Annotated in this window: 118 protein-coding genes and 4 pseudogenes (2 of these 122 cut by a window edge); 67 read left to right on the top strand and 55 right to left on the bottom strand. The window is 64.9% G+C overall.

Going from position 1 to position 113,597, the window contains the following annotated elements:
- The 13 genes from ectB to LKE06_RS16610 all read right to left on the bottom strand — a co-directional run.
- Positions 1–1,065, bottom strand: partial view of a diaminobutyrate--2-oxoglutarate transaminase gene (gene ectB, locus LKE06_RS16670; RefSeq protein ID WP_228000017.1) — the 5' portion only. It extends 198 nt beyond the left edge of the window; the window shows 1,065 of its 1,263 coding nt (coding positions 1–1,065); its start codon is at positions 1,063–1,065; its stop codon lies beyond the left edge, outside the window.
- Positions 1,062–1,649, bottom strand: coding sequence for a diaminobutyrate acetyltransferase (gene ectA, locus LKE06_RS16665; protein WP_228000015.1), 588 nt, complete (start codon positions 1,647–1,649; stop codon positions 1,062–1,064). The genes ectB and ectA overlap by 4 nt, the downstream gene beginning before the upstream one ends.
- Before the next feature lie 95 nt (positions 1,650–1,744).
- Complete coding sequence (locus LKE06_RS16660) at positions 1,745–2,872, bottom strand: HAMP domain-containing sensor histidine kinase (RefSeq protein WP_228000014.1); 1,128 nt, start codon at positions 2,870–2,872, stop codon at positions 1,745–1,747.
- Complete coding sequence (locus LKE06_RS16655) at positions 2,859–3,569, bottom strand: response regulator transcription factor (protein ID WP_228000012.1); 711 nt, start codon at positions 3,567–3,569, stop codon at positions 2,859–2,861. Before LKE06_RS16655 ends, LKE06_RS16660 begins: the two co-directional genes overlap by 14 nt.
- A gap of 247 nt (positions 3,570–3,816) precedes the next feature.
- Positions 3,817–4,209, bottom strand: a complete 393-nt coding sequence (locus LKE06_RS16650) for a hypothetical protein (RefSeq protein ID WP_228000011.1) — start codon at positions 4,207–4,209, stop codon at positions 3,817–3,819.
- A gap of 136 nt (positions 4,210–4,345) precedes the next feature.
- On the bottom strand, positions 4,346–4,897 hold the full coding sequence (locus LKE06_RS16645; protein WP_228000010.1) for an AAA family ATPase: 552 nt from the start codon (positions 4,895–4,897) through the stop codon (positions 4,346–4,348).
- 65 nt (positions 4,898–4,962) lie between these two features.
- Positions 4,963–5,601 (bottom strand): FHA domain-containing protein, encoded by a 639-nt coding sequence (locus LKE06_RS16640; protein WP_228000009.1) that lies wholly within the window; start codon positions 5,599–5,601, stop codon positions 4,963–4,965.
- A gap of 139 nt (positions 5,602–5,740) precedes the next feature.
- Positions 5,741–7,033: a vWA domain-containing protein gene (locus LKE06_RS16635; protein WP_228000008.1), complete on the bottom strand. Its 1,293-nt coding sequence runs from the start codon at positions 7,031–7,033 to the stop codon at positions 5,741–5,743.
- Complete coding sequence (locus LKE06_RS16630) at positions 7,030–8,094, bottom strand: PP2C family protein-serine/threonine phosphatase (RefSeq protein ID WP_228000006.1); 1,065 nt, start codon at positions 8,092–8,094, stop codon at positions 7,030–7,032. The genes LKE06_RS16635 and LKE06_RS16630 overlap by 4 nt, the downstream gene beginning before the upstream one ends.
- Before the next feature lie 103 nt (positions 8,095–8,197).
- Positions 8,198–10,552, bottom strand: a complete 2,355-nt coding sequence (locus LKE06_RS16625; protein WP_228000004.1) for a serine/threonine-protein kinase — start codon at positions 10,550–10,552, stop codon at positions 8,198–8,200.
- On the bottom strand, positions 10,549–11,721 hold the full coding sequence (locus tag LKE06_RS16620; RefSeq protein ID WP_228000646.1) for a hypothetical protein: 1,173 nt from the start codon (positions 11,719–11,721) through the stop codon (positions 10,549–10,551). The genes LKE06_RS16625 and LKE06_RS16620 overlap by 4 nt, the downstream gene beginning before the upstream one ends.
- An 11-nt stretch (positions 11,722–11,732) precedes the next feature.
- Entirely contained in the window at positions 11,733–12,659 is a 927-nt protein-coding gene (locus LKE06_RS16615; protein WP_255649359.1) for a glutamate ABC transporter substrate-binding protein, read from the bottom strand.
- A gap of 50 nt (positions 12,660–12,709) precedes the next feature.
- On the bottom strand, positions 12,710–13,981 hold the full coding sequence (locus LKE06_RS16610; RefSeq protein WP_228000000.1) for a GlnX family signal transduction membrane protein: 1,272 nt from the start codon (positions 13,979–13,981) through the stop codon (positions 12,710–12,712).
- Positions 13,982–14,128: 147 nt separating this feature from the next.
- On the opposite strand from LKE06_RS16610, the gene LKE06_RS16605 reads away from it, so the two are divergent.
- Positions 14,129–14,539 (top strand): nitroreductase family deazaflavin-dependent oxidoreductase, encoded by a 411-nt coding sequence (locus LKE06_RS16605; protein ID WP_227999999.1) that lies wholly within the window; start codon positions 14,129–14,131, stop codon positions 14,537–14,539.
- Between the two features lie 4 nt (positions 14,540–14,543).
- Here LKE06_RS16605 and LKE06_RS16600 read toward each other — a convergent pair whose 3' ends face one another.
- Together LKE06_RS16600 and LKE06_RS16595 are read right to left on the bottom strand one after the other, a co-directional pair.
- Entirely contained in the window at positions 14,544–15,917 is a 1,374-nt protein-coding gene (locus LKE06_RS16600; RefSeq protein ID WP_227999998.1) for an FAD-dependent oxidoreductase, read from the bottom strand.
- A 58-nt stretch (positions 15,918–15,975) separates the two neighbouring features.
- Positions 15,976–16,836, bottom strand: coding sequence for an SDR family oxidoreductase (locus tag LKE06_RS16595; RefSeq protein WP_227999996.1), 861 nt, complete (start codon positions 16,834–16,836; stop codon positions 15,976–15,978).
- Between the two features lie 147 nt (positions 16,837–16,983).
- On the opposite strand from LKE06_RS16595, the gene LKE06_RS16590 reads away from it, so the two are divergent.
- Positions 16,984–17,883, top strand: a complete 900-nt coding sequence (locus LKE06_RS16590) for a G1 family glutamic endopeptidase (RefSeq protein WP_227999995.1) — start codon at positions 16,984–16,986, stop codon at positions 17,881–17,883.
- A 277-nt stretch (positions 17,884–18,160) separates the two neighbouring features.
- Positions 18,161–19,543 carry a bifunctional lysylphosphatidylglycerol flippase/synthetase MprF gene (locus LKE06_RS16585; protein ID WP_227999994.1) on the top strand — a complete coding sequence of 461 codons (1,383 nt, stop codon included), beginning with the start codon at positions 18,161–18,163 and terminating at the stop codon, positions 19,541–19,543.
- Positions 19,544–19,609: 66 nt separating this feature from the next.
- Here LKE06_RS16585 and LKE06_RS16580 read toward each other — a convergent pair whose 3' ends face one another.
- From LKE06_RS16580 to LKE06_RS16570, 3 genes are all read right to left on the bottom strand, one after another.
- Positions 19,610–20,257 carry a pentapeptide repeat-containing protein gene (locus tag LKE06_RS16580; RefSeq protein ID WP_227999993.1) on the bottom strand — a complete coding sequence of 216 codons (648 nt, stop codon included), beginning with the start codon at positions 20,255–20,257 and terminating at the stop codon, positions 19,610–19,612.
- Positions 20,258–20,421: 164 nt separating this feature from the next.
- On the bottom strand, positions 20,422–21,681 hold the full coding sequence (locus LKE06_RS16575) for an RNA polymerase sigma factor (protein WP_227999992.1): 1,260 nt from the start codon (positions 21,679–21,681) through the stop codon (positions 20,422–20,424).
- Between the two features lie 8 nt (positions 21,682–21,689).
- Positions 21,690–22,103, bottom strand: coding sequence for a YciI family protein (locus LKE06_RS16570; protein ID WP_227999990.1), 414 nt, complete (start codon positions 22,101–22,103; stop codon positions 21,690–21,692).
- A 237-nt stretch (positions 22,104–22,340) separates the two neighbouring features.
- Here LKE06_RS16570 and LKE06_RS16565 point away from each other — a divergent pair, with 237 nt between their 5' ends.
- Positions 22,341–22,760 carry a YciI family protein gene (locus tag LKE06_RS16565; RefSeq protein ID WP_227999988.1) on the top strand — a complete coding sequence of 140 codons (420 nt, stop codon included), beginning with the start codon at positions 22,341–22,343 and terminating at the stop codon, positions 22,758–22,760.
- Between the two features lie 15 nt (positions 22,761–22,775).
- Positions 22,776–24,056: an RNA polymerase sigma factor gene (locus LKE06_RS16560; RefSeq protein WP_227999986.1), complete on the top strand. Its 1,281-nt coding sequence runs from the start codon at positions 22,776–22,778 to the stop codon at positions 24,054–24,056.
- A gap of 183 nt (positions 24,057–24,239) precedes the next feature.
- On the opposite strand, the gene LKE06_RS16555 is transcribed toward LKE06_RS16560, so the two are convergent.
- Positions 24,240–24,377: a hypothetical protein gene (locus tag LKE06_RS16555; protein ID WP_227999984.1), complete on the bottom strand. Its 138-nt coding sequence runs from the start codon at positions 24,375–24,377 to the stop codon at positions 24,240–24,242.
- A gap of 112 nt (positions 24,378–24,489) precedes the next feature.
- Between LKE06_RS16555 and LKE06_RS16550 the strand changes: the two genes are divergently transcribed.
- The 4 genes from LKE06_RS16550 to LKE06_RS16535 all read left to right on the top strand — a co-directional run bounded on the left by LKE06_RS16550 (position 24,490) and on the right by LKE06_RS16535 (position 26,376).
- Entirely contained in the window at positions 24,490–25,101 is a 612-nt protein-coding gene (locus tag LKE06_RS16550; RefSeq protein ID WP_227999982.1) for a TetR/AcrR family transcriptional regulator, read from the top strand.
- The gene (locus LKE06_RS16545) at positions 25,091–25,684 is read left to right on the top strand and encodes a GNAT family N-acetyltransferase (RefSeq protein ID WP_227999981.1); all 594 of its coding nucleotides are present in this window, start codon (positions 25,091–25,093) and stop codon (positions 25,682–25,684) included. Before LKE06_RS16550 ends, LKE06_RS16545 begins: the two co-directional genes overlap by 11 nt.
- A 308-nt stretch (positions 25,685–25,992) precedes the next feature.
- Positions 25,993–26,181 carry a hypothetical protein gene (locus tag LKE06_RS16540; RefSeq protein WP_227999980.1) on the top strand — a complete coding sequence of 63 codons (189 nt, stop codon included), beginning with the start codon at positions 25,993–25,995 and terminating at the stop codon, positions 26,179–26,181.
- Positions 26,182–26,220: 39 nt separating this feature from the next.
- Positions 26,221–26,376 (top strand): hypothetical protein, encoded by a 156-nt coding sequence (locus LKE06_RS16535; RefSeq protein ID WP_227999979.1) that lies wholly within the window; start codon positions 26,221–26,223, stop codon positions 26,374–26,376.
- A gap of 453 nt (positions 26,377–26,829) precedes the next feature.
- Here the strand turns inward: LKE06_RS16535 and LKE06_RS16530 are convergent, their stop codons facing one another.
- Entirely contained in the window at positions 26,830–27,297 is a 468-nt protein-coding gene (locus tag LKE06_RS16530) for a VOC family protein (RefSeq protein ID WP_227999978.1), read from the bottom strand.
- A gap of 20 nt (positions 27,298–27,317) precedes the next feature.
- On the opposite strand from LKE06_RS16530, the gene LKE06_RS16525 reads away from it, so the two are divergent.
- Positions 27,318–28,409, top strand: a complete 1,092-nt coding sequence (locus LKE06_RS16525; protein WP_308188377.1) for a WYL domain-containing protein — start codon at positions 27,318–27,320, stop codon at positions 28,407–28,409.
- 443 nt (positions 28,410–28,852) lie between these two features.
- Entirely contained in the window at positions 28,853–29,167 is a 315-nt protein-coding gene (locus LKE06_RS16520; RefSeq protein WP_227999977.1) for a hypothetical protein, read from the top strand.
- A 106-nt stretch (positions 29,168–29,273) separates the two neighbouring features.
- On the opposite strand, the gene LKE06_RS16515 is transcribed toward LKE06_RS16520, so the two are convergent.
- The 4 genes from LKE06_RS16515 to LKE06_RS16500 all read right to left on the bottom strand — a co-directional run bounded on the left by LKE06_RS16515 (position 29,274) and on the right by LKE06_RS16500 (position 32,267).
- Positions 29,274–29,894, bottom strand: a complete 621-nt coding sequence (locus LKE06_RS16515) for a site-specific integrase (protein ID WP_227999975.1) — start codon at positions 29,892–29,894, stop codon at positions 29,274–29,276.
- A 288-nt stretch (positions 29,895–30,182) separates the two neighbouring features.
- Positions 30,183–30,749, bottom strand: a complete 567-nt coding sequence (locus tag LKE06_RS16510) for a hypothetical protein (RefSeq protein ID WP_227999974.1) — start codon at positions 30,747–30,749, stop codon at positions 30,183–30,185.
- A 58-nt stretch (positions 30,750–30,807) separates the two neighbouring features.
- Complete coding sequence (locus tag LKE06_RS16505; protein WP_227999972.1) at positions 30,808–31,146, bottom strand: helix-turn-helix domain-containing protein; 339 nt, start codon at positions 31,144–31,146, stop codon at positions 30,808–30,810.
- Positions 31,143–32,267: a tyrosine-type recombinase/integrase gene (locus tag LKE06_RS16500; protein ID WP_308188376.1), complete on the bottom strand. Its 1,125-nt coding sequence runs from the start codon at positions 32,265–32,267 to the stop codon at positions 31,143–31,145. Before LKE06_RS16500 ends, LKE06_RS16505 begins: the two co-directional genes overlap by 4 nt.
- 391 nt (positions 32,268–32,658) lie before the next feature.
- On the opposite strand from LKE06_RS16500, the gene LKE06_RS16495 reads away from it, so the two are divergent.
- The 3 genes from LKE06_RS16495 (at position 32,659) to LKE06_RS16485 (ending at position 34,823) form a co-directional block, all read left to right on the top strand.
- Positions 32,659–32,847 (top strand): hypothetical protein, encoded by a 189-nt coding sequence (locus LKE06_RS16495; RefSeq protein ID WP_227999970.1) that lies wholly within the window; start codon positions 32,659–32,661, stop codon positions 32,845–32,847.
- 57 nt (positions 32,848–32,904) lie between these two features.
- Positions 32,905–33,162: a hypothetical protein gene (locus LKE06_RS16490; RefSeq protein WP_227999968.1), complete on the top strand. Its 258-nt coding sequence runs from the start codon at positions 32,905–32,907 to the stop codon at positions 33,160–33,162.
- A 209-nt stretch (positions 33,163–33,371) separates the two neighbouring features.
- Complete coding sequence (locus LKE06_RS16485; RefSeq protein ID WP_227999966.1) at positions 33,372–34,823, top strand: amidase; 1,452 nt, start codon at positions 33,372–33,374, stop codon at positions 34,821–34,823.
- Between the two features lie 6 nt (positions 34,824–34,829).
- Here LKE06_RS16485 and LKE06_RS16480 read toward each other — a convergent pair whose 3' ends face one another.
- On the bottom strand, positions 34,830–35,708 hold the full coding sequence (locus tag LKE06_RS16480; RefSeq protein ID WP_227999964.1) for a Tn3 family transposase: 879 nt from the start codon (positions 35,706–35,708) through the stop codon (positions 34,830–34,832).
- Between the two features lie 142 nt (positions 35,709–35,850).
- Between LKE06_RS16480 and LKE06_RS16475 the strand changes: the two genes are divergently transcribed.
- Entirely contained in the window at positions 35,851–36,111 is a 261-nt protein-coding gene (locus tag LKE06_RS16475; protein ID WP_227999962.1) for a hypothetical protein, read from the top strand.
- A gap of 161 nt (positions 36,112–36,272) precedes the next feature.
- Here LKE06_RS16475 and LKE06_RS16470 read toward each other — a convergent pair whose 3' ends face one another.
- Positions 36,273–37,277, bottom strand: a complete 1,005-nt coding sequence (locus LKE06_RS16470) for a methyltransferase (protein ID WP_227999961.1) — start codon at positions 37,275–37,277, stop codon at positions 36,273–36,275.
- A 397-nt stretch (positions 37,278–37,674) separates the two neighbouring features.
- Between LKE06_RS16470 and LKE06_RS16465 the strand changes: the two are divergent.
- Positions 37,675–37,953 (top strand): annotated as a pseudogene (locus LKE06_RS16465) (DUF1152 domain-containing protein); the annotation flags it as partial.
- 7 nt (positions 37,954–37,960) lie between these two features.
- Here LKE06_RS16465 and LKE06_RS16460 read toward each other — a convergent pair.
- The 3 genes from LKE06_RS16460 to LKE06_RS16450 all read right to left on the bottom strand — a co-directional run bounded on the left by LKE06_RS16460 (position 37,961) and on the right by LKE06_RS16450 (position 39,685).
- Positions 37,961–38,461 (bottom strand): SRPBCC domain-containing protein, encoded by a 501-nt coding sequence (locus LKE06_RS16460; protein ID WP_227999958.1) that lies wholly within the window; start codon positions 38,459–38,461, stop codon positions 37,961–37,963.
- On the bottom strand, positions 38,458–38,775 hold the full coding sequence (locus tag LKE06_RS16455) for an ArsR/SmtB family transcription factor (RefSeq protein WP_227999956.1): 318 nt from the start codon (positions 38,773–38,775) through the stop codon (positions 38,458–38,460). Before LKE06_RS16455 ends, LKE06_RS16460 begins: the two co-directional genes overlap by 4 nt.
- 106 nt (positions 38,776–38,881) lie before the next feature.
- Complete coding sequence (locus LKE06_RS16450) at positions 38,882–39,685, bottom strand: EI24 domain-containing protein (protein WP_227999954.1); 804 nt, start codon at positions 39,683–39,685, stop codon at positions 38,882–38,884.
- 117 nt (positions 39,686–39,802) lie between these two features.
- On the opposite strand from LKE06_RS16450, the gene LKE06_RS16445 reads away from it, so the two are divergent.
- The 5 genes from LKE06_RS16445 (at position 39,803) to LKE06_RS16425 (ending at position 43,426) form a co-directional block, all read left to right on the top strand.
- A complete protein-coding gene (locus LKE06_RS16445) occupies positions 39,803–40,105 on the top strand; it encodes an amidohydrolase family protein (RefSeq protein WP_227999952.1) in 303 nt (100 codons plus the stop codon).
- A gap of 371 nt (positions 40,106–40,476) precedes the next feature.
- Positions 40,477–41,328 (top strand): hypothetical protein, encoded by an 852-nt coding sequence (locus LKE06_RS16440; RefSeq protein WP_227999951.1) that lies wholly within the window; start codon positions 40,477–40,479, stop codon positions 41,326–41,328.
- 15 nt (positions 41,329–41,343) lie between these two features.
- Positions 41,344–41,808: a hypothetical protein gene (locus LKE06_RS16435; RefSeq protein WP_227999950.1), complete on the top strand. Its 465-nt coding sequence runs from the start codon at positions 41,344–41,346 to the stop codon at positions 41,806–41,808.
- A gap of 348 nt (positions 41,809–42,156) precedes the next feature.
- On the top strand, positions 42,157–42,573 hold the full coding sequence (locus LKE06_RS16430; protein WP_227999949.1) for a nuclear transport factor 2 family protein: 417 nt from the start codon (positions 42,157–42,159) through the stop codon (positions 42,571–42,573).
- Positions 42,574–42,772: 199 nt separating this feature from the next.
- A complete protein-coding gene (locus tag LKE06_RS16425; protein ID WP_227999948.1) occupies positions 42,773–43,426 on the top strand; it encodes an HAD family hydrolase in 654 nt (217 codons plus the stop codon).
- Positions 43,427–43,519: 93 nt separating this feature from the next.
- On the opposite strand, the gene LKE06_RS16420 is transcribed toward LKE06_RS16425, so the two are convergent.
- Positions 43,520–44,248 (bottom strand): SDR family oxidoreductase, encoded by a 729-nt coding sequence (locus LKE06_RS16420; RefSeq protein WP_227999946.1) that lies wholly within the window; start codon positions 44,246–44,248, stop codon positions 43,520–43,522.
- Positions 44,249–44,350: 102 nt separating this feature from the next.
- On the opposite strand from LKE06_RS16420, the gene LKE06_RS16415 reads away from it, so the two are divergent.
- Positions 44,351–45,226, top strand: coding sequence for a helix-turn-helix transcriptional regulator (locus tag LKE06_RS16415; RefSeq protein ID WP_227999944.1), 876 nt, complete (start codon positions 44,351–44,353; stop codon positions 45,224–45,226).
- Positions 45,227–45,524: 298 nt separating this feature from the next.
- Here LKE06_RS16415 and LKE06_RS32915 read toward each other — a convergent pair whose 3' ends face one another.
- Positions 45,525–46,469 (bottom strand): outer membrane protein assembly factor BamB family protein, encoded by a 945-nt coding sequence (locus LKE06_RS32915; RefSeq protein ID WP_227999943.1) that lies wholly within the window; start codon positions 46,467–46,469, stop codon positions 45,525–45,527.
- A gap of 349 nt (positions 46,470–46,818) precedes the next feature.
- Here LKE06_RS32915 and LKE06_RS33210 point away from each other — a divergent pair.
- The 4 genes and pseudogenes from LKE06_RS33210 to LKE06_RS16390 all read left to right on the top strand — a co-directional run.
- Positions 46,819–47,028: pseudogene (locus tag LKE06_RS33210) on the top strand (TetR family transcriptional regulator); the annotation flags it as partial.
- A gap of 102 nt (positions 47,029–47,130) precedes the next feature.
- A complete protein-coding gene (locus LKE06_RS16400; RefSeq protein WP_228000690.1) occupies positions 47,131–47,535 on the top strand; it encodes a hypothetical protein in 405 nt (134 codons plus the stop codon).
- Entirely contained in the window at positions 47,532–49,211 is a 1,680-nt protein-coding gene (locus LKE06_RS16395; RefSeq protein WP_227999941.1) for an acyl-CoA dehydrogenase family protein, read from the top strand. Before LKE06_RS16400 ends, LKE06_RS16395 begins: the two co-directional genes overlap by 4 nt.
- A 31-nt stretch (positions 49,212–49,242) precedes the next feature.
- Positions 49,243–50,811: an AMP-binding protein gene (locus LKE06_RS16390; RefSeq protein ID WP_227999940.1), complete on the top strand. Its 1,569-nt coding sequence runs from the start codon at positions 49,243–49,245 to the stop codon at positions 50,809–50,811.
- 142 nt (positions 50,812–50,953) lie between these two features.
- On the opposite strand, the gene LKE06_RS16385 is transcribed toward LKE06_RS16390, so the two are convergent.
- Entirely contained in the window at positions 50,954–51,454 is a 501-nt protein-coding gene (locus tag LKE06_RS16385) for a DUF6194 family protein (RefSeq protein ID WP_227999938.1), read from the bottom strand.
- Between the two features lie 34 nt (positions 51,455–51,488).
- On the opposite strand from LKE06_RS16385, the gene LKE06_RS16380 reads away from it, so the two are divergent.
- Complete coding sequence (locus LKE06_RS16380) at positions 51,489–52,235, top strand: MerR family transcriptional regulator (RefSeq protein WP_227999937.1); 747 nt, start codon at positions 51,489–51,491, stop codon at positions 52,233–52,235.
- 67 nt (positions 52,236–52,302) lie between these two features.
- On the opposite strand, the gene LKE06_RS16375 is transcribed toward LKE06_RS16380, so the two are convergent.
- Positions 52,303–52,785, bottom strand: coding sequence for a pyridoxamine 5'-phosphate oxidase family protein (locus LKE06_RS16375; RefSeq protein ID WP_443678132.1), 483 nt, complete (start codon positions 52,783–52,785; stop codon positions 52,303–52,305).
- A gap of 173 nt (positions 52,786–52,958) precedes the next feature.
- On the opposite strand from LKE06_RS16375, the gene LKE06_RS16370 reads away from it, so the two are divergent.
- Entirely contained in the window at positions 52,959–56,015 is a 3,057-nt protein-coding gene (locus tag LKE06_RS16370; protein WP_227999931.1) for a Tn3 family transposase, read from the top strand.
- Between the two features lie 53 nt (positions 56,016–56,068).
- Positions 56,069–56,614, top strand: a complete 546-nt coding sequence (locus LKE06_RS16365) for a hypothetical protein (RefSeq protein ID WP_227999929.1) — start codon at positions 56,069–56,071, stop codon at positions 56,612–56,614.
- 67 nt (positions 56,615–56,681) lie between these two features.
- Here LKE06_RS16365 and LKE06_RS16360 read toward each other — a convergent pair whose 3' ends face one another.
- Positions 56,682–57,239, bottom strand: a complete 558-nt coding sequence (locus tag LKE06_RS16360) for a hypothetical protein (protein ID WP_227999928.1) — start codon at positions 57,237–57,239, stop codon at positions 56,682–56,684.
- A 354-nt stretch (positions 57,240–57,593) separates the two neighbouring features.
- Here LKE06_RS16360 and LKE06_RS16355 point away from each other — a divergent pair, with 354 nt between their 5' ends.
- Positions 57,594–58,199, top strand: a complete 606-nt coding sequence (locus LKE06_RS16355; protein ID WP_227999926.1) for a recombinase family protein — start codon at positions 57,594–57,596, stop codon at positions 58,197–58,199.
- Between the two features lie 175 nt (positions 58,200–58,374).
- Here the strand turns inward: LKE06_RS16355 and LKE06_RS16350 are convergent, their stop codons facing one another.
- Together LKE06_RS16350 and LKE06_RS16345 are read right to left on the bottom strand one after the other, a co-directional pair.
- On the bottom strand, positions 58,375–58,635 hold the full coding sequence (locus LKE06_RS16350) for a hypothetical protein (RefSeq protein WP_227999924.1): 261 nt from the start codon (positions 58,633–58,635) through the stop codon (positions 58,375–58,377).
- A 131-nt stretch (positions 58,636–58,766) separates the two neighbouring features.
- Complete coding sequence (locus LKE06_RS16345; protein WP_227999919.1) at positions 58,767–58,961, bottom strand: hypothetical protein; 195 nt, start codon at positions 58,959–58,961, stop codon at positions 58,767–58,769.
- A gap of 553 nt (positions 58,962–59,514) precedes the next feature.
- On the opposite strand from LKE06_RS16345, the gene LKE06_RS16340 reads away from it, so the two are divergent.
- Positions 59,515–60,303: a helix-turn-helix domain-containing protein gene (locus LKE06_RS16340; RefSeq protein WP_227999918.1), complete on the top strand. Its 789-nt coding sequence runs from the start codon at positions 59,515–59,517 to the stop codon at positions 60,301–60,303.
- A complete protein-coding gene (locus tag LKE06_RS16335; protein ID WP_227999916.1) occupies positions 60,300–60,506 on the top strand; it encodes a DUF397 domain-containing protein in 207 nt (68 codons plus the stop codon). The genes LKE06_RS16340 and LKE06_RS16335 overlap by 4 nt, the downstream gene beginning before the upstream one ends.
- A gap of 200 nt (positions 60,507–60,706) precedes the next feature.
- On the opposite strand, the gene LKE06_RS16330 is transcribed toward LKE06_RS16335, so the two are convergent.
- Entirely contained in the window at positions 60,707–61,144 is a 438-nt protein-coding gene (locus tag LKE06_RS16330) for a hypothetical protein (protein WP_227999914.1), read from the bottom strand.
- A 224-nt stretch (positions 61,145–61,368) separates the two neighbouring features.
- Between LKE06_RS16330 and LKE06_RS16325 the strand changes: the two are divergent.
- From LKE06_RS16325 to LKE06_RS16310, 4 genes and pseudogenes are all read left to right on the top strand, one after another.
- A pseudogene (locus LKE06_RS16325) lies at positions 61,369–61,599 on the top strand (prolyl aminopeptidase); the annotation flags it as partial.
- A gap of 69 nt (positions 61,600–61,668) precedes the next feature.
- Positions 61,669–61,992, top strand: a complete 324-nt coding sequence (locus tag LKE06_RS16320) for a transposase (protein ID WP_227997120.1) — start codon at positions 61,669–61,671, stop codon at positions 61,990–61,992.
- On the top strand, positions 61,992–62,921 hold the full coding sequence (locus LKE06_RS16315; RefSeq protein WP_227997118.1) for an IS3 family transposase: 930 nt from the start codon (positions 61,992–61,994) through the stop codon (positions 62,919–62,921). The genes LKE06_RS16320 and LKE06_RS16315 overlap by 1 nt, the downstream gene beginning before the upstream one ends.
- Positions 62,922–62,942: 21 nt before the next feature.
- Positions 62,943–63,701: pseudogene (locus tag LKE06_RS16310) on the top strand (alpha/beta fold hydrolase); the annotation flags it as partial.
- A 323-nt stretch (positions 63,702–64,024) separates the two neighbouring features.
- Here LKE06_RS16310 and LKE06_RS16305 read toward each other — a convergent pair.
- A complete protein-coding gene (locus LKE06_RS16305; protein WP_227999912.1) occupies positions 64,025–64,936 on the bottom strand; it encodes a hypothetical protein in 912 nt (303 codons plus the stop codon).
- 254 nt (positions 64,937–65,190) lie between these two features.
- Between LKE06_RS16305 and LKE06_RS16300 the strand changes: the two genes are divergently transcribed.
- A complete protein-coding gene (locus tag LKE06_RS16300; RefSeq protein WP_227999910.1) occupies positions 65,191–65,334 on the top strand; it encodes a hypothetical protein in 144 nt (47 codons plus the stop codon).
- Positions 65,335–65,449: 115 nt separating this feature from the next.
- On the opposite strand, the gene LKE06_RS16295 is transcribed toward LKE06_RS16300, so the two are convergent.
- Entirely contained in the window at positions 65,450–67,732 is a 2,283-nt protein-coding gene (locus LKE06_RS16295) for an ATP-binding cassette domain-containing protein (RefSeq protein ID WP_227999908.1), read from the bottom strand.
- Positions 67,733–67,846: 114 nt separating this feature from the next.
- Between LKE06_RS16295 and LKE06_RS16290 the strand changes: the two genes are divergently transcribed.
- Positions 67,847–68,422: a class I SAM-dependent methyltransferase gene (locus LKE06_RS16290; protein ID WP_227999906.1), complete on the top strand. Its 576-nt coding sequence runs from the start codon at positions 67,847–67,849 to the stop codon at positions 68,420–68,422.
- On the opposite strand, the gene LKE06_RS16285 is transcribed toward LKE06_RS16290, so the two are convergent.
- The 3 genes from LKE06_RS16285 to LKE06_RS16275 all read right to left on the bottom strand — a co-directional run bounded on the left by LKE06_RS16285 (position 68,419) and on the right by LKE06_RS16275 (position 71,552).
- On the bottom strand, positions 68,419–68,589 hold the full coding sequence (locus LKE06_RS16285; protein WP_227999905.1) for a hypothetical protein: 171 nt from the start codon (positions 68,587–68,589) through the stop codon (positions 68,419–68,421). The two genes, LKE06_RS16290 and LKE06_RS16285, sit on opposite strands and share 4 nt — an antisense overlap.
- A gap of 65 nt (positions 68,590–68,654) precedes the next feature.
- Positions 68,655–70,328, bottom strand: a complete 1,674-nt coding sequence (locus tag LKE06_RS16280) for a GMC oxidoreductase (RefSeq protein WP_227999903.1) — start codon at positions 70,326–70,328, stop codon at positions 68,655–68,657.
- 339 nt (positions 70,329–70,667) lie between these two features.
- Positions 70,668–71,552: an LLM class F420-dependent oxidoreductase gene (locus tag LKE06_RS16275; RefSeq protein WP_227999901.1), complete on the bottom strand. Its 885-nt coding sequence runs from the start codon at positions 71,550–71,552 to the stop codon at positions 70,668–70,670.
- A 263-nt stretch (positions 71,553–71,815) separates the two neighbouring features.
- Here LKE06_RS16275 and LKE06_RS16270 point away from each other — a divergent pair, with 263 nt between their 5' ends.
- From LKE06_RS16270 to LKE06_RS16250, 5 genes are all read left to right on the top strand, one after another.
- Complete coding sequence (locus LKE06_RS16270) at positions 71,816–72,130, top strand: nuclear transport factor 2-like protein (RefSeq protein WP_227999896.1); 315 nt, start codon at positions 71,816–71,818, stop codon at positions 72,128–72,130.
- 41 nt (positions 72,131–72,171) lie between these two features.
- Positions 72,172–73,314 (top strand): alkaline phosphatase family protein, encoded by a 1,143-nt coding sequence (locus LKE06_RS16265; RefSeq protein ID WP_227999894.1) that lies wholly within the window; start codon positions 72,172–72,174, stop codon positions 73,312–73,314.
- A gap of 74 nt (positions 73,315–73,388) precedes the next feature.
- Positions 73,389–73,703 (top strand): hypothetical protein, encoded by a 315-nt coding sequence (locus LKE06_RS16260; RefSeq protein ID WP_227999892.1) that lies wholly within the window; start codon positions 73,389–73,391, stop codon positions 73,701–73,703.
- A gap of 54 nt (positions 73,704–73,757) precedes the next feature.
- On the top strand, positions 73,758–75,044 hold the full coding sequence (locus tag LKE06_RS16255; RefSeq protein WP_227999890.1) for an alpha/beta hydrolase family protein: 1,287 nt from the start codon (positions 73,758–73,760) through the stop codon (positions 75,042–75,044).
- A gap of 75 nt (positions 75,045–75,119) precedes the next feature.
- Positions 75,120–75,632: a mycothiol transferase gene (locus tag LKE06_RS16250; protein WP_227999889.1), complete on the top strand. Its 513-nt coding sequence runs from the start codon at positions 75,120–75,122 to the stop codon at positions 75,630–75,632.
- Positions 75,633–75,668: 36 nt separating this feature from the next.
- Here the strand turns inward: LKE06_RS16250 and LKE06_RS16245 are convergent, their stop codons facing one another.
- Positions 75,669–77,222 (bottom strand): succinic semialdehyde dehydrogenase, encoded by a 1,554-nt coding sequence (locus tag LKE06_RS16245; RefSeq protein ID WP_227999887.1) that lies wholly within the window; start codon positions 77,220–77,222, stop codon positions 75,669–75,671.
- Positions 77,223–77,573: 351 nt separating this feature from the next.
- On the opposite strand from LKE06_RS16245, the gene LKE06_RS16240 reads away from it, so the two are divergent.
- The 4 genes from LKE06_RS16240 to LKE06_RS16225 are packed head-to-tail and all read left to right on the top strand — an operon-like array spanning position 77,574 to position 81,378.
- A complete protein-coding gene (locus LKE06_RS16240) occupies positions 77,574–80,039 on the top strand; it encodes a sensor histidine kinase (RefSeq protein ID WP_227999885.1) in 2,466 nt (821 codons plus the stop codon).
- Positions 80,017–80,412, top strand: a complete 396-nt coding sequence (locus tag LKE06_RS16235; protein ID WP_227999883.1) for a roadblock/LC7 domain-containing protein — start codon at positions 80,017–80,019, stop codon at positions 80,410–80,412. Before LKE06_RS16240 ends, LKE06_RS16235 begins: the two co-directional genes overlap by 23 nt.
- On the top strand, positions 80,409–80,783 hold the full coding sequence (locus LKE06_RS16230) for a DUF742 domain-containing protein (RefSeq protein ID WP_227999881.1): 375 nt from the start codon (positions 80,409–80,411) through the stop codon (positions 80,781–80,783). The genes LKE06_RS16235 and LKE06_RS16230 overlap by 4 nt, the downstream gene beginning before the upstream one ends.
- Positions 80,764–81,378: a GTP-binding protein gene (locus LKE06_RS16225; RefSeq protein ID WP_227999879.1), complete on the top strand. Its 615-nt coding sequence runs from the start codon at positions 80,764–80,766 to the stop codon at positions 81,376–81,378. Before LKE06_RS16230 ends, LKE06_RS16225 begins: the two co-directional genes overlap by 20 nt.
- Positions 81,379–81,444: 66 nt before the next feature.
- Here the strand turns inward: LKE06_RS16225 and LKE06_RS16220 are convergent, their stop codons facing one another.
- Both LKE06_RS16220 and LKE06_RS16215 read right to left on the bottom strand, forming a co-directional pair.
- Complete coding sequence (locus tag LKE06_RS16220; RefSeq protein WP_227999877.1) at positions 81,445–81,861, bottom strand: NUDIX hydrolase; 417 nt, start codon at positions 81,859–81,861, stop codon at positions 81,445–81,447.
- Positions 81,862–82,311: 450 nt separating this feature from the next.
- Positions 82,312–82,692, bottom strand: coding sequence for a BlaI/MecI/CopY family transcriptional regulator (locus tag LKE06_RS16215; RefSeq protein WP_227999875.1), 381 nt, complete (start codon positions 82,690–82,692; stop codon positions 82,312–82,314).
- A gap of 125 nt (positions 82,693–82,817) precedes the next feature.
- Between LKE06_RS16215 and dinB the strand changes: the two genes are divergently transcribed.
- A complete protein-coding gene (dinB, locus tag LKE06_RS16210; RefSeq protein ID WP_227999873.1) occupies positions 82,818–84,062 on the top strand; it encodes a DNA polymerase IV in 1,245 nt (414 codons plus the stop codon).
- Between the two features lie 163 nt (positions 84,063–84,225).
- Here dinB and LKE06_RS16205 read toward each other — a convergent pair whose 3' ends face one another.
- The 3 genes from LKE06_RS16205 to LKE06_RS16195 all read right to left on the bottom strand — a co-directional run bounded on the left by LKE06_RS16205 (position 84,226) and on the right by LKE06_RS16195 (position 86,478).
- Positions 84,226–84,822 carry a Uma2 family endonuclease gene (locus LKE06_RS16205; RefSeq protein ID WP_227999872.1) on the bottom strand — a complete coding sequence of 199 codons (597 nt, stop codon included), beginning with the start codon at positions 84,820–84,822 and terminating at the stop codon, positions 84,226–84,228.
- An 86-nt stretch (positions 84,823–84,908) separates the two neighbouring features.
- Positions 84,909–86,075, bottom strand: coding sequence for a thiolase family protein (locus tag LKE06_RS16200; protein WP_227999871.1), 1,167 nt, complete (start codon positions 86,073–86,075; stop codon positions 84,909–84,911).
- A 202-nt stretch (positions 86,076–86,277) separates the two neighbouring features.
- Positions 86,278–86,478: a hypothetical protein gene (locus LKE06_RS16195; RefSeq protein WP_227999866.1), complete on the bottom strand. Its 201-nt coding sequence runs from the start codon at positions 86,476–86,478 to the stop codon at positions 86,278–86,280.
- Between the two features lie 157 nt (positions 86,479–86,635).
- On the opposite strand from LKE06_RS16195, the gene LKE06_RS16190 reads away from it, so the two are divergent.
- Entirely contained in the window at positions 86,636–87,472 is an 837-nt protein-coding gene (locus LKE06_RS16190) for a class I SAM-dependent methyltransferase (protein ID WP_227999864.1), read from the top strand.
- Between the two features lie 253 nt (positions 87,473–87,725).
- On the opposite strand, the gene LKE06_RS16185 is transcribed toward LKE06_RS16190, so the two are convergent.
- Both LKE06_RS16185 and LKE06_RS16180 read right to left on the bottom strand, forming a co-directional pair.
- The gene (locus tag LKE06_RS16185; RefSeq protein ID WP_227999862.1) at positions 87,726–88,067 is read right to left on the bottom strand and encodes a hypothetical protein; all 342 of its coding nucleotides are present in this window, start codon (positions 88,065–88,067) and stop codon (positions 87,726–87,728) included.
- 314 nt (positions 88,068–88,381) lie between these two features.
- Positions 88,382–88,957, bottom strand: a complete 576-nt coding sequence (locus LKE06_RS16180) for a CGNR zinc finger domain-containing protein (protein ID WP_227999861.1) — start codon at positions 88,955–88,957, stop codon at positions 88,382–88,384.
- A 103-nt stretch (positions 88,958–89,060) separates the two neighbouring features.
- On the opposite strand from LKE06_RS16180, the gene LKE06_RS16175 reads away from it, so the two are divergent.
- From LKE06_RS16175 to LKE06_RS16090, 18 genes are all read left to right on the top strand, one after another.
- The gene (locus tag LKE06_RS16175; protein WP_227999859.1) at positions 89,061–90,233 is read left to right on the top strand and encodes an epoxide hydrolase family protein; all 1,173 of its coding nucleotides are present in this window, start codon (positions 89,061–89,063) and stop codon (positions 90,231–90,233) included.
- Between the two features lie 10 nt (positions 90,234–90,243).
- Complete coding sequence (locus LKE06_RS16170; protein WP_227999857.1) at positions 90,244–90,570, top strand: hypothetical protein; 327 nt, start codon at positions 90,244–90,246, stop codon at positions 90,568–90,570.
- Between the two features lie 133 nt (positions 90,571–90,703).
- Positions 90,704–91,567 carry a class I SAM-dependent methyltransferase gene (locus LKE06_RS16165; RefSeq protein WP_227999853.1) on the top strand — a complete coding sequence of 288 codons (864 nt, stop codon included), beginning with the start codon at positions 90,704–90,706 and terminating at the stop codon, positions 91,565–91,567.
- Between the two features lie 78 nt (positions 91,568–91,645).
- Positions 91,646–92,056: an Rv3143 family two-component system response regulator gene (locus LKE06_RS16160; protein WP_443678130.1), complete on the top strand. Its 411-nt coding sequence runs from the start codon at positions 91,646–91,648 to the stop codon at positions 92,054–92,056.
- Between the two features lie 276 nt (positions 92,057–92,332).
- Positions 92,333–92,701, top strand: coding sequence for an NADH-quinone oxidoreductase subunit A (locus tag LKE06_RS16155; protein WP_255649342.1), 369 nt, complete (start codon positions 92,333–92,335; stop codon positions 92,699–92,701).
- Positions 92,702–92,778: 77 nt separating this feature from the next.
- A complete protein-coding gene (locus LKE06_RS16150) occupies positions 92,779–93,333 on the top strand; it encodes a NuoB/complex I 20 kDa subunit family protein (protein ID WP_227999846.1) in 555 nt (184 codons plus the stop codon).
- A complete protein-coding gene (locus tag LKE06_RS16145) occupies positions 93,330–94,121 on the top strand; it encodes an NADH-quinone oxidoreductase subunit C (RefSeq protein WP_227999843.1) in 792 nt (263 codons plus the stop codon). The genes LKE06_RS16150 and LKE06_RS16145 overlap by 4 nt, the downstream gene beginning before the upstream one ends.
- Complete coding sequence (gene nuoD / locus LKE06_RS16140) at positions 94,121–95,476, top strand: NADH dehydrogenase (quinone) subunit D (RefSeq protein WP_227999842.1); 1,356 nt, start codon at positions 94,121–94,123, stop codon at positions 95,474–95,476. The genes LKE06_RS16145 and nuoD overlap by 1 nt, the downstream gene beginning before the upstream one ends.
- Positions 95,473–96,240 (top strand): NADH-quinone oxidoreductase subunit NuoE, encoded by a 768-nt coding sequence (gene nuoE, locus LKE06_RS16135; RefSeq protein WP_227999840.1) that lies wholly within the window; start codon positions 95,473–95,475, stop codon positions 96,238–96,240. Before nuoD ends, nuoE begins: the two co-directional genes overlap by 4 nt.
- Positions 96,240–97,553 carry an NADH-quinone oxidoreductase subunit NuoF gene (nuoF, locus tag LKE06_RS16130; RefSeq protein WP_227999838.1) on the top strand — a complete coding sequence of 438 codons (1,314 nt, stop codon included), beginning with the start codon at positions 96,240–96,242 and terminating at the stop codon, positions 97,551–97,553. Before nuoE ends, nuoF begins: the two co-directional genes overlap by 1 nt.
- Entirely contained in the window at positions 97,550–100,087 is a 2,538-nt protein-coding gene (locus LKE06_RS16125; RefSeq protein WP_255649236.1) for an NADH-quinone oxidoreductase subunit G, read from the top strand. Before nuoF ends, LKE06_RS16125 begins: the two co-directional genes overlap by 4 nt.
- Complete coding sequence (gene nuoH, locus LKE06_RS16120) at positions 100,080–101,912, top strand: NADH-quinone oxidoreductase subunit NuoH (protein WP_227999836.1); 1,833 nt, start codon at positions 100,080–100,082, stop codon at positions 101,910–101,912. Before LKE06_RS16125 ends, nuoH begins: the two co-directional genes overlap by 8 nt.
- Positions 101,909–102,727: an NADH-quinone oxidoreductase subunit J gene (locus tag LKE06_RS16115; protein WP_227999834.1), complete on the top strand. Its 819-nt coding sequence runs from the start codon at positions 101,909–101,911 to the stop codon at positions 102,725–102,727. The genes nuoH and LKE06_RS16115 overlap by 4 nt, the downstream gene beginning before the upstream one ends.
- Positions 102,724–103,023, top strand: coding sequence for an NADH-quinone oxidoreductase subunit NuoK (gene nuoK, locus LKE06_RS16110; protein ID WP_227999832.1), 300 nt, complete (start codon positions 102,724–102,726; stop codon positions 103,021–103,023). Before LKE06_RS16115 ends, nuoK begins: the two co-directional genes overlap by 4 nt.
- 1 nt (position 103,024) lies before the next feature.
- Positions 103,025–104,911 (top strand): NADH-quinone oxidoreductase subunit L, encoded by a 1,887-nt coding sequence (nuoL, locus tag LKE06_RS16105; protein ID WP_227999827.1) that lies wholly within the window; start codon positions 103,025–103,027, stop codon positions 104,909–104,911.
- Positions 104,908–106,527, top strand: coding sequence for an NADH-quinone oxidoreductase subunit M (locus LKE06_RS16100; protein ID WP_227999826.1), 1,620 nt, complete (start codon positions 104,908–104,910; stop codon positions 106,525–106,527). Before nuoL ends, LKE06_RS16100 begins: the two co-directional genes overlap by 4 nt.
- A gap of 59 nt (positions 106,528–106,586) precedes the next feature.
- Positions 106,587–108,212 (top strand): NADH-quinone oxidoreductase subunit NuoN, encoded by a 1,626-nt coding sequence (nuoN, locus tag LKE06_RS16095; RefSeq protein ID WP_227999825.1) that lies wholly within the window; start codon positions 106,587–106,589, stop codon positions 108,210–108,212.
- A gap of 523 nt (positions 108,213–108,735) precedes the next feature.
- Complete coding sequence (locus LKE06_RS16090; RefSeq protein WP_227999823.1) at positions 108,736–109,605, top strand: alpha/beta hydrolase; 870 nt, start codon at positions 108,736–108,738, stop codon at positions 109,603–109,605.
- A 31-nt stretch (positions 109,606–109,636) separates the two neighbouring features.
- Here the strand turns inward: LKE06_RS16090 and LKE06_RS16085 are convergent, their stop codons facing one another.
- The 5 genes from LKE06_RS16085 to LKE06_RS16065 all read right to left on the bottom strand — a co-directional run.
- The gene (locus LKE06_RS16085; RefSeq protein WP_227999821.1) at positions 109,637–109,870 is read right to left on the bottom strand and encodes a hypothetical protein; all 234 of its coding nucleotides are present in this window, start codon (positions 109,868–109,870) and stop codon (positions 109,637–109,639) included.
- 190 nt (positions 109,871–110,060) lie between these two features.
- Complete coding sequence (locus LKE06_RS16080; RefSeq protein WP_227999820.1) at positions 110,061–111,476, bottom strand: three-helix bundle dimerization domain-containing protein; 1,416 nt, start codon at positions 111,474–111,476, stop codon at positions 110,061–110,063.
- Positions 111,477–111,691: 215 nt separating this feature from the next.
- The gene (locus LKE06_RS16075) at positions 111,692–111,964 is read right to left on the bottom strand and encodes a hypothetical protein (protein WP_227999818.1); all 273 of its coding nucleotides are present in this window, start codon (positions 111,962–111,964) and stop codon (positions 111,692–111,694) included.
- Positions 111,961–113,511, bottom strand: coding sequence for a radical SAM protein (locus LKE06_RS16070; RefSeq protein ID WP_227999816.1), 1,551 nt, complete (start codon positions 113,509–113,511; stop codon positions 111,961–111,963). The genes LKE06_RS16075 and LKE06_RS16070 overlap by 4 nt, the downstream gene beginning before the upstream one ends.
- A gap of 5 nt (positions 113,512–113,516) precedes the next feature.
- A protein-coding gene (locus LKE06_RS16065; protein WP_227999814.1) for a hypothetical protein crosses the window boundary here: on the bottom strand, positions 113,517–113,597 show its 3' end. It continues 285 nt past the right edge of the window; 81 of the gene's 366 nt are visible here — the last part of the coding sequence; its start codon lies off the right edge, out of view; its stop codon occupies positions 113,517–113,519.

Here is a 113,597-nt window from a genome sequence, read left to right as displayed (position 1 = left end):
CACCAGTCCACGCCCGCGCACCGAGATCCCGGGAGTCTCCGAGACGATACGCCCGAGCACCTGCTCGATGCGCTTTCCCTTCGCCTCGGTCGAAGTCTGCAGCTTGTCGTCGGACCAGTAGTGCTCCAGCGCAACCTGCGCCGTGACGAAGGCCGGATTGTTGCCGCGAAAAGTTCCGTTGTGCTCCCCCGGCGCCCACTGATCCAGCTCCGGCTTGAACAGCACCAGCGCCATGGGCAAGCCGTAGCCGCCGATGGACTTCGACAGCGTGACGATATCCGGGGTGATGCCGGCGACCTCGAAGGAGAAGAACGGCCCGGTCCGTCCGCAGCCCATCTGCACGTCGTCGACGATCAGCAGGATCTCGCGTGCGGCGCACAGTCCGGCCAGGTGGCGCAACCACTCCGCGCGCGCGACATTCACACCGCCCTCGCCCTGCACGGTCTCCACGATGACGGCGGCTGGGCGGTCGAAGCCCGACGACGTGTCATCCAGCACCCGCTCCATCCACTGGAAGTCGGCCGTGGTGCCGTCGAAGTATCCGTCGTATGGCATCGGCGTCGCATGCACGAGGGGCACGCCCGCACCCGCCCGCTTGGCGGCGTTGCCAGTCACCGACAGCGCGCCCAATGTCATGCCGTGGAAGGCATTGGTGAAGCTGAGGATGGTTTTGCGGCCGGTGATCTTGCGTGCCAGCTTCAGCGCGGCCTCCACCGCGTTGGCCCCGGTCGGGCCGGGAAACTGGACCTTGTAGTCCAGGCCGCGGGGCGCGAAGAGTGTGTCGCGCAGGGTTTCCAGCAACCTTCGCTTGGCCGCGGTCGACATGTCCAGGCCGTGGGTGATGCCGTCACCTGCGATGTAGTCCAGCAGGGGCTGCTTGAGAATCGGGTTGTTGTGGCCGTAGTTCAGCGCGCCGGCGCCGGCGAAGAAGTCGAGGTAATCCTTGCCGTCCTCGGAATGTATCCAGCTGCCCTTGGCGGTGGTGAACAGCGCGGGCCAGGATCGGCAGTATCCACGAACATTCGATTCAAGCTCTTCAAAAATAGTCTTTTCTGCGGTAATCATCGTCGATCCTCCGGTTTCGTACGGGCGGTCGGTGCGATTCGGTAGAGGTCCTCGGCGGCGTGCTCATCCGGAAACAAGTCCGGTTCGAACAAGGGGCGCTTGGTGATTCGCGCATCACGGCGCCGCGCCACGGAGGTGAACATGGCAATGGATCCGGGATTGTCCGGCGAGATAGTGGTCTCGAGTACCGAAGCACCGTCATCGGCGACGGTGTCGAGCAACTTGTCGAGCATGGCGGCGCCGATGCCGCGGCCCTGCTGATCCCGATCGACGGCCACCTGCCACACGAACACCGTGTGGGGTGCCTGCGGACGCAGGTAGCCGATCACGAATCCCACAACCTGGCCGCCGACTTCCGCGACCACCGTGGTGCCGGGGAAATCACGACACCACAGCAGATAGGCGTAGCTGGTATTGGCGTCCAGCACCTGAGAATCCTTGGCAATCTGCCAGATCCTCGCCGCATCGCCTACACGTGGTGCACGCAACACCACTCTGGCTGCTGGTCCAGATCTCGAGGCGTCCGAGGTGGAATCGGCAGTGGTTCGTTCGATCGTCGCGGTGGACAAGGTCGGCAGTGACATACAACTCCGAGGCTCGGTCTGCAGTACTTAACCAGGCTTACGAACCAACGTTGAGCTAGCCCGGTCGACTTCTTTACGGTCGTGTTACGAAGGCGTCATGTCCATTCATCAACGAGGACGGGCAGCCGGAGCACGAATCGGGCCCCGCCGCCCGGGCGGTCCACGCACGCGACCCGGCCACCATGGGTGGCCACCGTTTCAGCCACCAACGCCAGTCCGATACCAGTTCCCGTGCCCGAACGCCGCTTTACGCGTGCGGTGACGAAACGTTCGAAGATTCGACCGCGATCTGCGGCCGGAACACCGGGCCCCGCGTCGTCGACGATGATGACCGCGTCACCCTCCTCCTGCCGCGCGGTGACCGCGACAACACCTCCACCGTGTTTGTCAGCGTTGTCCAGGAGGTTGATCAGGGCACGCTCGAGTTCGAGCTTGCGGCCGAGAACGGTCGCATCCTCGACAACGGTCAACAGCTCCGGAGGATGCCTGCTATCGGTCAGCGTATGGGTCAGCAACTCGTGCACCGAGAGCGGATCGGCGTCGCCCTGGTGCATACCCGCTTCGGCCCGTGCCAGCGCGAGCAAGTCATCGAGCAGCCTGCGCAAGTGATCGACCTCTTCCGTGACCAGGTCGAGCGCTCGGCGGGGGCGGTCGGGGAAATCGCCACTGTGTCGATTCAGAACGTTCACGCTGGTCGTCAGGGTGGTCAGTGGCGTGCGCAATTCGTGGCTGACATCGCCGACCAAGCGGTGCTCGCGTTCGATGCGCCGCTGCAACGAGTCGACCATCGTGTTGAACGACCCGACGGTGGTGGCCAGGTCCTGATCACGGGTTTCGGGTAGCCGGGTGGTGAGATCGCCCGCGGCGATGAGCGCGGCCGTGCGGGAGACCTGCTTCAACGGGGTCAGCACCCGTTTACTGGCCCACCATCCGACGGCCGCACCGATCAGTGTCGCCACCATCGCACAGCTGATCAAAACATTGCGCAGTACGTCGAGGTCGGCTTGCAGATCGCCGGCCGAATATCCCTCCGGTTTCTCTCGCTGGGCTTCCAGGTAGCTGCGACTGATCGCGAATACCGAGGCCACCAGCACCAGCGACATCACTGCGGTGATGGCGGCGAAGGCCGCCATCACCCGGCTGCGCAGGCTCCAGCGTCCCGGATCGAACCCGAACCTCTGCTGCGGTTCGGGCCCTTGATGCTGTCGATCAGCGCTGGACATCGAGCCGGTAGCCCAGCCCGCGCACCGTCACAACGATGCGCGGGTCGGAGGGATCCCGCTCGATCTTGGTGCGCAGCCTGCGCATATGGACGTCCACGATGCGCTCGTCACCGAAGAAGCCACGGTCCCAAACCCGCTCGAGGAGCAGAGTGCGGGTCAATACGCGGCCGGGTGTATCCGCCAGCTCGCATAGCAGCCGGAACTCGGTCAGCGTCAGGCGGATTTCCTCTTCGCCACGACGCACGGCGCCGCCGTCGGGCGCCAGCACCAGCGGCGTCTCCGGATGCGCGTCGAGCACCACTTCCTGCGGCGCATCCCGCTCCGCCGAGAGCCGGGCACGGCGGCGCAGCGCGCGCATCCTGGCGGTGATTTCCTTTATTTCGAAGGGCTTGGTGACGAAATCGTCGGCGCCCGCCTCCAGAGCGGCCACCACGTCATGGGTGTCGTCGCGAGCGCTGACCACAATGATCGGAACGTCGTGCTCGCGGCGGATCTCTCGGATACAGTCGAAGCCGTCCATGTCACCCAACATGAGATCGACGATCATTACGTCAGGAACGCCGTTGCTGCGCAGATGTGTGAGCGCGTCCTCGGCTTCCTCCGCCTCGGCGACGTCGTAGCCCTCGTCTTCCATGGCCAACCGGAGTGCACCGCGTACGCGGGTGTCATCCTCCACGATCATTAGGTTCGCGCTCAAGACCTCATCCTTTGCAGACACGCACAGAGCGTGCCGCGGCGACGCGGAGAATCGCATCCCCATACCGACGCGACAGTCCCGCACTTCGAGCAACTTGCCGAACTCACGAATACCCAGACCAACCGTTCGGTAAACGTGTCGATCCGCGATCAATCGTGTGTACGGCTGCATCAACCCTGGTCAGAAGTACCGCCACAATGCAAATGTGGCGTGAGGTCCGACACAATCGAACACTTACCATTATGACTCACCGCAGTACGCGATCCACACCCTCTAGCCGATTGAAATTGCTAGGTGTGCCGTCGGCCCACTGCTCCTGGTACAGGAACTTCAGCCCCTGTGCGTCGAAGGTCGCGAACCATTCGTCCCAGTCGACCGGCTGGAGGACGGCGCCGCCGTAACCGGGGAAGTCGAAGCGCAGCACGCCGAGTACCCCGTTGTATTCGCTTCCTGGCGTGGTCGCGGGCTTGGCGCCGCGCTTTTCCGCCCACTGCCGGATGACATCATGATTGGTGGTGATCAACGTGCGCCCTCGCTCCGGTCGTTCGTCGAGCGAGAAGATTTCCTGCGCCTGCAGCGACCTCGAACTACCCGAAACGGCATTCCCGTTCCAGGCGTCTGGTCGTCGCTGGTAATTCATGACGACCTCCTGCGACGTTGATATGGTTTCTGGCTGTCACTTGCATACCCGCAGCCCGAGTTCGGCAAACTGATAGCCGAATCGCCCGTCGAGACCAGTGAACGCCCGATCGAACCCGCCACCCAACCCGGAACGGTTATTTCACGTCGGCTCCCAACACCGGCTCGATCACCGGGCGCGCGTCGGCGAGAATCCGGTCGACGGTCTGCTCGACGGTGAGATCGGAAGTGTCCAACCACAATCCGATGCGTGGGGTCGTCTCGCGCAGTCCCGAGTCCAGATCACCCACGGTGAACGCACCGTAGGCGACCTTGTCACGGCCGGCCTCACGCGAGGCGACGACGTCCGGGCGTGGTGCCAGCACAATCACGTATCGCGGCCTGGTCCGGATCCGATCGACGAGTCTTGGCAGCTGATCACCGAGCACGACGTCCTGGATGATCGCGGTGAACCCGCCCTCGGCGTAGGTGTCGGCGGTGCTCGCGGCAAGGCTGTAGCGCAGCCATAGTTGGTCAAGGGCGGCCTGCGAGGGCTCCGGGCTCATCTCCGCCCGCCCGCCGACGACGAATCGCCGGAAGACATCGCCACGCACATGGACCGATCGTGGAAGCCGCTCGGCCAGTGCTTGGGCAACAGTGGACTTGCCGGCCGCCTGGATGCCGGTGATGAGATAGACCGCGGATGTCATACCGCGATGATTCCCGAACACCCCTTACGGGCGAAACCGATTTAGGCCGACCGGCCCGCTGACGCTCAGGCGGGTTCGGTGGAAATGATGATCGTGGTCCAGCCACCGAGATGGATGCGGTCGCCGCCGGACAGCGGGACAGCCACCTTGGCGGGGATCAGATCATCACTGCCATTGAGGCTGGTGCCATTGGTCGAGCCGAGATCGGTGACGCTCACACCGTCCTCGGCGACGTGGATCATTGCGTGTGCCCGCGAGACGCCGGCGTCGGCCGGGGCGATACCCAGATCGATATCGGGTTCCAAGCCCTGCGAAATGCTGCGCTTGCCGATCAGAATATCCGTGCTGCGCAGGATGATTCGGCGCTCCGGATAGAACGCTGGGAAACCGACACGGTCCGTGTCGGGGCCATCGCGGGCAATGACGCGCTCGTAGAACTCGCGATCGGCGGTCACCGTCGCGACCCATGTGATCGGGCCGATGGGACGGTCACCGGATTCGGCCGAAAGCCCCTCATTCGATACCGGTTCCGGCAGCGCCGAGTCATGACCGCACACCTCGCAGAATCGACCGCTGCTCGACGAACCACACGACGGGCACGGGACGGTCGCAACCACCGCAACCGGCGTCGGCTCCGCCATCGGCGACCCGCACACATCGCAGTAGTCGGTAGCAACCGATCGGTGGCCGTCAGGACAATTCATTACCCCTCCTGTGATTTGCGGGACACCCGCACCCGGTCGGGGCGATGAGCGCTGCGCGATTGTCACTCATTACCCCTCCTGTGATTTGCGGGACACCCGCACCCGGTCGGGGCGATGAGCGCTGCGCGATTGTCACTCATCACCCCTCCTGTGATTTGCGGACTCGGGCCGTCTTCGTCGAGCGTGCGTCGAGGGCCATCTCATCGGCAGCTTCTACCCTTGCGCGCAGACGCACAGTGCCATCGCGCTCGTCCACCTCGACTACGCCGCGCAGCAGCTTTGCGGTGCTCTCGTTTCCGGACTCGGCGGCCAGTTGCACGGCACGGCGCAGTTTCGCGGTCGCTGTCTCCACATCGCCGCTTTTGCGTGCCGTCAGCCCCTCCTGCACCGCCTGAGCGAGCTCCGCCTGGCCGGTGTAATGCGCGACGCGCCTGCTGATTCGAGCCGACAGCTCGGTTTCGGTTGTCCACACCGCGCGGACCAGCCCCTGTCCGACGGCATCAGTACCGGCAACGACACTGATGCGAGCCGCCAGTTTCTCCCGGCCCGGCGCCGCAGGCTCCACCCGCACCTGCACGTGATATTCGCGCTCCTCGGCACCCCACGCCCCCAGCGGATACTCTCCCACCTGTACACCGGCTTCGGTCCGACGCGCGGTCAAGTCCTCGATGGTCGGCGCGACCTGCTTGACGAACCGCACGACCGCACCGGCCGGTGTCCAGATCCGCAGACCGAGTTCCGGGATCGCCTTCGCCATCGAGGTCTGCATCATCGCGGTGAAATCCGCCGCCAATCGTTGCGGATCGGCGACGATGTCGACGGTACCGTGCAGGGCCGAGGCGATGGCGCGCAATTCGTCTACCCGCCAATCGGTTCCGACACCACGACAGTCACAGGTGAACACGCCCTCGGACTGCTTGATCTCCGCGGCGAGCGCCTCCGGTTCCTCGTGTTCGTTCTTGCCGTCGGTGAGCAGGATCGCGTGCACCATCGCGCCAGGGTGCTTCTTCGCCAACTGCCTGGCCAGGCCGAGCCAGGTGCCCATCGCGGTACCGCCGTTGGGGCGCAGTTTGTCGAGTTGGTGCCGCGCCGCCGCGCGACTGTCTCGAGACGCGGGCACCGACGGAGTGTCGCTGGGAAATACCAAGCGCGCCACCGAGGTTCCCTCGACGATCGCGAACCGGGTGCCATCCGGCAGCACGTCCAATGCGGCCAGGGTGGCCTGACGGGCACCGTCGAATTTACTGCCCGCGCCCATCGACCCCGAGCTGTCGATAATGAGAATTTCGACCCGCTCCGGCGGCGGGCCTGCCACAACGAAGTCCGAACCGGTCTCGACGGTGACCACGGCATCTACCGTGTCCGCCCCCTCGGCCAGATACTCGTTCTGGTCGATCGCTACCGAAATACCATTTCCCTCAACAGAACTCACTGCACTTCTCCTGGCTGTTCTGGGTACCCGACGGGAGCGAGCGCGACGGTGATGTTGTCACTGCCCCCGGAACGTATCGCAAAGTCCACGAGCTCGCGGGCGGCGGACAACGGAACGTCGGCGGTGGCCATGGCCGCCAGCACTACCGGATCGGACTGGTAGTTCCATAGTCCGTCGCTGCACAGCAGCACAACACCGGGACCGGTGGTGCGCAATGTCCGGACACAACGGTCCGACCACGGGGTGGCGTCGCTGTCCGCGCCGAGCCAGCGCAGCAACGTGTGCGCCCTCGGGTCTTTCATCGCGCCCGCTTCGTCCATGGCGCCCGCGTCGACGAGCGCCTGCGCCCAGGAATCGTCGGCGGACAGCCGTTGCGAGGGCGCCGCTTCACGCGCTTGCTCAGTGTCGGCGGGCAACCAATACGCCCGGCTGTCACCGACATTCGCGACAGTGATCTCGACCGACCCATCGCCGAGATCGCGTACGAGCGCCGAGACGTAGGTGCACGAAGGGGCATGGCCGGCGTGCACCGCGGTATCGCGCACCGCTTTCGCCGCCGCCGCCAAACCGGCCATCACGACGGCCTCGCCGGAGCCACCCTCGGCCAATGCCACCAGGCTCGCGTCGACACCCGCCCGCACGCCGGCACCCGAGGCGGCCTGCGGATCCTCGGACGTGGACACCCCATCGCACACCACCATCACCGTCGTCGCGGGCACACCCGCGACACCGCTGTCCACGACCGCTGCCGCCACCGCATCCTCGTTGCGCACATGCGCGATCCCGCGATCGGTAACCACGCACACCGCACCGAGGTCGGCCGCGTGGCGATCTGGTTCGGGACGCAGCTGCCCGCAATCGCGGCAGTAGCCGTCGGCGTCGTAGCGCTGCCCGCCGCAGCCCTCACAGTTGACTACGGCTTCGGGTTCCGGCTGCGGCAGTGCGATCCGGCGAGCGCCGAGCTCGCGGCCGCACGCCTCGCAGTACCGGTCGGTGGCACCGACGCTCGCAGCGCATCCCGCGCACCTGATACCGGTCCTGGTGTTCCGTTCCGCACTCACGACGACAACTCAATCACTGTGCCCTTCGCCGACTCGCTGCTGCCCGTTGTCCACCTGCCGCGCGTCCGCCCGATGTGGCCCGCAGCCCGCGTGCCGCGCCTTCTCACAGTGTCGTCCTCGGCCGGATCGAGTTGGCCATGTCGACCAGTTCGAATCGTGTCCACATATCGTCGGTTTCGCGCGCCAGCTCGCGATAACACCGTTCCAGGCCGGTGCGCACGCCGTCCTGATCCAGGCTCGCACCGAGTAGCTGATGATGTGCTGTTGGAGCCTTCCCGGTCAGCAGCCACGCCAGCGCCGCTTCGAGCACCCGCATTCGCACCTGTGCGCCGCGCCGTTTCGAGTCGAGCTTCAGCCGTTCGACCCGGCCGCCCGCGTCTCGCAGCAGCGGCTCGGTCAATTCGGCCGAATCACGGCCCGCCAGCAGGGTTTCCACCGCGGCGATCCGTGCCTCGGTATAAACGGCCGAACTCGATTCCACCTGATCGAGCGCGGCAACCGCGCCCGCGCGATCGGCAGCGGCCCGGCGCAGCCGGGACAGCCCGAACACCGCACTGACGAAGGTGTGGTCGGTGCGCCACACCGTCTCGTAGTACCGCGCCGCCGTCGGCCGGCTCACCTCACCCGACAGTTCCGCGACGACCGCCAGTGCCAGTTTCGGCGCGGACTCTCCGGGCAACGCCGCGTACACGGCATCGAATTCGGCATACGCGGCAACGAAATCCCCGGCGAGCAACCGCGCCTGTCCGCGATACCAGGCAAGTCGCCAATCGCCGGGCAGGGTCGCAGCAAGCGCGTCGAGCCTGCGCTCGGCGTCGGCCGGATCGGGGACGTCGAGGGCGGCGCGCACCAATCGCAGCGGAATCTCCACCGATTCACCGCGACCGGTGACGACCGACCGCAGTCCGGCTTCGAAGGCGGGCTCGAGTTCCTCAAGCGTGCCACCGCTTGTGGTGGCCAGCAGAGCGGCCCCAGTGTCGCCGGGATCGATCAATGGAACCGGCAGCGCCGCAACGACACCGCGGGGATCGACGATCGCCTCGGCACCGACCCCGAAGACCGCGCGCGGTGGCCCGAAGTAGGCCGACATGCCCAGTCGGGGCACACCGTCGTCGGTAGCGAGTACTTCCCGCAGCACACCGGTCAGCTGGTCGGTCATCTCTTCCATCGAGGAGAATCGGGACTCGGGCTCGGGATCGGTAGCCCGCAGCAGGAATCGGTGTAGCGACTCGTATCTGAGTAGTAGCGGTTCGGTAGCCGGCGCCGGTAGCGCGCCGAAATGGCCGCCCTCCTGCGGCACTTTCAGTATCAGCACCGCGAGCGTGCGCCCGACCGTGTACGCCTCGGTGGCGATGGTCGGTCCCGTCCGCGCGATCTCGGGGGCCTGATAGCCGATGGTGCCGTAGATATTACTGTCCTGGTCGTCCATGGCCATTACGGCGCCGAGGTCGATCAGCTTGAGTTGTTCATCGGTCTGCATGACGTTGTCGGGCTTGAAGTCGCAGTAGGCCAGACCCAGCGAGTGCAGGTATCCGAGCGCGGGCATTATCTCCAGGATGTAGGCGATCGCCTGGGCGGCAGGCAAATAGCTGCCGTCGCTGTCGCGCCGGCCGCGCAGGATCTGTTTGAGCGAGGTACCGCCGACATACTCCATGACGATGTATCCGACGGCGACGCCATCGGCTCCGGTGTGCTCGACAAAGTTGAGGATCTTCACGATGCTCGGGTGCTCGACCTCGGCGAGGAATCGCTTTTCGGCCATCGCGGCCGCCATCGCGTCGATATCCCCCGAGTTCAGCAGACCTTTCAGCACCACCCACCGGTTACTGACATTGCGGTCGGTGGCCAGATAGATCCACCCGAGCCCGCCGTGCGCCAGTGCACCGGCGACCTCATACTGCCCGCCCACCAGATCGCCCCGGACAAGTTTGGGCGCGAAGGCGAAGTGGGTGCCGCAATTCGGGCAGAAACCCTCGGTGCGACCGGGAGCACTGTCACGGCCGCGGCCGACGGGCCTTTCACATTTGCCGCAGTATCGCTTGAGTTCCTCGACCTGCGGGTTGTCCAGGATCGCGGTGGCCGGGTCGATACGCGGTAACCGGGGCACATCGACCATGCCCGCGCCCAGGCGGCCACGGCTGGATTTCGCCGACGTGGACCGGCCGGTTCGCATCGAACGCGCCGACGATCGAGTCGTGCCGGTCGAAGCGGAGGTCACCGAGGTGGCCGACGGCGCGGCAGGTGCGGTGCCGCACGCGTCGCAGTAGCCGTCGACAATTGTTCCGGCGCAACCGGATTCCGCGCACGCGCTGCCGTCCATCGACACCGGTTCACCCGATTTCGGTGCCACCGGGGCCGACTGAGCGACCGAAACTATGGCCGCCGCGGGTGCGATTCCGCAGACGACGCAGTACCCGTCTTCGATGGTCCCGTCGCACCCGGGTTCGTTACAGGTCATGGTCGCCTCCCTGTTTTCTCCCCGATGAGCTGCTGATAGTCGGCGACCGCGCGGGTGATGGCGGCGAGGTCACACGGTTTGCGAGCAAGCAACCCGCCCGCGATCCGGGCGGCGGCCAACAGATCTCGATCCTCGCTGACGCCGAGCCGGGCCGCCTTCGCCTGGTAGGCGGCGAGCCGCCCACGTAACTCGATCCGCCGATCGAGCAGACCCTGCGCGAGTTGGTCAGCCGTGTCGACTTCCGCGGTGGCCGTTGAGATTCGGCCGCGCAACTCCAGCAGCGCGACGCCAGCGCCCGGCTCCGCCGCCACCGCGTCCAGTCGCGTGCCGAGCGCGGCGGTATCGTCCGTGGGCACCGGTAGCGGACCCGCGAGAATTTTCCGCTCGACCTCGGCTCGTGCTCGCGCCGCGCGCTGATGAGCCTCGCGCAGTACATCCAACCGGGTGCGGGTTTCCGCCACCGCGCCGACCCAATCCCCCACCATCGCGCCGAGTTCGGCCAGTACTGCGGATTCCCGGCGGAGCTTGTCGCTCAATTCGGCAATGCGAGCGTCGATCTCGGGCATGGTCAGCGCCAGCGGATCGGTGGCGGAATTGCTCAGCAGTTCGGCGATGCCATCCGCGATGGCGGCTGACGCCACGGTGCCGGGTCCCCCGGCTTTGTCCAATTTTTCCTGCAATGGTGCGAGACGGGACAGTATCCGATTGTTCACCGCCTCGACCGCGTCGAGAAATTCCGCGATCGCCGGGAAGGTGGACCGCATGCGGTCCACAGTGTCGGCGAGCCCAACGAACAGCACCTGTTCGCTGGGGCCGGTCAGTGAACGTTGCGCCAACGGTATCGGGGTACGAGACACCTCGTAGGGTCGCCCGCGCAACAGCCTCGTCACCTCGGCCCGCTCGTCGTCGTCGAGCCGGGATCTACCGCCGCGCACCGTGCGCGCCGAATCGAGCATCGTGCGCAGTCGCCCGAAGTCCTCCCACATCAGCGCCAGCGCCTCGCGGACCGGCACCCAGCGCTGTTCGGTCACTCCGGACGGCGGAAACCGGCGCAACAGCGTATGCCCGGCATGCTTGTCCAGTTCCAGCAGCGTGGCGGTGATGGCATCGAGTTCGGCTGCGCGGTCGGCCAATTCGCGGTCGATTTCGGCGAGGGTGAGCGGTTGCATGATCACCACGCTCACTCCCGGTATCGCGGCACCGGCGGGCCGGGTGACGGGCCGAGGACGCTGAGCCGGGTGTCGTAGATCCGCTCCCAGGTGCCGTCGCTGCGGATGCGTTCGAGCACGCTGTTCACGTAGCGCACCAGCTCGGGATTGCCCTGGGCGATACCGACCGCGTAGTTGTCGGTGCCGAGCACCTCGCCGACCACCTCGAGATTGAGATCCTGTGCGACGAGCCCATACAGGATCGGGTCGTCGCCGCTGAGCGCATCGACGTGCCCCTGCTGCAGTGCGGCCAGGCAGTCGGTCCAGTTGGTGGCTCCGAGGACCTGCCGCGGTGCCTGCTTCAGCGCGAACAGCGGCGCGGCCGCGGTGGTGCCCCGTGTCACGCATACGGTCTTATCCGCCAGGTCGGCACCCGTTTTGATGCCCGAGTCCCGTGGCGCGAGTATGCGTTGCGCCGCGCGGTAATACACGCCGGAGAAGTCGACGTCCTTGCGGCGCTCGCAGGTGGCGGAAAAGTTACGGACGATCAGGTCGACCTGTTTGTCGCGCAGTGCCGGGATCCGATCAGCCGCTGCCACGGTCCGCAATTCGATCTTGTCCGGATCGCCGAAGATGTCGCGGGCGATCTCTCGGGCGATGTCGATGTCGAAGCCCTCGATCTGCCCGGTGGTCGGGTTGCGGAAACCGAACAGATAGGTGTTCTGATCGACACCGACTCGCACTCGGCCGTTCGCGACGATCGTAGCCAGCGGCGAACCAGGCGGCATCGCACCTGGTTTCGACATCGGCCCTGGTCGCAGCGATGCCTCGGGGTTGCAGCTGTCATCGGTCTCGGAGCCGGGCACAGCGTCGATCACCGTGAGATCGGGACGCGGGTTCACCGGTGCGACCCGGGCCGGTTCGGGGATGTTCGTGCCCGAGCCGCACCCGGTCACCATCGGGCCTGCACCGACCAGGGTTGCAGCCAGAAGTACGAGTAGGCGTCTGTTCACAGGAACTCCTCGAGGCGCGGCCACAATCCGGCGCTGACGGCGACCGCCGCGAACACCATCAGCAGTAGGCTGCCCGACGGGCTGAATCTCAGTGCCGCACCAGCGGAGTCGACATCGTCGCGCAACTCCTGACGGACCTGGACGAGGTTGTCGCGCAGGGCATTGTCGAGTTCGGCGAAGCGGGAAGCCGAGTTGTCCGGACCGGAACCGATGGCCTGCTCGACCGCGGCGGGGAAATTGGCCGCCTCGTAGAGATCCTTTTGGCGGCGATGGCCGGTCCGCCAGTTCGTGAGCGCCTGCGCGGCAGCGGAATCCGGCGCGACCACGCTGTTCAATCGCGCGGCGAGGGCGGTGCTGTGTTCGGTGAAATCTTGCTCGCCCGCAGTGATATCGCCTCGGGTGATCAGCTGTAGCGTTTCATCGGTGCGGGCCTGCTGAGCGAGGATCCTCGCCTGGGCCAGCGCCTCGAACCGACTGCTCGCACCGGATGCACCGGTGTCCAGCGCGTTCGACGCGGCCAGGGTCGCGGCCGCGCTCCACAGCAACACCAACGCCGTGACCGCGGTCGCGACGATCAGGCCGAGGTTGACCCGCCGATTCGTCCAGCGCAACAACAACATCGATGCGACGCCGCCACCGATCACCAATAACAGCAACAGCGCGAGACCGGTCAGCGGCAGCGCGCCGATATCGTGTTGATCGCGACGCACCGATGCGAATCGGTTCGTGGTGAGTTGCTCGGCATTGGGCAGCAATGACGTCTGCATAAGAGTCGATGCCTCGCGCAGATACGCCGAGCCGACCGGGAAGCCCTGCCGGTTATTGGCCCGCGCCGCCTCGACAAGCCCCGTGTAGGCAGGCAGGTCGGCGGTGATTCGCGCGACGATCGTGCGAGTGTCCTGGTCGGACGCGCCAGTGGTCGCGTCCGCGAGCGCGGCCGCCGCATCGGCGAGCGCCTGCTGATATCGACCACGTACCTCGGGGGTTTCGATACCGCCGGACAGGAACGCCGCGGCCGCCGAGGCATCCGCCGCAGAGAGCGCGACATACAGACTCTGCGCGGCGAACGCCAGCGGCTCGGCCCGCTCGAGTACCGCGTCGCGCCGAGCGACCTTGCCGCTCAATTGGTTAGCGCTCACCAAGCCCGAAAGCACACAGAGCACGACGGATATGACCAGCACGGCACCGATCGCTCCGGGAGTTGTCGCGGCGAAACGCCGCAACCACAGTGCCCCATTGCGGATGGTTGCCGGTAGGCGAACTCCCACACCGCCCCCCTTCGTCTACCCGGCCGGTGTCTTCGATCGCGATATTACGGGACGCACATCCGATTTGCCCCCTATCAGCTCAGCTGCCGGAATTCCCGGGCGTCTCCCGGCGTTGGCGGAGGAAACATCACCGAACGGACGGATCACATGAGCGACTTCAATACCCAGATCATCGAGGAGTTCCGAGCCAACGGGGGCAAGGTCGGCGGCATGTTCGAGGGTGCGAACATGGTGCTGATTACGACCACCGGCGCGAAGTCCGGACGTCAGATCCTCAACCCACTCGCATACCTGCCCGATAACGAACGCATCGTGCTCATCGCGTCCAACGGCGGTGCGGACAAGAATCCGGCCTGGTACCACAACCTGCGCGCGAACCCGGAACTCACTGTGGAGATCGGCACCGAAAAGTACCCGGCGAAAGCCGTCATCGTGACCGGCCCCGAACGTAATGAGCTGTACGCCAGGATGGTCGAGATCATGCCCGGGTTCGCCGAGTACCAGGCCAACACCGAGCGAGTGATCCCGGTCGTCACGGTGTACCGCCGAGACGCCTGAGTCGCTACCCGCGCCGCGCTACTGCCGCGACCGCCTTGCGCGCGGCCACCAGCACGGGGTCCCATACCGGTGAGAACGGCGGCGCGTAGCCGAGATCCAGTGCCGTCATCTGCTCCACCGTCATGCCGGCGGTGAGCGCGACGGCCGCGACATCCACCCGTTTGCCCGCGCCTTCGCCGCCGACGACCTGCACGCCGAGCAAGCGTCCGGTGCGTCGCTCGGCGAGCATCTTCACCGTCATGTTCGCCGCGCCCGGATAGTACCCGGATCGGCTGGTGGATTCGATTGTCACAGTTACGAATTGCAAGCCTGCTGCGTGGGCGTCGTGCTCGCGCAAGCCGGTTCGTGCGACCTCCAGATCACAGACCTTGCTCACCGCGGTCCCGACGACACCGGGGAAGGTCGCGTATCCGCCGCCGACCCCGGAACCGATGATCTGGCCGTGCTTATTGGCGTGGGTGCCGAGCGCGATGTGACGTTCCAGACCGGAAACGAGGTCGAGCACCTCGACGCAATCACCACCCGCCCATACATTTTCATGGCCGCGTACCCGCATCGCCAGATCGGTGAGCAGGCCGCCATGTTTGCCCAGTGGCAACCCGGCCGCCGCGGCCAACTCGGTTTCCGGACGCACGCCGATGCCGAGGATCACCACGTCCGCCGGGTACTCGGCCTCGGTGGTCACCACCGCGCTCACCCGCCCGTCGGCACCGGTCCGGATCGCGGTGACCTCGGCGGCGCTCACGATCTCGATTCCCATGCCGCACATCGCGGTTCGCACCAGCGCGCCCATATCCGGGTCGAGGGTGGACATCGGCTCGGCACCGCGATTGACCATCGTCACCCCGTAGTCACGCTTGACCAGCGCCTCCGCCATTTCGACACCGATATAGCCCGCGCCGATGACGACCGCCTTTTTACCGGCCGTCCGCTCCAAGGTTTCGATGAGTGCCTGTCCGTCGTCGAGGGTCTGCACTCCGTGTACACCCGGTGCGTCGATACCGGGCAGTGGCGGGCGAATGGGGCGCGCGCCGGTCGCGATGACGAGTTTGTCGTAGTCCGTCCATGATTCGGCGCCGGATTCGAGACCACAGGCGCGCACCTGGCCGCCCGCCACATCGATTTCGAGTACCTCGGTGCGCATCCGCAGATCGATATCGCGGGCCTGGTGCTCCTCGGGCGTGCGTGCGATGAGCGAATCTCGTTCCGGCACATCGCCTGCCACCCAGTAGGGAATCCCACACGCGGAGAACGAGGTGAAATGTCCCCGCTCGAATACGACGATCTCGAGTTCACTCGCCGTCCGGAGCCTGCGCGCCTGCGATGCCGCCGACATGCCCGTCGCGTCTCCCCCGATGACCACCAGTCGCTCACTCATACCGGCAACGCTACGTCGAGCGCACGACCCGGAATCAACGGGTCGCATCGAGGACCGGTCAGCGTGCGGCGGCCGCGGCCTGCTTGTCGACGTAGCGCATCATCGCCCAATTCAGCCCCCGCATGGCGAGGTTGTAGGAGGGCGGGAAGTACCGCTGCGCCCAGTACCCCACCCGGATATCGGGCGAGGTGTACACCAGGTACCGGTTGCGCTCCACGCCGCGCACGATCGACCGCGCCGCCGCTTCGGGAGTGACCGCGTGCCGCATGAACAGGCCGACGGCGTGCTGGACGCTCGCGTCGGTGCGATCGATGCCGGCGATGTCGACGCTGTCGACCATCGGTGTCGCCATCGCGCCGGGAACGGCGAGGCTCACGCCGATACCGTGGCGGCGCAGGTCGAACCGCAGGACCTCTGACACGCCGCGCAGTCCGAACTTGGCCGCACTGTAGGGCGCGTGCCACGGCAAGCCCAACAATCCGGCCGCCGAGGACACATTCAGCAGGTGTCCGCCATTGCCTGCCTCGATCATCCGCGGCAGGAACTTCTCGATCACATGGATCGGGCCCATCAGGTCGATGTCGATGGTCCGCCGCCATTGCGTGTGGGTGAGCCGATCCACCGCTCCCCAGGTGGCGATGCCTGCCACGTTCATCACGATGTCGACCCTGTCGACCACGGCATGTGCCTTGGCGGCCAGTGCGACCACCGCGTCGTAGTCGCTCACGTCGGCGGGCGCCGCGAGGTGCACGACGCCGCCGGAATCCCGCACATCCGCGGCGGTCTGCGCCAGACCGCTGCCATCGATATCGGTGAGCAGGACCGATGCCCCCTTGGCCGCGACCGCGAGTGCGGTACTGCGTCCGAGGCCACTGGCGGCCCCGGTGATCAGGCAGCGCTTGCCGTCGAACTTCGTCATGGGTCAAGACCATAGGCGTATGCGAACACTATTGTCTATAGATTCTCCACCGCCTGTCTCGGACACAAGATCGCCGCTCGCATCAACCATCGAACAACAGCCACGTCACACTGGCCGAACCATAGCTGTGAGCTATGGTCTGCGGCTATGTGGACTCGCCGTGGCAAGGGTTGGGCTCGTCATCGGATTGTCGCGGCGGTGGCGGCGGTGACCGCAGTCACGTGGGCCGCGGGCCCCTCGGCGGCCGGGCCGACGGACGCCCTGGTCTCGAACTGGGCGGGCTACGTACTCACCGGGAACTTCCACAGCATCTCCGCACAATGGATCGAACCGGAGGTGACCTGCACCGACACCGGCGTGATCCAGCGGGTCTCGCCGTGGATCGGACTCAACGGCTCGAAGGTCGACGGCTCGGTGGCCTTGCCGCTGATGCAGACCGGGTCCGAGGCGACGTGTGTCAGTGACGCTGGGATGCTCGCGTCGATGCCAGGGCTGACAGTGGAGAATTTCGCCGACGCGTCCGGAAGCGATCCTTCGGCATTCCGCCGGATGATCGAGGTCTCCGCAGGCTTGAACACTGTCCTCGGCCAGGTGGTGAGCGGCGGATGCACGGCGGCGGGAACTGGTTCGGCGAGCCCACATAGCCTGTGTGCGCAGGGTACCGAACGGACCGTCTGGTGGGAGGCGTACCCGGCCGCGCCAGTGCGGTACGGCGACGTGACCTCCGCCCCCGGCGACCGCATGACGTCATCGGTCACCTACGACGGGACCGCCTACACGATGACACTGTCCAACCAGACCAAGGGCTGGACCCGTAGGACCGTCCAGCAATCCAGTGCCCCGGCCCTGACCGCGGAGATCGTCGTCGAGGGCCAACTCGACAACGCACTGCCCGCATTCTCCCCGGTCGCGTTTACCGACATCGAGGTCGACGGAAAGCCACTGACGGAATTCACCCCGGTCCCCTACTCGATCGCCGCCACCAACGGCGTCCTCGCACCTGGCCCGATCACTGCGGGCGGCACCGCCTTCACAGTGACCCGATAACCCGCCGCAGCGTTGATAAGGGCGAACCGCGCGCGGCCGCGAACGCCGAAAAGGAATGGACCCGGACGGGATTTCCCGAGAGCATTGGCGAGGAAGACGCCGACTGGCAACGCCCCGCGCCGCAGATACCAACTCGGCGTCGAAGGAATGTTCGGATGCCGGTCACATGTTACGCATGATGCGAGCTTGGTGCCGGATCATCGGGAGGACCATATGGGGAACCTATTCGTGAAGGTGCCGTGCGCCCACGCGCGGTGCGCCCTGATGAGGTACGCACGTGGCTGAGGAACCGAAGACAGTGGCACGCAGCATGACGCTGGCCGGATACCGGCAGGCGGCTTTCACCGCGACACCCGCGCTGCGACCGATACTGACCATTTCGTTGTTGCTGCTGAGCGCACTGCTGGTCTACGAGGCATGGCATGCCGCAGGCCAGGGCATCGATCACGGCTGGTTTGTCGCGGTGTCGATTTCCGGGTTGTTCGTGGTTCGTGGCCTGCATCTGCGGCGACCGATCACATTGGCGCACCTGACGATCGCGGTCTGCGTGCTCGCGGTGGCCAACCTCGCCTACCGTGCCTCACATCCCGAGTTCGGATTCGTATTCCTGGCCTCGACCGGGTTCATCCTGATGTTTCCGCAGTCCAGCCGTCCGCAGCCCGAGCAGTTGTATCGAGTCGCCGAGCTCGTCGGGCGGACCGAACACGATCCCCTGGCCGCCTTCGCACTGCACTCGTCGAAAACTTACTTCTTCAACGCCCAGGCGACCGCGGCGATCGGCTATCGCGCTCGGTTCGGTATCGCGGTCGTCGCCGGTGACCCCATCGGCGAGCGCGCGGGATTCTCCGAATTACTTTCGGAATTCTCCGAATTCGCGGCCAACCAGGGTTGGCGAATAGCGGTGCTCGGGGCAAGCCCGGAACTCGCCGAGATGTGGCGCCACCGCGCGATCGAGCATCGCGGATTGCGCGCGATCCCGATCGGGCGCGATGTGGTGATCGACGTGAACACCTTCGACGTGGTCGGGCGGAAGTTCCGGAATCTGCGCCAGGCCGTCAGCCGCACCCGCAATTTCGGGGTGACCACCGAGGTCGTCAGCGAAGCCACCCTCGACGAGCCAATGCGCGAAAACCTGCTCGCCATTGTCGACGAATGGAACTACGGCAGGCAGAGCCGGGGTTTCTCAATGATCCTCGACCACCTGCTCGACGGGCGAAACCCTGGCATGCTCGTGGTGATCGCGCGCGATGACTCCGGGCAGGTCGCCGGGTTCCAGCGCTACGGGGTTTCCAATCGCGGGCGCGAGCTCAGCTTGGACGTGCCGTGGCGGCGTAAGGACGCTCCCAACGGCTTGGATGAAAGGATGATTCTCGACCTCGTCGACTATGCGCGTGAACAGGGCGTGCAGCGAATCTCGCTGGCATTCGCGCCTTTCCCGGAATTATTCGCCGACCAGCAGCGCTCCCGCACCGCCAACCTGATCTATGTGCTTGTGCATCTCGGCGATCCACTGATCAGACTGGAATCGCTCTACCGGTTCCTGCGCAAGTTCCGGGCGATGTCCGAGCAACGTTTCGTCCTGATCCGCTGGCGCGAGGTCCTTTTGGCGGCCGCGGCGCTGCTCACGCTGGAGTTCATACCGCACCGCAAACAGTACTGACCCCCGGAGGGGGTAACCCCTCAATATCTCAATCGGCAGCGGCGTGTAGCGAATTGAACAGATGGACTACCCGTCTACGACGACGATTCCGATCGCACGGGCGAAATCCGGCGCCAGGTCCAGCAATTGGCTGTGGCTGATCGTCGCGCCCCGCAAAGCGTCGATTCCGTCGGCAATGCCGACGCCGACCGCGTCGCGCAGATCGAACTTCTTCAGGCGTGCCCGGCTCAGCAAGAGTCCCTGCAGCATGGTGCCGGGAAAAGTCACGTTCGTCAGTTCCGCGTCGCCGAAATCGGGGTGCCGCAGCACGCAATCCACGAACGACACATCGCGCAGCTTCGCCCGGCGGAAGTTCACCGAGTCGAACTTGCATCCCTCGAAGCGAACCCGCCGTAGATGCGATCCGCCCAGGTCGACCCCCGCCAGGACGCCGTCGATCAATTCCGCGTCCTGCCATGAGGTATCGGCCAACTCAGTGCCCACCCAGCGCACATTCCGCACCCACACATCCGAGAACCGCGAATATCGCATGCTCCCCCGGTTGAACGCCACGGAGGTGAACGCCGATTCGGAGAACCGAGCATGGCCGAGGTCGACATCGTCGATATCGGCGTCGCTGAGCCGCACACACTCGTAGTCACCTTCGGGCTCGAGTGGACCCTCTACCGCCTTCAGGTAGCGCGCGTAGGGCAGATCCTCCAGCTCACGGGGCATCCCCCGACCTCCCGACTCTCGATTGTCAACCGATCCCCCTGTCTACCAGGCCGGTCCGACAGTAGATTCAGGCCGTCGACTCCCCGCCAACCGTGGGTGCGGAAACGGCCGGCCACCGCCCACGACCGATCCGTCGGACGCGCTGCGATGCTCGTCGAGGACGGTCACCGATCGTCGAGACCGGCGACAGCGTCGATTCCGGCAACTCGGCCGTAGAGGTAACGCTGGGTAGGGATGTTCGTAGTCCGTTGCGCCGCACGGATATACGACTCGCGAGCGGCTGCGCTATCACCGGTCTGTTCCAGCAGGTGAGCACGGACCGAGTGCAAGCGGTGGTCGCCGGACATTCGCGGGTCGGTGGCGAGCTCGTCGAGCAATGACAACGCGGCGTGCGGACCCCGGACCATCGATACCGCCACAGCGTGGTTCAGCGCGATCATCGGATTCTCGACAAGCAGTAGCAGCCGTTCGTAGAGCAGCATGATCTGTGGCCAGTCGGTCGCGCTGTAGACGCGGGCCTCGTCGTGCACGGCGGCGATCGCTGCCTGCAACTGATAGAGGCCAGGCTCGCCGCGCGGCAGGGCGGCGGTGATCAGCGCGATCCCTTCCGCAATGGTTTCGGCGTTCCAGCGGGAGCGGTCCTGATCTTCCATCGGGACGAGTTCGCCGCCGGGGCCGGTACGCGCGGCTCGGCGCGCGTCGGTGAGCAGCATGAGCGCAAGCAGCCCAGCGGCTTCGGTGTCGCCCGGCAACAGCCGGTGCACCATGCGGGCGAGGCGTATCGCCTCCGTGGACAGTTCGACGCGATGCAGGCTCGTACCTGTTGTCGAGGCATAGCCCTCGGTGAAGATCAGGTAGATCACATGCAGGACCGCAGTCAGTCGCGCATCGCGCTGGGCGGCCGATGGCGGTGCGAAGGGCACACCGCTGTCCTTGATCGACTTCTTGGCGCGGCCGATGCGTTTGGTCATCGTTGCCTCGGGCACCAGGAATGCGCGGGCGATCTCCCCGGTGGTCAGGCCACCGACCGCGCGCAACGTCAGCGATACCTGTGAGGTGGGTGATAGCGACGGATGGCAGCACATGAACAGCAGCACGAGGGTGTCGTCGGAATCCGCCTGCCTCCGGTCGGCGGGCGGTGTCAGCCAGTCCTCCGGTAACGCCCATCGCGCGACGGTGTCCTCGCGGCGGCGCCGCGCCTGCTCGTTGCGCAGCAGATCGGTCAGACGGCGAGAGGCGACCGTGATCAGCCAGGCCCGCGGATCATCCGGGATGCCCGCGGCCGGCCACTGTGTAGCCGCCGCGAGCAATCCCTCCTGGACCGCGTCCTCGGCGATATCGAAATGCCCGTACCGCCGCACCAGCGCGGCGAGGACCTGCGGCGCCGAGAGCCGCAGCAGGTCCACCACCTCGGTATCCGACACCCGACCGCTCAGCCGAATTCGGGCGCGGACCCGTGAATCGGGCGAACATCGGCGTAGGCCGTCTCGACAACGTGCGCGGGTCCCGGGCATTTGCTCAGTTCGGCCGCGATTTCGGTTGCGCGGTCGAAGCTTTCGCATTCGACGATCCAGTATCCGGCGAGCACCTCTTGTGTCTCCGCATACGGCCCGTCGGTAACGAACGGCGCACCGTCGCGGGTGGTAATGCGCCGGGTATGCACCGGCTCGGCGAGCCCACCCGTCCCGACCAGCTCACCGGACTGCTCGAGTCTCTTGTTCAACTCCCCCATGAACTCGACCACCGCGGTGAATTCATCGGCGGTCCATGCCGGTTTGCCGGTTTCCTTACCCACCAGGCCGTCATAGTCCTGCTGCGAGCCGTAGCTCAGAATCATGTATTTCATGACAACTCCTCGGTTCCGGCGACGCTTCGTCGGCGCCACTCGTCAGGTACGTCGCAGCCGCCGACCATTCTCAGACATGCAGTGGGATCCCGTGGGTGAAAGGCTGGTTCCGAGGAGGCCCCGTTCTCAGAGATTTCTCGGAGAAAGTCCAGCGGCGTGTCGATCCAGCGCGCTCCCCATTCGACCCAAAGGTGAAAGGGTCCGAACGGGACCCGAATAGCCAAAGGAGAACCGACCATGAAGTACATGCTGATTATGCGCGCCACCGACAAGGCATACGCGGGGATGGCGGCCATCGACTTCACCGAGATGCTCGCGACCATGGGCAAGTACAACGACGAAATGATCCGGGCCGGCGTGCTCGTCGCGGCCGAGGGACTCGACGAAGCCGCCGAGGGCGTCGTCGTCGACTACTCCTCGGAGACACCGGTGGTGACCGACGGGCCCTACGGCGAGACGAAGGAGCTGTTCGGCGGGTTCTACATCCTCAATGTGGCTTCGAAGGAGGAGGCCATCGAGTGGGCCAAGCGGTCGCCGATCACCGGTCCCGGATTCAAGACCGAGATCCGCCGCGTCACATCGATCGATGAATTCCCGCAGGACAACGAGTGGATCCAGAAAGAGCGAGCATGGCGCGAAGCCACCGGTCAGCTCTGAGCGGATCGGCGGACGATGGCCGATCCCACCGGCCGTGAGGCTGTCGCAGCGGTATGGCGGATCGAATCCGCGCGAATCGTCGGCGCGCTCGCGCGCTACACCGGCGACTTCACGCTGGCCGAGGACCTCGCACAGGAGGCGCTGGCCGAGGCACTCGTGAGCTGGCCACGTGCCGGCACACCGCGCAATCCCGCGGCATGGCTGCTCACGGTCGGCCGCCGCCGAGCGATCGACACATTCCGCAGGCACTCGGCCCTCGACGAGAGGTACGCCGCGCTCGCCCACAACCTGGGCGAGGGCGGTGCCGTGTCGGGCAGCGCCGATCCGGCCGAAGACGCCGGGGACGTGCTGTGGGATCCCGACCAGATCGATGACGACATGCTCGCGTTGATGTTCATCTCCTGCCACCCCGTGCTCTCGCGGGAGGCGAGGGTGGCGCTCACCCTACGGGTGGTCGCCGGTCTGACCAGCGACGAAATCGCCAAGGCCTTCCTGGTCCCGACCGCGACCGTGCAAGCTCGGATCACCCGAGCCAAAAAGACCCTTGGGGCCGCCCGAGTACCGTTCATGGTGCCGGGGGCACAGGATCGCACCGAGCGCCTCGGCTCGGTGCTCAGCGTTGTTTACTTGATCTTCACCGAAGGATCCTCGGCCAGTTCCGGTAACGACCTGATCCGGCTCGACCTTGCCAGCGAGGCCACGCGCCTGGCGCGAGTGCTGACCCGGCTCGTACCGAACGAACCCGAAGCCCACGGCCTGCTGGCACTGCTCGAGCTCACTGCGGCTCGTTTCCCCGCCCGTATCGGGATCGACGGTGAGCCGGTGCTACTCGAACGCCAGGATCGTCGCCATTGGGACCGCGCGGCGATTGGTCGGGGGCAAGCCGCCCTGGCCCGCGCAGGGCAGCTCGGCCGAGGCCTGGGCGCCTACGGCCTACAGGCGGCAATCGCCGAATGCCATGCCGTCGCACCATCTGTCGCGGCGACGAACTGGGAGCGCATCGTGCTGATCTATGAGGCGCTCGGTCGGCTCACACCGTCGCCGGTGGTCGACCTCAACCGTGCGGTGGCGGTTTCCATGGCACAGGGCCCGGCCGCGGCACTACAAATAGTCGATGAACTGAAGGCCACTGGGGCGCTGCCGAATTCGCATTTGCTGCCAACCGTCCGCGGGGAGTTACTCATTCGCCTCGGACGCGCAGCAGAAGCACGCACCGAACTGGAAGTCGCGGCAGATCTCTGCACCAATGAGCGTGAACGCGCGGTGCTGGAACATAAGCTCGCCGACCTCGGCTGACGGATGGATCCGCTGCCAATGGATCTGCACCGTTGTGTCGGTAGTGCTTCGGGCGCTGCATAGGAGGTTGAGGGACAGTCGCCCGAGATCCGGCGCTAAGGAGTTCCGGCATCCCGTCGAACCGACAGAACCCGAGTGGACTGGTAACGACCCGTATTCAACCGGTCTGTATACCAGAAATCCTCACCCGATAGGTATCGGCGCGCGCACCTGGGGCTTGCGTTCATGGCCGGACCGACCTGCGGCCCGGTCGAGAGCTTCCGAAGGGGTGCGGCGCTCGGCATCGTCGGCGAGAACGTAGGCCAAGACCCGGGTCGTCATCCCGTGGCGTTGCCCGAGTCCGCCTCCGGGCTGCGGGCGCGGCCATTTTGACGACTCTGCACCTTCCTCATGTAGGATGAACGAATGTTCATTCTACATGTGCGGAGGTGTGGTGGCACGTAGTGGAGAGCGCTACGAGGCAATGCGAACCGCGACCGAGGAGAAGGTCCGCGCGGCGGCGATCCGGCTCTTCGCCCGCAGTGGTTTCGGTGGCACGACCATGCGTGATATCGCCCGCGAGGCGGGTATCAGTCCTGGCTCGATCTACCGGCACTACGAGACCAAAGAAGAGCTCTTCGGGCAGTTGGTGGGCCAGGCGGCAGGTGGGCTACGTCAGCTCGCTCACCTCTTCCAGGGCAGCGAATCGCCGGCGGCGATCCTCCGCCGGTTCGTTGCCGAAGTTCTCGGCGGCATAGACGGAGGCGGCGATTTCCCCGAGTTCTTCCTGATCATGAACCAGTCATTCGGGTGGCAGGATGGACCGCCCGAAATCCGGTCGCTGGTCGATGCGCAATCGGTTGCGATGGAAGCAGCCGAGAGATTGATCGGCCGGGGGCAACAGCTCGGCGAGTTCCGTGACGGTGACCCGGCGGAGTTGGCTACCTGCTTTTTCGCCGCGCTGAGTGGTCTGGCGACGATGAAGCTGGCGCTGCGCGACCGGCTTGTTGTCCCCAGTACGAACGTATTGACCGCATTCCTGATCGAGGACAGCCATGACGATTGAGATCGTTTCCGCCCGCGAGCTGGGCGAAGACTACCGCAGACCGATCACCGAGGTCTTCGCCGACGCCTTCGGTCCCGACTTCTCGTACTTCGCCAAGAGCACCGAACAACTCACCGAAACCTTCGAACACATGTTGGTGCTCGACCTGTTCTATGTGGCCCTTGTCGACGGCCGACCGGCTGGTATCACGGCCTGCACCGACGGCAGGCAACAATGCGTCACACCCGACGGTGGACAACTGCGCAAGCACCTCGGCCTGGTCAACGGGACAATCGCTCACCTGGTGTTCCGGCGCGAGTTCCTGCGAACCATACCCGAAGCCGGGGGCGCGACCGCTTCCCTCGAATTCGTCGGAACGGCATCGCGATACCAGGGCCGCGGGGTAGCCACCGCTCTGCTGCGGCATCTGCTCGCGCTCCCCGGTTATGGCGAGTACCTCCTGGAGGACATCTCCGATATCAATACCACTGCTCTGGCCCTCTACGAACGGCTCGGCTTCGTCGAGTACAAGCGACGGAAAGTGCGGCACACCAGACGGACGGGCATCAACCACTACATCTCCATGAAGCTGGTACAGGACTGACCCGACGCGAAGCGAGCGCCTACGGAGGTAGCGGCGGAGTTCGGCCGCATCCGAGCCGACACCAACGCAGCTGCTCGGCTTCGTTTCCGGCACGCCGACAGGAGGTGCGGAAAGGGAGGAACGACAAAGGCGCTGTGAACCAGTGTGGGGGAGGCTCACCCGCACCGCCGCGACCGAACCGGTCACGCTGCGGCACGAGCGCGGCATCGAATCGTGCGCCTCCCAGATCCACTGCCTGGTCTCCGGTACTCCGAAACACCTGTCACTACAGGTGCTCTCGGCGGCTTGTCGGCCCGCGGGGGCCAGATTTGAGAAATCCGGCGCTCGTCCACGAGGGTATCGACGTCACCCGCGGGCAGCTCGAGTTGTTCACGCCGGCGCTGGCCGAGCCCTACCGGCTCGGCGACGCCACGGTGAACCGGGCCATCGAGGTCTACCAGAACCAGCGCGCCGACCAGGCGCTGTTCCGCAGCCAAGCCGCCCGCTGGGCGGTCTAAGTCGCCACCGCCAGCGAGAAGGCTGCTCTCACAACATATGTGGCCGCGCTCGATGAACTCGACCGTCTCACCGCCGACGTGCTCGGCATGCGCGCGACGTTGTCGCAGCAGACGATCGAGAAGCTGATGGCCGAATCCGACGAGGAAGCCGGGCTCGAGGCGCTCATGCGGCTGACCCGCGGCGGCCGACTCTGATCGCGCTCCAGAAACCGAGATCGCGTGTCTACCAAACGAAGTCGTCGGGTACCTCATGGGTGTCGGAGGTGAAATCGCAGCCGGGGACATTACACACGTACACCAGCTCGCCGATATCCCAGTCCACCGCGGACTTGATCACCGATCGGTGGGGGTCATACGTCGCCGTCCCGACTTTCCGGCTGGATGGGGTGCGGAGGACGGATTGCGGGTGCAGCGGATGTTGGAGCCGGGCCGCGGCCGGGAATCGTGGATGGTTCTGTGCGGGCAGTTCGCGGTGGTCGAACCGGCTGATCAGCCGCAGGTGCGGTCGTGGGCGGTGCGACGGCGCAGGCCTGGGCGAGTGTGCATGGGGTGTCTCCTGCGTGGTTCGTGACCGGCGGTCCACCGGGACGGTGGGGCCGGGGTCCGGCCGGGTCCGGCCGCACCCCGGAGCAGCGGTGGAGGAATGCTTCAGGCCTGGACGTACTCGGCCGCGACGTCGAGGATCCAGGTGATACCGAAGCGATCGGTCAGCATTCCGAAGGCGGGTGCCCACTGCGCCGGACCGAATTCCTCGATGACCGTCGCACCGTCCGCGAGGCGTTCCCACATCGCGCCGACCTCTTCGACGGTCTCGCCGCGGACAGACAGGAAGAACGGCTCCTTGGTGACGGTGGTGCCGTTCTCGCGGCGAGTGGTGGGCACGCCCCGGGTGACCGGTGTGTCCTCGCCGGGCACGTCGTAGGCCATGACCCGGAATCCGTTGTCCGCGACGACCTGGCCGAACACCACCTTGGTGGCGCCGGGCAACTCGGCGGGCATCCCGAAGTCGTCGTAGGTGGCGATGATGGTCTGCCCGCCGAACACCGACTGGTAGAACTCCAGGGCCGCACGGGCTTGGCCGTGGAAGTTCAGGTGGGCAACAGCGTGTACCGACATGGTGATCCGGTCCTTCACAAGTGGTTTCGCCGCCGAAGGCTTCCGGCGACGGAAGCGACTATGTCACCAGTACCGGTCAGGGAACGTCCGCTATTCGTGACAGTCTGGAAACCATGCCGATCGCCTCCTCGACGGTGACCTCCCGTCGCTTGCTCTCCCTGCTGTCGTTGTTGCAGGTCCGCCGTGATTGGCCGGGCGGGCTACTCGCCCAACGACTGGGTGTCAGTGACCGCACGGTGCGTCGCGACGTCGATCGCCTGCGCGAGCTCGGTTACCCAGTGCGGGCGGTCAAGGGACCCGAGGGCGGTTACCGGCTCGACGTAGGAAACGAACTGCCGCCGTTGCTGTTCGACGACGAGCAGGCGGTCGCGCTCGCCGTGGCGTTGCGGATCGCGGTCGGGACGGGAGCAGGTATCGAAGAGGCTGCCGCACGAGCCCTGGCGACCGTGCGCCAGGTCATGCCCGCCCGCTTGCGGCAGCGCGTCGACGCCCTCGAGATCACCGCGGTCGAATCGGCCGGGCGCGGGGCCGATCCCCAAGTCGACACCGACGTCCTGCTCGCTCTGAGCACTGCCATCCGATCCGGAGAGGAACTGCGGTTCGCCTACCAGTCCCCGGCCCGGCCGGATGACACCGGCCCGCGGCCGGCCCGCCGGGTGCAACCGCACCACCTCGTGGTCCGGGGCGGACGCTGGTACCTCATCGGATGGGACCCAGAACGCCGGGACTGGCGGATCTACCGCGCCGACCGGATCACGCTTCGCATCCCCAACGGGCCGCGCTTCACACCCCGGCAAGTGCCGGGTGGCGACATCGCCACCTTCCTCTCCGCCCGGTTCAAAGGTTCCGAAGCCACGAACACCTGGCGATGCCGCGGCGAGGTGATTCTCGACCTCCCCGCCGCGAAGGTGGCCCCGTTCGCCGGCGACGGTGTCGTCGAGGAACTCGGCCCCGCCCGAACCAGACTGCTGATCGGTTCCTGGTCCTGGGCCGCACTCGCAGCGACGCTGGCGCGTTTCGACACCGAGATCGAGGTCATCGGCCCGGTTTCACTACGTGACGCCTTCGCCGATCTGTCCCGTCGCGCAGGGCACACCGCAGGGCTCGGCTGACCGCCCTCCCAGGCAGATGGGCGCTCGCCGCAAACGACCTGTGCCGACAATCCGGCCATGTAGAACGCGGCCGCAGTTCGTTCAGCACAGCTGGGCCCAGCTGTGCTGCCAGCGATGTCGCGACACCACTGACACCGACGGCACCCGGAGCGAACTCACCGACTATTCCCGCAACGTTCGCCATCACCAACGCCACTGATATCCCGTGTCGCCAACTGCTGACGGGTCTGTCGTATCACCCGGTCAGCTCACTGACGATCAGGCGTCGCCTCGCACCGAAGGGACAGTCGCCCGAGATCCGGCGCTAAGAAGTTCCGGCATCCCGTCGAACCGACAGAACCCGAGTGGACTGGTGAGGTCTCGTATTCAACCGTCGTGGGTTCTCGCCGCGGTCCATCCGTCGGTAGTGTCGGTAGGGTGTCGGCGCAGAAGGAGGGGTTGGGGTGCATTGGCTTGTCCTTGCCGTGCTGCTGGTGATGGTGGGGCTGATCCTCGACAGGATCGGGCTGTGGGCCGAGCAACGTGGATGGATCTACTGGCGTAAACGGCGGCCGTCGCCATCAGGTGGCGCAGCGGCGGGGATGCTCGGTGATCTTCAAGCAGTGCTGTCGCCGTCGTATCGACACGTTGTCGAAGAGACCGAATCTAAGAAGGTTCTGCGTTTGAACCAGGCCGCCGGAGACGGACACCGCAGTGATCGCGTTATCGACCTCGACGGCGGAACTATCCGTTACCGGCGCAACCACCACTGCCAGTAAAACCCCTATCGTGGGGCGTTGTTCGAAGTCGTAGAACGCGATATCGGCGCACTCCACACCTACTTGGCGTGCGATGTAGGGGTTCCGTTCTGGTGGCTCGCGTTAATCAACTATCGCCAGTTCGGGGTGCCCAGCCGGACGGTCTCCGGGCCCGTGGGCCTGATGCGTAGCGGGTCCAGGTGGCGGTGGCCTGGGCGGCGGCGCGGGTGGTCGTGTGGTGGTGGTAGCCAAGAGCATCGGCGACGACCGGGGCGGGCAGTTCGAGAACGTGCTGGTGTAGCGCACCGACACGGCCTGGGATGTTGGGAACGCCGAGGGCTTTGATCAGGGCTCCGAGGGTTTCGGGGTGCATCGGCTGGCCGGCGCGGCGGCCCGGGAACAGCCAGCGGGAATCGCGGTTGGTGGCGGTGTTCATGTTGGTGCGCTGGTCGATCCAGGACACCAACAGCTCGGCGACCGGGCCCGGAACCGGCGACGGTGGCTCGCCGAGGCGCAGCAGGGTCGTGTCGCCTTCGCCGAGCACGTCGTCGAGGGTGAGCCGGACGATGCGGCTGACGGGCTGCGCGTAGAGCAGCACGATTGCCGCCGCGACGCGGGACCGCAGTGGCCGGTCCGGCTCGGTGAGCAGGCGGCCGAGCAGGTCGATCCGCTGTTGCTGCGGCATCGGTGTTGCTGGGCCGATCACGAGGGTGGGAAGCCTGAATTGGCGGGTGAGCTTGTTGGCCATGCACCAGAGCAGGAACCCGCGGATGCGGGTGCGGGTATGGGCCCCGTGTTCGACATGCCATGCGTCGATGTCGCTTTGGCCGCAGCTAGCCAGCGTGAGGTCACGGCTGGGTGAGCCAGCCGAGAAACAGCGTCGCCTGGTTGATCTGACCGGTGAAGCCTCGGCGGCTGCTGACGGTGAGCGGGTTTCGGTCCGCCCGTGACCGCAACCGCGGCTGCACGTCCCAGACGGAGAACCGCCTGATCAGACGAGCGTGTTCCGGGTTGGTGATGGTGTCCAGGTGCTGGATCAGCCAACGTTCGAACGCGCAGATCTGCTGTCGACCTGGGGCAGGATCCCGCAGGCCATCAGCAGCTCCTCCAGGTGCGCGGCGGCCCGCCAGGGCTGAAGGGTGTGGAAGGCATCATGGGTCAACTCGATCTCGCCGCGGCCGAGTTCGGCCAGCAGGTCCGCGGGTTCGCGGTCACGGCCTTTGCGGTGCTTCAACCAGCACAGCCCCGACAACGGGGCGTTCATTGTCAGCAGGTGCGCGGCGAGCGGGGCGAGCTCGGGCCGGATGCGGCCGGCGTCGTCGCTGAGAAGGTCAGTGAGTTCATCAGCGAAGGTGCAGCGTGTGCAGAGGTGCCGGGCGTGGAGCTTTCCCTCGTGCCCGCACTGGACGCACTGGTAGGAGACGGTGAACCCGGCGCAGTCGGCGCAGATCGGTGTTCTTGCGCCCGCCGTGCGGACACCGGGCAGAATCCGCTCTGTCCCGCAGTCGGGACAGACGCCGCGGATTCGCAGTGCCCGGTCGTGACAGGTGCGGCAGACATACCCGTCGGGCCAGGTCCCGGCGAAAAGCCGTGCCGACCGCATCGGGCGCAGGTCTTCTTGTGCCAGCGCTCGTACTGCTCAACGGTCCGATAGGCCGGGCTCATGCGTCGGGCAGGATCCGAGCCGGACGCGGCCGCAGCTTCGCCACGTTCGACGGCACCGGTCCTGGCAGGTCGTCGGTGGCAGTGCGGCTGACCCCGGCGTTCTCGGCATGCGTGGCGACCAGGTCCGCCGGGGTGCAGCCGAGGATGTCGCAGAGCGCGGAGAGCACTTGCAGGGAAAGCCTTTCCGGGGTCCCCGACACCAGGCGGTGGACCTGGGAGGCCGACAGGTCGATGCCTCGCTCGCGCAGCAGCGGGACCAGTTCCGTGGCGGTGAACTTGCCGCGGGTGGCCATGAGTTCGCGCAGGCGCCAGGTGTAGCCGACGGTGCGTTTCATGCGTTCACCTTTTGGGTTTCGAGGGCGGCGGTAACGGTCGCGTCCAGGTGCCGGCGCAGGGTGCGGGTACGGAAGTCTGACGACACGCAGGTGTAGATCGATGTCGTGCTGGCGTGCTCGTGTCCGACCTGTTCCTGCACGAAGCGAGGATCCCAACCGTCCTCGATGAGATGGGTGACATGCGACCTGCGCAGCCCATGGAAGTCGAGCCCGGTGTCCAGGCCGAGCGCATCCGGGTAAGCGGCGAAGCGTGAGTTCAGCCGCTGGTTGCCGATCCGCAGCCCGCGCTCGGACGGCCAGGCCGCCGGGTTGCCGTCGGCACCGAACAGTGGCCGGATCTCGGTGAACCATTCGTCGAGAACGTCAGGGGTCCAGTCCCAGACTGTCAGCACCCCGCGACGCTTGGGTGGTGAACCCTTCTTCGCCTTGCCGAATCGGACCTGGCAGCGGCCGAAGTGCCCGAACTCTCGTGCGTGCGGGTTGGTGCCGAAGTCGGCGGCATCGAGCATTCGGGTTTCGTTGCGCCGCAACCCGAATGCGTACGCGGTCTTGAACAGGGTCGCGTCCCGGAAAGCGGGCAGCCAGCCCTTGCGACCGAACGCCCGGATCCGGGCGACCTGGCTATCGGCATGCTCGAAGAATGCGTGCAGCTCGGCCTTGGTGAATGCCCGCTTCTTCGGGTCGGATTCGTTGTCCTGCACGTGAACTGCGGTGTTCCACTCGTGCACGATCTGAACCGGATGGGAGCCGAACCGCTGCTCACAGGTGGCTGGCCACTCGTAGAGCGGATCGGTGGCGAAGTGGCAGAATGACCGGATCGCCTCGGAGTACGAGCGGATCGTGGACCGCTTCAGATCCCGCAACGACCGCAGGTCACCAAGCCATTCGTCGACCATCGCCGGCGTCCACTGCCACGGATAGGCGTTGACGTAGGCGGCGAACGCCCTCACCGTGTTCGCCCGGCTCTCGACCGTCGTGCGAGCAAAGTTCCGCGCGAGCTGCTGGTTGGCGAATCCGGCCAGCATCGCGTCGAACACCTGCTCGTCCGGCCGCAACAGCGAGACACCGTCGACCAGCTGCAGCCGGGCCGCGCCCGGCGCTCCACCACCATCCAAACCCACCGAAAACCCACCCTCCGCCAGTCGCATCAGATGCGAGATAGTCGCATCGTATGCGAGTGATGGGCAGAGTTGCTGGTCATCGAGGGAAGACGGCATGTCGTACACCGCAGGAGACCGCAGCGCCGACTACCATCACAACCGGTCGGACAACTGAATTCCCTTGGCCATCAGCCACATTGCCGACATCCGTCACTTCGATTCGCAGACTGTAGCGAATTCGCATCCAATGCAATTGGCGCTAGAAAGAACATTCGCGCGGAATCCGGCGCTAAGCAGTTATCGCAGATCAGGACTCTTTATCTGCGATAGTCCCAAGGCCGGCTCGGTGTTATTACCCTTTCGCGTCGGGTCGACTCCAGAATTAATCCGCGATAGCGCGAGAGATGGTGCGATGGGGACGGTTTCGAGCCTGCCGACACGGCCGGCGGGCGTGCGCCTGGCGGACGCGGTGAAGGTGTTCCTCGACACGATCCCGGCGACGAACACTCGCCGCGGCTACGGCATCGTGTTGAACCGCTTGTCGCCGACTTCGGCGCGGACGCGAATGTGGCGCTGCTGGTCCTGGAGCCGGATCGGGTGAGCGGGTGGTTCACCTTCGTGTGGGACAACAAGGCGGCTACGACGTTCAACGTCGGGGTTGGCGGCGCTGCGCACCACGTGCGCGTACTGGCGCAAGCAGGAGTGGCTGGTCGGTGACCCGTTGGTGCGGTTGCGGGCTGAGCCCGCGCCGGCGGACACCAGCAAGGCGTTGAGCAGGGACCGGGTCGCCCAGATCCTGGGATCGGATGCCGCGCTACGGGACCGGGTGTCCTGGCACATGCTCTACGAGTCCTCGGCGCGCGCGGAGGAGGTACTGATGCTCGACGTGCCCGACCTGGACACGGCGAACCGGTGAGCATTGAGACATCTGTCCCGTTGTGCGAAGCGGCATTTCATGCCCTGCGCTAATGGAGTTGGCCCACTGCCGACGCTGTGACCTGGGGTGGGCCGTCCCCGATGGCACAACGAGTGCGTGACTTCACCAATGCAGGTGGTCCGTTCGACTTTCCCGTTGTGCGAAGCGGCATTTTATGTCCTCTCCGGCAGGCCAATAGCGTCGGATTCATGGAGTGGAATTTTCGGTCGGCGGAAGAACTCGCGGCTGCCTTGCGTGTCGGTGCGGTGACCTCGGTGGAACTGACCGACGAGGCGATCGCCCGTATCGAGCGGGACGACAAGGCGATCAACGCGATCTGTGTGCCGGACTTCGATAATGCGCGGGCCGCCGCGCGTGCTGCCGACCAGGCGCGCGCCCGCGGCGAGGACCGGCCGCTGCTCGGCATCCCGGTGACGGTCAAAGAGTCCTACAACATCGCCGGGCTGCCCACGACCTGGGGCATGCCGCAGCACGCGGACTACGTACCGGCCGAGGACGCGGTACAGGTGTCACGGCTGAAGGCCGCCGGCGCGGTGGTGCTCGGTAAGACCAATGTGCCGTTGATGCTGCGAGATATCCAGAGCTTCAACGAGATCTACGGCACCACCAACAATCCGTGGGATCACGGCCGCACGTCGGGCGGATCCTCCGGCGGTTCGGCGGCGGCCCTGGCGGCCGGATTCGGCGCGCTGTCCATCGGCTCCGACCTCGCCGGTTCGCTGCGCACCCCCGCTCATTTCTGCGGCGTCTACGCGCACAAGCCGACACTCGGGCTGGCGGCAACCCGCGGCATGGTCGCGCCGCCCGCACCGGCATTGCCGATCGACCTCGACCTCGCTGTTGTCGGTCCGATGGCGCGCACCGCCCGCGACCTCACGCTCCTGCTCGACGTGATGGCCGGACCGGACCCGCTGACCCACGGCGTCGCCTACCACGTCGCACTGCCGCCCGCGCGCCACGAGCGGCTGTCGGACTTCCGTGTCCTGATCATCGAGGACCATCCGCTCATTCCGACCGGATCGACGGTGCGGGCGGGCGTGAACCGGGTCGCCGAGGCGCTCGTCGACGAGGGCGCCCGCGTCGAACGGCGCAGTCCGCTGCTGCCCGATCCGACCGAAGCGGCGACGCTCTACATGCCGTTGATGCTGTCGAACGCCGCCGCGGGTATTTCCGTCGACATGTACGAACAGCTGCAGACCCACGCCGCCGCCCTGAGCGCGGACGACCGGAGTCTCCATGCGGCGCGGCTGCGCGGCATGGTGCTCAGCCACCGCGACTGGGTCGAGGCGAACAACCGTCGCGAACTCCACCGCCACGGCTGGCGGCAGCTCTTCGCCGAGTTCGATGCCGTGGTGTGCCCCATCACGCCCACTCCCGCCTTCCCACACGACCACAACGGAGGTCTGGAGGACCGACACATCGACATCGACGGCGTCGAGTACCCGTACTTCGACCAGCTCGTCTGGGCCGGTGTGGCCACCATGCCCGGCCTGCCTGCCACCGCCATACCCGCGGGCCGGTCCCCCGAGGGGCTGCCGGTGGGAGTGCAGCTCATCGGTCCGATGTTCGAGGACCGCACCCCGCTGCGGCTGGCCGAACTGCTCGAGCAGAAGATCGGCGGCTTCCAGGCACCAGAATAGGGCGCACTACCGGGTGTCCGTCGAGGACGAGGTGCGGATTACGAATGACAAGTGCAGCGACACCGCGATCCGGCACATGTCGTCCCAGTGGCGGGTGATCCTGTCGATGTCGATGTCGATGTCGATGTCGATGCGGCCGCGTGCGGCGCGGTCCAACGGGCCGTAGTCGGCATTGGGGTCGATGCGCCACAGCCGCTGGTCGGGCAGGTTCGCCAGCTCCGGGCGGTACTGATACCCGGTCAGGTGGAACAACCCGAACACGATGTCGGAGTAGGAGCCGGTATCGGTGATGATCGCCTCGGGCACCTTCCCGCCGTGCTGGCTGAGCACCACGTCAACGGTGTGCAGCGAGTCGCGGGGCGTGCCCCGCAGGACTTGGGCCGACAGACCGGCGGACTGGTCGTTGAGCATGTTCAACCAGGTGATTCCACGTTTTCTGCCGAAGTACTTCGGGTTCGGGCGAGCGTGAATAGTGCGGACCGGCACCACGAACCGCATCCCGTCGACGGAGGCGACCAGCCCACCGCCCCACTCCCCGGCCAACCCGATCTCCGCTTGCGCTTTGACCAGGACCGAGTTCGCGGCAGCGAGCGTCTCGAACCGCACATAGTTCTGGTCGACGTGATGCAGCCGGTCGCGGGTCAACGCCGCCGCACCGGGGCCGGCCACCGCTTTGAACCCGACGTTCATGGCGTAGGAACACAGCAGCGCGGCGACCGACAACCCGAGATCGGCGACGCGGGCATCGTTTCCGGAGACATGAGTGAACGCCTCCACGAAATCGGGATGCCACGACATCACCTCGAGCACCAGTTCCGGCAGGTCGATCTTGGGCATCTTCTCCACCCGGCGACGCAGATCCACCAGGCTCGGCGGGTCCGGCACCGCGACCAGGCTCGCCCTTGCTGCATGCGACGATGCGATCAAGTGCTGGACTGACCGCTATCTGGAACTGGCGGAAGTCGTATTCTCCCTGCGGGACTCATGGGTGCCGACACACGGCGAGCCGCACAACGATAACCAGGTCATGACCGCTCACGGGTTGAGGCTGGTCGATTGGGAGTCGCTGGCTCTCGCACCGCCCGAACGAGACTACGCAGACCTGCTCGCTGCGGCCGACGGCTTGTTGCTCCCCGACTCCGCGATGGTCGAACTGTTCGCGCTGGACTGGCGGCTTTCCGAGATCGCCGAATACGCGCGCTGGTTCGCCGCTCCGCACATCGGCACCGACGACGACCACACTGCTCTGGAGGGGTTGTACGAGGAATTGGCAAGGGGCGCGGAATAGGCCCGCGATCCTACGTCAACGAATGGCTGCGGCCCCGCAGTTTCCCCAGTTCCGGGCGCTCGATTCCGTGGAACCAACGTGTCGATCACACTGGTAGGCCGAGTGGCGAATGGGCAGTATTCGATCGTGCAGTATTCGTGTTGGATCAGATTTCGGTTGTCTCATTGGTCGGCGGCGAGTTTGAACTCGAGAAGGCAGCGCTGATCGGTCAGGTCGGTCACCGTGTCCAGAACCAGGCCGTGTGGCGAGGCGAGCGCGCGGAACTCGGCGATCTGGCGCTCGCGGCCGCCATACATCACCAGCATGGCCAGATTGAATTCGCTGGCGGCCCGCAGCCCGCCGACTGGTTCGATGACCAGCACGCGTCCGGCTGGGTGAGCGGCCTCGACGCAACGGCTCAATATGCGGTGTGCGTGCTCGTCATCCCAGTCGTGGAGGATGTCGACCAGCAAATAGGCTTCCGCTCCTGCCGGGAGTGGGTCGAAGAAGCTGCTCGCCGTGACGTGTGTCCGCTCGTCGAGATTGTGAGCGCTGAAGGTGCAACGCGCTTGTGTGGCAGTCGGTTTGAGCTCAACCAGGTGTCCGTGCATCCGAGGGTGAGCGGTCAAGATCGCGGCGAGTACGCTGCCCTGGCCACCACCCACGTCGACAATGGCGGAGAACCGGGACCAGTCGAAACCAGCGACGATCTGTGGAATCTGCTCGCGAAACCGGTGGACCATCTGCCGGTCGAACGACTCACGGAGGTGCGGATACTCGGCCAGGTCGGCCCAGAAGTCCTGCCCGTAGCGACGTGGGTAGGCCGCTTGTCCGGTGGCGATGCTGTGGGCGAGCTCGATGAATGCCATTTCGGCTCGGCCGCCGGCGGCGTCCAGATGCAGGAGATCGGTCAGGCCGTTGTTCGCATCGGCGCAGAGGTTCGCCCCGTACTCGGTCGTCCGGTAGCCGGTGGCGGTCCGTTCGACAACTCCGAGGGTTGCGAGGTGGCCCAGCAGGAGCTCGAGCGCGACCGGAGCAACGGTGAGCTCTACCGCGAGTTCATCGACGGAAGCGCCGTCACCGAGAAGCCGATCCGGCAATTCCAGGGTCACCGCGACCCGCAGCGCCATCGGTGTGGCCAGCCCAGCTTTGCGACGGATCGAGTCCGTATCGTCCTTGCGTCCCACGAAGCTCCACTGTGCCCTGCCTGTCAACCGAAAATCGGTCCTATCCCTTCGGTCATGTTCGTGCCTCAACGATGACTCTGCGGCCGAGGGAGCACGACGCGGTGGTAGCGATCGCGTGCGCCATGGCGGGTTGACCGCGCCTACGGCGCGTGGAGACTATCGCGGTTGGGGGCCTCGAGGAAGTAGGCCTAGTCTCGCGCGGCGAGCCTGTTCCACCGCCAGAGCGGTGCTGAAGTGCACGCCGATAGCTTCGGCGAGAACCGGACCGGGGAGGTCGGCGGCGCGGGCGAGTAGCGCACTGTTGCGTTCGGCCCGAACTGAGATCCCGAACGAGTTGAGCCGTTGTTTCTCGCGCGATTACTACCGGAACCCGTGATGGACATCGAAAGCCGGGACGAACGGTCTCGCGCATCAGATCCGCTGCGCGGCAGCCGCCTTCGACGCCGACGAGATCGTAGTGATCGACGCGGGCGGCGATATCCTGGCTGCTGGAACGAACAGGGTTACGGAGCCCGCGCTCTGGAAAGGTAGCGACGACAATGATCAACGCATTCACCGGTATTGGGCGCTGACGGGCGAGATCTCAGGCAGTTCCATCACCGCCGATACCGGCGAGCGCTGGCTGTTCACCGCGCTCAACGAATCGGTCGGCACGCCGTGCCGGGGACAGTTCTAGTTAGTGATCAGTGCGTGGGCGGTCCGTCCTGGGGGCCCGCGAGGGGCTCGAATGCGGCCGAGTAGGCGTCGAAGTGCGACTGCCACGCGTCGGGGGCGGGCTCGATTCCGGCGAGGCGGTCCAGGCATACCTCCCAACCTGCGGCGTTGCGGGCGGCTGTGGCCGGTGGCAGTTCGTCGATAAGCACCAGACGGGTTCCGGTGCCATGCGGCGACAATTCGAATCGCAGCCACTCCTCGCCCCAGCCGAAGGCCAGCAGTTTCGGCTCGTCGACGGCGAAAACCTCACCGGGAAGGGTCATTTCACCGTCCTCGGATACGAGGTGAAAGGTAATCGTCGCACCGACCTTCCACACGCCGCCCGCGACCTCGACGTCCCATGGAAACCACGACCGCAACTGGTCCCGGTCGGTTATGGCCTGCCACACCACAGGCGGCGGATCGGCCAGTTGACGTTCCAGCCGCACGGCGGGGCGCGCGCCGTCAATGAGCAATTCTGTGTCGGTCATGTCTTCCTCCGTCGGTCGAGATGCTCTTCCAATAGGTCGAGATGCTTGTTCCACAAACGGCGATACGGCGCCAGCCAGTCATCCAATTCGGCGAGCGGTTCCGGTCGAATCCGGTACAGCCGACGTTGCGCATCGACCCGGACCTCAACCAGCCCAGCCTCTTTGAGCACCCGCAAATGCTTGGAGACCGCCGGCTGACTCAAACGCAGGTGCTCCACCAGCGCCCCTACGGGCCGCTCTCCCCCGCGCAACACATCCAGGATGGCCAGCCTCGTCGGCTCGCCGAGCACCTGGAACACAGTTGATGTGGGCACACCTCACATAATTCCTTGACAGTTATATAACTGTCAAGGAATATTCGACTGGGAGTCGTATGCCGATGACCCGTGCGTGCAATCAGTGCCTGACCGGCCTCGTGACCTAGACGCGAGGAGAAGGAGCGTCCGTCAGGGTCGGCGGTGTCGCATGCGACGGGGCCGGTTCGTCGCCGCCGAGGTCGCGCACCATGAGGGTCGCCCCTGCCACCGCGCCAGGCATCAGGAACACTGCGACCAGGGGGATCAGGAAGGCAAACGCGAGTGGTGCGCCGAAACCCCACACCAGCATTCGACGCGAGCGCAGCAGAGCGAGTTGTTCACGTACTTCGACCCGCCGCCGCATCAGGGCCACCGAAGTGAGCTCCTGCACCAGGAAGAAGCCGGTGACGAACACCCCGACTACCGGAACGACGGTCTGTCCGAGAACCGGAACGAAGCCGAGTATGAACAGCAGTACCGCCCAGACCAGCGCCCGCACCAGCAGTCGAACACTGTCACGCAGCGAGATCCACAGCTCCCGCATCAGCGGCAGTCCCGATTCGGGGGCTGTTCCGTCGGCGGACTCGGATTTGTCGACCTGTTCGGACAGCTTTTCGTAGAAGGGCTGCCCGATCAGCAGGGTGACGGCGGTAAAGGTGATCACCGCGAGCAGTAGACCGAGCCCGAAGATCAGCACCAGCAGGAATCCACGGAACAGGCCCAGCCACGGTGAGGCCCAGTCGTCGGCGAACGGCGTCGCCCAATCGACGACATCGCCTGCGACAAACAACAATCCGATCAGCGCGGCGATATACAGAACCAGCGTGATCAACCCGGGCAACAGACCGAGACCGAACCATCGGCCGTGCCGGAAGACCCAGCGTTGCCCCTTCAAAAGGTAACCGAACCCATTCCCCAGATCACGCATGGCCGAAGCCTAATAGGCACCGGCCGATCGGAGTGTTCGGACCCCGGCCGCAGAATCAGGGCATCACCGGCCCCGAGGTCCACCGCGTTCGCGCGGTCCAAGGCGCTGTTCTGGGACGTGCTCACTCCGCCATTCGGTGATCTCGGGGCGGCGATCGACGCGTGGCGTGAGAGCAGCGCCACCCTCACCGAGGAGTCGTTTCACCACAGGGCCGCGGCGGCGTTGGCGTTGCTTCGCAATGGCACTACAGCCGTGCGGTCGCATGTCGATATCGACCGCGCCGGTCACCGCCGAGCGCGAGCGCATCTGCACACCCTCGGCGCGGCCGACCGGATCGGCTCACTGGAGGTAGGAAAATACGCCGACTTCATCATCGTCGACCGATCCAACCCTGACACCAGCCCGGTCTGGGACCCATAGCGACCTACGTCCCTGCCTGCTCCCTACGCAACCTACGCGCGGTATATGTTGGCGGCCAACGTACTTGGGTAAACGGCCACTCAACCCACCCCTCGCCGAGCAGGCCGCTACAGAACTGCATCGAAGAATGGTTCGAGTCGCTCCACAAGGCGGGATTCCCCTTCCCCTACCCTAGCCAGGCCCGCCGCCTACGAACGTTCCCATCAACGGGAATGCATCATCGGCTCCGTCTCGCTGTGTTGTGGAACTGTCGACCCGTCCCTACTTTCGCCGCCCGGCTGACGATTGGATCAACAGCGATGAGCAAATCAATGTGAAGATCTCCACGTTGAGGCCGACCCGACCATGAGGCAAATCGATCGGACGGAGAGTTGAGCGGGTACTCCGCCATCGTCGCACAGTTCCGGCATCTCAAACATCGCCTCAAGGGGAAATTGGAAAACGGCTCGGAAGTCGCCGCCACAGCACATAGGTCCGTTGGTTCACACCTCGACGAGACAATCGAACTCCATTACGGCGATCAGCGAGCGGGCAACCAGATTTCCGATACCTTGGACTTGACTCCGCGACGGGACGCGGCAATCGACAATAGCTCGCTGCAGCATGACTCACTGGACTTCCGGCGGGTCGAGACGATAGCCCTGGACGATTGCGACGATCTAATTGCCTTGTCCCCCAGCCTTACATCATTGATAAATGATCTGCAACATCGCGGATGGAAGATTCAATACCCATCCACAGATGCGCCGGGAAGCTACGTGGACTACCTGAAGAAAAGAATATACATCCAGAAAGAGCATCAGCGTAGTAGGCCAGAAGAGCAGGCGGGCGTCATAGCCCATGAAGTCGGCCACGCGAGACTCCCCCCTGTCGTCCGTCCTTCATTTTACGCAAAGGGGCCGACGGAGTGGGTAGCGCAGGATAAGAAGCTGTTTATGAGGGGTGAGGGTGAAGCCACGATGTTCACCTGTGAGATCCGATCCGAGATAATCCGCAATGGCGGTCCAGAAATTGTAGTGCCAGGATTTCATGAATCGGAGTATGTAAAGATCCACGGCAGGGTCACGAACGGCGAGATCTCTAGAGGGCAGGGCGTAGATGAAATGGCAAAGTTGTTCGAGACGGAAATAACAAGCACCAAAGACATGCCCTATGGCGAATTCTACGAGAAGATCAGTCAGGACGAATATAACCGTGCACACCGGAGCGGCCGTCTACAATGAACGAGCAGCTTGAGTATGCGATTTCAGAAAAAAATGACGGCATCCAGCGCAGACCGGGTTGTTTCAATGGTCGATTCATTGCTAGAAATATCGGGAAAATTTACGATACCGACACTCGGCAAGATATGCCGTGTCGAATTTATTGAAATCGATACCGACAACTCCAGCATGCGGGAATTTGAAGGACATTCAAGTGTATTCTCAGAGGTGTCAGTTCGGTTTCCGAAAGATGACAGAGTAGGAGCCGTCAGTATTCTCGCAATTACTTTGCGGACAGACATTCCGATCATGCAAGCGGATATAGAGGCGATTCATCCTCTCATAGGAAGCGCGGTACACATAAATCCACGGATGCCGCCCGAAGGTACGATCACTTATCATGAAGCCCACGGAAGGCGGGTCGTTATCTACGAGTTCACGGCCTTTTCCAGACAACTCTGCGAGATCGCCGTCCACGATTACGCCGAAATTGTGCACTGAGCCAGGTCGATCACAACAACACATCCCCATTGATGAGGATTCCTAGTCGCTCGGCTGCAGCCTGTTATAGAACTGCGGTACTCGGGATCGGCCGCGCCCTGCTTGCCGGGCTCGGCAGGCTCAGCGAATGCATCGTCGGCCCGCGGATGCAGATGCTGCGCCTTCGCTGACATCCGCAGCGTCGACGGCAAACTCGCGGAACTCGCGATCTTCCCGCAAATTGGGATCTTCCACGAATTCGATGTTCACAACGCCGGATTCATTGCGGACGGCCAGCGATTTCGGCACGCTCTCTGGCAGGAGCGCGGCCCCATCCTCGGTGGCCGTACGGAAAGGGACAACACACCTATGTCCGATGATGAGAAGCAGATCCGAATCCTGATCGAGCGGTGGGCCGTCGCAGTGCACGCCGGCGATCTGGCCGGCGTGGTCGCCGACCACGCACCCGACATCGTGATGTTCGATGTACCGCCGCCCAATGAGGGTGTCCGTGGCATCGACGCCTACCGGGATGTCTGGCCCGGCTTTTTCGCCTGGCAGACCCAGGGTGCGACCTTCGACATCGTCTCGCTCGAGATCGCCGCGTCCGGGGACGTGGCCTTCGCCTATGCCCTACTGCTGTGCGGTACCGCCGAGGACTTCACCGCCGACCCCGCGAAACGGCTGCGCCTGACCCTTGGTCTGCGCAAACAGAACGGACGCTGGGTCGTTGTGCACGAGCATCATTCGTTCCCGGACGCGAGTCTCGATCCGGCCGCCGGATAGTTTCGTCACCACTCTTGCGACTGCACTCGATGCAATATGGCGTCGAGTGCAGTCGCTTTGGCATCGGCGGCGCATCGAGTGCATCAGCGGTTCCACGTGAATCACTCTGCGACAAGCGCTTCCGCGTATCGGTCGGCGCAGACGACGGAAACGAGGGAGCCAGCCGGGCTCGTGCCTGCCCACTCGATAGGGTCGACCGGTGACCTGGACCATTGGATTCGACCTCGATATGACGCTCATCGACTCGCGTCCAGGTATCGCGCTGGCGATCGACACCGTCGCCACCGAATTCGATCTACCGGTGCGCGGCGCCGACATCGCTCAACGGCTCGGGCCGCCGATGGACATGCTGCTCGCGGATGCGGGTGCGCCCGCCGACCTGATCCCGGCCATGGTCGCGCGTTATCGGCAGCTGTACCCGACAGTGGTATCGCGTATTCCGGCGCTCCCCGGCGCCGCGACAGCGTTGGCCGCGGTCGCCGCGCGCGGTGGCCGGGTGGTGATCGTGACCGGCAAGCATCGGCCGCTTGCCGAGTTGCATGTCAGCGAACTGGGTTGGCATGTAGATCATTTGGCGGGCGATCTGTGGTCGGCGGGTAAGGCGGACGCGCTGCGGGAACAACGCGCCGACGTGTTTGTCGGCGACCACGCCGGCGATATGCGCGGTGCGCGAGCGGCCGGGGTGTTCGCTGTCGGCGTCACGACCGGCCCGTGTGATGCCGAGGAGCTGCGCACGGCCGGTGCGGACGTGGTGCTCGATGATCTCACCGAGTTTCCGGATTGGCTTGCCGCATACGACGACAGTGCACCCGCGAGTGAACCGATTCTCGCTCGGGGCCTCGACAACCACTGAGCCGGGCGATCAACGGCTGGGTTCACCGACCAGGTCGTCACGCTGTCGAGTTGTCCGGCCCCTCGTCGATGACGGCGCTCGCTGACCTCGGAATCACCAGGGCACCGGTCCGGTCCTGTCGAAGAAGCCGCCGGTCGGTCCTTCCGGGCCGGCTGTGGCCAATCGGACTATGGCATCGGTGCCCTCGGTAACCGTCTGGAAGCCGGAATGGTTGTTCAAATCCGTTGCGGTGTAACCAGGATCGGCGGCATTGACTTGAATGCCCGGCAGCGCCCGCGAGTACTGCGAGGTGATCATGTTCAGCGCGGTCTTCGACGACGGGTACGGCAACCCGAGCAGAGTGGACTCCACGCGCGACGGGTCCGACGTGCGCGCCAGCGAGCCCATTCCGCTCGACACCATCACGATGCGAGCCTGAGTGGCGGCACGCAGCAGCGGAAGGAACGCATTGGTCACCTCGACCGGTCCGAACACATTGGTCTCGAAGACCTCACGGAAGTCGCTCGCGGCGGTATCTGGTGGCAAGTTCCTGGCGCCACCGACGCCCGCATTGTTGATCAGCACGTCCAGTCGGTCGGTATGTCGCCGGACCGCTTCCACGGCCCCGGCAACCGATTCGACCGACGTGACGTCGAGCTGGACGAATTCGACGTCCAACCCGGCCTCGACCAATTCGGCCGCCGCCACCGTGCCGCGCTCGGCGTCACGAGCGCCGAGAAAGACCCGCCAGCCCAGTTCGGCGAGCCTGCGAACTGTCTCTCGGCCCAATCCTTTGTTCGCCCCGGTGACCAGGGCAGTTGTTCCGTTCGCGATCGTGTCCATGAATCCGAGCTTCGGCCGCAAATGCCGCTCCCACCAGGACCGGTAACTCCTGGGACCTCCGGTACCACCCGGACCAACCGCGTTTGCGGCATCATCGACGGTATGGATCGCACCGAACTTGCCGAACTGCTGCGGCAGGCCCGCTCGCGCGTTCGACCCCGCGATGTCGGCCTGCCCGCTGGCTCGCGCAGGCAGGTTCCCGGGCTGCGCCGCGAAGAGGTCGCGCAATTGGCGGGCGTCAGCGTCGACTATGTCGTCCGACTCGAACAGGGCCGGGGTCCGCACCCTTCGACAGCAGTCCTGGCGGCCCTGGCACGTGCGCTGCGGCTCAATGACGAGGATCGCGATCTGCTGTTCCAGTTCGCCGGAATCGCGGCCCCGCAGGCGGGCCGCATCGATATGGTGGTCCGCCCGAGCGTGTTACGACTGCTGGATCGGCTCGCGGACCTGCCCGCACTGGTCATGTCCGCGAAAGGTGATGTGCTGGCCTGGAATCCGATGGCGGCCGCATTGCTCGGCGACTTCTCGGCCTGGCCACCCGCACAGCGCAACATCATCTGGCAGCAGTTCCTCGGCACCGGTCCACGCCGCGTCGCGATATCCCCCGCCGAGGCCGCCAATGTCGCGGCCTTCTCGGTGGGCAGCCTGCGCAGCGCGAAGGCCCGCTACCCCGCCGACCCCGATCTGCTCCGGCTGATCAGCGAATTGCGTACCCACAGTCCGCGATTCGAACAGTTGTGGAACGAGCGCCCATCCGAGCAGCGGCGCAGCGCGACCAAATCGATTGATCACCCCGAGTTCGGCCCGCTGCTTCTGGACTGCGACAGCCTGTTCGCACCCGACACCGACCAGGCCGTAGTCGTCTACTCCGCGACCCCCGATACACCGGCCGCAGCCGCTCTCGAACTACTACGTGTCACCGGTACGCAGCAGTTCACTGAGCGGCCCTCGCGAACTTCGCCGTCCCTTCGCGGGTGAGCCAGGTTTCGAAGGTCATGAGGTCGGGGTGCAGCTTTCGCAGGGCCGGAACGTCGGCCTGCCAGCCGCCCTTGTCGTTGGCGACGAAGTAGCACGCGATCGCGTCGGGGTCCACTGCTGACGGCGTCAGCCTTTGCGGCCTTGGGCTTCCGCCGGCCGCCGCGCGTGGCGGCGGTCTCCACGATGACCTCGCGGCAGTCGACCGCGTCCAGTGCGTCGAGTTGGAGCTGGTGATCCTGCGATCGTCGATCGCCATCTGGATCCGCCGACGAGGCTGCCACCGAATGCTCGAGTCACATTATGCAGCAGCGTATCCGGTGAATTCATGCGCGGTCACCGTGACCATGCGGCCACCCATTGCTTTCACCGCCGAGCGAAAGCTGGGCCTACCACTTGGCGGCAACGGCATCGACCAGGCAGTCGAACCATCTCTGACGTCGATCGCGTGCACGGTGGTGCCGTCGGTCAGGATGAGGTGGCTTGCGTCGGTTATGCCGTCGTAGCGTGACGTGTTCCCAAACGGCGTCGGCTGCTGCCAGATTCGGTGTCCGTCAATGAGATCGAGGCCGGCCAGCTCTGATCCATCGAGCGATCGGACGATCACAGTATTACCCACTACTCCCTCTATCGCGCTCGTGCGTCCGGTGTACTCGTCGATGCCGATCTGCGCATTGGTCCAGAGGACTCGGCCCGTCGTTCGCTCGTAGGCACTCTCGCCGGTGAGGATCGGCGGCGGCGTCGCGGTCGCAGTCGGGTACCACTCGAGGAGGAAGGTGGCGTTGCTGACCTCGGTGATCGGGTGGCCATTGCGATCGAGAAGCGTGACTCTTCCCATGCTCCCGCCGCGTTCGATCGCCTGCGAACCGACAATGCCGCCGTCGAACGTGTAGGCAACGGGTCCAGCAAACAGCGGGTCGCCGGTGCGCAGATCGTAGACGCGAACGCCATGGTCGTGCCCGTCCAGGAAGTAGTCCCGCGCGAGCACGTCGATCCTGGGAGTGACCGGGTCGCCGGGAACAGGTGTCGGATACGTCCGACGCCAGGTCGCGTCGATATCGGAAACGGTCCCTCGAGTGACGACGGCGGTCATCCAGTCCGCGGTTCGGCCGGTCACCGAAACGACGCCGTCGCGCACCGTCACGTCCATGACCTCGAAGTCTGTCGTGTGGTCCCCGAGTACCGCGCCTGTCGCAGCCTCGATGATCAACACTCGACCTGGAGATGCCGTGTCTGGGAAAGTCACCACCTGACTGGGGATGTCTCAGATGGTGACGTCGCAGTCGATCTCGATCATGACCGGGACGACGTAACGGCCCAAGCGGGTGGTGGCCATCAGGAACCCTCCTTCGAGGTGACACGCTGCCGCGGCCGACACCGCGGCGGCTGCGGTGATGTCGCCGGCGAGTTTGCTGTATCAGTAGCCAGCCCTCGCCATTGGTTCGCGGTGGCGACGAATCGCCCGACGGCGTTGCGGCCCTTACGCAGAACGTGTGCCACGAATGCCCGCAGCGGCCGGCGAGTCAGATGAAACCATTGACACGCAAAATGAATAGTGGTTCAGTCATGAACATATATTCATTGATGGAGGTGTCATGTCCCGCAGCAGTGAGCACAACAGACCTGGATCGCCAAGCCCTCGGGTCGCTGCACGGATCGCGGATTCGCGACGGCGAATTCTCGAGGCTGCGCGCGTCGTGGTAGCCGAGCAAGGGTTCGCTGCCGCTCAGGTGGCCGTGGTGGCGTCGGTTGCCGATGTGGCCACGGGCTCGGTGTACAGGCATTTTCCTTCGAAGTCGTCACTGTTCGCCGAGATGCTCCGAGGTGTCTGCGAGCGTGAGCTCGAGGTGTTACGAGCTATCGCCGATGAGCCGGAACGCACCGCTCTTCAGCGGATCGGTGATGCGGTGGCAACCTTCGTCGATCGTGCACTGCGTGGCGAAGGACTGGCATACGCCGTGATCGTTGAACCGATGGATACCGACATCGATCAAGTCCGGCTAAAGGCACGAGCCGATCTTGCCGCAGCTATGTCCGACCTCATCGAAGAAGGAATCGCTGCCGGTGAATTCGCCGAGCAGGACGCGAAGCTCCGGGGCGCAGCGATCGTCGGCGCGTTCCTCGAAGCCGTTGTGGCACCGCTGGCGTGCCGATCTGAAGCCCCCATAGATCACAACTCCATCGCCGTAGAGATCGCCCAGTTTTGCCAGGGCGCGGTGAGCGCCGCACATATCTCGGACGCCACTCCCCTGATATCGAGCCGCGCCTCGGCGCAGCTGACCGGTACTGAATTCAAGGAGGAAACCGCATGAACATCACTACAAGCCCGACCGATGAAGCCACGGGCTTCATCGACGACGACTTCACTGAGCAGCGTCCGCTACCGGCCAACCTCGTTCCCGACTTGAACGGAGTCAACGCCTTCACCACCGACAAGGTCGCCTCGGCAGTTATCGCCAAGTACGCGCCGTGGTCACAGGAGAACGCGAGCCGTCTAGGAGACAAGGTCTGGGCCCCACATACTCTGCAGATTGCCCGAGACGCCCAGCGATTCACCCCGGAACTGCGAACTCTCGACCGAGTGGGCAATCGCCTCGACATGGTCGAATTCCATCCCGCCTACCACGACTTGATGTCAATGGCATTCGAAGCGGGCGTTCACGCTCTCGCCTGGTCGAGCACCGAGCATGGATCGCACACCGCGCGCGCAGTCCAGTCCTACCTGTGGAATCAAGTAGACGGGAGCACCGCGTGCCCGACCGGTATGGCCTACGCGTCTTACCCAATGCTGCGTGACACGCCGGAACTAGGTCCGTGGGCCGAGCAGATCGTCAAACATCGCTACGACGGTGCGTTTGCGCCTATCGAAACCAAAAGCGGCGGAAGCGGTATCGCGTATGCAATGACCGAGAAGCAAGGTGGATCGGACCTTCGTGCCAATATCACCGTGGCACGTCCGGTCGGGAAACGCGGTCCGGGCGAGGCGTACATCGTCAACGGTCACAAGTGGTTCTGTTCGGCACCGATGAGCGATGGATACTTCACCGTCGCCCAGACGAAGGGCGGGGTCTCGTGCCTGTTCGTTCCCCGCTGGCTCCCGGACGGGACCCGCAACAACATCCAGATCAACCGTCTCAAAGACAAGCTCGGCAACAGAGCCAACGCCTCGTCCGAGATCGAGTACCACGACGCATACGCGTATCTCGTAGGCGAGGAAGGGCGTGGCGTGCGCACCATTCTCACCTCAGCCGAATACACGCGGTCAGACTTCGCGATCGGATCCGCCGGCCTCATGCGCGCGGCCTTGTCGCAGGCGCTCCACTATAACGACTACCGCAGCGCCTTCGGTCTCAAGCTCTCCCAACTACCCATCCAGGCACCGGTATTGGCAGATCTTGCGCTGGAATGGGCCGGTGCGGCGCACCTCGGTTTCCGGGTCGCACGCGCTGAGGACAACCACAACGACGTCTCGGAAGCGTTGGTGGCACGACTACTTACCCCTGTGGCGAAGTTCTGGAACTGCCGCCGCGTGCCCACAGTCGTCGAAGAGGCGATGCAGGCAATCGGCGGAAACGCGTACATCGAGGAACACCCCATGCCCCGCTACTACCGCGAGGCGCCGCTCAACGCGATCTGGGAAGGCACCTCGAACATGATGGTCATGGACGTCTCGCGAGTTTTGGTTCGCGAGCCTAAGGCCATCGAGCCCATTCTCGACGAAATCCGTCCCGCTGCCGCCGACAACGCAGCGCTCGCGCAGGCAGTCGACGACATCGAAGAACTGATCAAGACACCGGAAGCCACCGCGCGTCACCTCGTCACCAAAATCTCCCTGTCCGTACAGGCCGCACTATTGCTCGAACACGCCCCGACCACAGTGGCCGAAGCATTCATCTCCACCCGACTGGGCACCGGCTGGGGGCCAGGTTTCGGCACGATCCAAAATGTCGACTTCGAGGCGATCATCGACTTCGCGCGACTTTCCTGACCCGACCTCACTCCCGCAATGGAGGACTTAGATGTTCGTACCTTTGACCACCCAAGACTTTCTGTATCGCGGGAGCTTGGTCTACACGGAGCGGCTGGGCCTGGCGGACGAGTCCTCTTCCGGCAGTGCCCAAGCCTCTCTCGGTCACCTCTCCTACGGTGAACTCGGGCAGCGTGTAGCTGCTTTGGCGTCGTCACTGGAGCAAGAAGGCATAGAGCCGGGTGATCGAGTCGCCATCGTCTCGCACAACTCTGCTCGCCTGCTCGAAATGCTGTACGCGGTCACGATGTCCGGGCGAGTCGCCGTCCCCGTTAATTTCCGTCTCCATCCTGACGAGATCCGCTATATCGTCGACAACAGCGGTGCACAGACCTTAGTGCTCGATCCCGAACTTGCCGACAGTCTCAGCGACGTACATTGCAAGCGTCGCATGATATTCGGCGACCAATACGAGACGGAGTGGATCGCTGCTGGTGATCCCACATTCGAGTGGCCGGACATCGAAGAAACGGCACCCGCGTCGATCAACTATACAAGCGGTACCACAGCAAACCCGAAAGGTGTTGTGCTGACTCATCGCAACCTGTGGATCAACGCAGTAATGATGTCGCTGCATTACGGCCTCAGTGAACGAGACGTCTACCTACACACCCTTCCCTCCTTCCACGTCAATGGGTGGGGAATGCCGTTCGCCTGCGCCGGACTGGGCATCCCGCAGGTCCTGCTCCGTAAAGTCGACGGCTGCGAGATCTTGAGGCGGGTTGCCGAGTACGGAGTGACGGTCATGTGCGCGGCTCCAGCCGTCGTTGCATCGGTTCTGGATGCCGCACAACAGTGGGAGGGCGAGATTCCCGGCCGTGGACAGGTTCGGGTTATCTGCGGTGGGGCTCCCCCTCCTACCCGACTAGTCGAACGGATGAACACCGAACTCGGCTGGGAATTCGGTCAGATCTACGGTATGACGGAGTCCTCACCGCTGCTGGTATCGAACAGCGTTCGTGTCGAGGACGCCGCGCTCTCAATTACGGAACGTGCAGCGAAACTTGTTGCAGGGCAAGGGCACCCGGTACTCGGGGTGCGATTGCGTGAATCACGTGGCGAGATACTCGCGCGCGGCAACGGGATCATGACGGAGTACTGGGAGAATCCCAAGGCGAGCGCTCTTGCCATACAAGACGGTTGGCTACATACCGGAGATGGCGGAACGGTAGGACCGGACGGCCGTGTAACCATCAGTGACCGGAAGAAGGACGTCATCATCACCGGCGGTGAGAACGTCTCGTCCATCGAGGTCGAAGATGCGCTCTACCAACACCCTGCTGTCGCTGACGTTGCCGTCATCGGCGTGCCCTCTACCAAGTGGGGAGAAACCATCAAAGCACTCGTTGTGCTTGCAGACGGCGTGGCCGGGGTCGACGGGGAGGAACTGATCGCTCACTGCAAATCACGCCTCGCCAGCTACAAAGCGCCAACCTCCGTCGAATTCCTGGAGTCACTGCCTAGAACAGCCACCGGAAAGATCCAGAAATTCCGCCTTAGAGCGCCGTACTGGGAAGGCGTCTCTCACGATGCGCCAACCTCCGCCGTCGGGAATTCTTGACGTCCAGATGGACCATGTGGCCGGGCCACCGGGCATGGATCGCGCCGGGCTTGCGGCTGTTATGCCCGGCCGATCGGTCGGGTCTGGCATCGCTCGATCAATCGTCGTGTGCCCTCGATCGACAACGGGGCGTTGCGGTGAGTCATCTATCGTTCCCTGACGTTGTGTCATCGGAGGGCGCGGTGGACTTCCGGCGGGCCGCTCGTCGCCGCGCCGCGTCATGCGCCTCGCGAAGGAGGCTGACCGCCAGCGCGTGAGTTTGCGCGTCCGGGTTGATGATCGAGATCCAGCCCTGCCTGCGATATACGGGATGAGGGAGAACGGCGTCGACCGTGGTGAAGTCGACCGCCACCGAACTGGCCCGCGGATCCTCACCGACGAGTTCGGCGAAGGCGCTCCTGCCGACATGGATGTTCAGCCGCCAACGGTCGGGACGATCGAGGTCACACGAACTGTCATCGGGGTAGTTCTTTGTCACGACGGTGGCGTACGGCTGCTCACGGTGCGGCACCTGGCCATCGGGCGCGTAGTAGAAGAAGTGGTCTCCCCAGGCGATCTTCGGGAACGGGCCGCCAGCGGCCGGAGCAAGCTCGAGCACCCCGTCGAACCCTCGGATCGTCTCGAGAATCTGTTCCATACTCATGGTTCAAGCGTGAACTTAAAGTGCTTATGGAGGGTTGAGTCATGGTCGAGAACACCTGGCGGCGGAGTTGCTGACCGTCACTGCGGTGGCGGCAGCAACCGGCTACTCGGCCCAGCAGATCCGTGACCTGGAGAGGCTCGGTGTTATCCCAGCTGCAATCCGAGCGGGTAACGGATACCGGCAGTTCTCCGCAGACCACGTCCGCGACCTTCACGCCTACCGCGGTCTCACCTACGCCGTGGGACCGGTCGAGGCTCGTCGCGCGATGCGCACGATCCGCTCGCTGCCGCCCGACCAGGCCGCAGCCCTGGTGTGTTCCTTTCACACACGGCTCAACCAGGAACGAGAACAGGCGCTGGCTGCCCGTGCGGCGTTGAAGGCTATACATGATGAAGCGACAACCGACGCCGACCCCGTTGAAGCAGACTCGATGACCATCACCGAACTATCAAGGGCGCTCGGGCTGCGCGCGTCAACACTCCGCTTCTGGGAGCAGGTAGGTCTGGTAGCACCCGAACGGATCATCACCCGAGCGGGATCAGCCCGGCGCTACCACCTTGCAGCGATCCGAGACGCTCGCATCACGACGGCCCTGCGAGCCGCCGGCTACCGCATCACCGACGTCAAGCAGGCCATCACGGCGATCCGGGACCTCCACGACGTGAGTCACTCGCTCGAGGCACTCGGTGGGCGCCTGAACACCATCGCTCAACGACAACTTGCCCTCCTTCACGCAGCAGCGACACTGTCCGAGATCATCCAACCAACCTCGCAAACCTGAAACACCGCACCAGCGGTCGGCTTCGCATGGCCCGAGGCGCCGTCAGCAACGTCCTGGCCCGCAACAGCTAACTCTCCCCCACCAGGGCACGCAGACGCGCGATCTCCTCGGCCATTTCCTTGTTGCGGACCTGGAGTTCTTCGATCTCGTCAGCGCGGGCGGCGCGGGCCAACCGAAGCGACTCTCGCATCCGCTCGGCGCTGTATTTCGTCGGAATGTTCCTGCTGCAATTCAAATTGAAGGCTTCGACGTGGATGACGAACGCCCGTTCACACGCGACGTCCATGACGCCGCCGGGCACCGTCAGCAGCCGTTGGATGAGTTCCGGGTTGTCCGTGCGTTCTACTATCTCGGCGCGCCCGTAGATCTTGATCCGCGCGCGCGTCGGGTAGTCGATGAAAAACAGTGCGACCCTGTCGTTCGCGTCGAGGTTGCCAGTGGTGACGAATTGCTTGTTGCCGGGGAAATCTGCCAGCGCGATAGTCGAGGGATCCAGCACGTGCACGAATCCCGTTGGGCCACCACGGTGTTGAAGGGGGCCTGCCGGGATACGAGCGAAAGGGGCAATGAGTCTCCCGAATCTGCTGGGTGGGGCGGATATGCTCCGAGGTTGTCAGTCAGTGGGGTGGTGAGTTCGGTGTGGCAAAACCCGCGTGAGATCGGATTGCGCGTGCTGGATAGGCTGCGCTGCGTTACGTCGGTTTCTTGCTCGGGGTCTGGGTTGTGACGGCGATCGATCGCACTGCGTATCCGCGGTTCAAGAGAGTGGTTCCCGCGCGGGAGTTGGTGGAGGCGTTCACGCCGACGGTCGCCGAGGGCGTGTGGGCTCGGGAGAAGACGCAGAGCGATCAGCATCTGCTGGCGTTGGTGGTGTGGCTGAAGTCGTATCAGCGGCTGGGGTATTTCCCGAAGCTGGACGAGGTTCCCGCGGTGGTGGTCGAGCACGTGCGTGGTTTGCTGGGTCTGTCCGATGAGGTGAGGGCCGAGCATGACGCGGACCGGACCGCGAAGTGGCATCGTGGGCTGGTCCGGGCGTTGGTGGGTGTGAAGTACGACGCGGGCAAGGCCCGTGTGATCGCGGAGGAGGCGATCGGCAGGGCGGTCACGATGAAGGACAACCCGGCTGATTTGATCAACGTGGCTTTGGAGGAGTTGGTGCGGGCGCGGTGCGAGTTGCCCGGGTTCTCCACGCTGGACCGGTTGGTCGCGGCGATCCGAGCGGAGACGAACACCGCGTTGTATGCGTTGGTCGCGGCCCGGATCGACCTGGCTGCCAAGGCCCGGCTGACGCGGCTGTTGTGGCGGGACCCGACATCGGGGCGCAGTGAGTTCGACCGGTTGAAGACACCGGCGAAGGCGGCAACGCTGGGCAAGTTCAAGCTGCGTCTGGCCCACCTGCAGGCGCTCGACGAGCTCGGCGTGACCGAGCAGTGGCTCGACGGCATCCCTGTGACGAAGATCGCGCATTTCGCTGGTGAGGCCCGGGTGACCGACGTGGGCGACATGCGGGACATCGGTGACGCGAAGCGGTGGACGTTGCTGGCGAGCCTGATCCATGAGTGCCGCACCTGCGCTCGGGACGAGGTCGCGACGATGTTCTGCAAGCGGATGGCCGTGATCCATAAGAAGGGCAAGGAGCGGCTGGAGCAGCTGCGTGAGCAGCACCGCGCCGAGACCGAGCGACTGATCGATGTGTTCGGCGACGTGTTGGCCGGCGCTCGGGAGGCCACTGCCCTGGCCGGAGACGACGCGGCACCGGCTGCGGTGGTGGCCGAGCGGGCCGGGCAGCTGCTTTTGAAGACCCTGGCGGCCGCGGGCGGGGTGGAGCAGTTGTCGGTGGCGCATGAGGTGGTGTCGGCGCACCACGGCAACAACTACCTGCCGTTGCTGGAGAAGTTCTACAAGAGCCATCGCTCGGCGCTGTTCACTCTGCTCGACACCCTGGAGCTGGAGGCGACCAGCGCGGATCACAGTGTGCTGGACGCGGTGGAGTTCCTGCGCGCGATCCGGGGCCGCACCGGCGAGTACGTCCCGCAGAAGGTGACCGTCGGGCACGGCGCCAACGCGGTGACCGTGGCGATCGACATCGACTTCGTCACCGAGGCGTGGCGCAAGATCCTGCTGGTGCGCGACCGGCCGGGCAAGCTGGTGCGCCGCCACCTGGAGGTGTGCGTGTTCTCCTACCTCGCCTCCGAGCTGCGCTCCGGGGACATCGCTGTGGTCGGCGCCGACAGCTACGCCAATCTGCACGCTCAGCTGATGTCGTGGGACGAGTGCGTGCCGCTGGCCGAGCAGTTCTGCGGTCAGGCCGGGATCCCGTCGGACCCGAAGGAGCTCACGGCGCACTACCGGGCGGCCTTGGGCGACATCGCCGCGGTGGTGGACGCCGGGTTTCCGCACAACACCGACCTGTCCTTCGCCGATGGGCGGCCGGTCCTGCGTCGCCGCAAGGGCGCCGACCGGCGGCCGTCGGCGCTCGCGCTGGAGGAGGCGATCCACCAGCGGCTCCCGGAGCGTGGGCTGTTGGACATCCTGGCTCGCACCGCGCACCTGGTCGGCTGGCCGCGGCACTTCGGGCCGGCGTCGGGGTCGGACCCGAAGATCCGCGACGCGATGGCCCGCTACGTCCTCACCGTGTTCGCCAACGGCACGTTGCTCGGCCCGGCGCAGGTGGCGCGACACATGCGGGACCATGTGTCGGCGCATGAGTTGTCGATCGCGGCGAACAAGCACACCACCTGCGCCAAGATCGACGCCGCGTCCACCGACGTCATCAACGAGTTCGCGAAGCTCGACGTCGCCGGAATGTGGGGCGACGGCCGTGTGGTCGCGGTGGACGGCACGCAGGTGGACACGTGGGAGAACAACATCCTCGCCGAGTCCCACATCCGCTATGGCGGGTACGGCGGGATCGCCTACCGGCACATCTCCGACACCTACATCGCGCTGTTCTCCCATTTCATCCCGTGCGGGGTGTGGGAGGCCGTCTACATCATCGAAGGGTTGCTGCGCAACGACTCCGACATCCAGCCCGACACCATCCACGCCGACACCCAAGGCCAGTCGCTGCCGGTATTCGGCCTGGCCGCACTGCTCGGATTCGACCTACTCCCGCGCATCCGCAACTGGGCCGACCTGAACTTCTACCGGCCCAGCGCGGACACGCGCTTCGAGCACATCGACTCGCTGTTCGGCGACAACGTGATCGACTGGGGCCTGATCGAGACGCACTGGAGCGACCTGCTGCGCACCGCGATCTCGATCAGCGAGGGCCGCCTGTCGTCGGTGACGCTGCTGCGGCGGCTGGGCAACAACTCCCGCAAGAACCGGCTCTATCGGGCGTTCCGTGAGCTGGGACGGGTGATCCGCACGATCACGCTGCTGCGGTTCCTCGCCGACGCGCAGCTGCGGGAGCAGATCACCGCGATCACCAACAAGGCAGAGGCGTTCCACGGCTTCTCCGCGTGGCTGCGCTTCGGCGGTGAGGCGATCGGCCGCAACGACCCGGACTACCAGGAGAAGATCATCAAGTTCAACGAGCTGCTCGCGAACTGCGTGATCTACTCCAACGCCTGCGACATCACCGCCGCAGCGAACGCGCTGGCCTCCGACGGGCACCCGATCGACACCGATGATCTGGCCACGATCTCCCCGTACATCACCCACACCATCCGCCGGTTCGGCGACTGGGTGCTGGATCTGTCCCCACCGGACGCGGTGCCGGTCACCACACTCGACCTGGTGCCGGGGGCGCTGTTCCCTGGCGACATCACCTCATGAGGGTGGGTTGGCGGGTTGGTGCCTTGGACGGCTAGCTGCCTACGCTGGCAACCGTGAGTGTCGACGGGACCCCGAAGCAACGTTTCCTGGTGTGCCACGACTACGGGATGGGTGGTCTCTGGTGGTGGGTTCATGCGCGTTCAGCCCGTGAGATTGTTGAGACCTTCGCCGAGACCTGGGTCATCGAGGAACCGCAGCAACTGGTGGATGCCCAGGAATGGGACTTGGACGAGGTCGATATCGACAATCCCGCCGACTCGGCGCTGTACGAACTTCGCGCTCAGCGACTCGCCCAGAGAAACCGGACGGGTTTCGGGGTGCTGGCGGACTGGGAGTTGCTGTACACGCGCGAGCGCGGGGACGGCGACGACGGCGTTCCAGCCGCCGATTACCTTACCGAGATCACCAACGGTTACCGCACCCGTCAGGTCGAAGTGCGTGGTACCGGTGAAGCGGTCCGGACCGGCCTCGACGACTTTCCTCTCAATCCGCCGATCGACTTGTGGAATCCAGATCTGGCTGACCAGCAGATCACAGCGGAGGAGTTCGAAAAAGCATGGGACAGCGCGGTTCCTGCACAGGAGGACTGGTACAGCTGAGGGCCACGGTCAGCGCCAGGGTTGAACACGATCCTGGTATCGAGAGGCCCACACGCGAGTTCAGACGTCAGTCGAGGCGCAGACCGAACTCATTCACCAGCGCCAGCGCCTGCTCGTCGGTGGCCAACACGTAGTAGTTGATCCCCGGCTCATCGAGCTCGACCGACCGGAACGCCCTGTGATCATCCGCACCGGGCGGACTGAGAGTATGAATGTTGCCCAGGATACCCATGAAGTCGAAATAGCCGTCGAAATCGTGTTGCAGTGACCACTCCACAACAGAGCCGTTGCATACGAACCGAAGAATCTCCCCACCGTCCGGATCGCTGCTCAGTTCGACATCGTCGACGACGACGGCACCACCGGTGCAAGCTGCCGCGGCGCTCAACAGGCCCTGGTAACTGCCCTCCAGATCGTCGACTTTGTCGCTGTGCACCCCGATCGCCACCCCGAAACATTCCAGTGCATCGGACAAATCTTCGCCGTCCAGCTCGTCGTCTAGCCCGTCGTCATCCAGCCCGTCGATGTCGCGTAGCACCCTGTGCGCGGTATCGGTCGAGATCATGCCAAGCGAAATCAACCGCTCGGCCAAGGTGTTGTATGTCGCCTTGCGCTCTGTCGTCACCGCCGAATCCTGACAGCGTCAATGCGGCGACCGCAAGCCGTGACCACAACGTGGCGACCGACAGGATAGGTCTGCTGAGCAACCATGACGGCACTGCTTGCGCCGACCTCCACGCGCATCCTTGTCCTTACACCCCTGCAGATCACTCGCGTCATCACCGCAACTTCCCACACGACATTGCGGTAATCGGCGCGACAGCCCGGCCGGGGTGGACCGGGTGATCGTCCCGATATCGGTCGAATCCGGGACGACCGCCGGGCGGTCGCGAAAGCCCAAGCCGGGCCGTCCTGAAACACGTCCCGCAACCGGGTGTTCGACATTGAGTTCCGGGACAGTTTGCGGGACGATCCGGGGATGGCGCGCACCAACACCGTCCGGATCGGCTACGCCAGGGTGTCCGGACGATCACAGGATCACCAGCTCCAACTCGACGCACTGGACGCGGCCGACTGCCGCGAGGTCATCGTGGAGACCGCCAGCACCCGCGGCGACCGGCCCAAGTTGCGCACGACACTGGCCATGCTCAAACCCGGCGACACACTCGTGATCTACAAGCCGGACCGGGTCGCGCGCTCGATGAAGGAACTCCTCGTCCTGCTCGAGGACCAACTGCACGCCCGCGAGGTCAACCTGCACATCCTCACCGGCATCTGCGCCGGCCTGCACAAACCCAACGGCCAAACCATGGCCGACAAGATGCTGTTCATGGTCGCGGCCATGGCCGCCGAGATGGAACGCGAACTGATCCGCGAGCGCACCCTCGACGGCCTCGCCGCCGCCGAAGCCCAAGGCCGCAAAGGCGGACGCCCTCCAGCAGTGGACCCCGACACCCTCGCCGTCGCCATCGACCGCCGCAAACGCGGAGAGTCGGTCACCGCCATCGCCAAACACCTGAAGATCGGCCGCTCCACCCTCTACCGCGCCCTGGAGCCTCACCTCACTGAAGCGCCCACCGCATAACGCGGTCACCGACATTCAGCTCACTGGCCAGACACTGCAACACGCCGCGGCAGGATTTGGCCCGTACCCCGGCTGGCCCCATATACCGCCCTTCGCCGACAACGACGCCTGACAGCCCTAATCAGCAAACCCGCGGCACCGAGCCAGACCTTCCTCGCAGCGCTGACCGGCAGCGTTACGGGCATTGCCCCTTTCGCTCGTATCCCGGCGGCACCCCTTGAACATAGGGCCATCCCGAGGGCGTGACCGTGGCGATGAAGAACGAGTCCGTCTCCCGGATGAGCGCAGCCGCCCGCATATCGAGCTCCTCGGTAGGCCCGATGTCGTCACCTTCCGCCGCGTGACGCGCATACCAGCTGATACTGCCCGCCGCCTGCTGCCGCTCGGCGACAGCAGCGGTGTAGGCGATCGCCCCATATCGAGTCGGCGAGCTCATCGCATGCCCGCCGACGCGTCGATCGGCCGATTCGCGAAAAGTTCCCTCAGCACCAGAGCCATGAGCACTCCTGGTCGTTCGGATTTCCTGACGTCCTCGGACTGTCCTAACTCGCGCAAACCCCCATCCGGTCAGGCAGCACCCGGCCACTCAGGCCAGCCGTCCTCGTCGACCTCGCACAAAGAGCCATCGGTGAACTGGACCAGCGCTCGCCCGCAGCGCCGAGCCGATCCCAGCTTTCGCGGCGTGTCCTCATGAAAGTCCGCGAGCAACGCCTCCACCGACGGCGCGACCTCCTTCGGGCCGGACGGGACCACCTCGGACATCGTCAGGTCCCCGACGAAGCTGGAAAGTCCGAAACATCCAGCAGCGCAACCCAATAGTCCTCGCGCAACGCGTCCCATAAATCCAGATGCCCGGGGGAATGCCTCCCGCGCGGCCGCCAGATCAGGCGGAGCCGCATCATCGAACAATACCAAACCCGGCGAAGCCGCAGGCAGTAGTTCTCGACCAGGCCATCGATAGGCTGGCCTCGCGTCGGACCGATTCTGAATGCGCAGAATATGCGCCCCACTGCGCAGCAGCCGCCAGATCGCAACCTTGCGGCCATCAGGAGATTCCGTGGTACGCAACCGATCTCGACGCATTACTGTGCCTCCAGGTTGGTACGTCCGATGCCGGAGGGCTCGACACCCCGGCACCGGAACGATTCGGGGGCGGGGTTATCCGCCCACTCACGGATCGAAACGGCGAAGCGTTCGACCACATCTACGGGTGCCCCTATAGCGGCATTTGGCGGACCGATAAACGGGACTCGTTGCGGCAGTTGCGGATTCAGCATGGCGGCATCTCATCAGAGAACGAGGACTGGTAATCGAGGTGTCCAAGCAGACCATCGGCAGGGTGGAAGACGGACAGCCCGCAAGATTCAGTACGGCGCAGTACCGCGACCTATTGGATTTCTACGGGGCCGATGACGACGTCCGCGATGAGGTGTTGGGACTACTCAAAGAGGTCAAGGCGGCCAAAGGGGATCCAGCCGGTGGATGGTGGCGGGCCTATGCCGATCTGGCGAACGCACATTTCGATCACTTCATGAACCTTGAACAGGCATGCGATCGAATGACAACCTTCCAGCTCACACTATTGCCCGGCTTGCTTCAAACCCCGTCATACCGCCGGTGGATCGAGGCAACGACCAACCCTGCTATGTCTGCGGTCGAAGTCGAACGGCGTTTGGAATTGACCGCGCGTCGACAGCGCAGGCTGACCGATGACCCTGGCTTCTCCCTGGATGTGCTGCTGTCCGAGTCAGCTTTGAGACACCGGATCGGCGGACAGACCGTCATGGCCGAGCAGTTACTCCACCTTGTGGACGTGGGGAAACTCCCGAACGTGTCCATAAGGGCGATTCCATTCGCCGCTGGCGGGCACCCGGGCCTAGTGGTGCAAAGCTTCACCATGTTCGAGTTCCCACCGCTGAGCGCAGGCCGGTTAGCCGAGCCGCCCGTGGTGTTCGTCGAAGGCTTCACGGGGGCGTTGTTCCTGGAAGAGGATACGGCGATCGGACGCCATCGAGCGACGGTAACCGATCTCCGCCAGGTAGCGTTGACTGAGGACCGCACCAAGCGACTGGTGCGGCAGATTGCAGAGGAGTATGGCGCGTGACCAGGGATTTATCCGATGCCAACTGGTACAAGAGTAGCTACAGCCAGTCCGGCGGGGACTGTGTCGAAGTTGCACATCTCGATGGCGGCATGGTCGGAGTGCGGGACTCCAAGAATGCAAGCGGACCAGCACTCACCTTCACCCCGGCGGCATGGGATACGTTCACCGCGCGCGTCGACAACGGCGAGTTCACCCGACCCTAGACTGCGAGCCGTCACCGAAACTCTCAGTTAGACTGAGGGTTTCGTCATTTCGGCACTCTTGTGTCAGCCGAATGGTCTGGAGCGCCGGGAAACTGGCGCAGCAGTTGCAGAGGAGCGCAGCACTAACCGAAGCTCGGTGCCCGGCAGGTGCAGTTGACGCATCAGGGGTACAGGGAGACCGATGCCGACGGCAAACGCTGCTATAGCGCCGCCGAGTTCGGCGTCACCCGCCCCAGCATCTCTCGCCACCTCGGCACAGGCGCATCACCAATGCCACGGTCACGGACCAGGTTCGCGATCACCGAAGACCCGCCGATGTCACGGCTACCGAAGAAGATTATGCCCCCGTAATTTCGTTCGGGATCGAATGCCCACTTGGGGTCATGGCACAGATAGTCCCAGAGCGTTTCCAGATCCGACATCGTCTGGTCGGTGTTCACCCCACGATCGCGCAGTCCCTGGAGCCATTCGATGTAAGCGGCTTCGTTGCGGCCTCCATGTACCTGATCATCGCGGATCAGTGCACGACCGGCGGTACTGATCGGTATCGCACGGGTGCGGTCATGGTTGAGCAGCCCTCTGGCAGAAGCTCGGATGTCGTCCACCAGCTCGTGTTGCCGCCTGTTGACATTCGACATACCCCTGGTCAACGCGCGCGCTATCCGCTCGGCCCCCTCGCGTGCAACTTCTTCTGCCCCCGGCACCTGGCAACCCCGCCTCGGCTCATCGACCCTTTCAACCACGATCCGCGCCGAATGCTGCTGGTGCGACACCGGCGACCACTACCCTAACGGTGCCGTCCTGAACTGGTCGGCGAGCATTCGACCTGATCCATCTGTTGACGAGGCCCGAAGGGATTCGTGTGTCCAGATCCAAAGCGCAGCAACGGTTTCCCGAGATCGATCCCTATGATCGCGGGCTACTCGAGGTCGCCGACGGCAACCGGATCTACTGGGAGACCAGTGGGAACCCGCACGGCCGGCCCGCGCTGGTTGTGCACGGCGGTCCGGGTAGCGGGGGCAGGCGAGGTGCCCGCACACTCTTCGATCCGGATGCGTTCCGGATCGTCTTGTTCGACCAGCGCGGATGCGGGGAGTGAGGTTCCCCCTGGGTAGTGGACACCGATTTAGCAGGATTGCGGTCCTGCTGGTAAGGATGTCCTATGCCTCCTCGCAAGCGCCGGTCGTATACGACCGAGTACAAGGTCGAGGCTGCGCATCGTGTGATCGATTCCGGTCGCACGATCGCCGAAGTCGCTCGGGAACTGGCTATCGACGCCGGGATGCTGAGCACTTGGGTCAAAGACGAGCGGCGCAGGAACACCGCCGCCGAGGTCCACGGCGAGAAACCTCTGGATGCCGCGGAGCGAGCCGAATTGCTGCGGCTGCGAAGGCAAGTCAGCGAGCTGGAGAAGGACAACGCTTTCCTCTCAAAAGCTTCGGCGTACTTTGCCGCGATGCAGAAGAACCGGCCCGGTTCGAACTGATGGTGAAGTACGCCGCCCCCGACGCACACACCATCGCCGCCACCGCCGGCACGACCGCCACGGCGCAACGGTTCGGCGTGCGGCGCATGGCACGGCTGCTGGAGGTATCGGCCTCGGGCTACTACCAGTACGTGAAGCGCAGGGCGGCAATGGTTTTGACGCCCTCTCAGCAGCGCCGCGCGGATTTGACGGTGAAGATCCTGGACGTGCACACCGAATCGGACGGCACCTACGGGTCTCCGCGGATCACCGACGAACTGCGCGAGCGCGGCGAGACGGTGAACTACAAGACCGTTGCCAAGATCATGGCCGGGATCGGGATCGAGGGCATCAGCCCGCGCACGTTCAAAGTCCGCACCACCGTGGTGGATCCGGCCGCGTCGTTCCCGCCGGACCTGGTGTCGCGCGTGTTCGATCAGGGCCGCCCCGATGCCGTGTGGACCACCGACTTCACGTACCTGAGCTGCGGTGAGGGCGACATGTATTTATGCGCCATCCGCGACGGGCACACCCGCCGGGTACTCGGCCACGCTGTCACCGACCACATCGGCTCGGACGTGGTCGAGGCCGCGATCGAGCAGGCTGTGGCCGTGCGCGGCGGCCGGGTACGCGGCACGATCCTGCATTCGGATCGCGGTGGGGAGTTCACCGCGGGCCTGACCGCGCGGGCCTGCGCCCGGCACGGTCTGCTCCGGTCGATGGGCGCGACCGGCATATGTTGGGACAACAGCCCGTCCGAATCGCTGTGGTCTACACTGAAACACGAATTCTATTACCGCCGTACCTTCGCGGGTAAGTCCGAACTCGTTGTCGCAGTTGATAATTGGATCGACTGGTACAACACTACCCGCAGACACTCCGCGATCGGCGGCATCAGCCCCGTCCGCTACGAGCAGTCCCTCACGACAGTCGCGGCAAACGCCGCGTAACCAACTGTCCACCATCCGGGGGGAACCTCAGAGAGCGTGCCGCATGCCGCGGACCACGCCGTCGACCTGGCACACAATACGACCGAGCATTTACTCGCCGACATGGAACGGCTGCGCGAGCACCTCGGCATCGACCGCTGGCTGCTCTACGGCGGCTCATGGGGTTCCACGCTGATACTCGCCTACGCCGAACGCCACCCCGCCCATGTGTCAGGGATTGTGCTGGTCGGCGTAACTATGACTCGGCCACAAGAGATCGACTGGCTCTATCGCGGCCTGCGCTTGTTGCTCCCGGTGGAGTGGGAGCAGTTCCGCGCCGGGGTGCCCGCTGGTGACCGGGACGGGGACCTGGTCCAGGCCTACCGGCAGCTCATGGAACACCCCGACCCGGTGGTGCGCGAATCGGCCGCGCGGGAGTGGTGCGCGTGGGAGGACGCGGTGATCGCGCACGAAACCCTCGGCAGCCCAGGTCAATACAGCGCCAAACCGGACGCGGCGAGGCTTGCGCTCGTGCGAATCTGCGCCCACTACTTCGCGCATGCCGCGTGGCTCTCCGATGGGCAGTTGCTGCGGGACGCGCACCTGCTCGCGGGGATCCCCGGCGTCCTCATCCACGGTCGCCTCGATCTATCCGCCCCACTGCGCACAGCATGGGAACTCGCCCAAGCCTGGCCCGAAGCCGAACTCCGGATCATCGACGACTCCGGGCATACCGGTAGCCCGGCAATGGGCGCCGAGATCCTCGACGCCATCGCCCGATTCGCCGATGTATCCCCATAGCGGTTGGCAGACAGTCGTCCGCCGTAGATCAGCGGAAACGTTCATGGATATCGCGGGCATATCCGGCGTTGCCGGATTGGGTCGCCAATGCCCGCTCGACGGCCGCATTCATCCCCAGATCGAGGACGATGTCCCTCATGCCCGGCATGCACCGAAACGAGCAGCGGTTGTTCGATCGTCAACCACCGACCCGTCCCACGTTCTACTTCCGCGACACCGTCGCGCACCTGCTGCCAGAACTCCTCGGCAAGCACCCCGTCGCACGCGCGGAATTCCGCCCACCCGCGCTCAGCCGTCGCTGTCGACGTTCCGGGGGTCGACGGTTAGCGCGGCGCTCGAGTAACTAGGAATGGCGGCGACATGGAGCCATCCGGAGCGATCGAGGCCATCGCGCCTACGTTACCGCGACGACCGGTATACATGAGGTCTTTGGCGGCCCAGATGTCTCCGGTGAAACCGTTGCCGTGCATGTATCTGGCGAGTAGCCAGTGCGCATCTCCGCCCTTAGCTGCGGGGCTGCACGATACCTGCAGCAACGGGCTGCCCGGATGCCGCTGACGGGCCCCCTGGAAGAATTTGTTCTCCATGGCGAGGCGGCCGGCAACAATCCCGTCGACGTCGACAAGGTCGTACTCCTGAGTCTGAAGATTCTTGACCTTGATCCTGTACCCGGTCCCAGTGGTATGTGCATTCAGGACAATCGGCTCGGCGTCACCCCACGGAGCTGGCTCGGGTGGGGTATTGCTCCGGGGCGCAGCGCGCCGCTTTCGAGTCGCCACGTCCGAGACTGCCCAGACCGGGTAGTACTCCCGGTTGGCTGAGGTGTGCCGCCAGCGCCCCCATTGCTGAATCGCTGTGATGTCACCCCGCTTGCTGGGGAATGACACCCCGATCAGCTTCCCGTCGTGCGATCGCACCGGAACGGCCCGCACCTGCGCGAAGGTGAACTCAACGTAATGCTTGTTTCGATCTAGGCCGTACAGCGGAATTACTGGCGCGTCGCCGACCCCTTCCGCAAGGGTATCCGCTGGAGTGTCCCAGGCACGGCGTGCCGCAACCCCGCCGGCGGTATCACCGCCCACCAGCCGACGGGCGGACTCGCCGGCCTCCCACCCGGTGCTGCGAACGAAACTGCTGACCTCGTTCATCGCATCGTCGACGGCATTGCCGATTCGTCTCGTGGCATGCCCGAGTAGTACAGGCAACGAATCCGACACGGTCCCCCCAGTGTTCATGACACAGCTACGACGTTCCTGGGCTATCTCAGAGTGACACCTGCCCGGCGGCAACACTAGCTTTGGGGCGAGTGTTCGGGCTCCCCAAGAGTGGCATACATCGCTGTATCCCGTTCGGCCCCACGGCCATTGAGGATCAGATCGATTAACGGCGAGGTCGCCGGCATTCCCGGCGCCGAAGTGCCCAGTGGCGCTGGCGATAACGGCATAGAGACCTGCCGTGTGGATGGTGGCCGCGAACCTGCATCGCTGGGGTGACTCGCGCGCTGCACGTCGAACCGGAGCATTTGAACGGCACCTCCTACTGCGACGTGATCGAGGCCCAAGGGCCACTGAAGGGCCTTACCGAGGTCGAGGAAGGGGCAGCGACGTCTCCCCCGGCGTCCAGCCCGGAATGAGCACGGTGTCCGCGGACGCGAGCGCCGAAAGACCTCGCGACACAGACATTGCGTACCCGGCTGAAGTCGGCACCGGGCCGGGTGTCTCCGTACACACCTCGAACTCGTAGTGGCGTTATGCCGCCTTGTACCTGCGCAGATACTCCCCCGTCAGTGATGTCGGATGTTCGAGCAGATCGGCGGGGGTTCCGGTGTAGACGATTTTGCCGCCGTCCTTGCCGCCGTCGGGGCCCAGGTCGATCACCCAATCGGAGTGGGCGACCACGTCGAGGTTGTGTTCGATGACGATGACCGTGTTTCCTCGATCGACCAGGCCGTCCATCAACGCCAGCAAGGTATCCACATCCGACATGTGCAAGCCGGTGGTCGGTTCGTCGAGGACGTAGACGCTACCGGTGTTCTGGAGTTGGGTGGCGAGTTTGATGCGCTGACGTTCACCGCCGGACAAAGTACTCATAGCCTGCCCCAAACTCAGATAGTCCAGGCCGACTTCGTTCATTGTGCGTAACTTGGCATTCAGCGCCTTCTCGGGAAAGAAGTCCAATGCTTTTTCCGCCGACATCTCGAGTACGTCGGCAATTGATTTGCCGCGCAAGGTCAATGTCAGCACTTCGTCGGAGAATCGTCGACCGTCACAGGCATCGCAATGGGTGGTGACCGGGTCCATGTAGGCGATTTCGGTGATGATCACGCCGCGACCCTCGCATTGTTTGCAGGCGCCCACCGAGTTGAAGCTGAACAGACCGGGCGATTCACCCGTCGCCTTGGCGAACAGTTTGCGGATGGGATCCATCAGGCCGAGATAGGTGGCGGGTGTCGAGCGGGATGATGCCGCGATGGCGGACTGATCGACGAAGATCGCCTCAGGATGCTCGCGCACGAACACATCCCGAATGAGGCTGCTCTTGCCGGAGCCGGCGACGCCGGTGATCGAGGTCAAGATGCCGGTCGGGATTCCCACTGTCACGTCTTTCAGGTTGTGCACATTTGCATGCTCTATCAGTAACTCGCCGTGCGACTTCCGGAAGGCGTCCTTGACGGTGAACGGTCGCCGCAGCCCGGCGCCGGTCGGAGTGTCGGCGGCACACAGGTCGGCGAAGCTGCCCTCGAAAACCACGTTCCCACCGTGCAGACCTGCCCGCGGCCCGACATCGACGATGTGGTCGGCGATCTGGATGACATCGGGATCATGCTCGACGACAAGCACCGTATTGCCCTTGTCCCGCAGTTCCTTCAGCAGGTTGTTCAACCGGCCCACATCGCGGGGATGCAACCCGACGCTCGGCTCATCGAAGATGTAGGTCATACCGATCAGCGTGCTGGCCAGATGCTTGATCATCTTCAGGCGCTGGCCTTCGCCGCCGGACAGACTCGAGGTCGCACGGTCCAGGCTCAGGTAACCGAGACCGATGTCGGCAACGCGCGCCAAGGCCGTTCGAATGGCCGCTGTCAGCCCGAGCGCGGCGGGATCGGTGATTTCATCGAGCACTTGCATGAGATCGGTGATCTGCAACTGTGACCAGTCGGCGATATTGCGGCCATCGATCTTCGTCATGAGGGCTGCCGAATTCAGCCGTGCCCCTTCGCAAGTCGGGCACACGCCCTCGGTAAGGAATTTCCGCATCTGCTCGCGGGTCTTCTCGCTCAGCGTGGAGGTATCGCGCTGCAGCCTGGTACGGGTGAATTTGGTCGCGACGCCTTCGTAGTTGGCCTTCCACGTGCCCTTGTTGAAGGTCAGTTCCACCTTGCCGCCGCTGCCGTAGAGCAGATCCTGGAATTCCTCGTCGGAGTAATCGGCCAGTTTCTTGTCCGGATCGAAGCGACCCGAATTGCCATACAGCTGCCAGTCGCCGCTGCCGACCGCGTAGCCGGGCAAGAGGATCGCGCCCTCGTTGAGCGATTTGCCACGGTCGACCAGCCGATCGGGATCGGCACGCACCGTCTGGCCGAGTCCGTCGCAATCGGGGCACATGCCTTGGGGCACGTTGAACGAATAGTTGTAAACGAATCCGGCCGAGGGCGAACCGAATCGGGCGAACATGGCCCGCACCATCGAGTAGATGTCGGTCATCGTCCCGACCGTGGAGCGCGGCCCGCCACCTACCGGCTGCTGGTCGACGATCACCGGTGCGGTCAGGTTCTCGATCGCCTCGGCGTGCGGCCGCTCGTAGCGCGGCAGGAAGTTCAGGATGAAGGCCGGAAAGGTGGCATAGAGCTGCCGCTGGGACTCCACGGCGATGGTGTCGAACACGATCGATGATTTCCCGGAACCGGAGACACCCGTGAAGACAGTGATTTTGTTCTTCGGGATATCGAGCGACACATTGCCCAGATTGTGCTCGCTGGCTCCGAGCACTCGGATGACATCGGTGGGTATGACCGAATCGGCAGAAGACATGCCTCCGATCATGTCATCAGACACCGATGAAATGCGCAGTACAAAGTGATGCATCTCACATAAATTGCAGGAGAACATAATTGGGCGAAACTGGCCACCAGTATGGTCGACGAGGTGAGTCGTGACCCGTACTGGAACCACAACACGCACTACCACCGCTGGCTGCTCGGGCAGGTTCCGCCAACCGCGAAGACCGCCCTCGACATCGGGTGCGGCGACGGCCTTCTCGCCAACAAACTGGGGCGACACTGTCCGTCGGTATTGGGCATCGACATCGACGAAGCCGTCCTCACCAAGACCACCGCCAGCTCGAACGTCCGCTTCGAGAAGACCGACTTTCGCTCTCTAACAGGCACTTTCGATTTCGTGACAGCCGTGGCGAGTATGCATCACGTGCCATTACGCGAAGGGATGGAGGCGGTGCACCGACTGGTCGCCCCTGGCGGCACCCTGGTAATCGTCGGCCTCTGGAAGATGAGTGCGCGCGCCGATACCTCATACCTGCTTGCGCTACCGGCGATCCGGGCCGTCGACGCCTGCCATCCCGCCCCCAGCGATCCGGCGCCGATGCGCGATGCCGAGGACAACCTCGCCCAGATCCGTGCCAGCGCCGCCGACATTCTGCCCGGCGCGCGTATCCGCCGTCGCTTGATGTGGCGCTACACGCTGCGGTGGCGGAAGCCGTTCTAGCGCAGCAGATCGATCACCGGCGCGAAGTTCTCGACGTTTTCTTCGAGCAGGACTTTCATTTCTCCGGCCCACCGCCGCGTGCGGGTGTGGGCAACATTCGTCTCGGAGCAGACGTCCGCTACCGGTGCAGCGGAGTCAGGCTGACGAATGCCGCTGTCGGCGCGCACTGTCGGCGTCTGTGTTCACCTGAGCGGGCAGTCTTGCCGCCAGTCCGGACTCAGACATCCGGCGACTACCCCCCGGAACGAATGATCTGTTCGATATTGCGCTCAGCCAGCGCGCTGATCGTCAACGCCGGGTTCACTGTTCCGGTGCTGCCGGGCACTGCCGCCCCGTCCATCACGTACAGGCCTCGATAGCCGAGCACCCGCCCGTGCTCGTCTGTTGCGCGTCCGATCACTGCGCCGCCCAACGGATGTGCGGTGAATGAGGCGTTCCCAATCATGACCGGTGGGGCGATAGTCAGGCAGTGACAAGACGCCTTCTCGTTGACTTCCCGCGCACGGGCGAGGTAGCCGGCAGCTCCGTTGTCCGGCCACTGCAGATCCACCTGCCCATTACTCGGGTTGTAGACGAACCGGCCGCGGGTGTCATCGAGCACAATGCCCAGCGATGCGAGAATGCCGATGTCGTATTGCGTCGCGCCGGGGACATACCAGTTCTCCAGTGACACAGGTACGCCCGCTTCGTCCAGAATCCGGCTCGCGGACGGCGTGCCCTGCGTGCCCAGGTCGAGCGAGCTGAGCGGCCGCGCCAAGCCGACATCACCGTTGCTGCCCCAGCCTTCGCCGATCTCCTCGTTCAGATTCGGTAGCGCGCCGGTCGCCCGCGCGCGCACCAGCAGCTCGGAGGTACCGATGGAGCCCGCACCGAGGAATAGCTGATCGCAGGTCAGCGTCCGGATACGGAGCACCTCGCCGGTAGGCGCGAGTTTGGTCACGGTGACGGTATAACGACCTGACACTCCCGGTTCCTTCGCGATGGCGTCCACGCGGTGGCCGGGGTAGATCTCGGCACGGCCGGTGTCCTCGGCATAGCGCAGGTAGTTCTGGTTCAGATCGAACTTCGCGCCGTTGGAATTGCCGAGGTTCGAACACCCGACCGTCGCAGACGACCTCGATCGTCCGGCCAGCTCGTCGCGGATGACGTCCCAATTCCAAATGCCGTCGATGCGCTGCGGCGCATAGTCGGCCACGCGGACCTGATCGTCCCAGGCCCGCGAGTGCGCGAACGCGCGAGAGTGGTAGACGTCCTCCGGCATCGGGCTCAGCCGCAACGCCTTTCGGACCTGGGGGTAGTAGACATCGTGCATCTCGTGGTAGTCCACCACGCCGCGGAACACATGGTCGAAGAACCGCTGCTCCGGCTCGATCATCACCCCGGTGAACACCACCGAACCACCGCCCACACACGCACCGCGCCATACGTCGAGGCCCGGATAACTGGAAACGTCGAGGACCCCGCCGAACGGATCGAAACGTACGGTGATCCCGGTCATGCCGGTAAAGGTGGTGCGATGCCAGAAGCCGCGACCATCCGGAATCGTGTCGGCGGTGAAAATGTCGCGCCACGGAGCATTCGGCCAGCGCGACCCGCGCTCGAGCACCGCGACCTGGGTCCCGGACTGCGCCAGGCGCAGCGCGGTGATCGATGCCCCGAACCCCGATCCGATGACGATCGCGGGCACATGGTCGGCCGGATCTGGCAGCGGCGCGAAGATCTCCGGCACCAGCGTGCGGTACGTCGAGGATTGCGGGCTCAGGTCGTAGTCTTCGGCCCACGCCGGAGTGGTCTTCGGAAGGGTGCCTCCACCCGCGAGACCCAGCACCGCAGCGGCCAGGCCGGCGCCCTTGACGAAATTGCGCCGGTCAATGGCGCCCTTGACCTGACCTGAACGCCGCTCCATCACATCCCATCCCTCATGGTGAACGTTCGAAAGAAACTCGATTACGCTCGGGCAGGTTGTCGGGATATAGCGATGATCGTTGTCGTGTGTATCGACGGTGGTTGCTGATCCAGGTAGAAGACCACCCTACCTGCGTGGCCGTACCACGAGGCGGGATCGGTGCATTCGACCACCGTGACGACCGTGCGCAGCGCCGTCCGGCCCGAGGTCACCACCATCGCCGACTGAGGGCGGCCGAGAATTTGCCGAGAACATCTCTCGCGTTCCGCAGTGGGTTGCATGTTTGCGCTACCGGCGATCCGGGATGTGGCGCTACACGCTGCGGTGGCGGAAGCCGTTCTAGCGCAGCAGATCGATCACCGGCGCGAAATTCTCCATGCTGTCCTCGAGCACGGTGATATAGCTGATCCCATACCGCTCGCGGCGATCACGCAGCCGCTGCGCCATCTCCTCCGGGGTTCCGATCAGCAGAGTCGGCAATTCCTCGGGAGTATCGGCGACCTCCGGTGGCAGCGCCGGGCCGAAGACCTCCAGGACTGCCGCGCGGTCCTGCGGTGGAACGACCCGTTGGATATGGATATTCAGTTCCACCTGATCGGCGCGCGCACCGAGCAATCCTCGCACGTATCCGACACGTTCCGCCATTTCCTCTAGCCCCGCCATCTGTAGTGACGCGCCGTCGCGAGCGGCGGCAGCGCCGGTGAAACCGATGATGTCGGCATGATCGGCGGCAACCCGCAGCAGCCGATCGCCCCAACCGGCGAGCAGCAGCGGTGGCCCGGATGGTTGCGCGGGTCGCGGCTGATACTCCGGGTCCGCGAAGAGCCGACGTAGCGTTTTCACCGTGTTTTCCAGGTGCTCGACGCGTTTGCGGCCACTCTCGAAAGGAATTCCCGCCGCATCGAATTCGGCCTTCACATAACCGGCTCCGAGCCCGATCTCCACGCGGCCGTCGGTGAACTGATCGGCACCCGCGATATCGCGCGCCAACAGCAGCGGGTTATAGAATGGCGCGTTCAGCACAAAAGTATTCAGTCGGACCCGCTCGGTCGCCTCGGCCCCGAGAATGATCGCCGGAAACGGCGCGGGCAACCCGAGATGATCGGCGACACCGATCACGTCGTATCCGAATGCCTCTGCCCTGCGGCACTTTTCGACCCAATTGGCCCTCGAGTCGGGTACCACCATATTGACACCGAACCGGAAAGGTCGCTGCTCAGTCACCGCACCTGTCTACCGAATCGGGCTCGGTTGTGCCAGCACAGCCGCTCGGTCGCGGCGCCACCGATGAAATGCGATCGAACGCCGCATCAAATGGGTGGTATTCCGCGACCCGGACGGCAATACTTTCAGCGTCTTCGCGCCCCGTCCACCGGCACAGCGCGCTCACGCAATGCGCAACTGCGATGCAAGCTGCCCTACAGTAAAGGACGAATACCCGCTGTCCCCGCCCTGCATTTCCCGCACCTGATCCGAGAGGGAAGAGGATGACCGCACAGCAGCTCGACCCCGTGGTTCAAGAGTTCGTCGACGCGCTCAACGCCAACGATCAAGACCGGTTCTTCGGTGTCCTCACCGACGGTGTATCCATGTCCGACGACAGCGTCGAACGAAATGTCGCACAGTGGACCAACTCCGAGATCTTCGGCAGCAATGGACGGCTGGATGTCGAGTCGATCGGCGACAGTGGCACCGAGCTGGTCGCCAATTACACCAACACCAGGTGGGGTTCCATGCGCACCACGTGGCGGTTCACCGTCAGCGACGGAAAGGTCAGCCGCTTCGAAACCGGTCAAGCCTGATCATGCTTGCCAGACCACGTCGATCTTGACAGGCTGAGGCCGTGTTTGTCGCGCCACCCTATGGCACGGGTTCCCTTGCCGATCTGTTTCCATCCCTGCTCGCCGGATTCGGCGTGCCCGGCGAGTCGGACCGTCTCGGCCTCGGCCTGCGCGCCGACCGTATCTGCGTGCTGCTCATCGATGGTCTCGGCGCGCTGTCGCTCGCGGCGAATCCCGACGCGGCGCCATTCCTGTCCAGCCTCGCACCCGGCGAGCTGGCGGCAGGCTTTCCGAGCACCACCGCGACCAGCCTGAGCTCGCTCGGCGTCGGCGTACCGCCCGGCGAGCACGGCATCGTCGGGTATCTGATCAATGTGCCAGGACACGACCGGTTGGTGAACTCGCTGCGCTGGCGACTACACGGCGAGGGACCGAAGACCGATCTGCTTCGCGAGCTCGTCCCCGAGCAATTCCAGCCCACCACAACGGTATTCGAACGCGCCGCCGCCCACGGCATCGCCGTCACGCAGGTTGCGCCGCATTATCAGGCGGATTCCGGCCTGACCCGAGCGGTGCTACGCGGCTGCGAGTTCCGCGCCGAGGTTTCCTTCGGTGACCTCGTAGCAGGCATCGGCGAGGCGCTGCGAAGGGGCAGCCACTCGCTGGTGTATGCCTATCACGGCGACCTCGACACCACCGGCCATGTACGCGGACCTTCCTCCGACGCATGGCTTTTGGAGTTGGCGCACGTCGACCGGCTCGCCGCCGCTGTCGCCGAACAGCTGCCGCCCGGTGGTGCGCTGATCGTCACCGCCGACCACGGCATGGTCGAACTCGACGACCATATCGATTTCGACAACACCCCGCAGTTGAGCGACGGGGTCGCCCACCTCGGTGGCGAGCCGCGCGCCCGCCACGTATACACCGTCGACGGCGCGGGCACCGATGTCGCCGCCGCCTGGCAAGAGTTTCTCGGCCCCGATTTCGCGGTGCTGTCCCGCACTGAGGTCATCGGTCGCGGCTGGTTCGGGCCCGTCGTTGCCCCGCGAGTCGCCGAGCGTATCGGCGATCTGGTCGTCGTCGCCCGCGGCGGGCGCGGCGTCGTGCGTACCGGGGTCGAGCCGATGCAATCGATGATGATCGGTCACCACGGTTCACTCACGCCTGCGGAGCTGAACGTTCCGCTGCGCATCGCCCTGCACTGATTCTCCACAAACTGGCTCTACGCTGGTGACGATCGTCGCGAGTTCCCGCTCGCCGTACTCGCCAGGAGGAACACATGAACGCCACGCTGACACGGACCGGCCTCGGGGTCGCGGCGGTCACGTTACTGCTGGCGGGCTGCAGCGATGTCGAGCGCGCCCTCAACCAGGGCGGCGACACTCCGTGCAGCGAGTACGTCAAACAGGATCAGGACACCAAACGCGTGACGATCACGAAGTTCGTCAAGCAGCAGACCAAGGACGATCACGAACCCGCCGGCACAACCGTCGACGCCACCATGGTTTCGGTAGGTTTGCTGTGCGGTGTTCAGCTCAACGCCGACACCCCGATCAAAAATGCCGACGTGGCAGGACTTTTCATCAAAAAGTGACCGTGACTCACTCGGATAACAGCACCGAGTCGGCCGACAGGTACGTTGTCTGACATGACCGACTCCCCGCAGCATTCCGCTGACCGCGTCGCTCGGCGAGTTCCGAAGCCGCTCACGCAAGGCGTTGTGGCGGTACTGGTTTCGGTCGCATCGATGCTCGGCATCCCCGGTGGGCTCGCGCGGGCCGATGGTCTCGAAAACCCGCCGGCCGGGCTCGAGTTCTACACACCGTCCGACGATCTCGTACCGGGAACGCACGGTTCGGTCATCTGGGAGCGTCCGTTGACCGGGGCACCGGTGCTGCCCGGGGCACGAAACAGTCTGGTGCTCTACCGATCGGTCGATTCACAGGGACGTCCCGTCGCGGTGTCGGGGACGGTCGCGGTGCCCGAGGGCGAGGCACCGCCGGATGGCTGGCCGCTGATCTCCTGGGCACACGGGACGACCGGCCTTGCCGATGACTGCGCACCGTCGCGCGATACCGGCCCCGAATACTCCGCGCATGATTACACCGCACTCGTCCGCGACATTCAGGCGCGGTGGATCGCTGCGGGATACGCGGTCGTTCAGACTGACTATCAGGGGCTTGGGACGCCTGGGCCGCACGGATATTTGATCGGTGAGGCCGAACAGCGCGCGGTCGCGGATATCGCTCTCGCGGCCCGGCGAATCGAACCCGCGATCGGTCGCCGCTGGCTTGCCATGGGGCACTCGCAAGGCGGGCAGGCCGCGATTTTCGCCGACGCGCGGGCACCGCAGTGGGCGCCCGATATGGAACTCGTCGGTTCCGTTGCACTCGCACCGGCTTCGCATACTGGAGTCGGCATCCAAGCCATGGCTCTTGCGGCCGGTGCCGGTGTCACGCCGTTGCTCGGTAGCATTTCCGCGACCACCACTTCGTTTCTCCCGCTACTGATTCGTGGCGCTCAGACTGTCGCTGATATCGACCCGGCCCGATTCCTCGCTCCGCCCGCCCTTGCCCTACTGCCCCAGGCCGACGAGAACTGCATCGCTGAACTGCGCGCGCCGAACTCGTGGGGCGGGCTCGGGGCCGATCAGGTATTCGCCGCGCACGGGGACGCGTTCGCGCTGACCCGCGTGCTCGACGAAAACGATCCACGTCATCTTCGATTCGGCCCGCCGCTGCTGGTTCAGCAGGGCCGCAAGGACACCACGGTACAACCGCTGTCGACCGACGCGATGGTAGCGCAGTTGCGTGGCACCGGAGCACCCGTGGACTACCGCAACTACCCGGACGCGGATCACCGCTCCGTAATCGAGGCCGCGTTCACTGACAGCCTCGCCTGGGTGGACGCTCGATTCGGCCGCACATCACGGTGAGACCCCGCCCGAGCCGTTGTGAATCGTGGGCGGCTTTCACCGCTCGGTGTCGCAGGTACATGATTGAATCCGTTCATGACGAGCGCTGAGCTATTGGTCGACGCATTCGGCCGTATCCAGGAGAACGTGCACGCGGCCGTCGCGGACCTCACTCCGGACGAACTCGCCGCACGCATCGAGCCGGACGCCAATTCCATTGCCTGGCTGATCTGGCATCTGACCCGGGTTCAGGACGACCACATCGCGGAGGTCGCCGGTCTGGAGCAGGTATGGACGAGCGCGGATTGGGCACAGCGATTCGGATTGCCGTTCGACGATGCGGCAACCGGATACGCCGACCGTCCCGAGGATGTCGCCCAGCTCGGCGGGATCTCAGCGGAGCTGCTGTTGGGCTACTACGATGCGGTGCACGCGCGGACGATCGGCTATGTCGGTACACTCACCGACTCGGACCTGCCCCGGATCGTCGACACCCGCTGGAACCCACCGGTGACATTGGGGGTCCGTCTTATCAGCGTTATCGACGACGACATCCAGCACTCGGGCCAAGCCTCGTATGTCCGTGGCATATTGCTACGTCGCAGATAGACAGAGGGCCCTCATCCCGGGCTTCCGGGGATCGTCCTAGCGGCCGGGCAGGAATCGGAGGCTACGCGCCAGCGTCATCAGCAGCCGCTGCCATTTGTCCTGCGAAATCAGCGCGGGCGCGTCCAGGTTCAGCAAGCGGGTGACGACCACCGTCTGTGGTTCGGTGAACTTCAGCAGTCCATCCGGACCGTGCCTGCGCCCGACTCCCGACGTGCCCATGCCGCCCATCGGCGCCGCGGTACTGCCCCAGGCGGGTGCGTAGCCTTCATCGACGCACACGGTGCCGGCGTGCAGTTGCTGCGCGATTCGCTCGCCTTCACTCGCACTAGCGGCCCAGACACTCGCATTGAGGCCGTATTCAGTGTCGTTGGCCAGGGTGATGGCCTCCTCCACCGTGTCGACCGGGTAGATCGAAACCAGCGGGCCGAAGGTTTCGTCGCGACCGCACTCCATCTCGTCGGTCACATCGGTCAGCACGGTCGGCTCGAAGAACAGTGGGCCCAGATCCGGGCGTGGCTTGCCGCCCGCGAGCACCTTCGCGCCCTTGGAGGTCGCGTCGGCGACGTGTTTGGTCACCGTTTCCAGCTGCGCCTCGGAGATGAGGCTGCCGATGTCGGTCGAATAGTCGTAGGCGATACCGAGTTTCGCCGCCGCGACGGCCGCGACGAACTTGTCGGTGAACTCCGCTACCACGGACCTCTCCACATACAGCCGTTCGATCGAAATGCACAGCTGCCCCGCGTTGGAGAAGCATGCTCGGACCGCCGCCTTCGCGACCTTGTCCAGGTTGGCGCCTTTGGTGACGATCATGGGGTTCTTGCCGCCGAGTTCCGCGGAGAAGCCGATCAGCCTGCGCCCACATTGCTGGGCCAGTGCGCGGCCGGTGGCCGAGGAGCCGGTGAACATCAGGTAGTCGCAGGCGTCGACGATGGCGGTGCCGACGACCGTGCCCGGTCCGGGCAGCACCGCGAGCAGATCCCGGGGCAGCCCGGCCTGGTACAGCAACTCGGCATTGGCCAACGCGGAGAACGGAGTTTGGCTGTCGGGCTTGACGACCACGGCGTTACCGGCGAGCAGCGCGGGGATCGAATCACCGATCGACAGCAGCGCCGGATAATTCCACGGCGCGATGACGCCGACCACGCCCTTGGGCTGGGTGCGCACCGATGTACGATTCAGCACCGGGAACGCGCCGGGCACCGTATGCGGTTCGAGCAGACCCGGTGCCGCCTTCGCGAAGTATCGCACCGCGAACATCAGGCCCATGATTTCTTCCTGGGCCGCCCACCGCGCCTTGCCGGTTTCAGCCTGGATGACATCCATCAGAAACTCGCGCTGCGCTATGACCAGCGCCCGGTAACGCTCCAGTACGGCGGCGCGTTCCTTGGCCGAGCGCGCGGCCCAGCGCGCCTGCGCGGCCTCGGCGCGACCGAACGCCGCGGTCACGTCCTCGACGGTGCCCACCGGTACCGTGCCGAGCGGCTGACCGGTGAAAGTCTCGGTGATCGTCTTGGTCGCACGCGCGTCGGGGGTATCGATCGCTGCGAGTGCGCTCAGGCGAGCGAAAACTTCGGCTTCCGGCGCGGGCATCGTTGCCTCCTACTTTTGAGTAACCGCGAGATACACACAATCTACGCTGCCACGCTGCGCCCCCGCACCCGACCGAGATCGCGGCGTCTCTAGATATCGCTGGAACGACTCAATCCCACCAACCCCGTGCGGCTCAGCCGGGTCGTCGCCGTCGTCCAAACCTACGGTCCGGACCGGGGACTTGCCCTGCTCGACCGAGCCAACCGCCTCCGCTAGCTGGAGCGATACGTCAGCAGCCTTGGCGCCCACCCGAATTCGTCCACCAGCAAAAGATTACGCCGACGTCAACTCGAGTCCCGTTCAGTGGGACTCACACCGCGAACTGGACGGCATGTCGTTTATGTTGTGCCGATGTTCAGAGCGAGGCTCGGTGTCCGAACACGGATACTGGCGATTGCGCTCGTCCCGAGTCTGACTCTGCTCGTGGTCGGCGTGGGTACGGCGGGATACCTGGTGGCGCAGGGAGGCAAAGCCCAAGATTGGGCGTCGCAGAATCAGCAGCTGATTCCCTCGGTAACAGAATTGCTCGCCGCCGTCCAGCAGGAACGCCAACTCACCATTGCCACACTCACCGGCGACGACTCGGCGCAACCCACACTCGGTACGGCCCGGACGCGGTTGGACAGCACATTGCGCGGACTGGTGGAGGCTTCCGCGGGTTTGCGTGAGGTCGACGATTCGCAGATCGGCGACGATGCCGCGAACTTCGTCACCCTCGGCACCCAGATGACCCAGGTGCGCACGGCAACCGACGCGGGCCAAATGCCCGTGCCCGATGCCTACATGTTCTACAACCGGCTGCTCGACGTCATCACCTACGGCACCGAGGTTGCCGAAAATACGGCGCCCGACGCCGAGATCGGCGGCCGCATCGCAGACGGTAAGCGGCTGTTCCTCGCGGCCGACGCAATGTCACGCAGCAACGCGCTCGGCAGCATGATCGCCACCGCCGAAGGACCCACGCCGATCCCGATGGAGGAATACCTCCGCCAGATCGGCTACTACCACACCGAAATCGCCAATCTGGCAACCGAACTCGATCAATCGCCACGCGAGCGTCTACAGGAGCTGACCGAAAGCCCGGCTTGGCAGCAGCTCACCGCCATGGAAAATGCGCTCGTCCAGCGCAATACGTTCAACACCACGAACTCCTCGAGCAATTCCAGCAGTTCCAACAGTTCCAGCAGCTCGAGTGGATCAGGATCCGGCACCAAGCAGGCGACCCCGCCCGAGTTGCCGTTGAACACAGCCGAATGGCACACCGCCGCTGCCGAGGTGAACAAGGCGCTCGTCGACGCCTGGATCGCGCAGAACAAATACGCACAGAATCTCGCCGAAGACAAGGCGGCCGACGCCGCATCCAGCTCCGCGTGGGCGGGCGGCGGTGTCGTCGCGGTCAGCGTGCTCGCGTTCCTCATCGCCGTGGCGCTGGCCAACCGCATCATCCGCAGACTCAAGCGGCTACGTGGGCAAACCCTCGCCCTCGCCGACGAACATCTGCCCGAGACAATGCGCAAACTCAGCGAAGGCGAAACCGTCGACCCGGCCGCCGAATCACCGAGCCTTGACTACGGTCGCGACGAAATCGGCCAGGTAGCAAAGGCATTCGAGCACGCGCATGCCGCAGCCGTCGCGGCGGCGGTGAACGAGGCACGGACCAGGCAGGGCGTCCGGGCCGTATTCCTCAATATCGCCCACCGCAGCCAGATCGTGGTGCACCGGCAACTCGAGATTCTCGATGAGGCCGAGGCCAGTCAGGAAGATCCGACCCTGCTCGACACTCTGTTCCGGCTCGACCACCTGGCCACCCGCGAACGGCGCAATGCCGAAAATCTGATCATTCTCGGCGGCGGCCGCCCCGGCAGGCAGTGGCGCAATCCGGTGCCGCTGATCGACGTGGTGCGCAGCGCGGTTGGTGAAACCCTCGACTACACCCGGGTCCGGGTCGCACGCCTGCCCGAGGCGCACGTACTGGGAACCGCCGTTGCCGACCTCATCCATCTGCTCGCGGAGCTGGTGGACAATGCGACCGCCTTCTCCCCGCCACAGTCGCGCGTCGAGCTGACCGGCAACGTCGTCGGCAAGGGCATCGTCGTCGAAATCAGCGATCAAGGCATGGGCATGCCGGACGCCGAAATCGCCCGGATGAACGAATTGCTGCACGCCCCACCCGATTTCGGTGTCGCCACACTGTCTGTCGATTCCCGGCTCGGACTGTTCGTCGTCGCGCAATTGGCCACCCGTCACGGTGTGTCGGTGCGGTTGGCGGAGTCCGATTATGGCGGGATCCGGGCCATTGTGCTGATTCCCTCGGCGGTGATCGCCAGCGAAACCCATACGACCGCACCGGGGCTCGACACCACCGATAGCGCGCGCCGACGGCGCCACCCGGTGCCCTTCGTCGAGGCGGCGTCGCTGTCGGATGTGCTGGCGCGCGGTGCGAGCGAGCCCGAATCCGCGGTGCTCACCGCCGAGTCGGAGACGCCACCGATCGAGGAACCGCCGCGGGCGATACCGGCACCAGGGCCACAGCCGAGCGCACCGGTGCAACGCACGGCCCCCGACGGCAGACCGGCGTTGCCGCGCAGGCATCGACAGGCCAGCATCGCACCGCAATTGGCGCGATCGGCACCCGCCGAACCCGCGCCGGGGTCGGCGTCAGAACGTCCACGCACCGCGGAACAGGCCCGAGATCTCATGTCCGCCATCGAAAACGGCACCCGGCAGGGACGCAGGGCTGTGCCCAATGATCAGGCACCTGCCACCACCCCCTCGGACGAACAGGAAGGCCACGGTGACTTCTTCCAACCTCGGTGATCTCAACTGGTTACTCGACGATCTCGTCGATCGGCTGGCCGGTGTGCGCTACGCGGTGGTGCTGTCCACCGATGGCCTGCTGCTCGGCCGCGGCTCCGCGATGACCCGTGAGGACGCCGAACATTTCGCCGCCATGTCGTCCACCTTGTACGGCTTGGCGCGCAGCGCGGGCAGTCGCTTCGATGGTGGTGGGGTCCGGCAGGCGGTGATCGAACTCGATCGTGCGGTCCTGTTCGTGACCTCAGCGGGCGACAATGCCTGTCTCGCACTGCAAGCCGCGGAATCGGCGAACCTCGGCATGGTCGCCTACGAAATGAACGTGACCGTCCAACGTGTCGGCACCTATCTATCCACCCCCGCTCGACTGCCATGACACGCCAGGGGGAGCCGTGGTTCGATGATGCGGCCGGCCCACTGGTCCGGCCCTACGCGGTGACCCGTGGCCGCACCATCGGCGCGGGGCATGATCTGGATATGCTTACGGTCGTTGTCACTGCCGATCGCGCGCCAACCCTGCGTCGTACCGAACCCGAATACTCGGCGATCGTCAGGCTGTGCCACCGCCCGTTGTCGGTCGCGGAAGTGGCGGCCACCGTGAAACTCCCTCTGGCAGTGACCAAGATTCTCGTCGGCGACCTGATCGGCGAGGGACATTTGATCTTCCGGGCTCCGGTACAGCCGGACGCAGGCCCCGGCGATCTCAACATATTGCGAGCGGTACTGGATGGCATCCGAAAACTCTGACCCGACCCCGCACGGCGGGAACTCCGCACCGCACCTCGCGGCCTCGGTCAAGATCCTCATCGCCGGCGGTTTCGGAGTCGGCAAGACCACTATGGTTACTGCGATCAGCGAGATCACTCCGCTGCGTACCGAGGAACTCATCACCGAGGTCAGCTCCGGCGTCGATGACCTATCCGGTGTCGAACAGAAGACCACGACCACCGTGGCGCTGGACTTCGGGCGCATCACCATCGATCGCGACCTGGTGCTCTACCTGTTCGGCACACCGGGGCAGGACCGATTCTGGTTCCTGTGGGATGAGCTCTCGCGCGGCGCGCTCGGCGCGGTTGTGCTAGCTGATACTCGGCGCTTGAGCAATTCCTTTGCCGCCGTGGACTTCTTCGAGCGCCGCGGACTGTCGTTCACCGTCGCGGTGAATTGTTTCGACGGCGCCCCGCTCTATACCGTCGACGAGGTCCGCGACGCTCTCGACCTCGACGACCATATCCCCGTACTGCTATGTGACGCGCGCAGCCGGGAGTCCTGCAAAGAGGTGCTGCTGAACCTCATGCAGCATCTCATCGAACGCGCGCACCAATCACCGGTCACCACCTGAACGTCGGGCCCGAGTACTGCGGCGCTGGGTACTGTTCGGCGGCGGGCGAGCGATTCGGCTGATCGCTCAGCGCAGCCTGCCGGCCGCGACGAGGTCATCGAACAACAGCTGATCGACCGGCGGCACCCGACCACGGTCGCGATAATCGAACCAGGCGACCTCTTCGATTTCACTGCTCGCCGCGATCGTGCCATCGAACTCGGCGGTGTAGCAGCTCATTCGCACCACCGCACCGCTGTAGGGTCCATGCAATGGCGCCTCGTAAGTGCCGACATGCACAACGGTCTCCGGGAGCAGCGCAACGGTGAGTTCCTCCTCGATCTCACGCACCAGTGTCTGCAGATCGGTCTCGGCCCCCTCCCGCTTACCACCCGGAATGTAAAAGATCCCCTTCCCACGAGGCCGCGCACACAGGATGCGACCGTCCTGGATCAACACCCACGCAACCGTATCGATCAGCTGCCCCACTCGCCCATCCACCACCGCCGCAGCCTAATACGAACCCCGCCTCCCGCCGGCCAGACACAGCAACTACCAATCCGCATCCCGATCTGAACCACAACAGTCGGTGCCGCCCCCACTGACGCACCCATTCGCCTCGACACCAGCTTCCGAGCCAACCCAGACCGACCGGGCCACCCAAACCCCGGGGTGCCGCACGTCCCTGCTTGCGTGCCCACTCGCCACGACAACAGTTTTCGAGCGTAGCGAGATCGAGCACTAGAGTTCGCGGCCGGCTCGCGTCCGAGGGGCAAATGCGATCCTGCGACGAAGTCGCGAGCATTTGCCCCTCGGACGCGAGCCAGAGGGGCCGCGAACACGCCGCGCCAGCGGCCAAAATTTCAGCCGAAGATCCGGCTGCGGTGGGTAGCCCGACCGCTATCTCGAGCATCCCGATCGTGGTCGCCGTGATGACGCCGAGCGACGCTATGTTTACCGCGCCTCTGGTGACTTGCGGGCGGTCAGCCTGCGCAGCGCCGCACGCAGACCGGCCGACTCGTCATCACTGATCCGGTCGACGAAGTGGCTGAGCACCAGATCTGAACGACCACCGGCGCAAAGCGCCTCGAGCATGAGCTGGGCACTGTGTTCCTCCCTGGTGAGCGTCGGCCAATATCGATACGCCTTGCCGGAACGCTCCCGCGCCAGCCAGCCCTTGCGATGCAAGTTGTCCATGGTCGACATGACTGTGGTGTAGGCGATATCGCGCTCGGCTGCCAATTCATCGAATACTTCGCGGACCGTTGTGGTCTCCTCGTCCCGATCCCAGATGCGATCCATGATGACCGACTCGAGGTCCCCGAATCCACGCACCGTTCCGACTCCCTCATCGCTTACTGGCCCTACTGTCGTCCCAGGGTACCGGGCGGCGCCGGTTCCTACGTAGGTAGGCCGTAGATTTTCGGCTCGCCGCACCTGTCGGACCCCTATGCGAACATATGTTCGTGTCCGACTCCTCGCCCGCCCGTCATTCCCGCAGGCCGCGGATTACCGCGCGGGCCGAAGCGTCGATCCTGCATGCCGATCTCGACTCGTTCTATGCCTCCGTCGAACAGCGTGACGAGCCGCGGTTGCGCGGCCGCCCGGTTATCGTCGGTGGCGGTGTCGTACTCGCGGCCAGCTATGAGGCGAAGGCGCTCGGTGTGCGCACCCCGATGAACGGCCGCGCCGCCCTGCGCCTGTGTCCCGACGCGATCGTGGTGCGGCCGCGCATGTCCGCCTACGCCGAGGCGAGCAAGGCGGTATTCGAGGTGTTCGCCAACACCACCCCGGTGGTCGAGGGCATCTCGATCGACGAGGCATTCCTCGATGTCGGCGGCCTGCGCCGGATCGCGGGCGAGCCCGTAGAGATCGCGCAGCGGCTGCGCGCCGAGGTACGCGACCAGGTCGGCCTGCCCATTTCCGTCGGTATCGCCCGTACCAAATTTCTCGCAAAGGTCGCCAGTGCCGTCGCCAAACCTGACGGGCTGCGCCTGGTGCCGCCGGACGGCGAACTCGCCTTCCTGCACCCACTGCCGGTCGAAAGGCTGTGGGGCGTAGGCGAAGTCACTTCCCGAACCCTGCACGAACACGACATCACCCGCGTCGGCCAACTCGCCGAACTCGGCGAACCGCTGTTGCGTTCCATCCTCGGCCCCGCCGCCGCCCGGCATCTCTACGCGCTGTCCTGGGCCCGCGACCCGCGCCGCGTCGAAACCGGCCGCCGGCGCCGTTCCATCGGCGCCCAACGCGCCCTCGGTCGCCACCCGCGTGAGCCAGCGGAAATCGAGGCATACCTGCACAGCCTCACTGATCGCCTCGGCCGCCGCCTACGCGCAGCCGACCGGTTTTGTCGAACTGTGGTGCTACGCATGCGTTTCGACGATTTCACCCGCGCCACCCGCTCACACACAATGCCCGAAGCGACCGATCACACCGAGACAATCCTGCGCGCCGCCCGCACCCTGCTCGCCACCGCCATGCCGACGATCCAGCAACGCGGCCTCACCCTCGTCGGCCTGGCCCTCACCAACCTCGACAACGCCGACGCGGTCCAACTGACCCTGCCACTCGAACCCCGCGCGACCAACACCCTCGACTCCACCCTCGACGACCTCCGCCAACGCTTCGGCTCCACCGCCGTCACCCGCGCCGCCCTCATCAACCGCGGCGAAGGCATCTCGGTCCCGCTACTACCGGATTGACGATCGCACCTAATGGGACGGCCGCACCTAATGGGACGCAGAAACAGTCGGTGGCGCACCAACCCCCATACGCACCCACTCGCCTCGACACCAGGTTTCGAGCGAAGCAAGACCGAGCACTAGAGTTCGCGGCGCCGCAGGCGCTGCCAAACAAACACAGCACCTAACTGTCGAGCCGCGTGAATGGAATGGTGACCGCAAACGGGCTTTCCAGGATCGCGGTTTCCTGATGGGTATCGACCAGCCGATAAACACGGGTAGCCCAGTCGAGGCGGTACTCCTGAATCAGTTTGACGTACAAGTTCGCATCGAGATGCACCACCAGGTAGACCGGAATGCCCTCGTACGCGTACTCGGCCAGCTTGTCGATGGTGTCGGAATAGACCGATCCAGGCGCGACCACCTCGACGACAAGTAGCGCGTCAGCGGTCATCAGCTTCGTCCCACGTTCGACACATCGGTAAACGGTTACGTCAGGTCGGCGAAATGAGAAAGCACCGCCCCGCTTTCGGCGCCGGGTGAAATGCACATCGACATCGGTCGATACCCGAGTGCACGGATCCGATGGCTTCACCGCCTCGAGCTGATTGGCCAGCCGGCGCGCAACATCGCTGTGTTCAGCGGATCCGCTTTGGCACCGGATGACATTGCCATCGATGACCTCGATCAGCTTACGCAAATCATCCGGCAGCAGGTCGTACTCGGCCTCCGACATCTCCAGTGCCCCTGGATCGTCAGCCCATACCGGTAGAACACTCACTGGAAGCCTCACTCGGGACTAGGGCTATCGGCCACCGGACATGCTACGCCGCGGCACAGCATGACCGATGTGCCCGAGGTTTCGCCTTACAACCGTTCGATAATGGTGGCGTTGGCGAGGCCACCTGCTTCGCACATGGTTTGCAGGGCGTAGCGGCCGCCGGTCTGCTCGAGGTGGTTGACCATGGTGGCCAGGATGCGGGTCCCCGAGGCGCCGAGGGGGTGGCCGAGGGCGATGGCGCCGCCTCGAGGATTGAGTTTGGCCGGGTCGGCGTTGAGATCGTGTTGCCAGACCAGCGGGACGGGGGCGAATGCCTCATTCACTTCGTAGGCGTCGATATCGTCGATGGTGAGCCCGGCCTTGGCCAGCACCTTGCGAGTCGCGGGGATGACGGCGGTCAACATCAGCAGCGGGTCGTCGCCGGTGACTGCGAAGGAGTGGAAGCGGGCGCGCGGACGCAGGCCGAGCGCGGTGGCCTTTTCCTCGCTCATGATCAGTGTGGCCGAGGCGCCGTCGGTAAGTGGCGAGGAGTTGCCGGGCGTGATCGACCAGCGGATCTCCGGGAACCGCGCCTCGAACTCCGCGTCGGCGAAGGCCGGGCGCAAACCGGCCAGCCCCTCGACGGTGGTGCTTGCCCGGATCGTCTCGTCGGCGCTCAACGTTCCCGCCGAGACGAGTTCACTGTCGAACCCGCCCGCCGCGGCGGTCTCGGAGGCCAGCCGATGCGAACGGGCGGCGAAGGCGTCCAGCTCCTCCCGATCCAGCTTCCAGCGCTGGGTGATGATCTCGGCCGAGATGCCCTGTCCGATAAGACCTTCCGGAAAGCGATGGGCCAGCGGACCTCGATTCGGGTCCTTGCCTTGCGCACTGGAGAACATCGGCACCCGGCTCATCGACTCCACACCGCAGGCGATCGCGATGTCGTAGGCGCCAGCGACCACGCCTTGCGCCGCGAAGTGCGCCGCCTGCTGACTCGACCCGCATTGGCGGTCTACCGTTGTCGCGGGCACCGATTCCGGGAACCCGGCCGCCAGCACTGCGGTTCGCGAAATGTTGAACGCCTGCTCACCGCTCTGAGTGACGCAGCCGCCGATGACATCGTCGACCAGTGCCGGGTCGAGATCGTTGCGCTCCACGAGGGTCCGTAGCACATCCGACAGCAGCGTCGCGGGGTGAACTTCCGACAGTCCGCCACCGGGCTTCCCCTTCCCGGAAGGCGTGCGCACTACGTCGACAATGACTGCGGAAGTCATGGCTGCTCCTTGTTCGAATCGGCACCGCCGCGTGAACGGTCATTAACTTATAACATCATGCACGGCACCGCCGCCACCCTCCCCGCATCCGCCTGTCCATCAGCCGAAGGATCAATGGCGTGAATGGCCGAGTCGTGCAGCGGAGAGATAGGTTTTCGCGTGTACGTGAATTCAGATGATGAATAGTCGAGAACGAATAAGTTCAGCCCGCACGGTCGTCACCGAATTCTTGCGCGAAGAAATCGACCCCGACGAGCATCGCGAAGTATTCGATGACGATATCCTGCTCTTGGCAATATTTAGCCTCGACGTCGAAGACACGGATTGGATTCTGGCTCAGATAGCAAACACTCAATGGCGTCGCGAGTTGCGGGAGCAGCTTGTATTGATGCTTCGGAAGCATCGCACCGAGGGACGGGCGGCACTCCTACAGGAAGTCCCCGACGAACCCCCGAGCGACGACCCGCCAACGCGCGCCAGATGAGGGACCGCCAACGAGATCCGTTGACGCACTGATCTATACACTTGTCTGCGCAGACGCGAAGCGAAGGGATCGTAGGGTGGGATCAGCTGTCACGCAGGTCGACGGTGCAATACTTGCGGAGGTGCCGGAGACCGCGCTGCTGACGTTGCGGTGTCGCGCCTGCGAAGCCGTGCGGCCGGATTCGCCGTTCACCGACTCCCTGGCAGTCCAGGTCTACGACACCATCGACTACCCATTCGAGCGCTTCGGCAGACCGTCGCAGCTACACGCACTGCGGGCATTGGCTTTCGACGCCGCGATCACGGACTTCGTGACCCGCCATCATGGCGCAACAGTCGTCGCACTCGGCGAGGGACTGCAAACCACCTACTGGCGGCTGAACAATCCCGCCATCAAGCAGTGGGTATCGGTCGATCTGCCCGAAATGATCGCCCTGCGTGAGGAATTACTGCCGCGCGAGGACAATATCGAGAATCTCACCATGTCCGCGCTCGACCGGACCTGGATGGACCGTGTCGACGCTGACCATGGGGTGTTCATCAGCGCGGAGGGCTTGTTCCCCTACCTTGATCGCGCCGATGTCTTCGCACTCATCGCCGACTGCGCCCGACGATTCCCCGGGGGCCAATTGATGTTCGACAGTGTCCCGCGCTGGGTGGGCAAGCGATCCGCGATGAGGCTCACGGCACCGGGCGGCGACCACGTCATGCCGCACGTTCCCTTCCATCTTTCGGCGGCCGAGGCATTGCTCATACCGTCGCAGATTTACGCAGTTGCCGCCGCCACCGAGATCACCACGGCACCCGGCCGTGGCCTGTGGGCAAAAACGTCCGCAGCACTGTCGTCTCGAATCCCTTATCTGGCGAACCTCCGCACGTCCATCACTCTTCTCGATTTCGAACACTCATACTGACGGGCATCAGTATCGCCCAGCGACATGATTGACGGTGAGCCCAGCGAATAGGCCCGGCACACAGTTCGACGGGCAGCAGCCCGTGTCGCACACAGGTGCCATGAACACGTCGAGAATGCTCGGGCGGTGAGGTCCGGGGCGGACACATCCCGGACCCCACCCGATCGGCAGTTCGAGGGTCACGAAGACCGTTCGCGCGAAGCCTGATATGTCGATTGTGAACCAAACACAGCCTGAACAGCGCCGTTTGGTGTTACAAGGCGGTGAAGATCCATGTTCGCGCGAGCAACTCGCCGCGGGCCGGGACAGTGGCTACGGCGATGCCGAGGCTCCCGTCTTCGGGGTTGGTGCCGGTCAGTGTGAAGTAGTCGCCGGTGGCGAGCGCTTGCAGTATCTCGGCGTGATGGTCGGCCTCAAACACGATGGCCAGGTCCACGTGTGTGGGACGTTTCCATTCGATGGTCAGTCGCACGAGTCCGCCGCCGGCAGTTACTGCGGACCAGTCGATGTCGATGTCGATGTCGGCGGTGGGTGAGGTCGTGGTCACGGTGCCGAGCAGGTCCTGCACGTCGGGGCGTGCAGACAGATCGACCACGACCAGCACGTCGTCGGTGTCGCCGAGGAAGTCTTTTGAGATCGGTCAACGCCTGCCCAGGTTCGAGTCCGGTCGCGGTCAGTGCGTGGCCGGTCAGGAACAGGAACGCCAACGCCAATTGCGGTGTTTCTGGGACGACGTCGGTCAGCAGCAGCACCGGGTCCTGTCCGGCCAGACGGGCGCGAACGAACCGCTGCAGCTGCTTCATCATCGGCGCCAACCGGCTGAAAACAGGGTGGCCGGTAGAGGTCGGCGAAGGTGTTGTAGAGCGGGTCGCAGGCGTGGGGCCCGCTTGGATGTACCGAGAGTAACGATCACTCCGCTGATCTGGGCTTTTTGTGCTGGTTGGCGTTGAAGCGCGCTTTCTTCTGACGATTCCCGCACGTGTTCATGTCACACCATTTGCGGGTGCGGCTTTGGCTGGTGTCGAAGAAGGCGGCTTGGCAGGTTGGTGATGCGCACAAGGCCAATTTTCCGTCTCGTTCGCCTGCGACGATGCTGATCGCGTCGGCGGCGATCACGCTGAGGGCATCTTCCACGCAGGAAGCCGAGCTGAGCCGCCATTGCCGCTTACCCTCCGGCGTCAGGATCGCTGCGGCCCGACCCTGAGCGCTGCGGTCATTGATGACTTGGACAGCCGATGCAGGGAGAGCGTCCTGGATCGCAGCCGCTGTCGCGGCGAGGTGAATCGACTCCCTCAGTTCCCGAGCGAGGTCGAGCTGGGCAGTGGTGCAGGAGTCCACGGCGAGGCCGTTCACTGCCAGCCAGTCGACGAGTCGGTGCGGCGTGGGAATGCGCTCCACAGCGTTGCCACGCCGCTCCGTCAGAGTCGCCGTGAAGCTGGTCGCTAGCACATTACCGAGGCGGAAGTCAGGGAACCCAGCACGCATGGAACCACCTTAGGGGGTTGCAGCGTGGCTCGGAGAACTGTTAGAACCTTCTTAGACGGTTCGCGACAGGTCGTAGCCGGTTCCACGATGACCAGGAGGTCTCATGCCCCGCCTAGCCAGCGACGTGCAAGCATTTGAAGCCCACGCAGCTGACGCTGACCTCGACGATCTGCGCGCGCGATTAGCCGCGGCGCGGTTACCAGAGGCTGAGACGGTCTATCGCGCCGCGCCCGACCCTCGCCGATGGGAACAGGGCGTTCCTCTCGCCGACCTCGTCGGTGTCGTGAACTACTGGCGCACCGGGTACAACTGGCGGTCGTTCGAAGAGCGCCTTAACTGGATCGGCCAGTTCCGCACGACCATTGATGATCTGGGAATCCACTTCCTGCACCGCCGATCCGCGCGCGCAGATGCCACTCCTCTGATCTTGACGCACGGCTGGCCAGGCAGCATTGTTGAGTTCATCGATGTAGTAGACGAGCTGGCAGATCCGAAAGATGCAGACGCGCCAGCGTTCCACGTCGTGGTCCCCTCGCTACCAGGCTTCGGTTACAGCGACAAGCCGGCCACCACCGGGTGGGGAACCGAAAAGATCGCGGCCGCATGGGTGGAACTGATGGGACGGCTCGGCTACAGCAAGTTCGCAGCCCACGGCGGCGACTGGGGAGGTAATATCACCACGGTCCTCGGCGGCAGGTTCCCGGCGCACGTTCTCGGCATCCACACAACGTTCGCGGAGGCACCGCCCGGGTTGACAACGGACGGGCTGACGGCGGTCGAGCGCAAGTGGACCGAGGAAACCCGCGATTTCTGGCGCCACCGCGCGGCGTACGCGAAGCAGCAGGCGACCCGACCGCAGACCATCGGCTACTCGCTCGTCGACTCACCGGTCGGGCTTCTTGCCTGGATCCTTGACAAGTTCGCCGAGTGGTCGGACACCGAAGATAGCCCGTTCGAGACGATTTCCAGAGACAGAATTCTTGACGACGTCACCCTGTATTGGCTGACGCGGACCGGCGCATCGGCGGCCCGCATTTACTACGAAAGCCACAACTCGGTCGATCCCGAACTTCGGGTCGACGTCCCGTCGGCAATCACTATGTATCCCCGTGACATCGAGAAGTGTCCGCGCCCCTGGGCGCAGGAGCGGTACCGACAGATCGTCCGATGGAGGTCGCCCGAAACCGGGGGACATTTCCCGTCGCTGGAGGTTCCCGAGTATTTCGTCAACGACCTGCAAGAGGGCCTCGCGGCAGTGCTAGCCGCCAATCGGTGAACGCGGCTGGGTGCCGGCACTCGATCACCGCCTGATCCGGCTCGAGGCGTTGCCCGACGGCTTCCGGACCGAGGTCATCGAGACGGTAGAACGTGGTCAGGCAGGGCGCGGCGTAGGAGGCGGCCCGAGTGCCGGAGTTCGTGGAGGTCCCAACCGGTTCCGGGCCCGGCTACCGCGGTGGCGGCGGCGAGCAGGTCGCGGGCTGGTCGTAGGACAGTCGCGCCAGCCCGGTATCCGGGCACACGTCACGGTCGGTGAGGTACTCGCCGGGTCTGGGCCGGCGGTGGGTGACGAACAGCGGACCCTGGGTGCGGTCCTTGATCAGGCGGGGCAGTAGCCGAGCGGTGCCGGCGTCCCAGCAGCGGTCTCCAGCACGTGTTCGTGGCGGGCCGGGCGCGCGTCCTCATCAGCCACGATCATTCGGTCAATGACCGAATGTGCACAAAGCCTGCCGTGCAAGACTGGGCCGCGTGACTGGAGACGGATCGCTGATCTCGAACGTGTCCGACACCGCTCGCTGGGTCGCGGCATACCGCGCCGCGGAATCGGCGCGACCGAACGCACTGTTCCATGACCCGCTGGCCGATCGACTGGCCGGGGTGCGTGGGCGCTCCATGGCCGCCGCGGCGCCTCGGGTGATGCGCAACGGCTGGCCGGTGGTCACGCGGACCAGGCTGATCGACGACCTCGTGATGACCGCGATCCGGGAGGGATGCGATCGAATCCTGAATCTCGCCGCCGGACTCGATACCCGCCCCTACCGCCTGGAGTTGCCCGCCGATTTCGTGTGGGTGGAGGCCGACCTGCCGAAGTTGACAGCCGAGAAGGACGACGCGCTCGCGGCTCAAACCCCGCACTGCGCACTCATCCGTCGTGGCGTCGACCTCGCCGATCCGGTCGCCCGCGAGAAGTTCCTCGATGAGGCGCTCGGCTCCATCGGCCCTGCGGAAGCCTCCGCATCGAAGGCGCTGGTGCTTACCGAGGGCCTGCTGATGTACCTCGATGAACACACCGTCGCCGGTATCGCTCAGGCCCTCGTTCGACCCGAGATCGCCTGGTGGCTGGCCGATCTCACGGTTGGCATGAAGCGCACGCACAGCAACACCTCGATGTTCGTGAACGCGCCGCTGCGATTCGAGCCTGCCAACGGCGTCGCTTTCTTCGAAGATCTCGGCTGGCATCCGCTGGAAATCGAACACTTGCTGGTTAATGCGCGCAAGTTCGGTCGCGCACCTTGGTTCCTGCGCCTGGCCAGCTACCTGCCGCGGCCTGATCCCCGCAAGCTGGGGGCGACCCCGTGGTCCGGCGTGGTCCGCATGCGGCACCACGATTGAGCGGTGAATCGCGCGCCGCGTCGAGCAATCTGGGCGAACCTGCCACGGCGGGTGCGCTCACGGACGTAGCATCCGAGCGTGGCCGACTCGAATCGTTCCACCCCACTGCGGGTTCTGGTGTACAGCAACGACGCCGACACCCGGCGCCAGATCATGCTGGCGTTGGGTAGTCATCCGCACCCTGAGCTACCCGGACTCGAGTACCTCGAGGTCGCTACCGCGCCGGTGGTGATCGACCAGATGGACGCGGGCGGTATCGACCTGGCCATCCTGGACGGCGAGGCGGCGCCCGCGGGCGGGCTCGGCATCGCCAAGCAGCTGAAGGACGAGATCGACCGGTGCCCACCGGTTCTCGTGCTCACCGGCCGACCCGACGACGCCTGGCTGGCCAATTGGTCGCGCGCCGAGGCCGCGGTCGCGCATCCGATCGATCCGATCCGGCTCACCGAAGCCGTTGTCACGCTGCTGCGGAGTCGATCCGCAGCCTGACGGATTCCCACCGCATGCTGACTGAACAACGGGGATAGGCCCCGTATTTTTCGTGCGCCGATTGTCACGTGACGTGCGCCGATTACCCCCGTTTAGGTCATGAATCGCAGTAGCGAATGCGATCAAACACCCGGTCGAATCCAGGTTCACCCTGTCGTAACAGTTGTAATGTGTGCCCTAGCTCACAAGGGTGCGGTATGAAACCTACCGCGTCAGGGCTCCCCCAGCTCACCCAACCCGCTCACAAGGAGGGGAAGTGCAGTTGTGAATATCGAAATGCCGACGCTCGTGCTCGGCGCGATCGGCGCCGCGTTCGCGGTGTTCTCCATCGTGATGGCTGCCGTCATCGGCCCCAAGCGTCACAACCGGGCCAAACTCGAGGCGTACGAATGCGGGATCGAGCCGACTCCCCATGCCATTGCGGGCGGGCCGGGAAACGCTACTGGACAGCGCTTTCCGGTGAAGTACTACCTAACCGCGATGCTGTTCATCATCTTTGACATCGAGATCGTGTTCCTCTACCCGTGGGCCATCCACTTCGATGCGCTCGGTCTCTTCGGTCTCGCCGCAATGGCGCTGTTCATCTTCAACGTCTCCGTCGCCTACGCCTACGAATGGCGGCGCGGCGGGCTCAGCTGGGACTGATCGCGCCGATCGCACTGGCAGATAGCGGCAGCGCATTAGCAGCGCACAAGCACAGTGGAAGTGAGAAGTAGTCCATCATGGGTCTCGAGGAAAAACTGCCCAGCGGCTTTCTGTTGAGCACGGTCGAAGGTTTGGCCGGATATATGCGTAAAGGCTCACTCTGGCCCGCCACCTTCGGTCTCGCCTGCTGCGCGATCGAAATGATGGCCACCGGCGCCGGACGTTTCGATAGCGCCCGTTTCGGCATGGAGGTATTTCGCGCCTCACCCAGGCAGGCCGATTTGATGATCGTCGCGGGCCGGGTCAGCCAGAAGATGGCGCCGGTACTTCGTCAGGTCTACGACCAGATGACCGAGCCGAAATGGGTCCTCGCGATGGGCGTTTGCGCGTCATCGGGCGGCATGTTCAATAACTACGCCATCGTCCAGGGGGTCGATCATGTCGTGCCGGTCGACATCTATTTGCCCGGCTGCCCACCCCGCCCGGAGATGCTGCTCAACGCAATTCTGGCGCTGCACGCGAAGATTCAGGAGACGCCACTCGGAGTGAACCGGGAGGAAGCCGTGCGCGCCGCCGAACAGGCCGCGCTGGCGTCCACTCCGACTATCCGGATGGAAGGTCTGCTGCGATGACCTTCGACTCCCCCGACAACAACGGGATTCGCCCGCCGGACGACCTCGAGGAACCCGCGACGGCGGGGCCGGAAGGTGCCGCATCCACGAAAGATACTGCTTCCGAGGGAGATTCGTCCTCGGCCGGTGTCGAGGTAGTCGGCGTCCGGCGCGGGATGTTCGGTGTCAGCGGCAGCGGCGACACCTCCGGCTACGGCAAGCTCGTCCGCCCGGTCACGTTGCCCGGCAGCACGCCGACACCCTACGGCGGGTACTTCGACGAGGTCGTCGACCTCTTGCGCACCGCGCTCGCCGCCACCGGATCAAGTTTCGAAACCGCCGTCGAGAAGGTCGTCGTGTTCCGCGGCGAGCTCACGCTGCATGTGCGGCGGGAACACCTGCCCGCCATCGCCATGCTCCTGCGCAACGACCCCGCGCTGCGTTTCGAACTGTGCCTCGGAGTCAGCGGTGTGCACTACCCCGACGATGAGGGCCGCGAACTGCATGCGGTGTACCCGCTCATGTCGATCACCCATAACCGCAGGCTGCGTGTGGAGGTGTCGGTGCCGGACGCCGACCCGCACATCCCGTCGCTATACGACGTGTATCCGACCACCGACTGGCACGAACGCGAAACCTATGACTTCTTCGGCATCATCTTCGACGGCCATCCCTCGCTGACTCGCATCACGATGCCCGACGACTGGCGAGGCCACCCCCAGCGCAAGGACTACCCGCTCGGCGGGATCCCGGTCGAGTACAAGGGCGCGCGGATCCCGCCGCCCGACGAGCGGAGGACGTACAGCTAATGAACGAGACCGACACCAGGTCCGGCGTCTCAGATGCCGGGCCCGAGCCAGCTGCAGGCACCGCGCCCGAACCGACGACGGTCACCGTCGCGGGCCAGGACTGGGACCAGGTCGCCGAATCTCTCGAGGGCGCGGGCGAAGAACGCATCGTCGTAAATATGGGCCCCCAGCATCCGTCCACCCACGGCGTGCTGCGGCTCATCCTCGAAATCGAGGGCGAGACCGTCATCGAGGCGCGCTGCGGAATCGGCTACCTGCACACCGGCATCGAGAAGAATCTCGAATTCCGCAACTGGACCCAGGGCGTCACCTTCGTCACGAGGATGGACTACCTCTCGCCGTTCTACAACGAGGTGGCCTACTGCCTCGGTGTGGAGAAGCTGCTCGACATCACCAAACATATTCCCGAGCGCGCCACCGTGATTCGCGTGATGCTCATGGAGCTCAACCGTATCTCCTCGCATCTGGTGGCGCTGGCCACCGGCGGTATGGAGCTCGGTGCGCTCACCACGATGCTGTTCGGTTTCCGAGAACGTGAACTCATCCTCGATGTCTTCGAGACAATCACCGGCCTGCGCATGAACCACGCCTACATACGCCCCGGCGGCATCATCCAGGATCTACCGGACAATGGCGTCGCCAAGGTGCGTGAGCTGCTCGACCTGATGCCGAAGCGGTTGCGCGACATGGAACATCTGCTCACCCAGAACCCGATCTGGAAGGCGCGCACCCAGGACATCGGCTACCTCGACCTCACCGGTTGTATGGCGCTCGGCATCACCGGTCCGGTCCTGCGCGCCACCGGCCTGCCACACGACCTGCGCAAGACACAGCCCTATTGCGGTTACGAGACATACGAATTCGACGTCCCAACCGCCACCGGCTGTGACTGCTACGGCCGTTACCTGATCCGGGTGGACGAGATGAAGGAGTCGCTGAAGATCGTCGAGCAATGCCTCGACAAGCTGCGGCCCGGCCCGGTCATGGTGGACGACAAGAAGATCGCATGGCCGGCCGATCTGTCGCTGGGACCGGATGGACTCGGCAACTCCCCCAAGCACATCGGCAAGATCATGGGCACGTCCATGGAGGGACTCATCCACCACTTCAAACTGGTCACCGAGGGGATCCGAGTACCGGCGGGCCAGGTGTACACGGCCGTCGAATCGCCGCGCGGCGAGCTCGGCGTGCACATGGTCAGCGATGGCGGCACCCGCCCGTTCCGAGTGCACTACCGCGATCCCTCGTTCACGAATCTGCAAGCGGTCGCAGCCATGTGCGAGGGCGGCATGCTCGCCGATGTCATCGCCTCGGTCGCCAGCCTCGACCCTGTCATGGGCGGAGTGGACCGATGAGTACAGCATCGCATGACGATTCGCTGAGGAGTGGTGGCCGAGTGGCGGGTGGGCCGGGAATTCTGCTGCAGCTCTCCACCCGGCCCGAACCATTCCCGCGCTATGTGCGCGAACGCCTGGAACTCGACGCCAAGGAAATCATCGGCCGCTACCCGCAGCCGCGTTCGGCGCTGCTGCCGCTGCTGCATCTGGTGCAGTCCGAAGAAGGCTGCGTCACCGGCACCGGCATCGAATTCTGTGCCGACCAGCTGGGATTGACCGGCGCCGAGGTGACCGCAGTCGCCACCTTCTATTCGATGTACCGGCGCACCCCGACCGGTGATTACCACGTCGGCGTCTGCACGAACACGCTGTGTGCGGTGCTGGGTGGCGACGCGATACTCGGCGCGCTCGAACACCACCTCGGGATCGAACCGGGTGAGACGACGCAGGACGGATCGGTCACCCTCGAGCACGTCGAATGCAACGCGGCCTGCGATTTCGCCCCGGTCATCATGGTCAATTGGGAGTTCTTCGACAACCAGACCCCGGAATCCGCTCGGGCGCTGGTGGATTCGCTGCGCGCCGGGCGGCAGGTGACACCGAGCCGCGGCGCACCACTGTGCACGTTCAAGCAGACCGCGCGCCTGCTCGCCGGGTTTCCCGATGAGCGGCCGGGAGCCTTGGACGGCGCCGCCGGTGACGCCACCCTCGCCGGTCTTCGGGTCGCGCAGGAGCAGGGCATGAATCCGCCAGCACCACAACAGAATCTGGAGGGCGCCTGATGACGTTGACTCCGGTCCTCAGCAAGTACTGGGACGATCCGCAGTCGTGGACGATGGAAACCTATCGCCGCCATGACGGCTACCAGGCACTGCGCACCGCGCTGCGGATGGAACCCGATCAGGTTATCCAGACCGTGAAGGACGCGGGGCTGCGCGGCCGCGGCGGTGCGGGCTTCCCGACCGGCATGAAGTGGAGCTTCATCCCGCAGGGGCCGGGCCCCGACGGCACCACCAAGCCGCATTATCTGGTGGTCAACGCCGACGAGTCGGAACCAGGTACCTGCAAGGACATTCCGCTCATGCTGGCCACTCCGCACGCGCTGATCGAGGGTGTCATCATCGCCGCATACGCGATTCGCGCGGCACACGCCTTCATCTACGTGCGCGGTGAGGTAGTACCGGTGCTGCGCCGACTACAAGCCGCCGTCGCCCAGGCTTACGAATCCGGGTTCCTCGGCCGCGATATCCTCGGCTCCGGCTACGACCTCGACCTCATCGTGCACGCCGGTGCCGGTGCATACATCTGCGGCGAGGAAACCGCTCTGCTCGACTCCCTCGAAGGGCGACGTGGCCAGCCACGCCTGCGGCCCCCGTTCCCCGCGGTCGCGGGTCTCTACGCGTGCCCGACCGTGGTGAACAATGTCGAATCCATTGCCAGCGTGCCGCCGATCATTCGCAACGGCACGGCCTGGTTCCGCTCGATGGGCACCGAGAAATCGCCGGGCTTCACGCTGTATTCACTGTCGGGTCATATCGCCCGGCCCGGCCAGTACGAGGCGCCGCTCGGTATCACGCTGCGCGAACTTCTCGACTACGCGGGCGGTGTGCGCGCCGGGCATCAGGTGAAGTTCTGGACGCCAGGCGGCTCGTCGACGCCGCTGTTCACCGCCGAGCACCTCGACGTCCCGCTCGACTACGAGGGTGTCGCCGGTGCCGGATCCATGCTCGGCACCAAGGCATTACAGATCTTCGACGAAACCACCTGCGTGGTGCGGGCGGTGTTGCGCTGGACCGAGTTCTACGCCCACGAGTCCTGCGGCAAGTGCACGCCGTGTCGCGAGGGCACTTACTGGCTCGTCCAATTGCTGAAGCGCATCGAGACGGGCCGTGGCACCGAATCCGACCTCGACAAGCTCCTCGATATCAGCGACACCATCAACGGCAAGTCGTTCTGCGCCCTCGGTGACGGCGCGGCCAGCCCGATCGTCTCCTCGCTGAAGTTCTTCCGCGACGAGTACATCGACCATGTGCGCCTCGACGGGTGTCCGTTCGATCCCGTGCGATCCACCGCCTGGGCCGAAGGAGTGCAATGAGTACAGCATCACGTAGCGATTCGGTGCGGGTTGGCGGTCGGGCGACGGCTGTGCCCGCCACTGTGAATACCAACACCAGTGCGGTCGTCCCTGCCGACGTGGTGACCGTGACCATCGACGACACCACCGTCAAGGTGCCCGCGGGCATCCTGGTGATCCGGGCCGCCGAACTGATCGGCATCCAGATCCCGCGCTTCTGCGACCACCCACTGCTGGACCCGGTCGGCGCCTGCCGCCAGTGCATTGTCGAGGTCGAGGGCCAGCGGAAGCCGGTCGCCTCCTGCACCATGGCTGTCACCGACGGCATGGTCGTGCGTACCCAGCTCACCTCCGCGGTCGCGGACAGGGCGCAAGAGGGCGTGATGGAGTTGCTGCTCATCAATCACCCCCTCGACTGCCCGGTCTGCGACAAGGGCGGTGAATGCCCGCTGCAGAACCAGGCGATGTCGAGCGGGCGGCCCGAAACCCGCTTCGACGGCGTCAAACGCACCTACCCCAAGCCGATTCCACTGTCGTCCGCGGTGCTGCTGGACCGGGAACGCTGCGTGCTGTGCGCCCGCTGCACCCGCTTTTCCCAGCAGGTCGCGGGCGACCCGTTCATCGAGCTCATGGATCGAGGCGCCCTGCAGCAGGTGGGCATCGCGCAGGCCGAGCCGCTGGATTCCTACTTCTCCGGCAACACCGTGCAGATCTGCCCGGTCGGCGCACTCACCGGGACCAGCTATCGGTTCCGTGCCCGGCCCTTCGATCTGGTGTCCAGCCCGAGTGTCTGCGAACACTGCGCGTCGGGCTGCGCGCAGCGCACCGACCACCGCCGCGGCAAGGTGCTGCGCCGCCTCGCCGGTGACGATCCAGAGGTCAACGAGGAATGGAACTGCGACAAGGGCCGCTGGGCATTCGCATACGCCACCGAACGCGATCGCCTGACCACCCCGCTGGTGCGCGGCTGGGACGGTAACCTCGCCCCGGCCTCCTGGTCCGAGGCGCTCGCCGCCGCCGCCGAGGGGCTGGCCGCCGCATTCGGCAGCGCGGGTGTGCTCGTCGGCGGACGAGTCGACGAGGAAGACGCCTACGCCTACGCGAAGTTCGCGCGAATCGCCCTCGGCACCAACGACATCGACTTCCGCACGCGGGTTCACTCGGTCGAAGAAGCCGACTTCCTCGCCGCCCGCATCGCCGGACAGGGCGTCAACGTCGACTACGACAGCCTGGAGAAGGCGCCGGTCGTCCTGCTCGCCGGATTCGAGCCGGAGGAGGAATCACCGATCGTCTACCTGCGGCTGCGCAAGGCTGCCCGCAAACGCGGACTGCCCGTCTACTCGCTGGCCGCATATGCCTCCCGCGGCCTCGATCGCATGTCCGGCACCCTGTTGCAGACGGCGCCGGGCGGCGAACCATACCTGCTCGACACCCTGTGTACCGACGAAATCACCACGGCAGGAGACTATTCCGAGGAACTGGCCGAAGCGGCACAGTTGCTGCGTCGGCCCGGCGCGGTCATCATGATCGGCGAGCGGTTGGCCGGGGTTCCCGGCGCGCTCTCGGCGACCGTGCGGCTCGCCGACGAAACCGGCGCCGCCCTCGCGTGGGTGCCGCGCCGTGCCGGCGAACGCGGCGCGGTCGAAGCGGGCGCGCTGCCCGGTCTACTTCCCGGCGGCCGCCCCGTGGCGGACCCCAGTGCCCGCCAACAAGTTCGGGAAGTCTGGAACGTATCGGACCTACCCGCGACGGTCGGCCGCGATACCGGCGCCATTCTGGAGGCGGCATCCACCCTCGGCGCCCTCATCGTCGGCGGTGTCGACCTCGCCGATCTCCCGGACCCGAAGGCCGCGCTCGCCGCTATCGACGCCGCCCGGTTCGTGGTCAGTCTGGAACTTCGCCGCAGCGATATCACCGAACGCGCCGACGTGGTGTTCCCAGTCGCCTCGACCATGGAGAAATCCGGTACCTTCCGCACCTGGGAGGGCCGCGCCCGGCCGTTCGAGGCCGCGCTACGCGAATCCACCGTGCGCCGGGAGGCCGCACCACTGTCGGACCAGCGGGTGTTGCAGGCGATCGCCAGCGAGATGCACATACCCCTCGGTTTGCCCGACACCGATTCCGCGCGCGCCGAACTCGCCGAGCTGGGCGCCTGGAACGGACCGTCCGTCGCGCCGCCCGCATATCGCGCCCACCCGGTCGCCCGCCCCGAACCGGGCACCGCCGTGCTCGCGGGCTGGCGAATGCTGTTGGACCAGGGCCGAATGCAGGACGGTGAACCGAACCTCGCGGGCATCGCACGCCCACCCGTCGTACGGCTCTCGGCCACGACCGCCGCCGAAATCGGTGCCGCCGAGGATGATCTGGTCACCGTCGCCACCGAACGCGGCACCATCACGCTGCCGCTGATGATCACCGATCTGCCCGATCGCGTCGTCTGGCTCCCGCTCAATTCGCCGGGCAGTTCGGTCTTCGAACAGCTGGCCACCCAACCGGGCGGCGTGGTGGCGCTGCGGCGTGCCGACGAGAGGATGAAGGAACACCGTCATGAGTGATCTGTCCCTCTTCGGCCACGACCCGCTGTGGCTGGTTTTCGCGAAATCCCTCGCCATCTTCGCTTTCCTACTGCTCACGGCACTGATGTCGGTGTTTCTGGAGCGAAGGATCGTGGCGCGCATGCAGATGCGTATCGGGCCGAACCGAGTCGGGCCGAGGGGCACCCTGCAGGCAGTCGCCGACGGCGTCAAGATGGCGCTCAAGGAAGACATCATTCCGGCGATCGTCGACAAGCCGATTTTCATCATGGCGCCGATCATTTCGGTGATTCCCGCCGTAATGGCGTTCGCCGTCATCCCATTCGGGCCGGAGGTATCGGTCTTCGGGTATAGCACCGCATTACAACTCACCGACATGCCGGTGGCCGTGCTCTACATTCTCGCGATCACCTCGATCGGCGTATACGGCATCGTGCTGGCCGGCTGGTCGTCGGGCTCCACCTACCCGCTGCTGGGTGGACTGCGTTCGACCGCGCAGGTGATCTCCTACGAAATCGCGATGGCACTGTGCTTCGCCACGGTGTTCCTGCTCGGCGGCACCATGGCCACCTCGGGCATCGTCAGGGCGCAGGAGGGCACCTGGTACGTGTTCCTGCTGCTGCCATCGTTCCTCATCTACTGCGTGTCGATGGTCGGCGAAACCAACCGCGCCCCGTTCGACCTGCCCGAGGCCGAGGGCGAACTCGTCGGCGGCTTCCACACCGAATACTCCTCGCTCAAGTTCGCCATGTTCATGCTGGCCGAATACATCAACATGGCAACGGTTTCCGCGCTGGCCACTACCCTGTTCCTTGGCGGCTGGCACGCGCCGTGGCCACTGAATATGTGGGACGGCGCCAACTCCGACTGGTGGCCGGTGCTGTGGTTCACGCTCAAGGTGTGGACGTTCCTGTTCTGCTTCATCTGGTTGCGCGGCACGCTGCCGCGCCTGCGTTACGACCAGTTCATGAATCTCGGCTGGAAGCTGCTGATTCCGACATCGCTGGCATGGGTGATGCTGGTCGGCGCGGCCCGAATCCTGCAGAACGAGGGCTACCGCGCGCAGACGCCGCTGCTGGTTATCGGCGGGTTGATCGTCTCCGGACTCATCGTGTCGCTGTTCCTGCGCGCCGGACGTGCGGAAGGCAGACCGGCCCACGTCGAAGACTCCCCCGCAGCACCACCCGGTGATACCGCCGGTAGCGAGAGCACGGTATTCCTCGGCTTCCCGACACCACCTCTGCCGGATCGCTCCCAGCAACATGAGCCGGCCAAAACCGGTCTACTGGAACCACTTTCCGGTTTCGCGGTCACCTTCGCGACCATGTTCAAGAAGCCCAATACCGAGTCCTACCCCGAGGAGAAGGTCCCAACCGCGCCGCGCTACCACGGCCGCCACCAGCTCAACCGGCATCCGGATGGCCTCGAAAAGTGCATCGGCTGCGAGCTGTGCGCGTGGGCGTGCCCGGCCGACGCGATCTTCGTGGAAGGCGCGGACAACACCGAAGGCGAACGCTTCTCGCCCGGCGAACGCTACGGCCGGGTCTACCAGATCAACTATCTGCGCTGCATCGGCTGTGGGCTGTGCATCGAAGCCTGCCCGACCCGGGCGCTGACGATGACCAACGAATACGAGCTCACCGACGACAACCGCGCCGACCTGATCTACGAAAAGGACCGGCTGCTCGCCCCGCTCGCACCCGGTATGAGCGCACCACCGCACGCCATGTACCCCGGTGCCGACGAGGGCGACTACTACCGTGGCAACGTGCCCGGCGGTGCCGGAACGGATTCCACCACGCCGAGGCAGCCCGCCGCTACGGGCGCGGAAGGTGGCGCGCGATGACGACAGAGATGATCCTCGCCGCCGAACCACTCACCCGGGCTTCCACAGGTGAGGCGGTGAGTTTCTGGATACTCGCTCCGGTGGCCGTGATCGGCGCGCTCGGCATGGTATTCGCGCCCAAGGCAGTGTATTCCGCGATCTGCCTCGCAACCACCATGATCTCGCTCGCATGCATGTACATGGCGCAGGACGCCCTATTCCTCGGCGTGGTGCAGATCGTCGTCTACACCGGCGCGGTCATGATGCTGTTCCTGTTCGTGCTCATGCTCGTCGGCGTCGACTCGGCCGAATCATTGCGCGAAACCATCCGCGGCCAGCGACTCGCGGGCATCGCGATCGGCCTCGGTTTCGGCCTGCTACTGATCAGCGGCATCGCCAACGGCATCCATAATTCCGGGGTCACCTACCCAGCGAGCGGATTCGCGGGCCGGGACGTCATCGGTGGGCTCGCCGAGTTGATCTTCGTCCGGTATGTGTGGGCCTTCGAACTCACCGGCGCGCTGCTGATCACCGCTACCATCGGCGCGATGGTGCTCGCGCATCGGGAACGGTTCGCGCCCAAGGTCGATCAGCGTGAAATGTCACGCAGGCGATTCCGCGACCCGGCAGGTAAACGCGCCACCCCGCTGCCGACTCCCGGCGTATACGCCAGGCACAACGCGGTCGACATTCCGGCGAGGCTGCCTGACGGCTCCTTCGAGGAGTTGTCGGTCAGCACGATCCTGCGCCATCGCCGCACCCAGGCGCTGACCGAGGAAGCCGACATCTCGGTCTCCGACGATTCCCACAGAGCTGACGAGGAAGGCATCCGGTGAACCCTCAGAATTACCTATTCTTGTCCGCCCTGTTGTTCACGATCGGCGCGGCCGGAGTGCTGTTGCGGCGCAACGCCATCGTGGTGTTCATGTGCATCGAGTTGATGCTCAATGCGGTGAATCTCGCCTTCGTCACCTTCGCCAGACTCCATGCCAATCTCGATGGTCAGGTATTCGCGTTCTTCACCATGGTGGTCGCGGCGGCCGAGGTCGTTGTCGGTCTCGCCATCATCATGACCATTTTCCGCACCCGCCGCTCGACTTCGGTCGACGACGCCAACCTGCTGAAGTTCTGACGTGGACGGGGCAACTCTCTGGCTGCTGCCGGCGCTGCCACTGGCAGGCGCCGTCATCCTGTTGCTGGCCGGACGCTACAGCGACAAGTGGGGTCATTGGCTGGGCTGCAGTACGGCGATCGCCTCGTTCGTCGTGGCCGCTATCGCCTTCTCCGACATGCTCGGCCGTGACAACGCCGACCGGGCGATCCACGACAACCTGTTCAGCTGGGTGCCGGTCACCGGCCTACAGGTCGACTTCGGACTCCAACTCGATCAGCTGTCGATCTGCTTCGCGCTGCTGATCACCGGAGTCGGATCGCTCATCCACATCTACTCCGTGGGCTACATGAGCCGTGATCCGGCACGGCGGCGGTTCTTCGCCTACCTCAACCTGTTCCTCGCGGCAATGCTGCTGCTGGTCCTGGCGAACAACTATCTGGTGCTCTACCTCGGTTGGGAAGGCGTCGGCCTGGCGTCCTACCTGCTGATCGGTTTCTGGCACGAAAAGCCCTCGGCCGCAGCGGCTGCCAAGAAGGCGTTCGTCGTCAACCGGGTTGGTGACATGGGGCTGGCGATCGCTATGTTCACCATGTTCGCGACGTTCGGTTCGATCAACTTCGCCGATGTGTTCGGTGCCGCGCCGAATGCGGGCGAGGGCAAACTCACCGCGATCGGCCTGCTGCTGTTGCTGGCCGCCTGCGGCAAGTCGGCGCAGGTTCCCCTGCAATCCTGGCTCGGGGACGCGATGGAGGGCCCGACCCCGGTGTCGGCACTCATCCATGCCGCGACCATGGTCACGGCGGGTGTGTACTTGATCGCACGCTCCGGCCCGATCTTCGACTTGGCGCCCGGCGCCCGGCTCGGCGTGATCCTGGTCGGCGCGGTGACCCTGTTGTTCGGCGCGATAATCGGCTGCGCCAAAGACGACATCAAGAAGGCACTCGCGGCCTCGACCATGAGCCAGATCGGATACATGGTTCTTGCCGCCGGGCTAGGCCCGGCCGGGTACGCCGTTGCCATCATGCATCTACTCACACACGGGTTCTTCAAGGCGGGGCTGTTCCTCGGCGCCGGGTCGGTCATGCACGCCATGAACGACGAGACCGATATGCGCCGCTACGGCGGACTGCGGAAGCTGCTTCCGGTCACCTACGTCACCTTCGGGCTCGGTTACCTCGCCATTATCGGCGTACCGCCATTCGCCGGGTTCTTCTCCAAAGACCGCATTATCGAGGCGGCGTTCAACCAGGGCGGCCTCAATGGATTCGTGCTCGGCTCGGTGACGCTGATCGGTGCGGGACTCACCGCCTTCTATATGACGCGGGTAATGCTGATGACCTTCTTCGGTCAGCGCCGGTGGAAGCCCGACACCCATCCACACGAATCCCCGGCCGTCATGACCGGACCGATGATCGTGCTCGCCATCGGTTCCATCGCAGCCGGTGGACTGTTCGTCCTCGGATCGTCATTGCAGAACTGGCTCGAACCCGTTGTCGGGGCGCATCACGGTGCGGAGAGCGTCCCCGCGGCCGTCGTCACCGCGCTCGCCTTGATCGTGGTGGCTGTGGGCGTCGGTTTCGCCTACTACCAATACGCCCAGCGTGAAATCCCCGAGACCGCACCGGAATCGGTGTCGGCGTTCACCGTCGCGGCCCGCAAGGATCTCTACGGTGACGCGTTCAACGAGGGCGTATTCATGCGGCCCGGCCGACACCTGACCCGGGCACTGGTCTTCCTCGACACCCGCGGCATCGACGGCATCGTCAACGGCACCGCCGCGCTGATCGGCGGCCTGTCCGCCCGAATCCGAAGGGTCCAGTCCGGTTTCGTCCGGTCCTATGCCCTGTCCATGTTCACCGGCGCGGCCCTGGTGGCCGCAGCCCTGCTGGCGGTGAGGATCTGGTGACCGACTTTCCCTGGTTGACCCTGTTGTGGGTATTGCCCGCGGTCGGCGGGTTGGCGGTGCTGCTGCTGCCCGCCGCGCAGCGCACGATGGCGCGCTGCCTGGCGTTCGGCATCTCGATCGCGGTGCTCGTGATCGGCATCGTCCTGGCCGTGCGCTTCGAACCCGGCGGGGCGCAGTACCAGTTCGTCGAAAACCACGAGTGGATACCGGCTTTCGGGGCCGGCTATACCCTCGGCTTGGACGGCATCGCGCTGGTGCTCGTACTGCTCACCGCGGCATTGATACCGCTGCTGCTGCTGGCGGGCTGGAACGACGAACGCGAGGTCGGCAGCGGCCGTCGCGTCGCCCACACCTACGTCGCGCTGACCCTCATGGTCGAGGCGATGGTACTGATTTCCTTTGTCTCGCTGGACATTCTGCTGTTCTACGTGTTCTTCGAGGCAATGCTCATCCCGATGTACTTCCTCATCGGTGGCTTCGGCCCGCGCACGGCGGATGTGCAGTTGCGTCAGCAACGCTCCCGCGCGGCGGTGAAGTTCCTGCTGTACAACCTGTTCGGCGGGCTGATCATGCTGGCCGCGGTGATCGGGCTGTATGTGCTCACTGTGCGCGAGGGGCTCGGCTCGGGATCGTCAGGCACCTTCGACTTCCGCACCGTGGTCACCGCCGCCAATACCGGTGCGCTCGGCGCGGGCCCGGCCGTATTGAACGCGCTGTTCCTCGGGTTCATGTTCGCCTTCGCCGTCAAGGCACCGCTGTGGCCACTGCATACCTGGCTGCCGGATGCGGCGGTGGCGGCGACCCCGTCGAGCGCGGTGCTGATGATGGCGGTGGTCGACAAGGTCGGCACCTTCGGCATGCTGCGCTACTGTCTGATGCTGTTCCCCGACGCGTCGGGAACCTATGCGCCACTGGTGATCACACTCGCGGTGATCGGAATCATCTACGGTGCGGTACTCGCGATCGGCCAGACCGATGTGATGCGACTGATCGCCTACACCTCGATCTCGCACTTCGGGTTCATCATCCTCGGCATCTTCGCGATGACCAGCCAGGGACAAACCGGGGCCACGCTCTACATGGTCAACCACGGCATCTCCACGGCCGCGCTGTTCCTGATCGCCGGTTTCCTCGTGTCACGCCGTGGCACCAGAGTCATCGCCGAGTTCGGTGGGGTGCAGAAAGTGGCGCCCGTGCTCGCGGGCACTTTCTTCATCGCCGGTCTGGCTACCCTGTCACTGCCGGGGCTCGCGCCGTTCGTCAGCGAATTCCTGGTCCTGGCGGGCACATTCACCCGCTACCAGGTGGCTGCGGTCATCGCCACGGGCGCGCTGGTGCTCGCGGCACTGTATGTGCTGTGGCTCTACCAGCGCATGATGACCGGGCCGGTGAAGGACGGTAACGAGCGACTCCACGACCTCGTGCCCCGCGAGCTCGCCGTGGTGGTGCCGCTGATCGCCGCGCTGCTATTTCTCGGGATCTACCCGAAACCGGTGCTGGACTTCATCAATCCCGCTGTCGGCCAGACGCTCACCACCATCGGCAAACATGATCCCGCACCATCGGTGCCGCCCCTTCCGGAGGCGGGCGCCCCCGCCGGAGGTGCGCATAAATGAGCGCTCGCGAAACCTCCCGGCAGGCCGCCACCCAGTGCTACGTATCAAGGACGGCATAAGTGACTTCCTACGAATACGGAACCGTGCTCGCGGCGACTGTTCCCGCGCCAAGCATCGAATACAGCAAGCTCGCGCCGATGCTGATCGTGTTCGGCGTCGCGGTGACCGGGGTGCTGGCCGAGGCGTTCCTGCCGCGCCGCCACCGGTACGCGACCCACATCGTTCTCGGCCTCGCCGGGCTCGTGGCGGCATTGGTCGCCGTCATCCGGCTCTCGGGAACCAACACCACAGCCGTGGTCGGCGCGGTGTCGATCGACGGGGTCACGTTGTTCCTGCAGGGCACGATCATTGTGGTCGCTATCCTCGCGCTGCTGTTCATTGCCGAGCGCGGCGTCGAGCCGCGAGCGCGGGTGCGCTCCGGTCCCGGAACCTGGAGTATGGCCGCAGTTGCCGCCGGGCACGGTGTGGACGCGTTCACCCCGCAGGCGTCCTCGGTTCCGGGTAGCGCCGGTGAAACGGCGGCCATCCGGGCAGGCGTCGCGACCACGGAGGTCTTCCCGCTCACACTGCTCGCGGTCGGTGGCCTGCTGTTGTTCCCGGCCTCCAACGATCTGCTGACCATGTTCGTAGCGCTCGAAGTGTTATCGCTGCCGTTGTATCTGCTCTGTGGCCTGGCCCGGCGCAAGCGCCTGCTCTCGCAGGAAGCGGGGCTGAAATACTTCCTGCTCGGGGCGTTCTCGTCGACGTTCTTCCTCTACGGTGTGGCGCTGCTCTACGGCCAGGCCGGCACCGTTCGACTCGATGGAATCGCCGATTCGATAGCGCAGCACCCACAGAACACCACCCTCGCGTTGCTCGGCATCGGACTGCTCGCGGTCGGTCTGCTGTTCAAGATCGGTGCGGTGCCCTTCCAGTCCTGGGTGCCCGATGTGTACCAGGGCGCGCCGACGCCGATCACCGGATTCATGGCCGCCGCTACGAAAATCGCCGCGGTCGGCGCGCTGCTGCGGCTGCTGCAGGTCGCGGTCCCCGGCCTGCGCGATGACTGGCGTCCGGTGCTCGCCGCCATTTCCATTGCCACGATGGTGATCGGCGCGGTCATGGCCATCACCCAGACCGACGTCAAGCGGATGCTCGCGTATTCCTCGGTGGCTCATGCCGGATTCATCCTCACCGCCCTGGTCGCCGCGAACGACGCGGGCGTGTCCGCGGTCCTGTTCTACCTGCTCGCGTACGGTATCGGCACTATCGGCGCGTTCGGCGTAGTCAGCCTGGTCCGCGAAAGCTCGGGCGACGAAGCGACCTCAATGACGCAGTGGGCGGGGCTGGGACGCCGCTCCCCCTGGCTGGCAACGGTTTTCGCGCTGTTCCTGCTCTCGTTCGCCGGCCTGCCGCTCACCAGCGGGTTCGTCAGCAAGTTCGCGGTGTTCCAGGCCGCGGCGTCGGGCGGTGCGGCTGCGCTGGTGATCGTCGGTGTCATCGCCAGCGCCATCGCCGCGTTCTTCTACATTCGAGTCATCGTCCTGATGTTCTTCACCGACCCTCCCACCGACGCCCCCGTCGTCGTCACCCCCTTCCTGACAACCATCGTCGTCACCTTCACCGCGGGAGCCACCATCCTGCTCGGCATCATCCCGCAATCCATCCTCGATATCGCTGATCGCGCAACAACTTTCGCCCACTGACCCTGCCACGACCGGTACCGCCGCACAGCGAATTGTGCGGCGGTACTTCTCTTTTCGTGGCGCGCCGCGTCGACCGGTCTTGCCGTTCTCAAAACCCGCAGGAGATCGCGCCAATACAGGTGCGTGCTCGAGCGTTGACCTCGGTCCGCGCACCCATGCACGCTGCCGCGACAAGCCTGCGCGGGGCTTGCGGTTCATGGCGGAAGCAGACGCCAGTACAGCGCCCAGGGTATGAATACGATCGCGCCGAGGATCAGCAATGCGAGTCCCGTCTTCCTGCCGCGCAGTGGTGTGGATGGCTTGCAATCGGCGCCCGGCGCGATGAGCTCGTGACCGCGCATCTCGGCGAATACAAGAAGGTGCGCACTATGCGGCGCGATCCCCGGGCAGTATCTCCTTTGTTCCTTGGCGCGCCAGGTCCTAACCTGGGACACCAATGCCACTCGACGGTGCCTTCCCCGAGACCGGCGTTACCGACGCAACGCACGTCTCGAACGGCGACCGCGGAGCGAGAAGGAGAGAAATGAGAAGCGACACCCTGAAAGTCGCCGGCGCGATCATCTATTACGAGACTCGCGGCAGCGGCCCGGTGTTGTTGCTGTTGCCGGGCAGCGGTGGCGACGCGGCCGTATTCGATTCGATTGCCGATACCTTGGCCGAGCATTTCACCGTCGTCGCCGTCGACCCGCGCGGCTACTCCCGCAGCACATTGGACAGCGAGGACCGTAGCGGCAACCTGATCGAGGCGATGGCGCTGGACGCGCACCAAATTCTCGAACATCTCACTCCCCCAGGCGAAGACGCCTATGTTTTCAGCGGCAGCGGCGGTGCGGTCGTCGCACTCGAGTTGCTCGCCCGCCATCCCGAGCGGCTGCGACTGGTGGTGGCGCACGAGCCGCCGATGTTCGGTGTGCTTCCCGACGCAGCCGAGCATCGAGCGTTCGTCGCCGAGGTGCGGGAGCTGTTCCACACACAGGGATACGCCGCGGCAGGAGCCCGTTTCGTAGCGGGTATCGGCGGCACCATCAAGGATCTCCCCGACCCCGATTCGCTGCCACCCCGCACCGCCGCCATGCTCGAGCGGTTGATGGCCAACGGGCCGTTGATGTTCGAACACGAGCTCGAGATCGTTACCGCTTACCTGCCCGATCGGGCCGCGCTCGCGAAGGTCCGCGACCGGCTGGTCTTGGGCGCGGGCGAGCTGACCCGCGGGCAGCTGCCGCACCGTCCGGCCGCGAAACTCGCCGAAGAACTCGAAGTCCCCCTGACCGTATTCCCCGGCGGGCACAGCGGATTCACCGATGAGCCAACCGCTTTCACGCGTTTGTTGCTCGAAAAACTCGGCGTGTCGTCGGCTTCGCCGGAGCCGGGCACCGTGTCGAGCGGCACCTGATTGCACCGACACACCGTTCGTAACACCATTCTCAGCGACAACGGTATTCGGTTGCACCGCAAGCGAAATCAGGCAAGGTCGGCCACTTCGAGGTAGATCTGCCGCTGCCGGGGAACGGGCACGCCACCACGATCTGGTCGAAGCTCGGCCGTCGCGCGATGTACAGCCGCCCGGTCCCGAACACCACCATGCCATTGCGGCCGGCCGTGGCCGCCGCTGTCTCGCGCCTGGTCTCGAACCCGAGTGCGGCATAGATCCCGTTCATGGGGAGGCTCCTCTCCCTCCTACCCTCCAAATCGAGGATGCCGCCCATCACGGCCCCCGCCACAAAGTGTCGTGCCACTCGATTCGCCCGGGCCGGACTACTCGCCGCCCAGAATCCGCGCCGCTCACCCCTTGCTCGTGCCCGGTTCTTGCGTGGCGTCGCGAAACATCCGCACCCGTGTGAATGTGAATCAGTTGTAGGACGCGGTGACAGCGTCCAGGAGGTGTTCGAGTGTGTCGTAGGTGGGGGTGTCGATCACGTCGATGACCTCGGCGGGGACCGGGACGTGGTTATCGGTGGTGACCTTGGCGAAGGGAGCGCTGGCGCCGGTGCGGAATCCGTGTTCGGCGGCGAGCCGCTGCAGTTGCGGGTCGGTGGACAGAAGTTGGCCGATCCGGTCGCCCTCGCTGTTGAGCGGCACCAGGGTGTGCTTGGACAGCACTGTCGGCGATGGATATGTCAACACCATGCCGGGTTTGATCTGCCCGTGCGCGGCGGCCTCGATGTACTGGGCCTCGTAGATAAGCACGAGCGGGGTCGGCCCCATGCCCGCCGTGAGGTATTCCTGGAACGGGCCTTCGCTCGAGTTCTCGGTGTATCCCTGACGGACGAACAGCTTCGACACGGTGGAAAGCACCGACTGTTCGGCGGCCGGGCCCTGCACAACCGTGTTGTCGTTGGCGACGTAGCTGGCGATGGCGAGGTACATGGCGGCGGAGTTCGAGCTGCGCGGGTCGGTGGTGGAGACCACGATGTTCTTGCGCACCGGATAGCTGGTGTTGCCGGGCAGGAAGTCCCACTGGGTGTCGGTGCGCACAAGCTCGAGGTAGCGGGCCATATCGAAGGTCGCGACCGGGCCGGGATGGATGATCCCCGCGGTGGTCAGCAGATCCGCGATCGGCTGGAACGTGGCGATCGCCATCGGTGAGGAGAACGGCGTGTATTTCGCGCTGATATTGCGGGCCCGCTGGATCCGTTCGGCCGCAGGGCCACTCGACGGGAAGGCGAAATCGTATGTGCCGAGATCGATCGATGTCGCGATTTGGCGCGAACCGGCCGGATCGACCTCGACCTTCACACCATTGTGAGCCAGCGTATCGATGACCTCGGGGTCGTTGAAGAACGCCATTTTCTCTGATCCCACGACACCGTGCAGGGTGGTCAATGATTGTGCGACGGGCACTGCTGCGGAGGGAGAATCCGGTTGCCGCACAACAACAGTGACCACGATCGCGGCGACCAGTACGGCGGCGCCGATCGTCAGCGGAACAACACGCTTCTTCGTCAGCACCGAACCGGGCAGACCACTCACACGTGCCCCGCCTCTCGAACTTCCCTGGGCGGCAACCGATTCGGTCGGCATTGCGTCGGTGCCAGCGGCGGTCGAACCGTCGGATTCCGTTGTCCGCGTCTCCAGTTCGCGCCGCGCCAGGCGTTCGACGAGGATGGGCACGAACTCCCGCACCGGATGTCCCTCGAACTGCCGGCGCGCGGTTCCCACCGCGGTCTGGACAGTTTCGACCGGATAGGTATCGGTGTAGTTGTCGACCAACCGATCAGTTAATCGGCGGATCGCTTGCTCTTCGCGGACAGTAACGCCACCCACCACAATCTCCTCGGCCTCACACACGGTCTGGAGTCGCGAGGAGAACATCGCCCTGCCCGCGCCGCAGCAAACCCTACGGGCAGCGCCGACGATTGGACGGGGTGTGAACGCAAAATTCAATAGCCCCATAGCATTCCGACACCCACCGTTGCCCGGGTGTTTGCCGGACCGCCGATATGGAGGAGCCACCGAGGGAGCGAATTGTCCGGGAACTGTCAGCGCAGGGCCGCGACCACTCCTACCGCCGCGAGCATCATCAGGTACGCCAGCACCAGCCGAGTATCACGCAGCCAGCATTTGCTGCACCGCAACCCCTTTCGCCATGCACGCCAGTAACCGGCGAACCCGATGACCGCGAAACCCACCACTGCCCATGGTCCGATCAGCCAGGTCAGTAGGGCGACGGTCGCGAAGACGCACAGGTTCAGCGGGTCGTGCGGCGGTTGCGCAGTCGCCTCGTCGTAGTACACGCCACGACGTTCGGTCATCGCACCGTCACCGGCAGCAGCGCTCGATCGGCCGGTGCCGCGACCGACAGCCGCTGCCGCGACAACGCCGGCCACGCCTGCACGGCGCAGAACGGCGCGCACTGGTCGGTGTCGGCGCGGGTGCCGACATGCACACAGCATTGGGTGAGGCGTTCCTCGATCATCGTCGAGGAATCCATGAACGGTTTGACGGTGATCCGCACAACCCGCTCCCCCAGCAGCGTGCGCAATCGCTTGCGCCGTCCCGGCAGCGCCGAGGACGCCAACGTCAGCAGCGTCGACATGCCGAGATCGCAGTTCTCGCAAATGTTCTGCCACACCCGCCCGATCTCCGGATGCGAGAGCGAGGACTGCTCCGACAGCAATCCGAGCAGCGATTCCCGCACGGCCACGCGCAGTTCCGCCGGCAACGCGGAATCGGCGATCCGGTTCGACACGAGCCCCAACTGCTGTTTGAGCCGGTCGTGCCCGATCAGCGAGACCAGCGACCGCCACTGCCCGGCGTCGTCGCGCAGCAGATAACCCACCGAGCAGCAATGCGGATGCGAGCAGGGCAGCGCCGTCAGATCCCGCCAGGTGACCAGGTCACCGGTCTGCGGCCCGAGCCTGCGCAGCACACCGGTGTGGGTGAGCCGGTTCATGGGATCGATGGCATTCGAACGACCCGACCCGAATTGGGGTTGGATCGAGACACCACCCACGAATGGTGTGTCCAGGGCGATACGCACGACGTCACCGATCTCGCCGTCATTGACATCGAGCGCGGCGGTCATCACCAGTGTCGTGAAGATCTCACTCGCCGAGAGTCGTTCCAGCGCTTCGGATTTACGTCGCCGCAGATCACCACCCCGGTGATGCTGCGAGGCCGCCGCCGACACCCCATCGAATTGCAGATAGACCTCCACCCGCTCCCGATGGTGAGCCAGCAATCGCAGCAGCTCATCATCGCGAGCGATCCGAATCCCATTGGTGTTGATCAGAATACGGGTGATCGGCCGGGCGGTGAGCTCGGCGAGTAACTGTGCGAGCGCGGGATGCAGCGTCGGTTCGCCACCGCTGAGCATCAGCACATCGAGCTTGCCGTTCTCCCGCGCCAGTCGCTGATCCACATTGGCGAGCACATCGGCGACCGCGACCACGCCCCGCAGATCCGGTGACGAGTCCGCAAAACAGGTGGGGCAGCGCAGATTGCAGCTATCGGTGATGTCTTCGAGCAGAATGCAGGTGTGCTGGGTCTGCATCTCGGGCAGCCCGCGCAGGTAGGCCGCGGGCACCGGATCGAAGTTACCCACCGTGTCGGGCAGGTGCGCCTTGGTCGGCGCGGTCCACTGTTCGAGGTATTCCAGGATTTCCGGGTCCTCGTCATAGAGGGTCCGCACCATCCCGTGCTCGGCGCAGCCGCGCTCCAGATAGACCCGTCCGCCGCGATCGGCCAGCCAGCCCGACAATCGCGGTACCTCGGTCAACGGCGCGTCGGGCGATTCTTCGTGGCAGCGTGGACAGAACGCGTTGACGTAGCGCAGGATTCGATCTCCACGCAGCGGCATGCCGGTCACAGTGCCCCCAGCCCGTAGATCATCGGGTTGACGCCGGTGCAGAATCCCGCGGTGCACACGGTGACCAACGCCCACCC

The organism is Nocardia australiensis, from assembly GCF_020733705.1.
Lineage (GTDB): Bacteria > Actinomycetota > Actinomycetes > Mycobacteriales > Mycobacteriaceae > Nocardia > Nocardia australiensis.
The sequence above is the reverse complement of the archived record's forward strand: the minus strand, read 5'-3'. Positions and strand labels throughout refer to the sequence as shown.

Excerpts from the sequence above, each read along its gene's own strand:
- ectA (WP_228000015.1), bottom strand. The coding sequence starts at position 1,649 with ATGTCACTGCCGACCTTGTCCACCGCGACGATCGAACGAACCACTGCC.
- LKE06_RS16660 (WP_228000014.1), bottom strand. The coding sequence starts at position 2,872 with ATGTCCAGCGCTGATCGACAGCATCAAGGGCCCGAACCGCAGCAGAGG.
- LKE06_RS16650 (WP_228000011.1), bottom strand. The coding sequence starts at position 4,209 with ATGAATTACCAGCGACGACCAGACGCCTGGAACGGGAATGCCGTTTCG.
- LKE06_RS16645 (WP_228000010.1), bottom strand. The coding sequence starts at position 4,897 with ATGACATCCGCGGTCTATCTCATCACCGGCATCCAGGCGGCCGGCAAG.
- LKE06_RS16640 (WP_228000009.1), bottom strand. The coding sequence starts at position 5,601 with ATGAATTGTCCTGACGGCCACCGATCGGTTGCTACCGACTACTGCGAT.
- LKE06_RS16625 (WP_228000004.1), bottom strand. The coding sequence starts at position 10,552 with ATGACCTGTAACGAACCCGGGTGCGACGGGACCATCGAAGACGGGTAC.
- LKE06_RS16620 (WP_228000646.1), bottom strand. The coding sequence starts at position 11,721 with ATGCAACCGCTCACCCTCGCCGAAATCGACCGCGAATTGGCCGACCGC.
- LKE06_RS16615 (WP_255649359.1), bottom strand. The coding sequence starts at position 12,659 with ATGGTGACCGGGTGCGGCTCGGGCACGAACATCCCCGAACCGGCCCGG.
- LKE06_RS16605 (WP_227999999.1), top strand. The coding sequence starts at position 14,129 with ATGAGCGACTTCAATACCCAGATCATCGAGGAGTTCCGAGCCAACGGG.
- LKE06_RS16600 (WP_227999998.1), bottom strand. The coding sequence starts at position 15,917 with ATGAGTGAGCGACTGGTGGTCATCGGGGGAGACGCGACGGGCATGTCG.
- LKE06_RS16595 (WP_227999996.1), bottom strand. The coding sequence starts at position 16,836 with ATGACGAAGTTCGACGGCAAGCGCTGCCTGATCACCGGGGCCGCCAGT.
- LKE06_RS16590 (WP_227999995.1), top strand. The coding sequence starts at position 16,984 with ATGTGGACTCGCCGTGGCAAGGGTTGGGCTCGTCATCGGATTGTCGCG.
- LKE06_RS16580 (WP_227999993.1), bottom strand. The coding sequence starts at position 20,257 with ATGCCCCGTGAGCTGGAGGATCTGCCCTACGCGCGCTACCTGAAGGCG.
- LKE06_RS16570 (WP_227999990.1), bottom strand. The coding sequence starts at position 22,103 with ATGAAATACATGATTCTGAGCTACGGCTCGCAGCAGGACTATGACGGC.
- LKE06_RS16565 (WP_227999988.1), top strand. The coding sequence starts at position 22,341 with ATGAAGTACATGCTGATTATGCGCGCCACCGACAAGGCATACGCGGGG.
- LKE06_RS16560 (WP_227999986.1), top strand. The coding sequence starts at position 22,776 with ATGGCCGATCCCACCGGCCGTGAGGCTGTCGCAGCGGTATGGCGGATC.
- LKE06_RS16555 (WP_227999984.1), bottom strand. The coding sequence starts at position 24,377 with ATGACGACCCGGGTCTTGGCCTACGTTCTCGCCGACGATGCCGAGCGC.
- LKE06_RS16545 (WP_227999981.1), top strand. The coding sequence starts at position 25,091 with ATGACGATTGAGATCGTTTCCGCCCGCGAGCTGGGCGAAGACTACCGC.
- LKE06_RS16530 (WP_227999978.1), bottom strand. The coding sequence starts at position 27,297 with ATGTCGGTACACGCTGTTGCCCACCTGAACTTCCACGGCCAAGCCCGT.
- LKE06_RS16515 (WP_227999975.1), bottom strand. The coding sequence starts at position 29,894 with ATGGCCAACAAGCTCACCCGCCAATTCAGGCTTCCCACCCTCGTGATC.
- LKE06_RS16510 (WP_227999974.1), bottom strand. The coding sequence starts at position 30,749 with ATGCGGTCGGCACGGCTTTTCGCCGGGACCTGGCCCGACGGGTATGTC.
- LKE06_RS16505 (WP_227999972.1), bottom strand. The coding sequence starts at position 31,146 with ATGAAACGCACCGTCGGCTACACCTGGCGCCTGCGCGAACTCATGGCC.
- LKE06_RS16495 (WP_227999970.1), top strand. The coding sequence starts at position 32,659 with ATGGGGACGGTTTCGAGCCTGCCGACACGGCCGGCGGGCGTGCGCCTG.
- LKE06_RS16485 (WP_227999966.1), top strand. The coding sequence starts at position 33,372 with ATGGAGTGGAATTTTCGGTCGGCGGAAGAACTCGCGGCTGCCTTGCGT.
- LKE06_RS16475 (WP_227999962.1), top strand. The coding sequence starts at position 35,851 with ATGACCGCTCACGGGTTGAGGCTGGTCGATTGGGAGTCGCTGGCTCTC.
- LKE06_RS16460 (WP_227999958.1), bottom strand. The coding sequence starts at position 38,461 with ATGACCGACACAGAATTGCTCATTGACGGCGCGCGCCCCGCCGTGCGG.
- LKE06_RS16450 (WP_227999954.1), bottom strand. The coding sequence starts at position 39,685 with ATGCGTGATCTGGGGAATGGGTTCGGTTACCTTTTGAAGGGGCAACGC.
- LKE06_RS16435 (WP_227999950.1), top strand. The coding sequence starts at position 41,344 with ATGCGATTTCAGAAAAAAATGACGGCATCCAGCGCAGACCGGGTTGTT.
- LKE06_RS16430 (WP_227999949.1), top strand. The coding sequence starts at position 42,157 with ATGTCCGATGATGAGAAGCAGATCCGAATCCTGATCGAGCGGTGGGCC.
- LKE06_RS16420 (WP_227999946.1), bottom strand. The coding sequence starts at position 44,248 with ATGGACACGATCGCGAACGGAACAACTGCCCTGGTCACCGGGGCGAAC.
- LKE06_RS16415 (WP_227999944.1), top strand. The coding sequence starts at position 44,351 with ATGGATCGCACCGAACTTGCCGAACTGCTGCGGCAGGCCCGCTCGCGC.
- LKE06_RS16395 (WP_227999941.1), top strand. The coding sequence starts at position 47,532 with ATGAACATCACTACAAGCCCGACCGATGAAGCCACGGGCTTCATCGAC.
- LKE06_RS16390 (WP_227999940.1), top strand. The coding sequence starts at position 49,243 with ATGTTCGTACCTTTGACCACCCAAGACTTTCTGTATCGCGGGAGCTTG.
- LKE06_RS16385 (WP_227999938.1), bottom strand. The coding sequence starts at position 51,454 with ATGAGTATGGAACAGATTCTCGAGACGATCCGAGGGTTCGACGGGGTG.
- LKE06_RS16355 (WP_227999926.1), top strand. The coding sequence starts at position 57,594 with ATGGCGCGCACCAACACCGTCCGGATCGGCTACGCCAGGGTGTCCGGA.
- LKE06_RS16350 (WP_227999924.1), bottom strand. The coding sequence starts at position 58,635 with ATGAGCTCGCCGACTCGATATGGGGCGATCGCCTACACCGCTGCTGTC.
- LKE06_RS16345 (WP_227999919.1), bottom strand. The coding sequence starts at position 58,961 with ATGTCCGAGGTGGTCCCGTCCGGCCCGAAGGAGGTCGCGCCGTCGGTG.
- LKE06_RS16330 (WP_227999914.1), bottom strand. The coding sequence starts at position 61,144 with ATGTCGAATGTCAACAGGCGGCAACACGAGCTGGTGGACGACATCCGA.
- LKE06_RS16320 (WP_227997120.1), top strand. The coding sequence starts at position 61,669 with ATGCCTCCTCGCAAGCGCCGGTCGTATACGACCGAGTACAAGGTCGAG.
- LKE06_RS16315 (WP_227997118.1), top strand. The coding sequence starts at position 61,992 with ATGGTGAAGTACGCCGCCCCCGACGCACACACCATCGCCGCCACCGCC.
- LKE06_RS16305 (WP_227999912.1), bottom strand. The coding sequence starts at position 64,936 with ATGAACACTGGGGGGACCGTGTCGGATTCGTTGCCTGTACTACTCGGG.
- LKE06_RS16295 (WP_227999908.1), bottom strand. The coding sequence starts at position 67,732 with ATGTCTTCTGCCGATTCGGTCATACCCACCGATGTCATCCGAGTGCTC.
- LKE06_RS16280 (WP_227999903.1), bottom strand. The coding sequence starts at position 70,328 with ATGGAGCGGCGTTCAGGTCAGGTCAAGGGCGCCATTGACCGGCGCAAT.
- LKE06_RS16270 (WP_227999896.1), top strand. The coding sequence starts at position 71,816 with ATGACCGCACAGCAGCTCGACCCCGTGGTTCAAGAGTTCGTCGACGCG.
- LKE06_RS16260 (WP_227999892.1), top strand. The coding sequence starts at position 73,389 with ATGAACGCCACGCTGACACGGACCGGCCTCGGGGTCGCGGCGGTCACG.
- LKE06_RS16255 (WP_227999890.1), top strand. The coding sequence starts at position 73,758 with ATGACCGACTCCCCGCAGCATTCCGCTGACCGCGTCGCTCGGCGAGTT.
- LKE06_RS16250 (WP_227999889.1), top strand. The coding sequence starts at position 75,120 with ATGACGAGCGCTGAGCTATTGGTCGACGCATTCGGCCGTATCCAGGAG.
- LKE06_RS16245 (WP_227999887.1), bottom strand. The coding sequence starts at position 77,222 with ATGCCCGCGCCGGAAGCCGAAGTTTTCGCTCGCCTGAGCGCACTCGCA.
- LKE06_RS16240 (WP_227999885.1), top strand. The coding sequence starts at position 77,574 with ATGTTCAGAGCGAGGCTCGGTGTCCGAACACGGATACTGGCGATTGCG.
- LKE06_RS16230 (WP_227999881.1), top strand. The coding sequence starts at position 80,409 with ATGACACGCCAGGGGGAGCCGTGGTTCGATGATGCGGCCGGCCCACTG.
- LKE06_RS16225 (WP_227999879.1), top strand. The coding sequence starts at position 80,764 with ATGGCATCCGAAAACTCTGACCCGACCCCGCACGGCGGGAACTCCGCA.
- dinB (WP_227999873.1), top strand. The coding sequence starts at position 82,818 with ATGTTCGTGTCCGACTCCTCGCCCGCCCGTCATTCCCGCAGGCCGCGG.
- LKE06_RS16200 (WP_227999871.1), bottom strand. The coding sequence starts at position 86,075 with ATGACTTCCGCAGTCATTGTCGACGTAGTGCGCACGCCTTCCGGGAAG.
- LKE06_RS16195 (WP_227999866.1), bottom strand. The coding sequence starts at position 86,478 with ATGCTTCCGAAGCATCAATACAAGCTGCTCCCGCAACTCGCGACGCCA.
- LKE06_RS16180 (WP_227999861.1), bottom strand. The coding sequence starts at position 88,957 with ATGCGTGCTGGGTTCCCTGACTTCCGCCTCGGTAATGTGCTAGCGACC.
- LKE06_RS16175 (WP_227999859.1), top strand. The coding sequence starts at position 89,061 with ATGCCCCGCCTAGCCAGCGACGTGCAAGCATTTGAAGCCCACGCAGCT.
- LKE06_RS16155 (WP_255649342.1), top strand. The coding sequence starts at position 92,333 with ATGCCGACGCTCGTGCTCGGCGCGATCGGCGCCGCGTTCGCGGTGTTC.
- LKE06_RS16150 (WP_227999846.1), top strand. The coding sequence starts at position 92,779 with ATGGGTCTCGAGGAAAAACTGCCCAGCGGCTTTCTGTTGAGCACGGTC.
- LKE06_RS16145 (WP_227999843.1), top strand. The coding sequence starts at position 93,330 with ATGACCTTCGACTCCCCCGACAACAACGGGATTCGCCCGCCGGACGAC.
- nuoD (WP_227999842.1), top strand. The coding sequence starts at position 94,121 with ATGAACGAGACCGACACCAGGTCCGGCGTCTCAGATGCCGGGCCCGAG.
- nuoE (WP_227999840.1), top strand. The coding sequence starts at position 95,473 with ATGAGTACAGCATCGCATGACGATTCGCTGAGGAGTGGTGGCCGAGTG.
- nuoF (WP_227999838.1), top strand. The coding sequence starts at position 96,240 with ATGACGTTGACTCCGGTCCTCAGCAAGTACTGGGACGATCCGCAGTCG.
- LKE06_RS16125 (WP_255649236.1), top strand. The coding sequence starts at position 97,550 with ATGAGTACAGCATCACGTAGCGATTCGGTGCGGGTTGGCGGTCGGGCG.
- nuoH (WP_227999836.1), top strand. The coding sequence starts at position 100,080 with ATGAGTGATCTGTCCCTCTTCGGCCACGACCCGCTGTGGCTGGTTTTC.
- LKE06_RS16115 (WP_227999834.1), top strand. The coding sequence starts at position 101,909 with ATGACGACAGAGATGATCCTCGCCGCCGAACCACTCACCCGGGCTTCC.
- LKE06_RS16090 (WP_227999823.1), top strand. The coding sequence starts at position 108,736 with ATGAGAAGCGACACCCTGAAAGTCGCCGGCGCGATCATCTATTACGAG.
- LKE06_RS16085 (WP_227999821.1), bottom strand. The coding sequence starts at position 109,870 with ATGAACGGGATCTATGCCGCACTCGGGTTCGAGACCAGGCGCGAGACA.
- LKE06_RS16075 (WP_227999818.1), bottom strand. The coding sequence starts at position 111,964 with ATGACCGAACGTCGTGGCGTGTACTACGACGAGGCGACTGCGCAACCG.
- LKE06_RS16070 (WP_227999816.1), bottom strand. The coding sequence starts at position 113,511 with ATGCCGCTGCGTGGAGATCGAATCCTGCGCTACGTCAACGCGTTCTGT.